Origin of the sequence: Kribbella italica (assembly GCF_014205135.1) — a bacterium.
GTDB classification, from domain to species: domain Bacteria; phylum Actinomycetota; class Actinomycetes; order Propionibacteriales; family Kribbellaceae; genus Kribbella; species Kribbella italica.
The window spans coordinates 1-114,276 of sequence record NZ_JACHMY010000001.1 but is presented as its reverse complement, the minus strand read 5'-3'; the positions used below and the strand labels follow the sequence as shown (position 1 = coordinate 114,276).

General features: G+C 68.1%; 107 protein-coding genes, 2 tRNA genes and 3 pseudogenes (1 of these 112 only partly in view). 61 read left to right on the top strand and 51 right to left on the bottom strand.

Annotated elements, in window-relative coordinates:
• Positions 1-36: the beginning of a helix-turn-helix domain-containing protein gene (locus HDA39_RS00555; protein ID WP_184793273.1), read on the bottom strand. 1,173 nt of this gene lie to the left of the window's left edge; the window shows 36 of its 1,209 coding nt (coding positions 1-36); it begins with the start codon at positions 34-36; its stop codon lies beyond the left edge, outside the window.
• Positions 37-299: 263 nt separating this feature from the next.
• On the opposite strand from HDA39_RS00555, the gene HDA39_RS00550 reads away from it, so the two are divergent.
• The 9 genes from HDA39_RS00550 (at position 300) to HDA39_RS00510 (ending at position 7,357) form a co-directional block, all read left to right on the top strand.
• Entirely contained in the window at positions 300-476 is a 177-nt protein-coding gene (locus HDA39_RS00550; RefSeq protein ID WP_184793272.1) for a hypothetical protein, read from the top strand.
• On the top strand, positions 476-676 hold the full coding sequence (locus HDA39_RS00545) for a hypothetical protein (protein ID WP_184793271.1): 201 nt from the start codon (positions 476-478) through the stop codon (positions 674-676). The genes HDA39_RS00550 and HDA39_RS00545 overlap by 1 nt, the downstream gene beginning before the upstream one ends.
• Before the next feature lie 150 nt (positions 677-826).
• Entirely contained in the window at positions 827-985 is a 159-nt protein-coding gene (locus tag HDA39_RS00540) for a hypothetical protein (RefSeq protein WP_184793270.1), read from the top strand.
• Positions 982-1,257 carry a hypothetical protein gene (locus HDA39_RS00535; protein ID WP_184793269.1) on the top strand — a complete coding sequence of 92 codons (276 nt, stop codon included), beginning with the start codon at positions 982-984 and terminating at the stop codon, positions 1,255-1,257. Before HDA39_RS00540 ends, HDA39_RS00535 begins: the two co-directional genes overlap by 4 nt.
• A 364-nt stretch (positions 1,258-1,621) precedes the next feature.
• Positions 1,622-1,798: a hypothetical protein gene (locus tag HDA39_RS00530; RefSeq protein WP_184793268.1), complete on the top strand. Its 177-nt coding sequence runs from the start codon at positions 1,622-1,624 to the stop codon at positions 1,796-1,798.
• Positions 1,799-1,807: 9 nt separating this feature from the next.
• Entirely contained in the window at positions 1,808-2,164 is a 357-nt protein-coding gene (locus HDA39_RS00525; RefSeq protein ID WP_184793267.1) for a GntR family transcriptional regulator, read from the top strand.
• A gap of 174 nt (positions 2,165-2,338) precedes the next feature.
• Positions 2,339-2,950, top strand: a complete 612-nt coding sequence (locus tag HDA39_RS00520) for a hypothetical protein (protein WP_184793266.1) — start codon at positions 2,339-2,341, stop codon at positions 2,948-2,950.
• Positions 2,951-3,249: 299 nt separating this feature from the next.
• On the top strand, positions 3,250-7,017 hold the full coding sequence (locus HDA39_RS00515) for a PKD domain-containing protein (RefSeq protein WP_184793265.1): 3,768 nt from the start codon (positions 3,250-3,252) through the stop codon (positions 7,015-7,017).
• Between the two features lie 112 nt (positions 7,018-7,129).
• Positions 7,130-7,357 carry a hypothetical protein gene (locus tag HDA39_RS00510; RefSeq protein ID WP_184793264.1) on the top strand — a complete coding sequence of 76 codons (228 nt, stop codon included), beginning with the start codon at positions 7,130-7,132 and terminating at the stop codon, positions 7,355-7,357.
• A 71-nt stretch (positions 7,358-7,428) separates the two neighbouring features.
• Here the strand turns inward: HDA39_RS00510 and HDA39_RS00505 are convergent, their stop codons facing one another.
• Both HDA39_RS00505 and HDA39_RS00500 read right to left on the bottom strand, forming a co-directional pair.
• Entirely contained in the window at positions 7,429-7,980 is a 552-nt protein-coding gene (locus HDA39_RS00505) for a dihydrofolate reductase family protein (protein ID WP_184793263.1), read from the bottom strand.
• 144 nt (positions 7,981-8,124) lie between these two features.
• Positions 8,125-8,895: an alpha/beta fold hydrolase gene (locus HDA39_RS00500; protein ID WP_184793262.1), complete on the bottom strand. Its 771-nt coding sequence runs from the start codon at positions 8,893-8,895 to the stop codon at positions 8,125-8,127.
• A gap of 207 nt (positions 8,896-9,102) precedes the next feature.
• Here HDA39_RS00500 and HDA39_RS00495 point away from each other — a divergent pair, with 207 nt between their 5' ends.
• From HDA39_RS00495 to HDA39_RS00480, 4 genes are all read left to right on the top strand, one after another.
• Positions 9,103-10,056: a LysR family transcriptional regulator gene (locus HDA39_RS00495; protein ID WP_184793261.1), complete on the top strand. Its 954-nt coding sequence runs from the start codon at positions 9,103-9,105 to the stop codon at positions 10,054-10,056.
• Positions 10,057-10,158: 102 nt separating this feature from the next.
• Entirely contained in the window at positions 10,159-11,319 is a 1,161-nt protein-coding gene (locus tag HDA39_RS00490) for an NAD-dependent formate dehydrogenase (protein ID WP_184793260.1), read from the top strand.
• A 109-nt stretch (positions 11,320-11,428) separates the two neighbouring features.
• Positions 11,429-11,593, top strand: coding sequence for a hypothetical protein (locus HDA39_RS00485; protein ID WP_184793259.1), 165 nt, complete (start codon positions 11,429-11,431; stop codon positions 11,591-11,593).
• A 240-nt stretch (positions 11,594-11,833) separates the two neighbouring features.
• Complete coding sequence (locus HDA39_RS00480) at positions 11,834-12,592, top strand: GntR family transcriptional regulator (RefSeq protein ID WP_184793258.1); 759 nt, start codon at positions 11,834-11,836, stop codon at positions 12,590-12,592.
• Positions 12,593-12,695: 103 nt separating this feature from the next.
• Here HDA39_RS00480 and HDA39_RS00475 read toward each other — a convergent pair.
• The 6 genes and pseudogenes from HDA39_RS00475 to HDA39_RS00450 form a co-directional block, all read right to left on the bottom strand.
• Positions 12,696-13,678, bottom strand: a pseudogene (locus HDA39_RS00475) (TerC family protein).
• A gap of 129 nt (positions 13,679-13,807) precedes the next feature.
• Entirely contained in the window at positions 13,808-14,356 is a 549-nt protein-coding gene (locus HDA39_RS00470; protein ID WP_184793257.1) for a hypothetical protein, read from the bottom strand.
• 1 nt (position 14,357) lies between these two features.
• Positions 14,358-15,857, bottom strand: coding sequence for an Nramp family divalent metal transporter (locus HDA39_RS00465; protein ID WP_184793256.1), 1,500 nt, complete (start codon positions 15,855-15,857; stop codon positions 14,358-14,360).
• Positions 15,858-15,966: 109 nt separating this feature from the next.
• Entirely contained in the window at positions 15,967-18,111 is a 2,145-nt protein-coding gene (locus HDA39_RS00460) for an acetate--CoA ligase family protein (RefSeq protein WP_184793255.1), read from the bottom strand.
• Positions 18,112-18,149: 38 nt separating this feature from the next.
• Complete coding sequence (gene frc, locus HDA39_RS00455) at positions 18,150-19,376, bottom strand: formyl-CoA transferase (RefSeq protein ID WP_184793254.1); 1,227 nt, start codon at positions 19,374-19,376, stop codon at positions 18,150-18,152.
• A gap of 60 nt (positions 19,377-19,436) precedes the next feature.
• Positions 19,437-21,173 (bottom strand): thiamine pyrophosphate-binding protein, encoded by a 1,737-nt coding sequence (locus HDA39_RS00450; protein WP_238355949.1) that lies wholly within the window; start codon positions 21,171-21,173, stop codon positions 19,437-19,439.
• Between the two features lie 107 nt (positions 21,174-21,280).
• On the opposite strand from HDA39_RS00450, the gene HDA39_RS00445 reads away from it, so the two are divergent.
• On the top strand, positions 21,281-21,565 hold the full coding sequence (locus HDA39_RS00445; protein ID WP_184793253.1) for a hypothetical protein: 285 nt from the start codon (positions 21,281-21,283) through the stop codon (positions 21,563-21,565).
• Here the strand turns inward: HDA39_RS00445 and HDA39_RS00440 are convergent.
• Positions 21,562-22,080, bottom strand: a complete 519-nt coding sequence (locus HDA39_RS00440) for a hypothetical protein (protein WP_184793252.1) — start codon at positions 22,078-22,080, stop codon at positions 21,562-21,564. The genes HDA39_RS00445 and HDA39_RS00440 overlap by 4 nt on opposite strands.
• Positions 22,081-22,124: 44 nt before the next feature.
• The gene (locus tag HDA39_RS00435) at positions 22,125-23,516 is read right to left on the bottom strand and encodes an OFA family MFS transporter (protein ID WP_184793251.1); all 1,392 of its coding nucleotides are present in this window, start codon (positions 23,514-23,516) and stop codon (positions 22,125-22,127) included.
• A 154-nt stretch (positions 23,517-23,670) separates the two neighbouring features.
• Between HDA39_RS00435 and sucC the strand changes: the two genes are divergently transcribed.
• The 3 genes from sucC to HDA39_RS00420 are packed head-to-tail and all read left to right on the top strand — an operon-like array spanning position 23,671 to position 26,623.
• A complete protein-coding gene (gene sucC / locus HDA39_RS00430) occupies positions 23,671-24,828 on the top strand; it encodes an ADP-forming succinate--CoA ligase subunit beta (RefSeq protein WP_184793250.1) in 1,158 nt (385 codons plus the stop codon).
• Positions 24,829-24,839: 11 nt separating this feature from the next.
• Positions 24,840-25,739, top strand: a complete 900-nt coding sequence (sucD, locus tag HDA39_RS00425; RefSeq protein WP_184793249.1) for a succinate--CoA ligase subunit alpha — start codon at positions 24,840-24,842, stop codon at positions 25,737-25,739.
• A complete protein-coding gene (locus tag HDA39_RS00420; RefSeq protein WP_184793248.1) occupies positions 25,739-26,623 on the top strand; it encodes a 2-hydroxy-3-oxopropionate reductase in 885 nt (294 codons plus the stop codon). Before sucD ends, HDA39_RS00420 begins: the two co-directional genes overlap by 1 nt.
• Before the next feature lie 52 nt (positions 26,624-26,675).
• Here HDA39_RS00420 and HDA39_RS00415 read toward each other — a convergent pair whose 3' ends face one another.
• The 8 genes from HDA39_RS00415 to HDA39_RS00385 form a co-directional block, all read right to left on the bottom strand.
• Complete coding sequence (locus HDA39_RS00415) at positions 26,676-27,464, bottom strand: class I SAM-dependent methyltransferase (protein WP_184793247.1); 789 nt, start codon at positions 27,462-27,464, stop codon at positions 26,676-26,678.
• 64 nt (positions 27,465-27,528) lie between these two features.
• Positions 27,529-28,080, bottom strand: coding sequence for an MFS transporter (locus tag HDA39_RS42975; protein WP_337925580.1), 552 nt, complete (start codon positions 28,078-28,080; stop codon positions 27,529-27,531).
• Positions 28,053-28,736 (bottom strand): MFS transporter, encoded by a 684-nt coding sequence (locus tag HDA39_RS42970; protein WP_202892819.1) that lies wholly within the window; start codon positions 28,734-28,736, stop codon positions 28,053-28,055. The genes HDA39_RS42975 and HDA39_RS42970 overlap by 28 nt, the downstream gene beginning before the upstream one ends.
• Before the next feature lie 273 nt (positions 28,737-29,009).
• A complete protein-coding gene (locus tag HDA39_RS00405; RefSeq protein WP_184793246.1) occupies positions 29,010-30,059 on the bottom strand; it encodes a 2-dehydropantoate 2-reductase in 1,050 nt (349 codons plus the stop codon).
• Between the two features lie 12 nt (positions 30,060-30,071).
• Positions 30,072-31,847, bottom strand: a complete 1,776-nt coding sequence (gcl, locus tag HDA39_RS00400) for a glyoxylate carboligase (RefSeq protein ID WP_184793245.1) — start codon at positions 31,845-31,847, stop codon at positions 30,072-30,074.
• A 28-nt stretch (positions 31,848-31,875) separates the two neighbouring features.
• A complete protein-coding gene (locus tag HDA39_RS00395) occupies positions 31,876-32,694 on the bottom strand; it encodes a hydroxypyruvate isomerase family protein (RefSeq protein WP_184793244.1) in 819 nt (272 codons plus the stop codon).
• Positions 32,695-33,254: 560 nt separating this feature from the next.
• Positions 33,255-36,521 (bottom strand): glycoside hydrolase family 97 N-terminal domain-containing protein, encoded by a 3,267-nt coding sequence (locus HDA39_RS00390; protein ID WP_184793243.1) that lies wholly within the window; start codon positions 36,519-36,521, stop codon positions 33,255-33,257.
• 76 nt (positions 36,522-36,597) lie between these two features.
• The gene (locus tag HDA39_RS00385; RefSeq protein WP_184793242.1) at positions 36,598-37,035 is read right to left on the bottom strand and encodes a MarR family winged helix-turn-helix transcriptional regulator; all 438 of its coding nucleotides are present in this window, start codon (positions 37,033-37,035) and stop codon (positions 36,598-36,600) included.
• A gap of 48 nt (positions 37,036-37,083) precedes the next feature.
• Here HDA39_RS00385 and HDA39_RS00380 point away from each other — a divergent pair, with 48 nt between their 5' ends.
• Positions 37,084-38,526, top strand: coding sequence for an MFS transporter (locus HDA39_RS00380; RefSeq protein ID WP_184793241.1), 1,443 nt, complete (start codon positions 37,084-37,086; stop codon positions 38,524-38,526).
• Here HDA39_RS00380 and HDA39_RS00375 read toward each other — a convergent pair whose 3' ends face one another.
• Positions 38,527-39,483: a GlxA family transcriptional regulator gene (locus HDA39_RS00375; RefSeq protein ID WP_202892818.1), complete on the bottom strand. Its 957-nt coding sequence runs from the start codon at positions 39,481-39,483 to the stop codon at positions 38,527-38,529.
• Between the two features lie 121 nt (positions 39,484-39,604).
• Here HDA39_RS00375 and HDA39_RS00370 point away from each other — a divergent pair, with 121 nt between their 5' ends.
• Both HDA39_RS00370 and HDA39_RS00365 read left to right on the top strand, forming a co-directional pair.
• Positions 39,605-40,402 carry an alpha/beta hydrolase gene (locus tag HDA39_RS00370; protein WP_184793240.1) on the top strand — a complete coding sequence of 266 codons (798 nt, stop codon included), beginning with the start codon at positions 39,605-39,607 and terminating at the stop codon, positions 40,400-40,402.
• Positions 40,403-40,670: 268 nt separating this feature from the next.
• Entirely contained in the window at positions 40,671-40,874 is a 204-nt protein-coding gene (locus tag HDA39_RS00365) for a cold-shock protein (RefSeq protein WP_012919747.1), read from the top strand.
• A 67-nt stretch (positions 40,875-40,941) separates the two neighbouring features.
• On the opposite strand, the gene HDA39_RS00360 is transcribed toward HDA39_RS00365, so the two are convergent.
• Positions 40,942-41,424, bottom strand: a complete 483-nt coding sequence (locus tag HDA39_RS00360) for a GNAT family N-acetyltransferase (protein WP_184793239.1) — start codon at positions 41,422-41,424, stop codon at positions 40,942-40,944.
• A gap of 47 nt (positions 41,425-41,471) precedes the next feature.
• On the opposite strand from HDA39_RS00360, the gene HDA39_RS00355 reads away from it, so the two are divergent.
• The 3 genes from HDA39_RS00355 to HDA39_RS00345 all read left to right on the top strand — a co-directional run bounded on the left by HDA39_RS00355 (position 41,472) and on the right by HDA39_RS00345 (position 43,205).
• Complete coding sequence (locus tag HDA39_RS00355) at positions 41,472-42,386, top strand: methyltransferase (protein ID WP_184793238.1); 915 nt, start codon at positions 41,472-41,474, stop codon at positions 42,384-42,386.
• A gap of 91 nt (positions 42,387-42,477) precedes the next feature.
• Complete coding sequence (gene orn / locus HDA39_RS00350; RefSeq protein WP_184793237.1) at positions 42,478-43,086, top strand: oligoribonuclease; 609 nt, start codon at positions 42,478-42,480, stop codon at positions 43,084-43,086.
• Between the two features lie 46 nt (positions 43,087-43,132).
• Positions 43,133-43,205, top strand: a tRNA-His gene (locus tag HDA39_RS00345).
• A gap of 337 nt (positions 43,206-43,542) precedes the next feature.
• Here the strand turns inward: HDA39_RS00345 and HDA39_RS00340 are convergent.
• Positions 43,543-44,295 (bottom strand): SDR family NAD(P)-dependent oxidoreductase, encoded by a 753-nt coding sequence (locus HDA39_RS00340; RefSeq protein ID WP_184793236.1) that lies wholly within the window; start codon positions 44,293-44,295, stop codon positions 43,543-43,545.
• Between the two features lie 89 nt (positions 44,296-44,384).
• On the opposite strand from HDA39_RS00340, the gene HDA39_RS00335 reads away from it, so the two are divergent.
• Positions 44,385-44,819 carry an Rrf2 family transcriptional regulator gene (locus tag HDA39_RS00335; protein ID WP_184793235.1) on the top strand — a complete coding sequence of 145 codons (435 nt, stop codon included), beginning with the start codon at positions 44,385-44,387 and terminating at the stop codon, positions 44,817-44,819.
• Positions 44,820-44,920: 101 nt separating this feature from the next.
• On the opposite strand, the gene HDA39_RS44045 is transcribed toward HDA39_RS00335, so the two are convergent.
• A complete protein-coding gene (locus HDA39_RS44045) occupies positions 44,921-45,082 on the bottom strand; it encodes a hypothetical protein (RefSeq protein ID WP_420488790.1) in 162 nt (53 codons plus the stop codon).
• Positions 45,083-45,326: 244 nt separating this feature from the next.
• Between HDA39_RS44045 and HDA39_RS00320 the strand changes: the two genes are divergently transcribed.
• Together HDA39_RS00320 and HDA39_RS00315 are read left to right on the top strand one after the other, a co-directional pair.
• On the top strand, positions 45,327-46,148 hold the full coding sequence (locus HDA39_RS00320; protein WP_184793234.1) for a DNA-formamidopyrimidine glycosylase family protein: 822 nt from the start codon (positions 45,327-45,329) through the stop codon (positions 46,146-46,148).
• 126 nt (positions 46,149-46,274) lie between these two features.
• Positions 46,275-46,781: a hypothetical protein gene (locus tag HDA39_RS00315; RefSeq protein ID WP_184793233.1), complete on the top strand. Its 507-nt coding sequence runs from the start codon at positions 46,275-46,277 to the stop codon at positions 46,779-46,781.
• Positions 46,782-46,840: 59 nt separating this feature from the next.
• Here HDA39_RS00315 and HDA39_RS00310 read toward each other — a convergent pair whose 3' ends face one another.
• Genes HDA39_RS00310 through HDA39_RS00290 form a run of 5 tightly spaced genes read right to left on the bottom strand, consistent with a single transcriptional unit; the run spans position 46,841 to position 53,303 of the window.
• Positions 46,841-48,181: a Gfo/Idh/MocA family protein gene (locus tag HDA39_RS00310; protein WP_337925579.1), complete on the bottom strand. Its 1,341-nt coding sequence runs from the start codon at positions 48,179-48,181 to the stop codon at positions 46,841-46,843.
• 14 nt (positions 48,182-48,195) lie between these two features.
• Positions 48,196-50,211: a hypothetical protein gene (locus tag HDA39_RS00305; RefSeq protein ID WP_337925578.1), complete on the bottom strand. Its 2,016-nt coding sequence runs from the start codon at positions 50,209-50,211 to the stop codon at positions 48,196-48,198.
• On the bottom strand, positions 50,208-51,509 hold the full coding sequence (locus HDA39_RS00300; protein WP_184793231.1) for an ABC transporter substrate-binding protein: 1,302 nt from the start codon (positions 51,507-51,509) through the stop codon (positions 50,208-50,210). Before HDA39_RS00300 ends, HDA39_RS00305 begins: the two co-directional genes overlap by 4 nt.
• 23 nt (positions 51,510-51,532) lie before the next feature.
• Complete coding sequence (locus HDA39_RS00295; RefSeq protein WP_337925577.1) at positions 51,533-52,411, bottom strand: carbohydrate ABC transporter permease; 879 nt, start codon at positions 52,409-52,411, stop codon at positions 51,533-51,535.
• Entirely contained in the window at positions 52,401-53,303 is a 903-nt protein-coding gene (locus tag HDA39_RS00290; protein ID WP_184793230.1) for a carbohydrate ABC transporter permease, read from the bottom strand. Before HDA39_RS00290 ends, HDA39_RS00295 begins: the two co-directional genes overlap by 11 nt.
• A gap of 170 nt (positions 53,304-53,473) precedes the next feature.
• Here HDA39_RS00290 and HDA39_RS00285 point away from each other — a divergent pair, with 170 nt between their 5' ends.
• Entirely contained in the window at positions 53,474-54,475 is a 1,002-nt protein-coding gene (locus tag HDA39_RS00285) for a substrate-binding domain-containing protein (protein WP_184793229.1), read from the top strand.
• On the opposite strand, the gene HDA39_RS00280 is transcribed toward HDA39_RS00285, so the two are convergent.
• A complete protein-coding gene (locus HDA39_RS00280; RefSeq protein WP_202892816.1) occupies positions 54,472-56,226 on the bottom strand; it encodes an aminotransferase class V-fold PLP-dependent enzyme in 1,755 nt (584 codons plus the stop codon). The two genes, HDA39_RS00285 and HDA39_RS00280, sit on opposite strands and share 4 nt — an antisense overlap.
• A gap of 94 nt (positions 56,227-56,320) precedes the next feature.
• Between HDA39_RS00280 and tenA the strand changes: the two genes are divergently transcribed.
• The 7 genes from tenA (at position 56,321) to HDA39_RS00245 (ending at position 63,112) form a co-directional block, all read left to right on the top strand.
• Positions 56,321-56,989 (top strand): thiaminase II, encoded by a 669-nt coding sequence (gene tenA, locus HDA39_RS00275; RefSeq protein ID WP_184793228.1) that lies wholly within the window; start codon positions 56,321-56,323, stop codon positions 56,987-56,989.
• Positions 56,986-58,539, top strand: coding sequence for a phytoene desaturase family protein (locus HDA39_RS00270; RefSeq protein WP_184793227.1), 1,554 nt, complete (start codon positions 56,986-56,988; stop codon positions 58,537-58,539). Before tenA ends, HDA39_RS00270 begins: the two co-directional genes overlap by 4 nt.
• Before the next feature lie 76 nt (positions 58,540-58,615).
• Positions 58,616-58,688: transfer RNA gene (locus tag HDA39_RS00265), tRNA-Lys, on the top strand.
• A gap of 247 nt (positions 58,689-58,935) precedes the next feature.
• Complete coding sequence (locus tag HDA39_RS42040) at positions 58,936-60,363, top strand: tyrosine-type recombinase/integrase (protein WP_238355947.1); 1,428 nt, start codon at positions 58,936-58,938, stop codon at positions 60,361-60,363.
• 175 nt (positions 60,364-60,538) lie between these two features.
• Positions 60,539-61,264 (top strand): AlbA family DNA-binding domain-containing protein, encoded by a 726-nt coding sequence (locus tag HDA39_RS41755; protein WP_202892815.1) that lies wholly within the window; start codon positions 60,539-60,541, stop codon positions 61,262-61,264.
• A 585-nt stretch (positions 61,265-61,849) separates the two neighbouring features.
• Entirely contained in the window at positions 61,850-62,572 is a 723-nt protein-coding gene (locus HDA39_RS44040) for a helix-turn-helix domain-containing protein (RefSeq protein ID WP_202892814.1), read from the top strand.
• 69 nt (positions 62,573-62,641) lie between these two features.
• Positions 62,642-63,112, top strand: a complete 471-nt coding sequence (locus HDA39_RS00245) for a hypothetical protein (RefSeq protein WP_184793226.1) — start codon at positions 62,642-62,644, stop codon at positions 63,110-63,112.
• A 90-nt stretch (positions 63,113-63,202) separates the two neighbouring features.
• Here the strand turns inward: HDA39_RS00245 and HDA39_RS00240 are convergent, their stop codons facing one another.
• The 4 genes from HDA39_RS00240 to HDA39_RS00225 form a co-directional block, all read right to left on the bottom strand.
• Complete coding sequence (locus tag HDA39_RS00240) at positions 63,203-64,198, bottom strand: ferritin-like domain-containing protein (RefSeq protein WP_184793225.1); 996 nt, start codon at positions 64,196-64,198, stop codon at positions 63,203-63,205.
• Positions 64,199-64,325: 127 nt separating this feature from the next.
• Positions 64,326-64,853 (bottom strand): DoxX family protein, encoded by a 528-nt coding sequence (locus tag HDA39_RS00235; protein WP_184793224.1) that lies wholly within the window; start codon positions 64,851-64,853, stop codon positions 64,326-64,328.
• A 114-nt stretch (positions 64,854-64,967) separates the two neighbouring features.
• A complete protein-coding gene (locus HDA39_RS00230) occupies positions 64,968-65,645 on the bottom strand; it encodes a hypothetical protein (RefSeq protein WP_184793223.1) in 678 nt (225 codons plus the stop codon).
• A 76-nt stretch (positions 65,646-65,721) separates the two neighbouring features.
• Positions 65,722-67,497 (bottom strand): cytochrome c biogenesis protein DipZ, encoded by a 1,776-nt coding sequence (locus HDA39_RS00225; protein WP_184793222.1) that lies wholly within the window; start codon positions 67,495-67,497, stop codon positions 65,722-65,724.
• Positions 67,498-67,642: 145 nt separating this feature from the next.
• Here HDA39_RS00225 and HDA39_RS00220 point away from each other — a divergent pair, with 145 nt between their 5' ends.
• A complete protein-coding gene (locus HDA39_RS00220; RefSeq protein ID WP_184793221.1) occupies positions 67,643-68,443 on the top strand; it encodes a hypothetical protein in 801 nt (266 codons plus the stop codon).
• Between the two features lie 84 nt (positions 68,444-68,527).
• Here HDA39_RS00220 and HDA39_RS00215 read toward each other — a convergent pair whose 3' ends face one another.
• Complete coding sequence (locus HDA39_RS00215) at positions 68,528-70,948, bottom strand: glycoside hydrolase family 10-like protein (protein WP_184793220.1); 2,421 nt, start codon at positions 70,946-70,948, stop codon at positions 68,528-68,530.
• Positions 70,949-71,196: 248 nt separating this feature from the next.
• Between HDA39_RS00215 and HDA39_RS00210 the strand changes: the two genes are divergently transcribed.
• The 8 genes from HDA39_RS00210 to HDA39_RS00175 all read left to right on the top strand — a co-directional run bounded on the left by HDA39_RS00210 (position 71,197) and on the right by HDA39_RS00175 (position 79,945).
• Positions 71,197-72,534, top strand: a complete 1,338-nt coding sequence (locus HDA39_RS00210) for an ABC transporter substrate-binding protein (protein ID WP_184793219.1) — start codon at positions 71,197-71,199, stop codon at positions 72,532-72,534.
• 73 nt (positions 72,535-72,607) lie between these two features.
• A complete protein-coding gene (locus tag HDA39_RS00205; RefSeq protein WP_184793218.1) occupies positions 72,608-73,477 on the top strand; it encodes a carbohydrate ABC transporter permease in 870 nt (289 codons plus the stop codon).
• Positions 73,477-74,400, top strand: a complete 924-nt coding sequence (locus HDA39_RS00200) for a carbohydrate ABC transporter permease (protein ID WP_184793217.1) — start codon at positions 73,477-73,479, stop codon at positions 74,398-74,400. The genes HDA39_RS00205 and HDA39_RS00200 overlap by 1 nt, the downstream gene beginning before the upstream one ends.
• Positions 74,397-75,152, top strand: a complete 756-nt coding sequence (locus HDA39_RS00195) for a GntR family transcriptional regulator (protein ID WP_184793216.1) — start codon at positions 74,397-74,399, stop codon at positions 75,150-75,152. The genes HDA39_RS00200 and HDA39_RS00195 overlap by 4 nt, the downstream gene beginning before the upstream one ends.
• The gene (locus tag HDA39_RS00190) at positions 75,149-76,066 is read left to right on the top strand and encodes an ROK family protein (protein WP_184793215.1); all 918 of its coding nucleotides are present in this window, start codon (positions 75,149-75,151) and stop codon (positions 76,064-76,066) included. The genes HDA39_RS00195 and HDA39_RS00190 overlap by 4 nt, the downstream gene beginning before the upstream one ends.
• Positions 76,063-77,508, top strand: a complete 1,446-nt coding sequence (locus HDA39_RS00185; RefSeq protein ID WP_184793214.1) for a DUF4127 family protein — start codon at positions 76,063-76,065, stop codon at positions 77,506-77,508. Before HDA39_RS00190 ends, HDA39_RS00185 begins: the two co-directional genes overlap by 4 nt.
• Positions 77,505-79,208 (top strand): FAD-dependent oxidoreductase, encoded by a 1,704-nt coding sequence (locus HDA39_RS00180; protein WP_184793213.1) that lies wholly within the window; start codon positions 77,505-77,507, stop codon positions 79,206-79,208. Before HDA39_RS00185 ends, HDA39_RS00180 begins: the two co-directional genes overlap by 4 nt.
• Positions 79,208-79,945, top strand: coding sequence for an N-acetylmannosamine-6-phosphate 2-epimerase (locus HDA39_RS00175; RefSeq protein ID WP_184793212.1), 738 nt, complete (start codon positions 79,208-79,210; stop codon positions 79,943-79,945). The genes HDA39_RS00180 and HDA39_RS00175 overlap by 1 nt, the downstream gene beginning before the upstream one ends.
• A 545-nt stretch (positions 79,946-80,490) precedes the next feature.
• Here HDA39_RS00175 and HDA39_RS00170 read toward each other — a convergent pair.
• Entirely contained in the window at positions 80,491-80,898 is a 408-nt protein-coding gene (locus tag HDA39_RS00170) for a VOC family protein (RefSeq protein ID WP_184793211.1), read from the bottom strand.
• A gap of 165 nt (positions 80,899-81,063) precedes the next feature.
• On the opposite strand from HDA39_RS00170, the gene HDA39_RS00165 reads away from it, so the two are divergent.
• From HDA39_RS00165 to HDA39_RS00155, 3 genes are all read left to right on the top strand, one after another.
• A complete protein-coding gene (locus HDA39_RS00165; protein WP_184793210.1) occupies positions 81,064-81,528 on the top strand; it encodes a hypothetical protein in 465 nt (154 codons plus the stop codon).
• Positions 81,525-81,824, top strand: coding sequence for a transcriptional regulator (locus HDA39_RS00160; protein WP_184793209.1), 300 nt, complete (start codon positions 81,525-81,527; stop codon positions 81,822-81,824). The genes HDA39_RS00165 and HDA39_RS00160 overlap by 4 nt, the downstream gene beginning before the upstream one ends.
• 154 nt (positions 81,825-81,978) lie before the next feature.
• Complete coding sequence (locus HDA39_RS00155) at positions 81,979-82,200, top strand: ANTAR domain-containing protein (RefSeq protein WP_184793208.1); 222 nt, start codon at positions 81,979-81,981, stop codon at positions 82,198-82,200.
• A gap of 453 nt (positions 82,201-82,653) precedes the next feature.
• Here the strand turns inward: HDA39_RS00155 and HDA39_RS00150 are convergent, their stop codons facing one another.
• Positions 82,654-83,109: a PPC domain-containing DNA-binding protein gene (locus tag HDA39_RS00150; protein ID WP_184793207.1), complete on the bottom strand. Its 456-nt coding sequence runs from the start codon at positions 83,107-83,109 to the stop codon at positions 82,654-82,656.
• Between the two features lies 1 nt (position 83,110).
• The gene (locus HDA39_RS00145) at positions 83,111-84,655 is read right to left on the bottom strand and encodes a hypothetical protein (RefSeq protein ID WP_184793206.1); all 1,545 of its coding nucleotides are present in this window, start codon (positions 84,653-84,655) and stop codon (positions 83,111-83,113) included.
• A gap of 73 nt (positions 84,656-84,728) precedes the next feature.
• On the opposite strand from HDA39_RS00145, the gene HDA39_RS00140 reads away from it, so the two are divergent.
• Both HDA39_RS00140 and HDA39_RS00135 read left to right on the top strand, forming a co-directional pair.
• Positions 84,729-85,472: a helix-turn-helix domain-containing protein gene (locus HDA39_RS00140; RefSeq protein ID WP_184793205.1), complete on the top strand. Its 744-nt coding sequence runs from the start codon at positions 84,729-84,731 to the stop codon at positions 85,470-85,472.
• Positions 85,472-85,948, top strand: coding sequence for an NUDIX hydrolase (locus tag HDA39_RS00135; protein ID WP_184793204.1), 477 nt, complete (start codon positions 85,472-85,474; stop codon positions 85,946-85,948). Before HDA39_RS00140 ends, HDA39_RS00135 begins: the two co-directional genes overlap by 1 nt.
• Here HDA39_RS00135 and HDA39_RS00130 read toward each other — a convergent pair.
• Both HDA39_RS00130 and HDA39_RS00125 read right to left on the bottom strand, forming a co-directional pair.
• Positions 85,925-86,494, bottom strand: coding sequence for an HD domain-containing protein (locus HDA39_RS00130; protein WP_184793203.1), 570 nt, complete (start codon positions 86,492-86,494; stop codon positions 85,925-85,927). The genes HDA39_RS00135 and HDA39_RS00130 overlap by 24 nt on opposite strands.
• Positions 86,495-86,578: 84 nt before the next feature.
• Positions 86,579-87,319, bottom strand: a complete 741-nt coding sequence (locus HDA39_RS00125) for a helix-turn-helix domain-containing protein (protein WP_337925575.1) — start codon at positions 87,317-87,319, stop codon at positions 86,579-86,581.
• A gap of 723 nt (positions 87,320-88,042) precedes the next feature.
• Here HDA39_RS00125 and HDA39_RS00120 point away from each other — a divergent pair.
• Both HDA39_RS00120 and HDA39_RS00115 read left to right on the top strand, forming a co-directional pair.
• On the top strand, positions 88,043-88,861 hold the full coding sequence (locus HDA39_RS00120; protein WP_337925574.1) for a class I SAM-dependent methyltransferase: 819 nt from the start codon (positions 88,043-88,045) through the stop codon (positions 88,859-88,861).
• Positions 88,862-89,195: 334 nt separating this feature from the next.
• A complete protein-coding gene (locus tag HDA39_RS00115) occupies positions 89,196-89,474 on the top strand; it encodes a hypothetical protein (RefSeq protein ID WP_184793202.1) in 279 nt (92 codons plus the stop codon).
• Here the strand turns inward: HDA39_RS00115 and HDA39_RS00110 are convergent, their stop codons facing one another.
• The 4 genes from HDA39_RS00110 to HDA39_RS00095 all read right to left on the bottom strand — a co-directional run bounded on the left by HDA39_RS00110 (position 89,475) and on the right by HDA39_RS00095 (position 92,759).
• A complete protein-coding gene (locus HDA39_RS00110) occupies positions 89,475-89,681 on the bottom strand; it encodes a helix-turn-helix transcriptional regulator (RefSeq protein ID WP_184793201.1) in 207 nt (68 codons plus the stop codon).
• A 369-nt stretch (positions 89,682-90,050) separates the two neighbouring features.
• Positions 90,051-91,010: an ArdC-like ssDNA-binding domain-containing protein gene (locus tag HDA39_RS00105; protein WP_184793200.1), complete on the bottom strand. Its 960-nt coding sequence runs from the start codon at positions 91,008-91,010 to the stop codon at positions 90,051-90,053.
• A 50-nt stretch (positions 91,011-91,060) separates the two neighbouring features.
• Positions 91,061-92,296 carry a hypothetical protein gene (locus HDA39_RS00100; protein WP_184793199.1) on the bottom strand — a complete coding sequence of 412 codons (1,236 nt, stop codon included), beginning with the start codon at positions 92,294-92,296 and terminating at the stop codon, positions 91,061-91,063.
• Between the two features lie 115 nt (positions 92,297-92,411).
• Positions 92,412-92,759 carry a hypothetical protein gene (locus HDA39_RS00095; RefSeq protein WP_184793198.1) on the bottom strand — a complete coding sequence of 116 codons (348 nt, stop codon included), beginning with the start codon at positions 92,757-92,759 and terminating at the stop codon, positions 92,412-92,414.
• A 734-nt stretch (positions 92,760-93,493) separates the two neighbouring features.
• Between HDA39_RS00095 and mobF the strand changes: the two genes are divergently transcribed.
• Positions 93,494-97,093: a MobF family relaxase gene (gene mobF, locus HDA39_RS00090; protein WP_184793197.1), complete on the top strand. Its 3,600-nt coding sequence runs from the start codon at positions 93,494-93,496 to the stop codon at positions 97,091-97,093.
• Positions 97,094-97,108: 15 nt separating this feature from the next.
• Complete coding sequence (locus HDA39_RS00085) at positions 97,109-97,264, top strand: hypothetical protein (RefSeq protein WP_184793196.1); 156 nt, start codon at positions 97,109-97,111, stop codon at positions 97,262-97,264.
• 195 nt (positions 97,265-97,459) lie between these two features.
• On the opposite strand, the gene HDA39_RS41750 is transcribed toward HDA39_RS00085, so the two are convergent.
• The 7 genes and pseudogenes from HDA39_RS41750 to HDA39_RS00055 all read right to left on the bottom strand — a co-directional run bounded on the left by HDA39_RS41750 (position 97,460) and on the right by HDA39_RS00055 (position 105,356).
• Positions 97,460-98,677 (bottom strand): MerR family transcriptional regulator, encoded by a 1,218-nt coding sequence (locus HDA39_RS41750; RefSeq protein ID WP_238356301.1) that lies wholly within the window; start codon positions 98,675-98,677, stop codon positions 97,460-97,462.
• Positions 98,678-98,792: 115 nt separating this feature from the next.
• A complete protein-coding gene (locus HDA39_RS42965) occupies positions 98,793-98,897 on the bottom strand; it encodes a YnfA family protein (RefSeq protein WP_273481444.1) in 105 nt (34 codons plus the stop codon).
• An 80-nt stretch (positions 98,898-98,977) separates the two neighbouring features.
• A pseudogene (locus HDA39_RS42960) lies at positions 98,978-99,127 on the bottom strand (hypothetical protein); the annotation flags it as partial.
• A 991-nt stretch (positions 99,128-100,118) separates the two neighbouring features.
• Positions 100,119-100,808 (bottom strand): MMPL family transporter, encoded by a 690-nt coding sequence (locus HDA39_RS42035; protein WP_238356300.1) that lies wholly within the window; start codon positions 100,806-100,808, stop codon positions 100,119-100,121.
• On the bottom strand, positions 100,717-102,195 hold the full coding sequence (locus tag HDA39_RS00065) for an MMPL family transporter (protein WP_202892812.1): 1,479 nt from the start codon (positions 102,193-102,195) through the stop codon (positions 100,717-100,719). The genes HDA39_RS42035 and HDA39_RS00065 overlap by 92 nt, the downstream gene beginning before the upstream one ends.
• Positions 102,196-102,296: 101 nt before the next feature.
• Complete coding sequence (locus tag HDA39_RS00060; RefSeq protein ID WP_184793195.1) at positions 102,297-102,836, bottom strand: MarR family winged helix-turn-helix transcriptional regulator; 540 nt, start codon at positions 102,834-102,836, stop codon at positions 102,297-102,299.
• Between the two features lie 1,133 nt (positions 102,837-103,969).
• Positions 103,970-105,356: pseudogene (locus HDA39_RS00055) on the bottom strand (IS1380 family transposase).
• A 208-nt stretch (positions 105,357-105,564) separates the two neighbouring features.
• On the opposite strand from HDA39_RS00055, the gene HDA39_RS00050 reads away from it, so the two are divergent.
• The 8 genes from HDA39_RS00050 (at position 105,565) to HDA39_RS00015 (ending at position 111,841) form a co-directional block, all read left to right on the top strand.
• Complete coding sequence (locus tag HDA39_RS00050) at positions 105,565-107,043, top strand: cryptochrome/photolyase family protein (RefSeq protein WP_184793194.1); 1,479 nt, start codon at positions 105,565-105,567, stop codon at positions 107,041-107,043.
• Positions 107,024-107,539: a 2'-5' RNA ligase family protein gene (locus HDA39_RS00045; protein ID WP_184793193.1), complete on the top strand. Its 516-nt coding sequence runs from the start codon at positions 107,024-107,026 to the stop codon at positions 107,537-107,539. The genes HDA39_RS00050 and HDA39_RS00045 overlap by 20 nt, the downstream gene beginning before the upstream one ends.
• A 141-nt stretch (positions 107,540-107,680) precedes the next feature.
• On the top strand, positions 107,681-107,908 hold the full coding sequence (locus HDA39_RS00040; protein ID WP_337925573.1) for a hypervirulence associated TUDOR domain-containing protein: 228 nt from the start codon (positions 107,681-107,683) through the stop codon (positions 107,906-107,908).
• A complete protein-coding gene (locus HDA39_RS00035) occupies positions 107,905-108,237 on the top strand; it encodes a DUF3140 domain-containing protein (RefSeq protein WP_184793192.1) in 333 nt (110 codons plus the stop codon). Before HDA39_RS00040 ends, HDA39_RS00035 begins: the two co-directional genes overlap by 4 nt.
• A 632-nt stretch (positions 108,238-108,869) precedes the next feature.
• Complete coding sequence (locus tag HDA39_RS00030; protein ID WP_184793191.1) at positions 108,870-109,700, top strand: DUF4397 domain-containing protein; 831 nt, start codon at positions 108,870-108,872, stop codon at positions 109,698-109,700.
• Positions 109,697-110,380 carry a sortase domain-containing protein gene (locus HDA39_RS00025; RefSeq protein WP_184793190.1) on the top strand — a complete coding sequence of 228 codons (684 nt, stop codon included), beginning with the start codon at positions 109,697-109,699 and terminating at the stop codon, positions 110,378-110,380. The genes HDA39_RS00030 and HDA39_RS00025 overlap by 4 nt, the downstream gene beginning before the upstream one ends.
• A gap of 68 nt (positions 110,381-110,448) precedes the next feature.
• The gene (locus tag HDA39_RS00020) at positions 110,449-111,081 is read left to right on the top strand and encodes an RNA polymerase sigma factor (RefSeq protein ID WP_337925572.1); all 633 of its coding nucleotides are present in this window, start codon (positions 110,449-110,451) and stop codon (positions 111,079-111,081) included.
• Positions 111,065-111,841: an anti-sigma factor domain-containing protein gene (locus HDA39_RS00015; RefSeq protein ID WP_184793189.1), complete on the top strand. Its 777-nt coding sequence runs from the start codon at positions 111,065-111,067 to the stop codon at positions 111,839-111,841. The genes HDA39_RS00020 and HDA39_RS00015 overlap by 17 nt, the downstream gene beginning before the upstream one ends.
• On the opposite strand, the gene HDA39_RS00010 is transcribed toward HDA39_RS00015, so the two are convergent.
• Positions 111,803-112,348, bottom strand: coding sequence for a MarR family transcriptional regulator (locus HDA39_RS00010; RefSeq protein WP_184793188.1), 546 nt, complete (start codon positions 112,346-112,348; stop codon positions 111,803-111,805). The two genes, HDA39_RS00015 and HDA39_RS00010, sit on opposite strands and share 39 nt — an antisense overlap.
• A 70-nt stretch (positions 112,349-112,418) precedes the next feature.
• Between HDA39_RS00010 and HDA39_RS00005 the strand changes: the two genes are divergently transcribed.
• The coding region (locus HDA39_RS00005; RefSeq protein ID WP_184793187.1) for an MMPL family transporter at positions 112,419-114,276 on the top strand (1,858 nt) is incomplete at its 3' end.

Sequence of the window (114,276 nt, the reverse complement as noted above, 5' to 3'; positions counted from 1 at the left end):
CTGCCCGATGAATCGCTCGTCATCGATCTCGCTCATGTCTCCAGCGTAGCCCCGCTTCGTGAACTCCGTGAGGGCTGCATTACGGCTGGTAATACTTCCTAGCTCTCAGGTGATTACGGTCAGTGCCATGGCGCTGACAAGGGACGACGCACTGAGTGCTCAGGATGCGCTCAGTGAGGGTGAGATCGCCTCGCTGGTGGCTCGATGCCCCGAGGGCCAGCGGAAGGCGTTCGAGGGGTGGCTCCGTGGTGAGCGGCACCTCGATGGGGATCTGATCGAGCGGGGAGACGAAGACCGGGATGCACGCCACGACCGAGGGGGAGCCTGAATGGCGACGAGTTCGAGTGTGGTTCGGGGAGTTCGCGATCGCGGATTCGACCTGCGTTTCCGATCTGGCGGACAAGCTCGAAGCCTTGCATCGTCAACGATTCGCCAGGCTGCTCATCACCAACGAGCCGGTCACTCCGCCCGACTGATGATTGAGCGAACCTTCTGGAGGGTGATGGTCATCCGCGACAACGTCATCATCGACTGGCGAGTAGCGCCGACGTCGCTCGCCGAGGCGTACGCCAACGTGCTGCGGCTCCGCTACCCGAACGATCAGATCCGGGCGAAGCAGGTCTCTGACTACGAAGCCGCCTACCCACCCGACCAGCCGTACGACCCGCGCGACTAGCGCCCCATGATCGGCGGGGTTGCCGTCCTGTCCCCTGCGACGGCGGCAACCCCGCCCTCCATCCCAGGCCCTCTCTCGGCTTGAACGCTCCTCACGTTCTCCTCCTCTGCCGAGAGGGGGCCTGGTCCGTCCAACTCCACGGGAGTAAAGATGAGCGAGTACAAGGAATACCAGGACAAGGCCAAGGGCAAGAACCACAAGGGCAACACGGACCACCGAAAGGGCAGCGGCGGTTGCATGGTTGCACCGCCAACCGTGGTGGTGGGGATCGGACTCGTTGCGCTGGTCATGCGTATCCTGAAGCGGTGACCCAGGACGATCAGCCGGTTCCGCACACCTCAACGATCGTGACGTTCGCCTGGCCTCGGCGGGGCGAGCGCCCGAAGCCGCAGCAGTCCAGGCCGAGTGTCATTGACATTGGTGCGGCCATCACGCAGCCCATGCTCGACGAGTACCGCGAGGCGAGCGAGGCGCGAGATGCCGGCCTAACCTCGCCGCGACTCACCTTCGCCTTCTGGGCGTGCCTGGTGGTCATCGGCGGGCTGATCCTCTTTGGCGCCGTCTACGGCCTCTTGGCCTAGAATGGGAGAAGAGCAATGCCACGAGACAATCGACCTCCGCAGCAGATCTGCCCTTCCTGCAAGGGTAAGGCGTGGAAGACTACGCCGAAGGTGCGGATGAAGAACGGCAAGGCCGTGACCGAGAACGTGCAGGAGCCCTGTCCGCAGTGCGGAGGATCAGGATGGACGAACCGATGAAGGCCGAGTTCAACACGCTGTGCCCGGACTGCGGGGGCAGCGGGGAGATTCGTGTTGCGCGGGCGGTGGTTCAGCTCGGGACCGGGCAGGGCGGAACGGCATCGGTGACCGAGACGTGCAAGACGTGCCACGGGAACGGCAGCCGAAAGGGCTTCCAGCCCCCTGTCTGATCGATAGGGTGGGCGGCATGCCGAGGAAACGACTTCCGTCCCAGTCCAGCAAGCCGAAGGCCCAGCCGGTGACCACAGTCCGGCTGGGCCTTAACCATCTCACCCCGCTGGCCCGAACCGAGGCCGAGCGCAGGTCAGGCGGCGACGCCTCCCGCGTCGAGGTCGTCGACCCGAACACCTTCATCGTTCGCTAGCCTGCCGGCGTGACTGGATACCGAGAGATCGCCGACGAGCTGAGGTCCGCGATCTCTCGCGGTGACTACCCCGTGGACTCGACACTTCCCCGTCAGGCAGACCTGGCCGAGCACTATGGCACGACCGTGAAGACCGTCCGTGCTGCGATCAGCGTCCTCGCGGCCGAGGGCATGGTGACGCCGGTTCGGCGGCGAGGGACGGTCGTCACCTCCAGCCGGCCGCGCGCCTACGTCGATCCAGCCGAGGGCATCGCTGAGCCGGCCGATCGCCTGGCTGCTCGCATCGCCGCAGCACTGACTCTGTACGAGCAGGAGAAGCGCGACGGAGTTACCGGTTCCGTTACCGGTGAAGGGGCTTATTCATGATGATTACCCCTGATGCCGGATGAACTCAGCTCCATCCGAAACAAGGCATATGCCCAGGTCAGGTGCAGTTTCCGGACCGTCGATGATCTCCGATGATGACTCGAACTGCGACTCCGTTGGTCGCAGGTTCGAATCCTGCCGGGCGCGCCAACCAAAGCCGCAGGCCACGGCGCAGTGGGCCGTGAGCAAGGCCGCGATGAACACGCTCGCGTGGGGCCGTGCGCCTTTCGACCGAACATCGGTTACTCGACGAAGCAGGGTTGGGCGCCGGAAGTGGACTACCTTCTGTTGTTGGCGCCGAATCTCACTCCGCCGTCGCCGCTGCCCGGTTCCACGCGGGCGGGCACGCGCCTGAGGTTCGGTGCCAAAGCGGTGATCACGATCGGCCGGGCCGATCGCCCGACGCGGGTCGGGGTGATCGTCACCGGCGTGAACAAGGCCTCGGACGAAGACATGAACTTCCTGCGTGGCGCGTACCCGGACCAGGTCTCGCGGTCGGCCTACCTGATCCGGGTAGTGCTGGTCAACGAAGATGGCGACAAGGGCGACAGCGCCTTCAGTGGTTACAGTGGGCCGAATCTCACCGGCGACCTGCACGGCGGCGACGCCGGCGCATTCCGATTGCTGGGCGGGAATCTCGAGCTGCCGAGTTGCACCGACTACAGCTCCCCGCCGGCCGGGTGGATCGCACCGGGTTCGCGCTTCCAGACGTGCCGGGTCATCTTCGCGGACCCTGACCAGGTACGCCTCAGCCTCAGCACCCAGGGCAACCTCTACTGGAAGTAAGCGATATCGCCGAGAGGCCCGACTGATCGGGCATCGAACCGAGCCGCGTCCCCGGCGGACTCTCACCTAGCCGGCCGGGCAGGGCCCTCTGATCATCGCTACGCTCCGTACTCGCCCCGCGCCCTTCGGTCCCGCGATATCCCCATTTCTCATCAATGCGTAATGGCGATTTTCCGTAGCGTGATGAAGTCCCTGGCAAATGCTTCGCAGCTGCCTCTTTTCGCTTCTTTCTGTTGACAGAGAGCGTCTTTGGGGCGACGGTTTGCCGCAAGCAGAGAGTCACAATCCGGGGGGCCGGCATGCCGAAACGTTTCGCGACCGCGTTGTGCGTTCTCACCACTGCAATCTTGATGGTGCTGGGCCTCACCGCCCCACCCGCACTGGCAGCCGAGGGTGATCCTGCGTCCTCCGTGGTGGCGACGTGGTCCTGCACCAGCAGCCCGTGCCCGTGGGGCCCGTCGGACACCAGCAACGCGGCGGTCTGGCCGGCCGCGGCCGAGCCGGTCCGGGCCCGCTACGGTTATACCGTCTCCCACGACGTGTACGCCCCGGCGCCCAAGGTGGCGGGCTGGAAGATCACCGTCACGTCCGGCAGCGCCACCGTGTTCGCCGGCCCGGCCGACGACTCGCACGCGTCGCTGGCCAATCTGGAGACCGGCGACAGCTACACGGTGCCCAGCACCCTGAGCACTAGCAGCCTCGTCAGCGTGCAGAGCGGCGGGTCGTTCGACTACACGATCACCCCCGGCACCCCGACCGACCCGCCGCCGCCGACCTCCGGTGACGGCTCGGTGCTGGCCACCTGGAACTGCACCACCAGCCCCTGCCCGTCAGGCCAGAGCTACACCAGCAACGCAGGCGTCTGGCCGGCCGCGGCCCAGCCGGTCCGGGCCCGCTACGGCTACACCGTCTCCCACGACGTCTACGCTCCGGTGTCCCAGGTCGCCGGCTGGAAGATCACCGTCGTCTCCGGCAGCGCCACGGTCTACGCGGGCCCGGCCGACGACTCGCACTCGTCGCTGGCCGCGCTGTCGGCCGGCCAGAGCTACACCGTGTCCAGCACGCTCAGCAACAGCAGCATCGTGAGCATCCAGGACGACGGCGCGTTCCGGGTCACCTTCACTCCGGGCGAGCCGACCACGCCGCCGCCGGCGTCCGGCGACGGATCGGTGCCGGCCACCTGGAACTGCACCGGCACGCCCTGCCCGTCGGGTACGAGCTACACCAGCAACGCGGCAGTCTGGCCCGCGACGGTCGAGCCCACCCGGACCCGCTACGGCTACACCGTCTCCCACGACGTGTACGCCACGGCGGCGAAGGTGGCCGGCTGGAAGATCACCGTCACCTCCGGCAGCGCCGCCGTGTACGCGGGCCCGGTCGGGGACTCGCACTCGTCGCTGGCCGCGCTGTCGGCCGGCGAGAGCTACACCGTGTCGAGCGCCCTGAGCAGCAGCAGCATCGTGAGCGTGCAGGGCGGCGCCGCGTTCGAGTACACGTTCACCCCGGGTGGGCCGGTCACGCCCCCGCCGGCCGGCGACGGCGAGTCGCCCCGGGTGACCTGGACCTGCACCAGCAGCCCGTGCCCGTGGGGTCCGTCGGACAGCGGGTACGCCGCCGTCTGGCCGGCCGAGACCGACCCCACCAGGGCCCGCTACGGCTACACGGCCTCGCACGACGTCTACGCGCCGGCCCCGCAGCTGGCGAACTGGAAGATCACCATCACGTCGGGCAGCGCCACCGTGTTCTCCGGCCCGGTCGGGGACTCGCACGCGTCGCTGGCCAACCTGTCGGCCGGCCAGAGCTACACCGTGCCGACCACTCTGAGCGGCAGCAGCATCGTCAGCGTGCAGAGCGGTACGCCGTTCGAGTACGCCTTCGTGCCCGGCCCGCCGGTCCCGCCGACGCCGCCCGACTGCACCGACCCCACCACCTGCGACCCGGTCTCCTGGGTCAACGCCCGCTGGCGCTACGCCGGCACCGGCGAGAACCCCGGTGACTGGTACGGCGGCGTGATCACCTGGCCGGTCGGAACGGCGTACCAGGGCAACGGCCGCGCCGGCGACAACGCACGCAACGTCTACACGGAGTCGGGCGTTCCGCTCTACCCGTACATGGGTTCCTGGGCCGACGGGTGCACCGTCCGCGTGGTCACCGGCCGGGTCCTGATCGTCGAGTGGGAACGCGGTACGGACGAGTGGACCGAGATCCGCGTGAACGCCGGCCAGTCGTACACCATCTCGCTTGACGGCGCCGAGGACGGAGCCCTGATCGAGACGGACAACGACGTCCAGCCCTTCACGGTCTCGATGAGCAACTGCACCCCGCGGCCGCTCTCGGAGTCGAACAACCGCGTCCCGGTGGCGAACGCGGGTGCGCCGCAGTCGGTCGTGGCTGGTACGACCGTGACCCTGAACGGGTCCGGCACCGACGCCGACGGCGACGACCTCACCTACGCGTGGACCCAGACCGGTGGACCGGCGGTGACGCTGTCCAGTACGACGGCCGCGAAGCCGACCTTCACCGCCCCGTCCTCGGCCTCCACGCTGACCTTCAGCCTGGTGGTGCGGGACGGCCTGGCCAACAGCGCGGCGGCGACCACAACGGTGACCACCACCAGCCCGGTCAACCAGGTGCCGGTGGCGAACGCCGGTACGGCGCAGACGGTCAACACGGGTGCCGCGGTGACGCTGGACGGCTCCGGCAGCCGCGACGCCGACAACGACCCGCTCACCTACACGTGGACCCAGACCGGTGGACCCGCGGTGACGCTGTCCAGCCGGACGGTGCAGAAGCCGACCTTCACCGCCCCGTCCACCAAGACCACGCTGACGTTCAGCCTGGTGGTGCGGGACGGCAAGGCCAACAGCCCCGCCGTCACCACCACGGTCACCACCAACAACACGGTGCCGGTGGCGAGCGCGGGGGCGGCGCAGTCGGCCGAGTCCGGCGTCACCGCGACGCTGGACGGCTCCGGCAGCCGCGACGCCGACAACGACCCACTCACCTACACCTGGACCCAGACCGGTGGACCCGCGGTGACGCTGTCCAGCCGGACGGTGCAGAAGCCGACCTTCACCACCCCGTCCACACCGGCCACGCTGACCTTCAGCCTGGTCGTGCGGGACGGCAAGGTGGACAGCGCGGTGTCGACCACCACGGTGACCGTCACCGGTCCGAACCTGGCCCGGGGCAAGGCCGCCACCCAGTCGAGCACCAGCGGTACCGCGGTGGCGGCCCGGGCGGTGGACGGCAACACCAACGGCGTGTTCGCGAGCGGCTCGGTGACCCAGACCAACCTCTCCACCCAGCCGTGGTGGCAGGTCGACCTCGGTTCCGCGGCGGCCGTCTCCACGGTCACGGTGTGGAGCCGGACCGACTCGAACCGGATGGGCAGCGGCTCGGTGTTCATCTCCTCGACCAGCATGACCGGCCGGTCGATGTCCTCGCTGCAGGCCGACGACTCGGTGAAGGAGATGTCGTTCTCGGCGTTCTCGTCCGCCACCAACAGCCTGACCCTGAACGCGGGCAACGCCACCGGCCGGTACGTGCGGGTGCAGCTGTCGAGCATCTTCGCCACCCTGAACCTGGCCGAGCTGCAGGTCGGCGGCACCACCGGCACCGTGAACCTGTCCACCAACCGGCCGGCCACGCAGTCGTCGACCGACGTCGGCACCGCCGCCCGCGCCGTGGACGGGAACACCAACGGCGTCTTCGCCGCCGGGTCGGTGAGCCGGACGGCGTCCAGCTCGCAGCCGTGGTGGCAGGTCGACCTGCTGACCAACTCCCGGGTCGGCAACGTCACGGTGCACAACCGGACCGACGCCTCGGCCGACAAGCTGAACAACGCGGTGGTGTTCCTCTCCACCGCCAGCATGTCGGGCCGGACCTACGCCCAGCTGATGGCCGACTCCACGGTGACCAAGCTGAGCCTCGGGGCGACGCCGGGGGCGGTCACCAGTCGGCCGACCAACACCGTGGCCCGGTACGTCAAGGTGCAGTCGCCGGCCACCAGCGCCGGTGTGATCGCCCTGGCCGAGGTCACGGTGACGGGCACCCAGCCCAACTGACACACGACGAGCACCCACAGTGCTCGGACTACTACCGAACGCGACCGGGCGATCAGCTTTGACAAGCCTGGCCGAGACGCGACGGCGGAAAGAGGCGCATACTTGAGTTCTGATGGAGCCTTCTCGCGCGACGACGCGTCGTCACCTGTCCACGAGTCCCTTCAAGCCCAGGGAACCCAAGCCGATCAAGACCTTCGAGGAGGGCGACCGGGTCTCCCACGACAAGGAGGGGATGGGCCGGATCAGCGCCGTCGAGGGAACGCACGCGGTGGTGGTCGATCTCGGCGGCGGCAAGCTGCTCCGGGTCCTCGCCCCCTTCGACAAGCTGCACGTTCTCTGACCTGACCCACCGGCGGACCGGCCTTCCGCGGAAGGCCGGCGCCGACGTCAGCGTGCCCCCGTGACGACGACCTAGGGCTTCGGTACGAAGTGCAGCGCGGTGATGCCGCACTCGAACCCGACGGCCTCGACCAGATCGAGCGGCTGAGCACCGACCGGGAACACCGGCAGTCCCGCGCCGATCGCGGTCGGGTTGACGAACAGGTAGATGTCGTCGACCAGGCCCTCGGCGATCAGCCCGGTGATCAGCGTGCTGCCGCCGTACGCGATCAGGTCGCCGCCCGGCTGGGACTTGAGTTCGGTGACGGCCTTGACCAGGTCGTTCGCGACCACGGCGTTGTCCCACGGCGACGCGGTCAGGCTCCGGCTGACGACCACCTTGGGCGTGTTGTTCATCCAGTCGATCGACGCCTCGTCCTCGTGCTCCGGGCGCGACGCCCAGGCCGGGATGAAACCCTCGGCGAGCTTGCGGCCGAGCACGATCGTGTCGACCGGCGTGGTCAACGCGTCGACGTACGCGCTCAGGTCGTCGGTCCAGGGGAACCGCATCCAGTCCATCTCGTGGTTCAGGCCGGCCATGAACCCGTCGGCCGTGGTCTGGACCTGGAGCTTGAGCTTGCGCATCGGAGTCGCCTTTCGAGCGGATCGAGTTGATGCCGAGAAGCATCACCCGACCCGCTTACGACTTCTTTACGGCGATTCCGGAGGCAGTCGAAAGGCGCCCAGGGGCAGCCCGCCGGTACCCGCCAGAGACGCGTACGACGACCGCTAACCGAGGAAGTGGTTGACCAGCGCCGGCGCCAGCACCTCCGGCGCGATGTCGTGGAAGCTCCCCTCGAGCCCGAGCAGCGTGCTGTTCGGCAGAGCGGCAGCAGCCGCGGCGGTAGCTCGCTGGAGCCACTCCGGGCTGGACGTGCTGTGCAGCGCCAGCGTCGGCTGCGCGACCGTCGCGAGCAGGTCCTTCGGCACCTCGCCGTCCAACTGCAGCGCGTCGTAGACCAGCGTTGGCGCGATCGCCTCCAGACCGGCCCAGAACGGCGCGGACCTCATCGCGTCGACCTGCTCCTGCGGCTGCCCCACCGCCTCGACCATGAACAGCTCCGCGGCCCCACCCGGGTTGCCCTCGGCAACGAACTCCTGCAGTCGCTCGAGATAGCGGTGCGGCGCCGGCGGCGCGCCCTCCACACGGAACGGCGGCTCCATGATCGACAGCTTGTCGAACGCCGATCCGGCCGCGGCCGCCCGCAGCAGCACCATCACGCCCGAGGAGTCAGCCGACCCGTACGTCGCACCGGTGACCGCCCGGACCGCCTCCAGATCCTCGACCTCACACTCGACCGCGTACTCCGGCTGGTCGCCCGAGTCGCCGCGTCCCCTCCGGTCGTAGGTGACGACCGTGAAGTACTCGCCGAGCACAGCCGCCCTCGGCCCGTACGACAGCCGGTCGGTCATCGCGCCGGCCACCAGGACCAGAGCGGGCCCGGACCCGAACGTGTCGTACGCGATCTCGGTACCGTCCGAGGAGATGACCTTGTCCATGTCGCTGTCCTTTGCGTCGCCTGACTGGTGCCTGTGCCAACGCGTCGAACGAAGCACCGCCGGGCAGACACCCCACAACTGTGATCCAGGTCACACTACCCGTCCCCTCCTCGGCACCCTCGGCCTTCCAGCCACTTCACCTGCATGTAATACTGGATTATGTATACAAGCGATCGGTATTCCGTCCGGCCGGAACGAGGCTGATCCATGTTGCTCCGCCAGCTCGAGTACCTCGTCGCCCTCGCCCGCGAACGCCACTTCGCCCGGGCCGCCGACGCCTGCTACGTCTCCCAGCCGTCACTGTCGGCCGCGATCCGCAAGCTCGAGCAGGAGCTCGACGTCCCGATCGTGCGCCGCGGCCGCCGCTTCGAAGGCCTTACTCCCGAGGGTGAACGCGTCCTGCTCTGGGCCCAGCGCATCCTCGCCGAGCGCGACGCCCTGCGCCACGAGCTGTCGGTGATGCGCGGCGGCCTGACCGGCACGCTGCGGCTCGGCGCGATCCCGACCGCGATGCCGGTCGTCTCCCTGCTGACCACGCCGTTCTGCGAGCGGCACGACCAGGCCCGGGTGACGCTGGAGTCGCTGTCGTCGCGCGACATCACCCAGAAGCTGGCCGGGTTCGAGCTGGACGTCGCGATGACCTACCTCGACGACGACACGCTCGGCAGTGTGCGCAAGACCCCCTTGTACGAGGAGCGCTACCTGCTGCTCACCCCGCAGGACAGCGACCTGGCCAACCTGCCGGTCGCCAGTTGGGGGCAGGTCGCCGAGCAGCCGTTGTGCCTGCTGTCGCCGCAGATGCGCAACCGCCGGATCATGAACGGCTACTTCACCGACGACGGCGTCAGTGCCGAGCCCGCGATCGAGAGCGACACCGTCTCCGGTCTCTACAGCCACCTGCACGGCAACCACTGGTCGACCGTCATCTCGCACGCCTGGCTGCACATGTTCGGCGTACCGGACGGGATGCGCGTCGTACCGCTGAAGAGCCCCGCGCACGGACCGCGAGTGGGACTGGTGATCGCCGCCCGCAGCCCCGAGCCGGTCCTGGCCCGCGCTCTGCTCGACGTCGCGCGGCAGGCCGGCGTGCACACCGCGCTGGACGAGCTGCTGGACGTGCATCTGATGGGCTCCGGCTATTCGTCGGAGCTGGCCGGATAGCCGCCCGCTATCCCGACATAGCGAGCAAGTCTTGGACCTGGCGGCCTCGTCACCGCCAGGCTGAAGGGACGGAAACCCCTTCAGAACAAGGAGTTGCTCACCATGGCGAAGGTCCTCTGCGTCCTGTACGACGACCCGACCGACGGCTACCCGACGTCGTACGCGCGCGACGACGTACCGGTCATCGAGTCCTACCCCGGCGGACAGACCGCGCCGTCCCCGTCGGCGATCGACTTCCGGCCCGGCGCGCTGCTCGGCAGCGTGTCCGGCGAGCTCGGCCTGCGGAACTTCCTGGAGAGCCAGGGCCACACGCTGGTCGTGACCTCGTCGAAGGAGGGCGACGACTCGGTCCTCGACCGTGAGCTGCCCGACACCGACATCGTCATCTCGCAGCCGTTCTGGCCGGCGTACCTGACCGCGGAGCGGATCGCGAAGGCGCCGCACCTGAAGCTGGCGATCACGGCCGGTATCGGCTCCGACCACGTCGACCTGGACGCCGCGATCGCGGCCGGCGTGACCGTTGCCGAGGTCACCTACTCCAACAGCATCAGCGTCGCCGAGCACGTGGTGATGATGACGCTCGGCCTGGTCCGCAACTACATCCCCTCCTACCAGATCGTCACCGACGGCGGCTGGAACATCGCCGACGCCGTCTCCCGCTCGTACGACGTCGAAGGCCTGCACGTCGGCACCGTCGCGGCCGGCCGGATCGGGCTCGCGGTCCTGCGCCGCCTCGCGCCGTTCGACATGAAGCTGCACTACACCGACCGGCACCGGCTGCCCGAGTCGGTCGAGCGCGAGCTCAACCTGACCTTCCACCCCGACACCGCGAGCATGGTGCCGCACTGCGACGTGGTGACCATCAACGCACCGCTGCACCCGGAGACCGAGGGGTTGTTCGACGACAAGCTGCTCGCGACGATGAAGCGCGGCACCTACCTGATCAACACCGCCCGGGCCAAGATCGTCGACCGCGACGCCGTCGTACGGGCCCTGGAGAGCGGACAGCTCGCCGGGTACGCCGGGGACGTCTGGTACCCGCAGCCCGCACCGGCCGACCACCCGTGGCGCTCGATGCCGCACCACGGCATGACGCCGCACATCTCCGGCTCGTCGCTGTCGGCGCAGACCCGGTACGCCGCGGGGACGCGCGAGATTCTCGAGTCGTGGTTCGCGCGGACGCCGATCCGCGACGAGTACCTGATCGTCGACGGCGGCCGGCTGGCCGGAGCCGGCGCGCACTCCTACTCGGCGAAGTCGTGAGAACCCGTAGGGACACCGTGTTACCGGGATCACGTGAGATCCGGGCATAACGCCCAGATCCCTCTGGTTGAATGTATGCAGTAGCCAGTATTTAGAGAGAGAGGAAGAAATGATCTTCACCCGTAGGTTCGGCGCTCTCGCAGCTCGCCGGCAGTTCCCGGACTCCCCGGAGCTGCGGCGGGAACTGAACCTCGACGCCGACATCGACCGGGCCCACGAGACCCGGCGCGACGACGAGGCCCAGCAGCCCGTGCGTGAGACGACAGCGGCCTGACCCACACCCCGAATCGGTGCTCCGGGCACGGATGACCGGCACCCGCCGGCACCTGGATCCGGACCGCGGCGGCGGACTCCCCGCGGGACACGATCCATGGATCCGGAGCACCGGGAGCAGGACGGGAACCGTCAGGCTCCACCACAAGAAAATCCGCTAGCTCAACGAAGAGCGTGGCAACAGACCTGGCACTTGGTAGACTGTCTACCAAGTGCCATCACGTTGTTCGGGAAGGACCTCATGACCACCATCAGCGCGGGCCCGGATTCCTCCGCCGACTCCCCCGGCGTTCGGCACGTCAAGCGGCCGACACCGCTGCGCGAGTCGGTCTACGAGGCCCTCACCGAGATGATCATCGACGGCACGCTGGAGCGCGGCCGGCACCTGGTCGAGGTCGAGCTGGCCGGCATGCTCGGCGTCTCCCGCCAGCCCGTCCGTGAGGCCCTCCAGCGGCTCAACAACGAGGGCTGGGTGGACCTGCGCCCCGGCTTCGGCGCGATGGTCCATGTCCCGGCCGAGGACGAGGTCGACCAGCTCCTGGCGGCGCGGGCCGCGCTGGAGTCGGAGTCCGCGCGGCTCGCGGCCCGGCACGCCACCAAGGAGGCGGTCGCGCAGCTCAAGGAGCTCTGCAAGGTCGGCACGGCGTTCCAGGAGTCCGGTGACATCGACGGCGCGGTGCGCACCAACGGCGAGCTGCACGCGATGATCACCGCGATGTCCGGCAACCGTTTCCTGGTCGACTTCGCCGGCCAGGTCGATCGCCGCGTCCGCTGGTACTACACCCCCGTCGCCCCCGTCCGCGGCGCCGCCTCCTGGCGCGAGCACGCCCGCCTGGTCAAGGCGATCAGCGAGGCCGACGAGGACAAGGCCGCCCAGATCATGCGCGAGCACACCGAACACACCCGTACGGCGTATCACGAGCTCCAGTCCGGCCAAGCTCCCGCAACCCCGGCCCCGGAGAAGAAGCCGGCCACCAGACGCCGCCGCACCACCGACTGATCGACGTCGGCGAAGCCGACGAGCCCCGGCGGCCAGGCCCCCCTTCCCATACCCCCGCGCCCCGGCGGACCGAAGGTCCGCCGGGGCGCGTTCTTTGGTGACCTCACTCGACTCCGGCAACCTCTTCTTCTCTGGCCTTCGCCTTCTCGTCCCGCGACGACTTCACAAGACTCAGCACCGCCGTGACCACCAGCGTGCCGAGGATGATCGACAGCGACACCACGATCGGGATCTCCGGCGCCCACTTCACGCCGCTGTGGTGCAGCGCCTCCAGGATCAGCTTCACGCCGATGAACCCGAGCACCACCGACAGCCCGTACGACAGGTAGACCAGCCGATCCAGCAGCCCGCCGATCAGGAAGAACAGCTGCCGCAACACCCCATCAGGGCAAAGGCGTTGGCGGTGAACACCAGATACGGCTCCTGCGTGAGCCCGAAGATCGCCGGGATCGAGTCCAGCGCGAACAGCAGGTCCGTGGTCCCGATCGCGATCATCACGATCAGCATCGGCGTCGCGAACCGCTTGCCGTCGATCCGGGTGGTCAGCTTCGCCTCGTGGTACGTCTCGGTGGTCGGCACCACCTTGCGCACCTTCGCGAGCACGACGTTCTCCTTGAACTCGTCCTCGTCGTCGTGCGACGTCGCCAGCTTCCACGCGGTGTAGAGCAGGAACGCGCCGAAGATGTAGAACACCCAGTTGAAGTGCGAGATCGCCTCCGCCCCGACGGCGATGAAGATCCCGCGCATCACCAGCGCCAGCGCGACCCCGACCAGCAGCACCTTCTGCTGGTACTGCCGGGGCACGGCGAACTTGCCCATGATGATGATGAACACGAACAGGTTGTCGACCGACAGCGAGTACTCGGTCAGCCAGCCGGCGAAGAACTCCCCACCGGACTCACCGCCGGCGGCGACCGTCAGGCCGACGCCGAACAGCAGCGCGATGCCGACGTAGAAGGACACCCACAGGGTCGCCTCGCGCAGGGACGGTTCGTGCGGCTTCCTGGCCACGATCAGGAAGTCCAGCACCAGCAGGGCCAGCAGGGCGGCGATGGTGATGATCCACGCCGACAGCGAAACGTTCATGATTCTCCTCCACGGTGCTCGAGCACACCCGGCGGGCAGGGCCGGGTACGCCGCCGCCCGCGGCTGGCAGGGCAGTCGCGGGCGGCGTGTGATGCGGGAACAGGGTGGGACACCCCTGACGAACCTGGGTCAGACGTGCGCCTTCCGCTTCTTCCGGTTCCGGGCGGCGGCCTGCTTGCGGGCCTCCATGGACTCGGCCAGGTGGACGTACTGCTCCACCGTGTGCTGGGCGTACACGTTGTGCTCCATGATGCGGGGCCACCAGTGCCGGCCGACCTGCTCGTGCATCCAGAGGAACCCGATCGCGAACCCCATGCTGAGCAGCGCCCGGAAGGCCAGGAACTGCAGCGGCTGGTCGGGCAGTCCCGGCGTACCGGTGACCGCCCACTCGGTGGTGATCGCGTGCACCAGCATCGCCAGCGGGAACCCGATCGCCCAGTAGGCGGCGGCCGGGGCGAACACCCCGGCCGGCGCCTTGCCGAGACCGACCAGGGCCGAGTACCCGATGCCGAGGACGACGAGCGGCACCGCCAGGCCGAGTCCGGTGATCGCGGCCCAGCCGAGCGGCTGGCCGGCGAAGCCGCCCAGCAGCGCGGCGATCAGGCCGGCCGAGATCCCGACCACGGAGGCCGGGAGCGTGAACTCCACGAGTTGGTGGATCTTCGTCTCGGTGGTCATGTCAGTCCAGGACCACGCCGAAGCGGATCAGGCTGTAGAACAGCATGCCGAGGTAGAAGACCGCGCCGAACCCGATGATGACGTTGCGCAGCGGCCCCGGCCGGATCGGTTTGGGCAGCAACTTGTTGTTCACCAGGAGCAACACGATGCAGTACGCGCCCATCGCGAACGTGGACAAGAACGCCAGGACGTCGAGGATTCCGGCGGGTCCGTCGGCCGGACCGAACAGCAGGATCAGGATCCCGAAGACGATGACGCCCCACAGGAACCCGAAGTAGATCCTCGACATCGAGAACCGCTTGGCCCCGGGGATGAAGTAGTACGTCATGTCGGCCTGGCCCCGGCTGAACGAGTCGAACAGACCGAGCGTCGCGTTGAGACCGATCAGCGCGATGAAGCCGAAGAACAGCGAGCCCAGGAACGGGCTGCCGGCCGAGGCGAAGGCGTCGGACATCGCCTTCAGCGCGGCCTCGCGGTCCCCGCCCTCGATCAGGCCGGCCACGTTCGGGTTCTCCCGGGCCGCCGACAGCGCGAGCACCGTGAACGAGATCGTGACCAGCATCGTGATGCCCCAGAAGAGCAGCAGCGCATCGAAGGTGACCCACTTGCGCCACCCCTTCCACTTCTTCATCTCCTCGGGGTCCTCGGTGTCGAACATGAAGCCGCGCGACGGCATCGCCTCGGCCTCGCCGGACGACCGCAGCCCGCGGATCTTCGGGATGTGCGCGCCCATGCCGGCCCCGGAGTCGCGCAGCTGCAGGGTGTACCACATCTGCTGCATGCCGGACGGGCCGGCGAAGGCGATCGAACCCACCACGATCGGGAACCACGCCGACGACAGGGCCTTGTCCGGGAAGTACCCGAACGCGAACATGCCCTGGATGGTGTCGGCCAGGTCGCCCCACTGGCCGACGATGGCCGCGATCACCGACGTCCCGACCACCAGCAGGCCGATCAGGAAGCCGAGCAACTTCTCCAGGAAGTTGTAGATCACCGACAGCAGGCTGAACAGCACCCCCACGAAGACCAGCGCCACACAGGCTGTCGCCTGCCAGGGGATGCCGCTGACTTCCTCGAACGCCGAGGCGCCGGCCGACAGGTGGCCGGGCCACATGTAGATCAGGATCGCCGCGACGTAGAAGAACCACATCATCGGTTTGAAGATCCGGGCCGCGCCGAAGAAGATCGACTCACCGGTCGCCATCGCGTACCGGGCCATCTCCAGCAGCACGAACGCCTGCAGGGTGACACCGACCAGGAACAGCCACCGGATGTCCGGACCGAACACCAGGACGAGCCGGGGCCACATGTAGGACTCACCCATGCCGACGCCCAGCGCGACCAGGAAGACGGTCGGACCGAGGATGTGCAGGGAAGGCGGTGCCGGCGGCAGGGGCCGGATCGGCATCGGTTCGAGCCGGCCGGCCTTCCAGACGCGCTCGGTCCCGGCGGCCGCCGCGGGCTCTTCGGGTACTTCTGAGGTCTTGCTTGTGACGTCCAAGGCGGACTCCTTATATCGACGCCAGCTTGACGAGACTTACGGCTCCCCCGTGCACTTCCCCCCGGCCCAAACGCATCACCGGCTTTCTACTGTGTGGAGTGGCGGGGACTCAAGACCCGAGCGGTCCCGCGTTGCGGGCCCACCGGTACTTGGCGCCGAGCACCTGGACGGGCGTCTCGGTGGTGTAGGGATAGGCGACCACGCCGTGCTCGAACAGGTACTGGCTGGCCTCCTCGACCTCGACGTCGCCGGACAGCGAGGCGACCACGGGCTTGTCGATGCCCTTGGCCCGGTACTCCTCGACCACCTCGGCGACGAGCTTCGCGAACACCATCGGAGGGGTGACGATGGTGTGCCAGTAGCCCAGGATCAGGGCGTGGATCCGGTCGTCCTGCAGGCCCAGCGCCACCGTGTTCCGGTACGTCGACGGCGGCTCGCCGCCGGTGATGTCGACCGGGTTGCCGGAGGCACCGAACGGCGGGATGAACTTCTTGAACGCGGCGTCCAGGTCGTCGGGCATCGCCATCAGCTGCAGGCCGTTGTCGACGCAGGCGTCCGACAGCAGGACGCCCGAGCCGCCGGCGCCGGTGATGATGACGACGTTCTCGCCCTTGGGGGTCGGCAGCAGCGGGATGCCCCGGGCGTACTGGAGCATCTCGTTCAGGCCCGGGGCGCGGACGACGCCGCTCTGGCGCAGGATGTCGTCGTACACCTTGTCGTTGCCGGCCAGCGCGCCGGTGTGCGAGCTCGCCGCCCGGGCACCCATGTCGGTGCGGCCGGCCTTCAGCACGACCACCGGCTTCTTCTTCGACACCCGCGCCGCGGTCTCGGCGAAGGCCCGGCCGTCCTTGAGGTCTTCCAGGTGCATGGCGATCAGGTTGGTGTTGTCGTCGGTCTCGAAGAACGTCAGGAGGTCATCCTCGTCGATGTCGGCCTTGTTGCCTACCCCAACGATCGCGGAGACGCCCATCCGGCTGGACCGGCTGAACCCGAGGATCGCCATCCCGATCCCACCGCTCTGTGACGACAGCGCCACGCTGCCCTTCACGTCGTACGGCGTACAGAACGTCGCGCAGAGGTTCTCCGGCAGGTAGTAGTACCCGTAGATGTTCGGCCCGAGGATCCGCACGTCATGCTTCTTGGCGATCGCCACGACCTCGTCCTGCAGCTCCTGCTCGCCGGTCTCGGCGAACCCGGACGGGATCAGGATCGCGCCCGCGACGCCCTTCTGGCCGCACTGCTCGAGCGCGCCGCCGACGAACTTGGCCGGTACGGCGAACACCGCGACGTCGACGTCACCCGGGATGTCGGTGATGCTCGGGAACGCCTTCAGCCCGAGGACCTCGCCACCCTTGGGGTTGACCGGGTAGATGTCGCCTTGATAGCCGCCGTTGACCAGGTTCTTCATCACCGAGTTGCCGATCTTGCCGTCCTCGTTCGAGGCGCCGATCACGGCGACCGCCCGCGGCTTCATGATCCGGGTCATCGCGGTCTGGATCTGTTCCTGGGTGTAGCGCTCCACCGGCTTGCCGGCCTCGGCGTCCACGATGATCCGGAAGTCCACCGCGGTGGCGCCGTCCGGTCCGGCCAGCACCGGGTTCAGGTCCACCTCGGCGAACTGCGGGAAGTCCTCGACCAGGTCGGACAGTTTGGTGATGATCCGGGCGATCGCCTCCTTGTCCACCGGCTTGGCACCACGGACGCCGTTCAGCATCTCGTGCGCGCCGATCCCCTCGATCATCGAGCGGGCCTCGTCCGGCGAGGTCGGCGCCAGCCGGAAGGTGACGTCCTTGAGCACCTCGACCAGGACACCGCCCAGGCCGAAGGCGACGATCTTGCCGAACGTCTGGTCGGTGACCGCGCCGACGATGACCTCCTGCACGTCACCGCCGGTGACCAGCATCTTCTGCACCTGCACGCCGGTGATCGAGGCGCTGGCGTCGTACGCCTTCGCGTTGCCGACGATCTGGTCGTACGCCGTCTTGGCCGCCTCGGCGCTGTCGACACCGACCACCACGCCGCCCGCCTCGGTCTTGTGCAGGATGTCGGGCGACACGATCTTCAGGACGACCGGGAAACCGATCTCGGCCGCGAGGCCCGCGGCGCCCTCGGCAGTGGTGGCCAGGCCCTCTCCCGGGGTCGGGATGCCGTACGCGTCCGCGACCAGTTTGGCCTCGGGTGCGCTCAGCGAGGTGCGGCCTTCCGCCAGAGCCTGGTCGAGGATGGACTGGACTGCTGCCTTGTCATAGGTCATTGCCTGAAGCTCCCTAGCGTGGGTTGTCGGTACGGCGTTCAGACGACGCCGGCGGCCTTGAGCTCTTCCAGCTCGGCGGTGTCGATGCCGAGGCCGCCGTAGATCACGGAGTTGTGTTCGCCGAGGCCCGGTGAGGTCTCCACCTGGACCGGCGAGTCGGACAGCTTGATCGGGCAGCCGACGGTCTTGAACGCGCCCCGGGCCGGGTGCTTGACCTCGACCACGGCACCGAGCTCGGCCAGCGTCTCGTCCTCGATCAGTTCCTTGGTGGACAGGATCGGGCCGCACGGCACGTTCAGCGCGTTCAGCTTCTCCATCACCTCGAACTTGGTGTGCTGCTCGGTCCACTGCTCGATCAGCGCGAACATCTTGTCGAGCTTGTCGAGCCGGGCCGCGGGCGTGGACCAGTCGGGGTCCTCGGCCAGCTCGGGCTTGCCGATCAGGCTCGCGATCGGGGCCCAGCCGGGCGGCTGGACGATCACGTAGATGTAGTCGTTCGGGCCGCCGGGCGCGGTCTTGACCGCCCAGCCGGGCTGGCCGCCGCCGGAGGCGTTGCCCGAGCGCGGCACCTCGTCGCCGAAGGTGTCGTTCGGGAACTCCTTCAGCGGGCCGTGCGCGAGCCGCTGCTGGTCGCGCAGCTTGACCCGGGTGAGGTTCAGCACGGCCTCCTGCATCGCCACGCTCACCCGCTGGCCCTTGCCGGTGACGGTCCGCTGGTACAGCGCGGCCAGGATGCCGGCGACCAGGTGGATGCCCGTGCCGGAGTCACCGATCTGAGCGCCGGTGGCCAGCGGCGGGCCGTCCTCGAACCCGGTCGTGCTCATCGCGCCGCCCATCGCCTGGGCGACCACCTCGTAGGCCTTGAACTCCTCGTACCGGCCGGGGCCGAAGCCCTTGATCGAGGCGAAGATCAGCTCGGGGTTGATCAGCTGCAGCCGGTCCCAGGTGAAGCCCATCCGGTCGATCGCGCCGGGGGCGAAGTTCTCCACCAGGACGTCGGAGTTCTTCACCAGGTCGGTGAAGATCTCCTTGCCACGCTCGGACTTCATGTTCAAGGTGATGCTGCGCTTGTTGCAGTTGAGCATCGTGAAGTAGAGGCTGTCGACGTCGGGCAGGTCGCGCAGCTGCTGGCGGGTGATGTCACCGGTCGGCGCTTCGAGCTTGACCACGTCGGCGCCGAGCCAGGCGAGGATCTGGGTGCAGGACGGTCCCGACTGCACGTGGGTCATGTCGAGTACGCGAACACCTTCAAGGGCCTTACCCATAGTGGTCCTCCAGTACTGGGTGGCGGTCCGTACGGCGTACGGACCGCACACCGGGGATCGCTACTTGTACATGGTCTGGTTCATCGTTCCGGGCGCGTACGCGTCCGGGTCGACCCACACGTTGATCAGTGACGGCAGCCCCGACTCGCGGGCCCGCTGCATCGCCGGCCCGATGTCCTTGGGGTCGCGGACCTCTTCGCCGTAGCCGCCGAGCATCTTGGCGAACTCGTCGTACTTGACGTCGCCGAGGGTGTTGCCGATCCGGCCGCGGTCGTGGCCGTACTTGGCCTCCTGGCCGTAGCGGATCTGGTTCATCGAGGAGTTGTTGCCGACCACCCCGACGAACGGGAGCTTGAACCGGACCAGCGTCTCGAAGTCCCAGCCGGTCAGCGAGAAGGCACCGTCACCGAACAGCGCGACGACCTCCTTGTCCGGACGGGCGTACTTGGCCGCCATCACGAACGGGATGCCGACGCCGATGGTGCCGAGCGGGCCCGGGTCCATCCAGTGGCCGGGCGACTTGGGCTGGACGACACCGCCGGAGAAGGTGACGATGTCACCGCCGTCGCCGATGTAGATCGAGTCCTCGGTGAGGAACTCGTTGATCTCGTGGGCCAGCCGCAGCGGGTGGATCGGGTTGGCGTCCGACAGCTGCTTGGGCAGCCGCTTCTGGTACGCCGCGTCCTCCTCGGCCCGCAGCTCGTTGAACCAGGCCTTGCGGTCGCCGGCCTTCTGCACCCGGCCCGACGAGGCCTGGGTGACGGCGGCCAGGATCGCGCCCGGGTCGCCGACCAGCCCGAGGTCGATGTCGCGGTTCTTGCCGACGGTGCGGTAGTCCATGTCGATCTGGACCACGGTCGCGCCCTTGGGCAGCCGGCGGCCGTAGCCCATCCGGAAGTCGAACGGCGTCCCGACGATCAGGATCAGGTCGGCGTTGTTGAAGCCGTAGCGCCGCGACAGGTGGAAGTGGTGCGGGTCGCCCGGCGGCAGGGTGCCGCGGGCCGAGCCGTTCATGAAGGCCGGGATGCTGTTCTTGCGGACGAACTCGATCGCCGCGTCGCTGCCGCGCGACGTCCAGACCTGGGTCCCGAGCAGCACGACCGGCTTCTCGGCGCGGGCCAGCAGGTCGGCCAGCGCCTCGACCGCGGCCGGGTCACCGATCGACTTCGTCGAACCGCGGTAGCGGCCGGCCTCCGGCACGGTCGCGGAGTCGACCGGTACGGAGTTGTCCAGGATGTCGCGCGGGATCTCCAGGAACGACGGGCCGGGCGCGCCGTTGTAGCACTCGCGGAAGGCCATCGACACCATGTCGGCGACCCGCGCGGTGTGCGGCACGGTGGCCGCGAACTTGGTGATCGGGGTCATCATGTCGACGTGCGGCAGGTCCTGCAGGGACCCCATCTTGTGCTGGTTCAGCGCGCCCTGGCCGCCGATCAGCAGCATCGGGCTCTCCGCGCGGAACGCGTTGGCCACACCGGTGACGGCGTCCGTCGTACCAGGACCCGCGGTCACCACGGCGCACCCCGGCTTGCCGGTCATCCGGGCGTAGCCGTCGGCCGCGTGTGCGGCGACCTGCTCGTGCCGGACGTCGACGACGGCGATGCCCTCGTCGACGCAGCCGTCGTAGATGTCGATGATGTGACCGCCGCAGAGGGTGAAGATCACGTCGATCCCCTCGGCCTTCAGAGCCTTGGCCACCAGGTGCCCGCCCGAGATCGTGGCGGCCTTCGGCTCCGGCTCGGTCGGGTTCGCGACCGCGTTCGATTCGGACACTGTTTGGGCCATCTGTGCAGTCATCTCCTCAGGAAAGGCAGACACTTCGTAGATTGCATACCGTATGGTGTAGTCATATCGCACGGTTTTTCCGTTGTCCAGAGGTCGCACCCGTCGAGCAAGGAGCCGCGATGACCGTCAACGAGGACCTCGACCGCACCCGGCAGGCGATCCAGGCACTGGACAGAGCCGTTGCGGAGTTGAGGATTCGCCTCGGCCCGCACCTCGACGTCCTGCGCCTGATGGACGACCTCGCGCGCTGCACGGCCGACCTGCGCCGGCTCGAGCAGCAGGTCCGCGCCCCGCACCGCCAGGAGCTGATGGTCATTCCCGACGACGACCGCGAGCACGGACTGTGGGGCGCCGGCGACGTCGACCACGAAGGTCTCGGCGCACCGGGCCGCCGGACTCCTTAGGACGCGAGGGAGAGGCACTGACGTAGAAGCCTCTTCAGTCGTACGTCGTGGTCGTCGCCCCGGGCGGCGACCACGACTGCTTCCGCGGCGTGCTCGGTCGCGACAACCGTGCGGTAGAACGGCTCACTGAGCTTCAGCCGGTCCAACGCGGGCAGCCACCAGCGCGCGGGTCTGCCGGGCGGAGCACCCGACCGGCCGGCCAGCAGGTAGCACGCGGTCTCCTGCGCGTTCCGCAGTCGCCGGTGCTCGTCATCGCCGCACTCCCCCGGACCCGCCACTGCGCTCGACACACACAGCGCGACCAGCCGCGCGGACAGGTCGAAACCTGTCCGCGCGGTGTCGAGGAACAAAGGGGCCAACGGCAACAATTCCCGCCGGCCGCGCGGGCTGCAGTGGTCGTGCACAGCCCGCGCGACCGACCCGAGGACCGGATGCACGCAAGTCGGCCGGTCCGTCCAGGGCTCCCGGGCCAGCTTGGAGACGAGCTCGAGAACACAGGGTTCCGGGCGACGCACCCAGGCATACTCGGAACTGAGGTCGGCGCCCACCTCTGTCCGGCTCACTCGCCCGGCCTGATCGCGCCGGCTACCGGCGTACCCAAGTGGGAGCTCACCGACAGCGCAGGCCGTCCGGGTTGCTTCAGGAAGCGGACGATCAGCGCGGTGATCAGCCCGAGCGCGCCGGCCGCGAGGAAGACGGGGCGGTAGCCGACCGTGGCCACCAGGCCCGCGGCGACGCCGACACCGACCAGGCCGCCGACGGCCTTCGCGCTGTAGAGGATCGACTGGTTCTGCAGCAGGCTGTTCTCGCCGAAGAACTCCAGCACGAGGTTCGCCATGATCGCGTAGAAGGCACCGCCGCCGAGTCCGGCGAACATCGCGCACAGCACGAATGCGACGCCTGCCCCGGCTTCCCCAGCCAGCACCAGACCGACATGGGTGAAGCCCTCGACCATCAGTACGGCGGCCAGCACGCGCCGCCGTCCGAACCGGTCGGACAGCGTGCCCGCGAAGGACCGCCCGAGACCGTTGACCGCGGCAAGCAGTCCGGCGGCCAGTCCGGCGACGGCGACACCGAGCTGGGCCTCGGTCGCGTAGCTGACCACGAACGCGATGCCGAACAGCGACAGCGCCGTACTGATCGCCAGCGTCAGCCACATCAGCGGCAGCGCGCCGGTCCTCATCGCCTCGGCCGGACGGTAGTAGCGCACGGCGGGCAGGTTGTTCGGGATGCTGCGGTTCAGCGTGCGGTCGACGGCCCAGGCCTGAGCGTCGATGTCGGCCGGCCACCAGTGCCGCGGCGGGTCCTTGAGCAGGCCGCCCGCGGTCATCACGATCAGCAGGGCGACGACCGCGGTCAGGTCGAAGACGTAGCGCTGACCCCCAGTGGTCTCGAAGATCGTGAGCAGCGCGATGCTCGGCACCGCGCCGACGGCGAACCCGCCGGTGACGAACCCGATCGTCGACGTCCGTCGGTCGGGGAACCACCGCGCCGCCGTGGTGATGCACGCGGAGTAGACGAGCCCGGCTCCGGCGCCGCCGACGACGGCGTACCCGAACAACGCGCCGACGTAGCTGCCGGCGTGCGCGAGCGTCACCAGCCCGGCCGCGGCCAGGAACCCACCGAGGACGACGAGCTGGGTCGGCGTCACCCGGCGTACGCGCTGGAGCCAGGCGGCGGGGATGGCGACGAGCGCCTGGAAGGCCACGAAGACGGCCAGCAGCCACATCGTCTGGACCGTGCCCCAGGCCCGGCCCGAGTCGAGGCCGAGCGCGGCCGCCCCGAAGGAGTACTGCAGCGGACTGATCGCCGCCATGCAGGCCCAGGCTGCCCACAGCTGCCACCGGCGGGAGCGCCCGGTCAGTTCAGTTGCGTCTTCGCCGATGCGGTACCGGCGGCCGTACACGTCCCGAACGTCCCGGGGAGGCGTACTGGTGGTCGCGTCCGTCATGATCGCCTCCTGACTACTGCATACCGTATGGAACTTTGGTACTCCTCTCCGCTACCTCTTGTCCAGACCCCAGAGCCCTTGTGTGTGAACTTGCATACAGCATACAGTCGCCATATTGCCCAAGCAGGTGCTGTGTGAGGAGAGGACTGCCCCCGTGGACCTGATGGAGTACCAAGCCAAAGAACTCTTCGCCCGGCACGCCGTGCCGGTCACCCTCGGCCGCGTGGTCGAGGACGCCGCCGACGCGGCCGCGGCGGCCGAGGCGCTCGGCGGCCGGGTCGTGGTGAAGGCGCAGGTGAAGGCCGGCGGCCGCGGCAAGGCCGGTGGCGTCAAGCTGGCCGCCGATCCCGCCGAGGCGACCGCCCGCGCCGGGGACATCCTCGGGATGGACATCAAAGGGCACGTCGTACGCCGGGTCCTGCTCGCCCCGGCGGCCGACATCGCCGACGAGTACTACCTGTCGTTCCTGGTCGACCGGGCCAATCGCGGCTACCTGTGTATCGCGAGCACCGAGGGCGGTGTCGAGATCGAGGAGGTCGCGCACACCAACCCCGACGCGATCGCGAAGATCTCCATCGACCCGGCGGTCGGCGTCGACGACGCGAAGGCCGCCGAGATCGTCGCCGCGGCCGGCTTCCCGGACGGCGCCGCCGAGGTGGTGAAGAGCCTGTGGACGGTGTTCATCGCCGAGGACGCCTCGCTGGTCGAGGTGAATCCACTGGTCAAGCTCGGCGACGGCACGCTGGAGGCGCTGGACGGCAAGGTCACGCTGGACGAGAACGCGGCGTACCGGCACGTCGACCACGCCGCCTTCGAGGACAAGGCCGCGGCCGACCCGCTGGAGGCCGCCGCACAGGAGAAGGGCCTGAACTACGTCAAGCTCGACGGCGAGGTCGGGATCATCGGCAACGGCGCCGGCCTGGTGATGTCGACGCTCGACGTCGTCGCGTACGCCGGTGAGGCGCACGGTGGCGTCAAGCCCGCGAACTTCCTCGACATCGGCGGCGGCGCCAGTGCCGAGGTGATGGCCAACGGGCTGGGGATCATCCTCGGCGACGCGCAGGTGAAGAGCGTGTTCGTGAACGTGTTCGGCGGGATCACCGCCTGCGACGCGGTCTCCAACGGCATCGTGCAGGCGCTCGAGCTGCTCGGCCCCACGGCGAACAAGCCGCTCGTCGTCCGGCTGGACGGCAACAACGTGGACGAGGGCCGCAAGATCCTCGCCACGGCGAACCACCCGCTGGTGACGGTGGTGGACACGATGGACGGTGCCGCCGACCGCGCCGCCGAGCTGGCCGCGCAGGCCGGATAGGAGCTGGACAGATGGCGATCTTTCTGACCGACAAGAGCAAGGTCATCGTGCAGGGCATGACCGGGGCCGAAGGGCAGAAGCACACCTCCCGGATGCTTGCCGCCGGCACCAACATCGTCGGCGGCGTGACGCCGGGCAAGGGCGGCCAGTCGGTCGACTTCGCGAAGCGCTCGATCCCGGTCTACGGGTCCTGCGCCGACGCGGTGAAGTCGACCGGCGCGGACACCTCGGTGGTGTTCGTGCCGCCGCGGTTCGTCAAGGGTGCGGTGATCGAGGCCGTCGACGCGGGCCTCGGCCTGGTCGTGGTGATCACCGAAGGCGTCCCGGTGCACGACACCGCGGCGTTCTTCGCGCACGCCGAGGCGAACGGGACCCGGATCATCGGCCCGAACTCCCCCGGCCTGATCAGCCCCGGCCTCGCCAACGCCGGCATCATCCCGGCCGACATCGCCGGTCCGGGCCGGATCGGGCTGGTCTCGAAGTCGGGCACGCTGACGTACCAGATGATGTACGAGCTGCGCGAGTACGGCTTCACCACCGCGATCGGCATCGGCGGCGACCCGATCATCGGCACCACCCACATCGACGCGCTCCGGGCGTTCCAGGACGACCCCGACACCGAGGCGATCGTGATGATCGGCGAGATCGGCGGCGACGCGGAGGAGCGGGCGGCGGCGTTCATCGCCGAGTCCGTGACCAAGCCGGTCGTCGGGTACGTGGCCGGCTTCACCGCGCCCGAGGGCAAGACGATGGGCCACGCCGGCGCGATCGTCTCCGGCTCGTCCGGTACGGCGGTCGCGAAGCAGGAGGCCCTGGAGGCGGTCGGGGTCAAGGTCGGCAAGACGCCGTCCGAGACCGCGCGACTGATGCGGGTCGCGCTCGAGCAGAGTCTCGACCCGGTGGGTTCGTGATGGCGCGGAAGATCGGATTCATCGGCCTCGGGATCATGGGGTCGCACATGGCAGCCAATCTGGTCCGGGCCGGGTACGACGTCAGCGGGTACGACGTCGTACCGGCGTCGGTCGAGAAGCTGCTGCAAGCCGGCGGCAAGCCCGCGCCGACGATCGCCGAGGCGGTCGCGGGCGCGGAGGTGGTGATCACCATGCTGCCGGACTCGCCGCAGGTGGCCGAGGTGGTGCTCGGAGCGGGCGGCGTACTGGAGTCGGCTCCCGCCGGGCTGCTGCTGATCGACATGTCGTCGATCGCGCCGGAGACCTCGCTGGAGGTCGCTCGGGTCGGCGCGGAGCACGGCGTACAGGTGCTGGACGCGCCGGTCAGCGGTGGCGAGCAGGGCGCGATCAAGGCGTCGCTGTCGATCATGGTTGGCGGTGAGGCCGACGTGTTCGAGACGGCACGGCCGATCTTCGAGGACCTCGGCCGGACGATTGTGCACGTCGGCGGTCACGGCGCGGGCCAGACGGTGAAGGCCGCCAACCAGCTCATGGTGGCCGGGATCATCTCGCTGGTCAGCGAGGCGATCGTGCTGCTGGAGGCGTCCGGCGTCGACGGCGAGCGCGGGCTCGAGGTGCTGGCCGGCGGCCTGGCCGGGAACCGGATCCTCGACCTCAAGGCGTCGACGATGCTGGGCCGGGAGTTCGCCCCCGGCTTCCGGATCGACCTGCACCACAAGGACATGGGCATCGCGCTGTCCGCCGCCCGCGCGGCCGGCGTCGCGCTGCCGGTGACCGGCCTGGTCGCCCAACTGGTGTCCGCGGCCCGTGCCATGGGTCACGGATCCCTCGACCACTCGGCACTGCTGAAGGTGGTCGAGGAACTGTCAGGACGAAACACCTGACGCGGGCCGCCGGCGGGGGAAAGCCAGCTCCCCCGTCGGCGGTCGTCCGCTGTCAGGCGGAGACGAACAGCACCAGCGAGCCGTCGAAGTGCTGCTGGTTGCGCAGCTGCCCGTACTTGCTGTCCCAGGTCCCGTCGGCCAGCTCGCGGGTGAGGTGCTCGGTGAAGCGCTCGTGGACCTCGGGCGGGACGAAGCTCCACGCGGAGTTGGCCCGGCGAGCTCCTGGATCCAGGAGCCGCTCCGGCCGTCCGTAGTACGCCTCGCCGAAGCCGTCGGTGCACAGCAGCGGGATCGGCACGTTGAACGCCTGCCCACCGCCGAGCGCGGCCGCGATCCGCTCGATCGGCGGGTAGCGGCGTGCCTCGGTGTCGATCGCCTCGGGCGCGTACTCGTGCAGCCAGAAGCGCCGCAGCAGGGTCGGATCACACGTCAGTACGGCGACCGATCCGCGCGTCACCCGGCGGACCTCGGTCAGGCCGGCCTCGAGGTCGCGCCACTGGTGCACCGTGAACGTCGCCATCGCGCCGTCGAACGTGCCGTCGGCGAACGGCAGCTCCTCGGCCGTCGCGTCGATCGCCTCGACCAGGCCGGCCGGACGCTGGGCGCGCATCTGCGCCGACGGCTCGACCGCGACCAGGTCCACGTCGGTCGGTTCGTACGAACCGGCGCCGGCGCCGACGTTCAGGACCTTCCGGGCCGGGCCGAGCGCGTCCCGGATCGCGGCGGCGATCTGCGGCTCGGGCCGGCGGTAGGCGGTGTAGTCGACGCCGATCCGCCCGTAGTCGGCGTCACCCGCACTGCCGTCCGGTGCCCGTGCGGGGGTCTGGTGGTCCAGCCTCATGCTCGCTCCTTTGCGACGTGAGATTCCACCTCGACCCTACGGCAGGACCACGGATACCAGTGGGCTACTGAGAAGACCACTGGTCCTGCTGGTCGGGCAGCACCCGCCCGAGCCTCGCCAGCGGCGACAGCACCATCGCGAGCGGCGACAGCAGCATCCCGAGCGCACACACCAGCAGCACCGCCCGAACACCGAGCACCTCCGCCACCGCGCCGGCGAGCAGGGAACCCACCGGCGCCAGCCCCAGCCCGAGGAAGTTGAGCGCGGCAACCACCCGGCCCTGCGCGTCCAGCGGCGTGATCGCCTGCCGTACCGAGGTGGCCGAGACGTCGATCAACTGGGTCAACGCCCCGCAGACCACGTTGACGGCGATCAGGACCACCACCCCCGGAGCGAACACCGGTACGACGAGCATCACGACGTCCGCGCCGACCGCCGCCAGGATCATCACCGGCCCGAAGCCGAAGCGCCGGGGAATCCGCGCGGAGAACACGGCGCCGATCAGCGCGCCCGGACCCAGCGCCGCCAGGACCAGCCCGACAACGCCGCCCGAGAAGCTCGTGCCGAGGTGGACCAGGTACACCGTCATCAGTCCGGCGAAGAAGAAGTGGCCCACCGCGGACGCGAGCGCGATCGCCCGCAACGACCGGTCGGCGAAGACCAGCCGCAGCCCACCGACCGGCTCGCGACCGGAGCCTGCCGCTCGGCCCGCTTGATCCGCTGGATCGAGAGGAACGAGAACAGGTAGAACACCACCGGCGCGACGACGGCGACGGGCGCCGAGAGCAACGACACCAGTCCGCCCCCGAGGGCCGGCCCGGAGATCTGCGTCACCGACCGGCCGCTCTCCAGCAGGCTGTTGCCCTGGGCAAGTTGCTCGCGGCGGACCAGACGGGGCAGGAAGGCCTGGTAGGCGACGTCGAAGAACACGGACAGTACGCCGAGCAGGAAGGCGACGCAGTACAGCAAGGGCAGGCCGAGCCAGCCCAGCAGCCAGGCCGCCGGGACCGCGGACAGGACGACGGCGCGCCCGAGATCGGCGTACACCATCAGGTTGCGGGCCCGCAGGCGGTCGACCAGCCGGCCGACGACGAGCGAGCAGACGAGGATCGGGATCTGCTGCGCGGCGCGGAGGGCGCCGAGCTGTCCGGCACCACCGCCGAGCGCGGTCAGCGCGACGAGCGGCAGGGTGAGTTGGGCGGTCTGGGCACCAAGGTTGGAAGCGGTCTGGCCGATCCAGAGCTTGACGAATTCACGGTCGTTCCAGGGCACGGTGAAGTCCTCGAGGTCGCGACGAGTCGCGGTGCCACCGAAACGGGCAGCACGCGGTGACGGATGAGTCAGCGCGTGCGCGAACGACCGGGCATGCCTCAGCTCCCTGCGGGGTAGGACGTGCCCGGAACGCTAGTCACCGGGCTGAGGACCGGCAACCGAAATAGACGCTGCGCCCCGAAAGACCTCGCGGAGTCCTTCGGAGCGCAGCGGGTGGAACAGGTGGGCCCAGAACGCGCGCAGTGGGCAGGGCTCGCCTCCGGACCCGCCTGGTCAGGGGGTGACGACCGCGGCCGGCCGGCCCGGGCCGGGGATCCGGCCCGAGGTGGGAGCGTGCGCGACCTTCTCGGCCGACGTACCGACCTTGCTGGACAAGAGATCCGCGACGGCGTGCACCGCGCGCAGGGTGGGCGCCAAGGTCTCGGTCAGGTCGGCCAGCTCCACCACCGCCGCGAGGATCACGTCGAGCTCGAGCGGCTTGTCCTTCTCCAGGTCCTGCAGCATCGAGGTCTTGTGCTCGCCGACCCGCTCGGCGCCGTCGATCCGCTTGTCGACCGAGATGTCGGGCGTGCTGCCGACCGCTCGGGCGATCTCCAGCGTCTCCTCCATCATCAGCTTCACCATCGCGCGGGTGCCCTGGTGGGTGGCGATCTCGACCATCGTCGCCCGGGCCAGCGCGCTGATCGGGTTGAACGCCGCGTTGCCGAGCAGCTTGATCCAGATGTCGTTGCGGACGTCGTTCTCGACCGGGCACTTCAGCCCGCCCGCGACCATCGCCTCGCTGAACTCCAGGCACCGCTCGCTCTGCCCGCCGACCGGCTCGCCGATCGAGAACCGGGTCCCTTCGAGATGCCGTACGACGCCCGGCCCGTCCAGCTCGGTCGAGCAGTAGACGACGCAGCCGATCGCGCGTTCGAGCTGGATGACCCGGGTCACCTCACCACCCGGGTCGACCGACTCGATCCGGTGCCCCTCGTACGGGCCCGGCAGCCCGTGGAAGTACCACCACGGGATGCCGTTCTGGGCCGCGATCACCGCGGTCTTGTCGTGCAGCAGCGGTTCCAGCAGCGGGCCGCTGGTCGCGTACGAGTTGGCCTTCAGCCCGAGGAAGACGAAGTCGACCGGACCGATCTCCTGCGGGTCGTCGGTGGCCGGCGTCCGGGCGAGCCAGTCGCCGCGCGGGCTGTGCACCTGGACGCCGTTCTTCCGGATCGCCTCGAGATGGGCGCCACGAGCCACCAGGTGGACCTCGGTCCCGCCGCGGTGCAGGGCCGCGCCGACGTACGCGCCGATCGCTCCGGCGCCGAGAACTGCGACTCTCATCGTGTCCCTCCTTCAGTCTCGTAGGCCGGAGGCGGTCGGGATCGGGTCGACCACGCCGTCCAGCTCGTCGAACTCGACCACGTTGTCCAGCTCGGTGCCCATGGCAACGTTCGTGACGCGTTCCAGGATCACCTCGACCACGACCGGTACCTCGTGCTCGACGAGCAGCTTCTTGGCCTCCTCGAGCGCCGGTCCGATCCCGTCCGGCGCGAACACCCGCAACGCCTTGCAGCCCAGGCCTTCGGCCACCTTGACGTGGTCGACGCCGTACCCGCCGAGCTCGGGGGTGTTGATGTTGTCGAACGAGAGCTGGACGCAGAAGTCCATGTCCAGCCCGCGCTGGGCCTGCCGGATCAGCCCGAGGTAGGCGTTGTTCACCACCACGTGGATGTAGGGGATCTTGAACTGCGCGCCGACCGCGAGCTCCTCGATCAGGAACTGGAAGTCGTAGTCGCCCGACAGCGCCACGACCGTCGACTCCGGATCGGCGACCGCGACCCCGAGCGCGGCCGGACCGGTCCAGCCGAGCGGTCCCGCCTGGCCGGCGTTGATCCAGTGCCGGGGCCGGTAGACGTGCAGCATCTGGGCGGCCTGGATCTGCGACAGCCCGATCGTGGAGACGTACCGGACGTCGGGTCCGAAGGCATGGTTCATCTCCTGGTAGACCCGCTGCGGCTTCACCGGTACGTCGTCGAAGTCGGTACGCCGTACCAGCGTGCGTTTGCGGTCCCGGCACTCGGCCGCCCACGCCGACCGGTCCGGCAACGGCCCCTCGGCCATCCGGGTCCGGGCGACGTGGATCAGCGTCTCCAGCGCCGCCCTCGCGTCCGACACGATGCCGAGATCGGGGGCGAACACCCGGCCGATCTGGGTCGGCTCGATGTCGATGTGCACGAACTTGCGCTCACCCCGGTAGACGTCCAGCCCGCCGGTGTGCCGGTTGGCCCACCGGTTGCCGATGCCGACGACCAGGTCGGAGGCGAGCAGCGTCTGGTTGCCGTAGCGGTGGGAAGTCTGCAGGCCGACCATGCCGGCCATCAGCCGGTGGTCGTCCGGGATCGTGCCCCAGCCCATCAGCGTCGGCACCACCGGTACGCCGTTCAGCTCGGCGAACTCGACCAGGAGGTCCGCCGCGTCGGCGTTCACGATGCCACCACCGGCCACGATCAGCGGGTGCTCGGCCGCCGCCAGCAGGTCGAGCACCTTCTCGGCCTGGGCCACGCTGGCGCGCGGGGTCGCGATCGGCAGCGGCACGTACAGCTCGGGATCGAAGTCGATCTCGGTCAGCTGGACGTCCAGCGGCAGGTCGATCAGCACCGGGCCGGGACGCCCGCCGCGCATCACCTGGAACGCCTTCTGGAAGGTGCCCGGGACCTGGGCCGCCTCCAGCACGGTGACCGCCAGCTTGGTCACCGTCTGCGCGATGGACGGTACGTCGATCGCCTGGAAGTCCTCCTTGTGCAGCTTGGCCACCGGCGCCTGCCCGGTGATGCACAGGATCGGGATCGAGTCGGCCGAGGCGGCGTACAGGCCGGTGATCATGTCGGTCCCGGCCGGGCCCGACGTCCCGACGCAGACACCGATGTTGCCGGCCTTCGCGCGGGTGTAGCCCTCGGCCATGCGGGAGGCACCCTCGACGTGCCGGGCCAGCACGTGTTTCAGCTCGCCCTGGGCCCGGACGGCGGCGTAGAACGGGTTGATGGCGGCGCCGGGAAGGCCGAACAGGTGGGAGACGCCCTCGCGCCGGAGGATCTCCACCGCCGCGCGGGCGGCAGTCATTCGTGGCATGCCAGCTCCTTGTCGGTCAGGACGTCGGTCAGGACGATTCGCGGTCGGTCAGCCAGCCGAAGCTGTCGGCGGTCGGGCCGGACGGCTTGTACTCCAAGCCGATCCAGCCGTCGTACCCGGCCTCGGCGAGCTCGCCGAGATGCTGCCCGATCGGGATCGTGCCGGTGCCGGGCTCGTTGCGCCCGGGGGCGTCCGCGATCTGTACGTGCGCGATCCGGTCGGCGTACGTCGTGATCGCCTTGCTCACGTCGTCCCCGTTGACGGTCAGGTGGTACAGGTCGGCCAGCAACCCGATGCTCGTGACACCGGACTCGGCGACCACGCGGTCGATCACCGCGATCGCGTCGGCCGCGGTCAGCAGCGGGTAGTGTTCGGCGCCGCTGACCGGTTCGACGAGGACCGTGGCGCCGAAGGAACCGGCCGCGGTGGCGGCCAGCGCGAGGTTCTCGGCGGCCAGTTCGTCCTGCGCCTGGGGCGCGACTCCCTCGACCCGGTTGCCGTACAGCGCGTTGAACGCACGGCAGCCGAGGCGTTCCCCGATCCCCAGCGTGACCGCGAGGTTGTCGCGGAACTCCAGCGATCGTTGCGGCCAGGACACCAGGCCGCGGTCGCCACCCGGCATGTCACCGGCAGCGAAGTTCAGTCCGGTCAGCTGGACGCCGGCTTCCAGGATCGCGCGCTCGAACGCGTCGACCTCGGCGTCCCCCGGCAGAGCGGAGTCGAACGGCCACCAGAACTCCACGGCCTCGAAGCCGGCAGTACGAGCGGCGGCGGGTCTTTGCAGCAAAGGCAGTTCGGTGAACAGGAGCGAGCAGTTCACGGCGAACCTGGGCACAGCAGTTTCCATGGTCCCGCCTTTCGGAGGGGCTCGGTATACCGCATACAGTAGGCCGGGCGTTCGAGAAGGGTCAAGGCATGACCAACGTCACATTCGGCGTCATCCGATAGGCCCTGCCTACCAAGGCTCCGGGAAAGCGCTCCCCCGTGTCGGGTGGCAGGATCGGCCGGATGAACGACGCTGCCGATCCGCCGGTTTCCTAGAACATCCGCGCCCGCGACCTGGGCGCCGTACCGGCGCTGGTCGAAGGTCCGCAGCTCTTCCCGTCGTCGGCCGTGAGGTCCCTGTCGCGGTGTGGCTCGTCCCTGACCCCGAGCAAACTCGCCGAGCCCGGGAGGCCCGGCTAGCTCGCGTGGAGGACCCCGCTGCCAGAGCGCCTCGAAGGTCTGCTCGCGCGCGATGTCGTGCTGGCCAGGCGGATCCGGGAGGAAGCGGCCGAGCACGACCGACCGGTCATCGATGTCCCCGCTACTCCCGACTGGCCCGCGATCACCGCGGCCGTGCAGGAGATCTTCGGCGACCTCCCGCACCTCGCTCCGGGTGAAACCTACGCCGGACGGAAGCGCAGCTCAGCGATGAACCACGCCGGGGTCGGCCTCCAGGGTGATCGAGTCCAGGTTGACGTTGCCGTTGTCGTTCGGCCCGTAAGTGAACGTCACAGGACTGCCCGGGTCGAGCGGCAGGGCGACCTCGTGCTCCGACCAGGTGTCCCAGTTCGCCAGCGTGGGCAGCTGGAGCTGGGCCGACTTCGTCCCACTGGCCAGCGTCATCGTCTGGGTCGTGCCGATCGCGTTGGCATAGCGGAGACGCACCGAGTAGAGACCCGCCGCGACGACCGGCGCGACGAACCGTACGGCGCTGCCCTTGGTCTTCAGACAAGCCACGAAACCCGTGCCCGTGTAGCCCGTGTGATCAGTACGCCGGCACGCGCCACTGACGAGCTCCGCGGACTCCGCCTCGATCGTTCGGGGGCCGGCGGCAAACACTCCACCGGCCGCCAGCAGCTCCGCGGCCACCGCGGGATCGATCGGCCCCGCCTCGACCAGGGCGGTGAACCGGGTGACAGCCGCCTGCATCCCCGCCCGGTCGTCGACGACCGCCGCGGCGATCGCACTCTTCAGCTCGGCAAGGAGCCGGCTCGACAACACCGGGTCCACGGCCGCCTGCCGCACCTTGAGTGCCAAGGACAACAATCCCTGCGGCTCACCGAGCCGAGTGGTCAGCAACTCGTCGATCGCCGTACGGGCCTCGGCACTCACCTCAGCAACAGGCAGACCGTACAGCGCCAGCCGCGCCTCCTGCAGAGCCAGCAGCCGGCCGTTCACGTCACCCCGCAGTAGCTGGCCCTCCGCCTTGATCAGCGGGACCTCGAGCCGCACCATCGCGAACGTCGTCAACTTGCCGGACCGCCGCAGCTCAGGAACGAGCTTCAGCAGCGAACGCGGCTGAGCCACTCGCACCGCTCGACCACGCTGCCCACCAGGCGCACCCACCGCCACCAGGAAATCCCGATCCGGTACGGCGGAAGCAGGCACCGTCCACTCGGCCGTTCGCGTCCCGCGACCAGCGACCCGTACATCGCGCGGCTGTCCGACGGCTCGACCGTCGATGAACACCTGCGCCGGGAAGCCGGCCACGGTGCTGCCCGAGTTGCTGATCGGGACCTTCACGCTGAGCTGCTGGGTCGCCGCGTCCAGCGCGGTCGTGGGCGTGCCGTAGCCCGCACGCGGCCCGGCGTACCAGGACAGTGTCCGCAGGTCCGTCGCGGTCGCGGGCCTGAGCTTGACCGCTTGGCCGCCGGCCCCGGCCAGCGCCATCGACAACCGGGTCGACGAGTTGACCAGCACCTTGCTGATCTCGACGGGCAGCGGGTCACCCTTCCAGCTCGTCCCCTCGGCATCGGCGTAGATCTCGGCCACGAACGTGCCGCGCCGCAGGAACGACAGCGGCGTCTGCAGCACCCCGTCGTTCTCGTCGGTGATCGCACCGAGGTACCAGGTGGAACCGCTGCGCCGGGCCGTCGTGGTGTAGTCCCCGATGACGCTGTCGAGGACCCGCGTCTCGTCCCAGCTCGCCGGAAGGTCCTTCAGGAAGGCGAATCCGGGATGGGCCGCGTAGTTCTCCGGCGTGTCCGCGAGCATCTGCAGCGGGCTGAAGAACGTCGGGTACAGCGCGAGCTGCGCGGCCGACGTGGTCTGCACGCGGGTCCCGAGGCGGGCCGGGTCCCAGGTCACGTTCAGTACGCCGGGCGTGTAGTCGGCGGGCCCACCCATGAAGCGGGTGAAGGGCAGGATCGTCGCCTGCGCCGGAGGGTTGCCCTGGGCCCCCATGTAGTTCTGCTGCTCCATCCCGGCGACGCCCTCGCCGGACATCATGTTCGGGTAAGTGCGGCCCAGGCCGGTCGGCTTGATCGCCTCGTGGGCGTTGACCGTGATCTTGTGCCGGGCGGCCGCGTCGACGGCGCGCTGGTAGTGGCGGACTGCTTCCTGGTCGTAGTGGCTGCGGTTCACGCCGCCGAGCAGGAACTTGGTGGCGTAGCCGGTCTTGATCGCGTGGATGCCGAGCTCCTCGTACGTCGAGAAGATCTCCTCCAGGTGCGCGTCGTAGTAGTCGACGTCGCCACGGGTCTCGTTGTGCGCGATGTAGCCGACGCCGTTCGCCTCGGCGTACCGGAGGACTTCGGGAAGGTCGAAGTCGGCCTGCGGCGTGAGGAAGTCCTGACCGGCCCACTGGCCACCGGCGTTGGTGTTCCAGCCCTCGGCCAGCACGAACTTGGCGCCCGCCCGCTTGGCCAGGTCGATGTACTGCTTGACCCGCGCGGTGGTCGCGCCGTGCTTCGGCCCGGCGAACCAGGTGGTGTCGCGGCGCTGCAGTTCCCACCAGACACCGACGTACGTCGCGGGCTTGATCCAGGACGTGTCGGTGCAGATCTTGCACGGGTCGTTGAGGTTCTCGATCAGGTGCGACTCGCCCAGATCGCCGGCGCGCTGCCCGACCGTCAGCGTGCGCCACGGCGTCGAGAACTCGCCGGCCAGCTTGGCCTTGGTGCCGTCCGGCAGGGAGATCAGCTCGCTGGCGAACGTGCCGGGCCGGCCCTGCACCGCCTTCAGCGTCATGCTCGGGTAGTCGATCAGCGCGGCCTCGTGCACCACCACGAACGAGTCGGCGGCCGGCGACGCGGTGATCGGCGTCTGCGCGGTGGCGACGCCGGACAACGGCAGGTCGCGGTAGTGCTTCTCGTCGGCGTTCCAGTCCGTGCCCGCGGCGATCGACCAGCTCCGCGCGGCGGGATCGAGGGCGAACTCGGTCTTCTCGGCCGTCACGGTGTAGTCGTCGAGGCCGGGCTGGCCGGGGAAGTGGTAGCGGAAGCCGACCCCGTCGTCGAAGACCCGGAAGACCAGGTCGAGCTCGAACCCCGTACCGGCCTGGACGGCGTGCACGGTGAGCTCGCTCGCGTGGTTCCTGACCTGGCTCGAGGTCCCCCAGACGGGCTTCCAGGTCTCGTCGACCGTACGCCGTTCGACCGACTCGATCGTCATGCCCTGCGTCAGGCTGGGCCGTCCCGCGAGGTCGAGCCCGAGTCCGGACGTGCCGACGAGGACCTTGCTCCGGCTCCGCACGCTGTAGACGAGCCGGCCGTTCTCGCTGCCGATCGTGACTCGCAGCTTCCCGTCCGGCGAGGTGACGGTTTCGGTGTGCTGCCCGGTGACTTCCGTCAGGCCGGCGGCCGGCTGCGCGGCCTGGGCCGGGGTCATGACCACTCCTGACGCGATGACTGCCATCGCCATCGCGAGCAGTCCGGTCCGTCTTCTCCGCTGGGAGCCCTCACGGTTCATGCACGCCTCATCTGTCCAGGGGTTACAACGTTGTACAGGGTTCCCTGGCCAGGCCGGTCGTGTCTACCCCTGGTGGTCAGCCGTGCGTCGAGCGCAGCGCGATGGCCAGTTCCTCCAGCGCGGGCAACGCGTCGATGATCGTGCGGGCGGACTCCTCCGGGAGCTGGTCGAGGCACTTGCCGATCGCCTCGGTGCGCAGCAGCTTGATGCGCTTCTGCAGCTCGTGGCCCTGGGCGGTGGCCTCGACCTGGATGGCACGCAGGTCGGCCGGATTCGGGTCGCGCTGGATCAGGCCGAGCTCGGTCAGCCGGCCGATCACGCGGGAGACCATCGTCGGGTTCAGGCCCTCCAGCTGGGCCAGTTCGGTCAGGCCGAGCGGGCCCCGGAACGCGATCAGCCCGAGCACCGACGCCTGGGTCGGCGTCAGGCCCTCGTCGGTGGCCGTGGCGTTGAGCTCCCGCGCGAGCCGCGAGATCACGCCGCGCAGCTTGTTCAACGTCTCGGTGTCGGACATCCGCTACCCCTTTATTGCCTGCTGGCAAGCAATGTACTCTGACTGCTGATGGAACCCCAGAGTCTCCCAGCCGCCGCCGGCCCTTCCAGTGATGGGCCGACCACCGTCGTCGACGGGCCCGCGCTCGGCGGGGACGAGCCGTCGCCGAAGCGGTGGATCGTCTTCCCGATCGTCTCGATCGCGCTGCTGATGGCCTCGATCGACCAGACCATCGTGGCCACCGCCCTGATCGCGATCCAGCGCGACCTCGGCGCGCAGCTGAACTGGAGCGGCTGGACGATCACCATCTACGCGCTCGGCCAGATCCTGGTGATGCCGGTGGCCGGCCGGCTCGGCGACCAGTTCGGCCGGAAGAAGATCTTCCTGCTCGCCGCCGTCCTGTTCACCGTCGCCTCGCTGGCCTGCAGTCTGGCCGACAACATCTACCTGCTGGTCGTGTTCCGCGCGTTCCAGGCGATCGGCGGCGGCGCCTTCATGCCGACCGCGACCGGCATCGTCGCCGAGCAGTTCGGCCGCGACCGCGACCGCGCGGTCGGCATGTTCACCTCGATCTTCCCGATCGGCGGCATCCTCGGCCCGATCATCGGCGGCGTGATCGTCACGTACTGGTCGTGGCGGGAGATCTTCCTGGTCAACGTCCCGGCCGGGATCCTGCTGATCCTGCTGGCGTGGAAGTTCATCCCGCACAGCGCGCCGAAGAAGGCGGCCCGGATCGACCTGGTCGGCGCGGCTCTGCTCGCGCTGACGATCCTGCTCGGCATGTACGGGATCAGCTCGCTCGGCAGTGGCGGCGCGTCGCCGTCGGACCCGCTGTTCATCGCCAGCGAGGTGCTCGCCCTCGTCTTCGGGATCCTCTTCGTCCGGCACGCCAACCGCGCCGCCGACCCGTTCATCCCGGTCCGGCTGCTGCGCGGCCGCGGCTTCGGCGTGATGAACGCGATCAACCTCCTGTACGGCGCCGCCGTACTCGGCTTCGGCGCGCTCGTCCCCCTGTACGCCGAGGCCCGCTACGGGATCCAGCCGCTCGAGGCCGGAACGTTGCTCACGGCAAGGGCTGTCGGGATGATCTGCGTGGCCGGGCTGGCCGTGTTCGCGTTGCGCCGTACGGGCTACCGCGCGCCGATGATCGGCGGGTTCCTGCTGGTCGCGGGCGGGATGACGATCATGTCGCTGGCGCCGCACGGCCTCACGCCGTACGCGTGGCTGGCCGCGGCGGCCGCCGTGACAGGGATCGGGATGGGGTTGTCGATCCCGGCCTCGAACAACGCGTCGCTGCAGCTCGCGCCGGACCAGATCTCCGCCATCGCCGGGCTGCGCGGGATGTTCCGGCAGTCGGGCGGGATCATCGCGGTCTCGGTGACCACGGCGATCCTGTCGCACGCCGCCAACCCGGGGGTCGCGCAGGCGCACAGCTTCATCGTGTTCGCGGCGGTGCTGGTGCTGATCATCCCGTTCGCGTTCATGGTGCCGGACCACCGCGGCTCCTGGTAGCTACCCGGCCGCGAGCTTGAAGGTCGCGCGGTACGCGCCCGGGCTGGTCCCGCTGCTCAGCAGGAAGTGCCGGCGCAGCGACTCGGTCGAGCCGAAGCCGGCGGCGTACGCGATCTGGGTGACGGTCAGGTCCGACTCCTCCAGCAGCTCGCGTGCTCTCTCGACCCGTCGCATCACCACCCAGTCGAGCAGCGACTGCCCGGTCTCGGCCCGGAAACGCCGCGCCAGCGTCCGCGTGCTCATGTGCGCGTGGTCCGCGACGTACTGCAGGGACAGCGGCTCGTCGAGGTGCTCGATCATCCACGCCAGCACGGGCGCGAGCCCGCCGGTCAGCGGCTTCTCGATGATCTTCGTGTACTGCGCCTGACCGCCGGCGCGGTGCGGCGGGCTGACCAGCAGCCGGGACATGTCGTTCGCGTACGACTGGCCGTGGTCGGACCGGAGTACGTGCAGGCACAGGTCGGCCGCCGCGAGCATCCCGCCCGACGTGAGGACCTGCCCGTCGTCGACGTACAGCTCGTGCTCGGCCAGCTCCACCCGTGGGAACTCGGCGCGGAAGTCGTCGGCCAGCGCCCAGTGCGTGGTGACGCGATGCCCGTCCAGGACCCCGGCGTACCCGAGGACGAACGCGCCCGCGCAGAGCGAGATCAGCCGGGCGCCGTCACCGGCCGCCGACGCGATCGCCTCCAGCGTCTCGGGGTCACGGGCGGCGAGCGGGTCGTCGACGCCGGGAATGACGACGGTGTCCGCGGTGGCCAGCTCGGCCATCGGGAGCAGCTCACCGAAGGTCGGTACGCCGGTCCGCCCGCACAGCACCACGTCGTACGGGGACTCCGGCTCGGTGCGGATCCGGTCGAACATCGTCGGGCGCCGCCCGAACGCCTGTACGGCGACGGCCAGGTCGAGCGCCATCGTCCCCCCGAGCACCGCGATCGCGACCCGGTGCCTGTCGGCCATCTCGGCCCCCTTTCGGGTGTCCTGATCTGGGGCAAGTATGGCCCGGATCGGGGCGTGCGCGGGGGGCCTGTGGACGAAGACTGGAGTCATCGACCGCAGCACTTCTCAGGAGGACAGACAGATGACACCCGACACGATCGTCCTGGTCCACGGTTTCTGGGTCACGCCGCGCAGCTGGGAACACTGGATCGCGCACTACGAGGGCCTCGGCTACACGGTGATCGCCCCGGCGTACCCGGGCTACGAGGTGGAGGTCGAGGCGCTGAACGCCGACTCGACCCCGATCCGGGACATCACCGTGCCGGAGATCATCGCCCACTACGAGAAGGTCATCGGCGCGCTGGACACCCCGCCGATCCTGATCGGGCACTCCGCCGGTGGCGCGTTCGTGCAGATCCTGCTCGACCACGGGTACGGCGCGGCCGGCGTCGCGATCAACTCCGCGCCGACCGAGGGCGTCCGGGTGATCCCGCCGAACCAGGTGAAGGCGACCTTCCCCGTCCTGAACAACCCGGCGAACCGGAAGAAGGCGATCGGCTACACCCACGAGCAATGGCACTACGCGTTCACGAACACGTTCTCCGAGGAGGAGTCGCGCCGGCTGTACGAGCGGTACCACATCCCCGCCTCGGGCGGGATCCTGTGGGACAGCGTGCTGGCCAACTTCAGGCCCGGCAAGCAGGCCACCTGGGTCGACTACGCCAACGACCGGCGCGCTCCCCTGCTGCTGATGTCGGGCGGCGAGGACCACCTGATGCCGCCGGCGATCCAGCGCTCCAACTACAAGCACTACAAGTCGGACCAGACCGTCACGGAACTGAAGGTCTACCCGGGTCGCTCGCACCTGATGCCGGCCGAGCCCGGCTGGGAGACGATCGCCGACGACGCGCTGGCCTGGGCCGTCGACCACGCCCGCTGAACCGGGTGCCAGACCTGCGCCGTCCGGGGGAATTCGGGATCCCCCGGACGCGGCGGCGGCACTCTCTGTACTCGCAGTGATTTCGTGCTACCGTTTCCGTCGGTTGCAGTTTTGCAGTTCCACGTTCGTTCTTGAAACGCCCGCGGAGGTTGTGATCCGCAGGGCGTTTTTCCATTTCCGGGCCACGGTCCGGGTGGGAGGGCTCGTTCGGCAACCCAGGTGCCGGCAACCGTCGGACCTGATACCCGCCCCACCAAAGGAGCAGATCATGGCTAGCGGAACAGTGAAGTGGTTCAACGGCGAAAAGGGCTTCGGCTTCATCTCGCAGGACGGCGGCGGCGCCGACGTGTTCGTGCACTACTCGGCGATCGCGACGGACGGCTTCCGGACCCTCGACGAGAACCAGAAGGTCGAGTTCGACCTGGCCCAGGGCCCGAAGGGCCCGCAGGCGGAGAACGTCCGCCCGGTCTGAACCCCAAGCGCGTAACAGGCTCGCCCCGACTCGTCGGTGCGGGCCTGTTCCGTTGGTACGGCGTGGTTCAGCCTTGCCAGCGTTCTTCCCCGTCGTCGTCCAGCTCGCCGGTCGCCTCGAGCCCGGCGGCCGCGGCCACCTTCGCCGACGCGACGTGCTCCGGGTGCACCTGAGCCACCAGTCGCTCAGTTCCCTGCTTCCGCAGCCACTCGGTGAGGCCGATCGCCGCCTCCCGCGCGATTCCCCGGCCCTGCCAGTCCGCGCCGACGACCCACGCGATCTCCGCTTCGGCGCCGATCACCGTCGCCTGCACGTAGCCGACCAGTACGCCGTCCAGGCTGATCACCCAGTTCAGCCAGTACTCACCAGGCCGCCCCGGACCTGCCGTCTGCTTCTGGTAGCGCTGCGTCAACTGCTCCACCGACGGCGGCTCACCTCCGGTGAACCCGTACAGCTCCGGCGCCGCCAGCACCGCCGCCATCTCCTCGGCGTACTCGACGGCCAGCGGCAGCAGCTCCAGCCGCTCGGTCGAGAACTTCGTCGCGATCATCCGCACACCGTACGACGCCGACGCGCGTGATCCGCGACACTGGCCGCATGACCGAGATCGACTGGGCCGCTCACGCCGAGCACCTGCGCAAGACCGCGACCGACGAGGCCGGCTGGAACGCCCTCGCCGCCACCGACCTGGTCCGCCCGACCGACCGGCTGATCGTCGACGTCGGCTGCGGAGGCGGCGGCATGGCCATGGCTCTGGCGACCGCCGTACCGGAAGCCACGGTCGTCGCCCTCGACGCCGACGAGGAGGTCCTCCAGCAGGCCCGCAAACACACCGCCGGCCTGGTCCGCTGCGAACTGGTCTCGATGGACGACGGCCCCGAACCGCTCCGCGCGGCGATCGCCACCGCTGCCGCCGCCTCCTCCGCTTCCCCACATGCCGACCTCATCTGGGCATCCGCCTCCGTCCACCACGCGGCCGACCAGCAGGCGGCTGTCGCGGCGCTCGCATCGCTCCTCGCCTCCGGCGGCCGGCTTGCACTCGCCGAAGGCGGCCTGCCAACCCGCATGCTCCCCTGGGATCTCGGCCTCGGCGAGCCCGGTCTCGAGCTACGCCTCGACGCTGCTCAGGACCGCTGGTTCGCCGCCATGCGCGAGGGCATCCCCGGCTCGGTCCCCATGCCGTACGGCTGGACCGACGCCCTCCAATGCGCCGGCCTGACCGCCGTCACCACTCGCACGGTCCTCACCGAGAAACCCGTCCCACTGTCGGACGCCGACCGCGACCAGGTCATCGACCAACTCCGCCACCGCGTCGCCCGCCTCGACCCAGCTGCCTCCGAGCCCACCGGGCACGGCCACGGCCATGCGTCCGAAGAAGTGTTCCTGTCCACCACAGACCTCTCCGTCTGGCACCAACTGCTCGACCCGGACAGCCCGCACTTCCTCGGCCGGCGGACCGACCTGGCCTCGCTGTCCGCCCGCAGCATCCACGTCGGCCACGCACCCAGCTGACCTCCGTACGCCGTACAGCCGACCCCGCCACGCCCGGTAATTCGGCTGCCGGGCGCGACCTCGCCACGGACGCGCCGTAAGGTGAGTGCCCATGAATGACCGGCTGGTGTGGATCGACTGCGAGATGACCGGCCTCGACCTGGTGAACGATGCCTTGATCGAGGTCGCCGTACTCGTCACCGACTACGAACTCAACGTCCTCGGCGACGGCATCGACCTCGTGATCGCCCCGCCCCCGCAGGCGCTGGAGCAGATGGGCGACTTCGTCCGCGACATGCACACCGCCTCCGGCCTGCTCGAGGAACTGCCCGCCGGCATCCCGCTCGCCGACGCCGAGCAGCAGGTGCTCGACTTCATCAGCGGCTACGTCAAGGAACCCCGCAAGGCCGCCCTGGCCGGCAACTCCGTCGGCACCGACCGCACCTTCCTGGTCCGCGACATGCCCAAGGTCGAAGCCCACCTGCACTACCGCAACGTCGACGTCAGCTCCATCAAGGAACTCGTCCGCCGGTGGTACCCGCGCGTCTACTACGCCACCCCCGCCAAGACCGGAAACCACCGCGCCCTGGCCGACATCACCGAGTCGATCTCCGAGCTGCGCTACTACCGCCAGACCGTCTTCGTCCCCCAGCCCGGCCCCGACTCCGACACCGCCCGCGCCGCCGCCAGCCTGGTCACCACCCCGATTTCCGACAACTGACCAACGTCGCTATGATTACCGAGCCGCCGCAGTCAGGGCGGCAATGGTGGGTATAGCTCAGCTGGTAGAGCACCTGGTTGTGGTCCAGGGGGCCGCGGGTTCAAGTCCCGTTACTCACCCTCAGGCGAAGGCGACCCATGTCCGCGGAAAGCGCGGACCGGGTCGCCTTCGGCATTTTGTGCGGCTGCGCTTCGCTTGCCGCGTTGCGGGGGCTTCGCCACCCGCACCCCCTGCGCCTTCGCTTCGCTCGGCTGCTGTGGTTGGGGTGGGTTGTGCTACCGCGTTGTGGTGCACCACGATCAGCCTGCGGCCGCTTGCCTTCGCTTTGCTCGGCTGCTGTGGTTGGGGTTGTCGGTCGGGTGTGCTGTTCGGGGCACCAGCTTCACCTAGGTCAATGGACCTTTGGCCTACGGAGGAGTGAGTGCAGGCTAAGGACCAGTGTGTCCAAGGGTGGCTTCAGGCGTTGTAGCCGCCGTGGGCGTCGAGGACGGCGCCGGTGACATAGGTGGCGGTGGGGCCGGCTAGGAAGCCGATGGCGGCGGCGATTTCGTCGGGGTGGCCGATCCGCTGGATGGAAAGGCTGGAGACCAGCGCTTGCAGTGTCTCGGGGTCCGGGTTCATGCCGGACTCCATCAGGCCGGCCTCGACGACGTTCGCGGTGATGCCGCGGGGGCCGAGGTCGCGGGCGACGCCTAGCGTGTAGCGCTCGATTCCGGACTTGGTTGCGGCGTAGTCGGCCACGCCGGGGACGCCGACGCGCGAGCCGAGCCCGGAACTGATCGTGATGATCCGGCCGTTGTCGCGGAGCACCTTGACCGCGGCCCGGACGACGGCGATCACGCCGAGGTAGTTGACGGCGTGCATCCGGTCGAGGGCTGTGGTGTCCACGTCCGGGTCGTCGACGGTCCGGCCCTGTTCGACCGAGATGGCCGCGTTGTTCACCAGGATGTCGAGTCCGCCGTACGTCGCGACCACCTGGTCCATCAGCGCCGGTGCCTGACTTGTGTCGGCGTGGTCGACCTGGAACGCGACGGCCTTGGCCCCGAGCGCCTGGACCTCGTCGACCACGGCTTGTGCCTTGGCCGCCGAATGCACGTAGGTGAACGCGACGTCCGCGCCCTGCCCGGCCAGCAACCGGACCGTCGAAGCACCCAGCCCTCGGGACCCTCCGGTGACCAGCGCAACCTTGCCCGCCAATGCCTTGCTCATACCCTGCTCCTCAATCGTAACAAGAATGGTTACATCGCGATCAACGTAACACACTTGATTACGACAACAGCTGCCGTAGCCTTGTCACCGTGAGCGCGAACAGCAGGCTGACCATCGCGGCGCACGCGCTGGCCTGGATCGGTCTGTACCAGCGCCAGGGCCACCCGGTCGCCACCTCGGACCAGATCGCGGGGAGCGCGAACACCAACCCGGTCGTGATCCGCCGCCTGCTCGGTGAGCTGCGCGAGGCCGGGCTGGTCGAGGCGCGCCGCGGTGCCGGCGCCGGCTGGTCACTGACCCGCGACCTCGCCTCGATGACCCTGCTCGACGTGTACGACGCGGTCGAACCCGGACCACTCTTCGCCTTACATCGCGCCAGCCCCGACGAGGGGTGCGTGATCGGCCACGGCGTCCAGCCCGCGCTGCAAGATGTCTACGCCGGCATCGAGGGCACCGTGCGGACCCAGCTGAGCAAGACCACACTCGAAGACATCCTGCAGGCCGTACTGGCGGTCCCCCGCTAGCCGACGACCCGAACGAACGGCGCGACGAGACAGTCGCCATTGACGATGACGCCGATATCGAGGATGGCTTGGCGGCCCGCGTTCACGGCGTACGTCCTCGATCACCCCGCACACTCACTGGTGCACAGCGATGGCGACCTTGCCGCGTGGGCGTCGACGACCCTCGCGGCCAGAGCCGCCTTCCAGCATGTGTGCGCCTGTGCGATGTCTGCCAGTTCCAGCACAGCGCCGATCACCGGCCGGAGTTTGCCCTCATCGACCAGGCGGCCAGGGGCCGCGAGTTTGGCCCGCGATGCTGCGGCAAGCAGGGCTTGTGGTCGCCACCCGGCGGGGCAAGCGGACCTCTTACCGTCGCGACGAGGCGAACATCGCCCGCCTCCTGGAGACCCTGCGCGACGTCTTCTAGATCCCACGCCGTCCAGTCAGGGCGCCTGGTTCGGTGCGGTCACGCCGACAGTTGGTCAAGCCGTGGACCTCGGGCAATCGCGGTGACGCTACTCTCGGATGGTGCCTGAGCTTCCCGAGGTCGAGGCGGCCAGATCGGTGGTCGAACAGCACGGTCTGCGGCGGCGGATCGTCGAGGTCGACGACAGCGACTCCTTTGTCTGCCGTCCGCACCGGCCGGGTGAGATCCGCGCGGCGCTGCTCGGCAGCACACTCGTGAGCGCCCAGCGCCAGGGCAAGAGCATGTGGTGCGAGAGCCACGGCGCCAAGAGCGCGGTCACCCTCGGGATCCATCTCGGGATGTCGGGGAAGATCGTCGTCGCCGATCCCGACGGTACCGAAACCGACGGCGGCGACTACTGGGAGGGCCGGCGACAGCCTGGCGACTACAACTGGGCGCGGTTCACGCTCACCTTCGAGGACGGCGGGCGGCTGATGCTCGTCGACCCCCGCCGGCTCGGGCGGGTCCGGCTCGATCCCCCGGTGGACCAGCTCGGCCCGGACGCGCAGACGATGACGCCGGGCGAGTTCCGGACGGCGTTGTCCAGCGGTGGGTCGACCGCGGTCAAAGCGCGTCTGCTGGACCAGCACCGCATCGCGGGCATCGGCAACCTGCTCGCCGACGAGGTGCTGTGGCGAGCGAGGTTGCATCCGGCAACGACCGTCCGGGACCTGTCGCCGGCCCAGACCACGAAGCTCCTGCGCTCGATCCGGACCGCGATCGCGGCCGCCTTTCGTGGAGGAGGTGTGCACACCCTCACCGTCGTTCCCCACCGGCGCCCAGGTGGCACGTGCCCACGCGACCACGCACCGATGACCACCGGCACCGTCGGCGGCCGAACCAGCTGGTGGTGCTCAGCCGAACAACTCCTTCCCGAGAACTGACCGCTGCGGGCCGATGCCCCACACCTGGTCTGCCGTGGATTGCACCTTGTGACATCTACGGCACCTGGCCGCCGGGACAGCGTTGCGGGCGCGACTTGGACTGTTCTGTTTGAGAACATGACGGAGATGAAGTCCTCAGGAAGCGTGTGGTTCGTGTACGCGGTCGCCGTGGTGGTGACCTTCCTGATCGGCCTGCTCGCCTTCAGCGTGTTCGTCCTCGCCAAGGTTTTCGGCTCCTCCGAGCCCGGCCCCGCACCCGCTCCACCGCCGGTCACCCAAGCCGCCCCGGCACCTACCCCCACGCCGAAGACCACAACGGTCAAGGTCTTCGAGATCCGCCCGGTAGTCGCCGACGACCGCCAACTGGTCCTCATCGTCGCCACCCCCGCCGGCTGCACCCGCGCCCTCCGAGCCACCACGTACGCCGAGGGGCCCGGCGCCGTAGCCGTCCGGGTAACCCAACAGGCCTACCGCACCGGCTGCACCTGGCAACGCAAACCAGTCCTGGCCACCGCGGCCCGCCCTCTGGGCACCCGCTCGCTCATCGTCAACGGCACTCTCTGGACCCCCACCCGTAGCGGCGGCTACGAGCAAGCCCTGGCCACCACCTCAGCCCGCACCAACGGCACCTGAGCCCGCCTGCGCCCACGACGCCGCCTTCTCTCCTCTCTGGCGTGTGGGCGCGGTGTGGGTCAGCGGTCCAGCGGCAGACCAAACTCCCCGATGTTCACCGGCAGACCCGTCTCCAGCGAGCGGTTGGCGGCAATCCCCACGGCCACGCTGCGGAGGCCGTCCTGATAGCCCGCCCGGTGGTGAAGGGGGTCGGGAGTGGTGCTCGGGCGGAAGATGTCGTCCAGCAGGTGGTTGTCGCCGCCGCCGTGGCCGCCTTCGCCGGCCGGGATGGGGATCTCCTCGGCGGGCTCCCAGTGGCGCTGGAGCAGGATGCGTTCGCCGGCCGGGCGGGGGTTGGTGGCGGTGGCTTTCGGGTCGTCGGGGTTCATGCTGGGGTCGACCGCGGCCGCCGTACCGACGAAGCTGCGTTCGACGACCTCCAGCTCCAGGCGGCCTTCCGTGCCGTTGATGGAGACCCGGTAGCCCTCCCAGGGGGCGTGGGCGTTCAGGGAGTAGGTGAGGATCGCGCCCGAGCGGTACGTGACGAGCAGCCCCATGTTGTCCTCGATGGTGATGCCGGGGCTGAAGACATCCTGGTCGCGGATGTAGCCGTCGTCGCCCTCGGCATCCAGGTACAAGGCGCGCAGCTTCTCGTCGGCGGCCAGGTCCAGCGCGAACGGGTCGGAGGACAGCCCCGGGGCTCCGGCCGAACGCGCCGGTCGGTCGGTGAGGCCGCGGTCGGCGGCGTTCTTGTCGCCGTAGAAGCGCAGACCGCCAGCAGCGACGACGAGTTCGGGGACGTCCGCGAGCCACCAGTTCACCAGGTCGAAGTGGTGGCTCGACTTGTGCACGAGCAGGCCGCCGGAGATCTCCTTCCGGCGGTGCCAGCGGCGGAAGTAGTCGGCGCCGTGCACGGTGTCCAGCGCCCACTCGAAGTGGATCGACGTCACCGTGCCGATCGCCCCGGACGCGATCAGCCGCCGGACCTCGCTGTTGCGCGGCGAGTACCGGTAGTTGAACGTCACCACCAGATCCCCCGACGACCCTTCGACCGCCTCGGCGATCTGCCGGGCCGGTTCGAGCGACGTCGTCAGCGGCTTCTCCACGACCACGTCGCAGCCGGCCGCCAGCGCGGCCGTCGCGTACCGGTGGTGCGTCGCGTCCGGCGACGTGACGATCACGACCTCCGGCCGCTGTTCCTCGAGCAAGCGCGCGAAGTCGTCCGGCCCGTAATGCGGCGGTGCCGTCCCACCGGCGGCCGTCACCACCTGGTCGTAGTACGCCATCCGCGTCGGGTTGGTGTCGCACCAGGCCACGAGCGTCCCGACATCGGCGTACGTCGCTGTCAGGGCGCCGACGTACATGCCGGCGCGCGAACCGGTCCCGACCAGAGCGTAGCGGCGGTTCTTGGTGAGCGTCACGAGTCTCCTTGGATTCATGGTGAGCGGTGCAGTCCTTCGTGGCGGACAGTCCAGTCGCGAGGGAAAGCGGGGGCGACACCGTCGGCGCCCGCCGCCATCAACGCGACGGCGGCCAGCAGACCGCCGTTGCCCGGCAGGTAGACCGGCAGCGAGGGCGTCTGCCGGTTGTGCCCGTTCGGCAGGACGTCGTTCTTGGTGGCCTTCAGCAACAATGCGTCAACCGCGAGCTCCGGCTCCCCGAGCCGCGCGGCCGTCATCGCGATCGCCGGGAAGTCCCACCCCCACGTACTCTCCCAGTCCCAGTCATCCAGTACGCCGGCCAACGTCCGCCGCATCACCTCATGGTCGACGTACGCCGTATCCGGCACCACCCCGAGCGCGTACAGCATCGACGGATGATCCGTGCGCACGGTCGTCCCCTCGATCGCTGCATAACAACCGTCCTCGACCGGCGCGGCGACCAGCCCGTCGGCCACCTCGGCCCACCGCGGCTCCCGCGGCAGTCCGAGAAGCGAACGCCACTCCTGCGCGACCAGCAGCCCCCAGCGCCAGTACGCCAACTCGAACGTCGGGTTCACCACCGAGCCCCGGATCGCCGAGTACGACTCCTGCGCCGGGATCAACGGCGGCCCGAGCTGGTACCCGCGCGCCGTCTTCACCGCGTACGACGCCATGAACTCCGCGCTCTCCAGCACGACCCGCCCGTACCGCTCGACCGCGTCCAATGACCCCGTACGCCGAACCAGCTCCGCCAGGTAGATCGGATGCGGCTGCTGCCACACCAGGAACGGCCCGATGCTGCTCGGACTCTCCCGCCCGTCCGGCGCGACCTGTTTCGGCCACCGCACCCCGCCGTACCCCTGAATCCGCGCCGTCTCCCGCGCCACCGGCAAGATCCGCTCGTACCACCCGAGGCTCCCCTCGAGCAGCTCGCCCCTTCCCCACAAGGCGAAATGCGCGCCGTGCCACCAGTGCATCTCGAGATGGAACCGCCCCCGCCAGCTGTTGCAGACCAGCCCGGTCTCCTGCGGCGGCACTGACCCCGCACAGTTGATCGCCGTCAGGTACTGCGACAGCACCACCCGCCGCTCGATCTCAACAGCCCGCGCGTCCCCGGCCAACGAGACCGCCGCCCCGGACTCCCAGAACCTCTCCCACGACCGGCGACAGTCCGCCTCGATCTCCGCGAATCCGGCCGGCACCGCCCGCCGCGCGGCCGAGAAGGCGATCCGCAGCTCCAGCACCTCAGCCATTGCCCTGAGCAAGAACTCGTGCGTCCCGATCTGCTCCAGCCGCGCACCCTCGGCACCGACAATCACCCAGTACTGCGTGCCGTCCAGCCACCGTTCGAGCTGCCAGCCACCGTCCACCGCGTGCACCGTCGTCGTGTGCGCCCCAGGCTGCTCCCAGTCCGCGCCGTTGCCCCACGCCCCCGATCCGTACGGAAAGGCGAGCCGCACCCCGAGTCGCGCCATCGACTCGACCCGTACGGCGATCACGTCCTCGTCCGGCGCGCACAACGTCCGCACCCGCACGTCCTGCCCGTCGACGACGAACGAGCTGTCGATCACCCCGCCCCACAGATCCAGCCGCTGCTGAGCATCCTCCGGCGATCCCGGGAGCACGAACCCGATCTGCCCCAGTTCGAGCCGGTGCGGATTCGCCCGCAACCACTCCTCGGCCGGCGTCTGGCCCGGCTCGGAGGTCGTCCCGAGCTCCATCTCCCCGCCCAGATCGACGTACGGCACCGGCCCGCGCGGTGTCGAATAGTCCCGTCGCGTCTCGCCCAACTCAAAAGCCCCGGGAAAGCTGTGCCATCCCCACTGCGACAACGTCCCCAGCAGCGACCCGACCGGGTCGTCGCCGGTCCGCGGCTCCACCGGGTACCGCTCCGGCCAGGTCTGCAACCCCGTCACGTCCACCGTGAAGCAGAACTCCCCGTTCCCCACCGACAACGGCGACTCCGGTACGACGCCCGCCACCTGGACGTCGTGCCGTCCCACCAGCGCCCGCCGGTCGATCGAGGTCACTGGATCGCCGCCGCCAACTCCTCGAGGAACCGCTTCGCCCCTTGCGCCGGGGTTTGCCGGTTGAACAGCACCTCCGCGTTCGTCCGCTCCAGGATCTTCACGCTCTCCGTCGACCCCGTCGGCCCGATGATCAAGGCCGGCCCGACCTTCGGCGCGATCGCCGCGATGAAGTCCGCCGACGCGGCCTCGTCCTTCGGCAGCGACGGCTTGACCGCGGCCAGCACCTCGGAGTTCGCCGGGATGCCCCGGTTCGCCAGCGTGATCTTGCCCGCCGCCGGGTCGTTCACCAGGAAGTCGACCAGCTTCGCCGCCGCCTCCTGGTGCTTGGTCCGCGCACTGATCGTGTAGATCTGCGAGGCCTGCAGCCACATCCCCGGTTTGGTCGCCGCACCCTCACCCGGTGCCCGCAGTAACTGCAACTCCGAACCCGATGCCTTGCGCAACGATCCGAGCTGGTTCGTCCAGTCCAGCTGCATCCCGGCCAGCCCGCGACCCATCAGGCTCTGCTCCGGCGCCGGCTGCCCGGCCAGCTCCGACGTCACCGCGGCCGGGGGCGTCGCGCCCGCGTCCCGCAGCCCGGTCGTCATCGTGAACCAGTCGGTCAGCGTCTGCTCGCCCAGCCCGACCTTGCCGTCGTCGGTGTAGAGCGACTCACCCCGCTGCCGCGCGTACAGATCCAGTACGTCGGCGCTCGTCGGGTCCTCCGCGCCGTACGTCCCCTTCGGCGACGCCTTCGCCAACTGGCCCGCGATCCGCTGGAAATCGTCCCAGGTCCACGTGCTGTCGTCCGGCAGCGCGACCCCGGCCGCCTTGAACACCTTCGGGTTCACCACGACACCGAAGGCGTTCACGCCCGTCGGTACGCCGTACTGCTTGTCGTCGAAGTTGCCGTTGGACAGCGACGCCGCGTCGATCTTGTCCGTCTTCAGCGTGTCCTTGACCTCGGCCAGGTCGAGCAGCGCGCCGCGATCGCCGTACTCCCGCGGGTACGCGCCGCCCAGCGTGATCACGTCGGGTGCGTCGTTGGCCGCGACGCTGGTCGCGAGCTTGTCGAAGTACCCGTTGAAGTCGCCGTACTCCGGCTTGACCGTGATGCCCGGATTCGCGGTCTGGAACGCGTCGATCGCCTTCTGGGTCAGCGCGGCGCGGTCCTGGTTGCCCCACCAGGAGAACCGCAGCGTGACCGGCGCGTTCGGGTCGTCCGAGGCTCCGCCGGAGTCCCCGCCGCAGCCGGGCAGGGCAAGCAGCAGACCGGCCAATCCCAGCGCGGCGATCCGCCGGTACGTCGAACGCTTCATGATCGTGGTCCTTTGTCCGATGGTCATTTGAGCCCCGTGGTGGCGATGCCGCGGGTGAGGTAGCGCTGGCCCGCCAGGAAGAAGCCGAAGATCGGCACCAGCGCGACCACCGACATCGCGAACAGCGGTCCCCACGACGTCCCGCTCTGGGCGTCCATGAAGGAGCGCAGCGCGACCGGCACGGTGTACTTGTCCGGGTCGGTGAGGAAGATCAGCTGGCTGAAGAAGTCGTTCCAGGTCCAGATGAACGTGAACACCGCCGACGTGGCCAGCGCCGGCAGGCACAGCGGCATCACGATCCGCGCGTAGATCCGGAAGTGCCCGCAGCCGTCCAGCCGGGCCGCCTCGTCCAGCTCGCGCGGCAGCCCCCGGATGAACTGGACCATCAGGAACACGAAGAACGCGTCGTGGGCCAGGAACTTCGGCACCACCAGCGGGAGGATCGTGTTGATCCAGTCCAGCTTCGAGAACAGCACGTACTGCGGCACGATCAGCACGTGGATCGGCAGCATGATCGTGCCGAGCATCAACGCGAACCACAGCTTCTTCAGCGGGAACTCGACCCGGGCGAACGCGTACGCCGCCAGCGAGCAGGTCAGCAGGTTGCCGACGATCGCCAGCACCGCGATCAGCGCCGAGTTCAGCAGGTAGTGCTCGAACGGGTGCGCGAGCGCCGTCCAGCCGTCGGTGTAGTTGCTGAACTGCACCTTGCTCGGCAGCAGCGACGGCTCGCGGAAGATCACCTCGGTCGGCTTGAACGAGCTCGACAGCAGCCAGAGCAGCGGGTAGAGCATCACGAAGCCGAACAGGACGATCATCGCGTGCTTGAGCAGGCCCTTGCCGCGCGGTTCGGTCCCGGGTGGGCGGCCCGCACGGACCCGGGTCAGCGTCTCACTCGTCACCGTAGAACACCCATCGCTTGGCGAACAGGAAGTTGATCGCGGTCAGGACGGCGATGATCACCAGCAGCACCCACGCCATCGCCGACGCGTAACCCATGTGGAAGGAACCGAAGCCTTCGTCGTACAGGTAGAGGGTGTAGAGCAGGGTCGAGTCGGCCGGGCCGCCGGTGCCGCCGCTCACCACGAAGGCCTGCGTGAAGCTCTGGAACGCGCCGATCACCTGCAGCACCAGGTTGAAGAAGATGATCGGGGTCAGCAGCGGCAGCGTGATGTGCGCGAACGTCGTCCACCGCCCGGCGCCGTCGACGGCGGCCGCTTCGTAGTACGACGCCGGAATCTGCCGGAGACCGGCCAGGAAGATCACCATCGGGGCACCGAAGGTCCAGCCGTTCAGCAGGATCAGCGTGCCCAGCGCGAAGTCGGGATGGGCGACCCAGCTCTGCCCCTCGATCCCGACCTTGGCCAGGACGTCGTTGACCAGGCCCTCCTGGCCGAAGATCTGCCGCCACAGGATCGCGATCGAGACGCTGCCGGCCAGCAGCGACGGCAGGTAGAAGACCGAGCGGTAGAAGCCGAGGCCGCGGATGCCCTTGTTCAGCACGATCGCCAGGCCGAGCGCCATCAGCAGCTGCAGCGGGACCGAGACGAACACGTACTGGAAGGTGACCAGCAGCGACTTGTGCAGCCGCCGGTCGGTCAGCATCTCCTGGAAGTTGGCCAGGCCGATCCACTCCGGCGGCTTCAGCAGCGAGTAGTCGGTGAAGGCCAGGTAGAGCGAGGCGAGGATCGGGCCGAGCGTGATCGCCACCAGGCCGATCAGCCACGGGGTCAGGAACAGGTAGCCGGTGACCGCGTCGCGGCGGCGCTGGCTGTACCGCGTGTAGGGGCTCAACGCCTCACCTCCGGATCGAGTAACCGGTTTCTAGCAGCCGAGCTTGAAACGTGTCAATGCCTCACCAAGGCCTGCGAAAATGTTTCGCTACAAGGGATTAGCTGGCGAGAGACCGGTTTCTCATCTGGCCCTCCGCGCGTTATCTTGGCCGGGCCGAGGGGAGGAACAAGGTGGATCCGAACGCCAGGGTGTCGGCCAACATCAAGCTGGTCGCCGAGGCCGCGGGCGTGTCCCGGGCGACGGTCTCGCGGGTGATGAACGGCCGCGCCACGGTCGCGCCCGAGCTCGCCGAGCGTGTCCTCACGGCGGCCCGCGCGCTGGACTACGCCCCCAGCCAGGTCGCCCGCAGCCTCGCGCTCGGCAGGACGGCGACGATCGCGCTGATCGTGCCCGACCTGTCGAACCCGATGTTCCAGGACGTACTGCGCGGCCTGAGCCTCGCGGCCGGCGCCGACGGGCACCGGTTGCTGATTGCCGAATCGAACGAGCAGGTCGAGGACGAGGAGGTCCTCGCGCTCGAGGCCCGCCGGCGCTGCGACGGCGTCGTCCTCGCGTCTCCCCGGCTGCCGACGGCCGATCTCGAACGCCTCGTGCCGCAGCTCGCGCCGCTCGTACTGATCAACCGCAAACTCCCCGGCGTACCGTCCCTGTCCGTCGACTACGCGGCCGGCATCCAGGACCTGGTCGCCCACCTGCTCTCCCTCGGCCACCGCCGCATCGTGTACCTGGCCGGCCCACCACCCAGCACGTCGAACCGCGAACGCCTGGACGCCTTGCTCCACCTTTCCGAGCAGGGCAACGCGTTCGAGCTGATCCAGGTCGCGTGCGGAGCGACCTTCGAGAACGGCCACGCCGTCGCCGGCGCGGTCGCGAGCAGCGGCGCCACCGCGGCCGTCGCCTACAACGACATGGTTGCCTTCGGCGCCTTGAGCGGCCTGCACGAGCTGGGCGTCTCCGTCCCCGGCCAGATCTCCGTCACCGGCTTCGACGACATCCCGTTCGCCCGCTTCACCACGCCACCCCTGACGTCGGCCGCCGTCCCCCGCAACACCCTCGGCAACCAGGCCTGGCGACTACTCCACGCCCAACTCACCGGCCAGGGCGCCGCCGACGCCACCGACTTCCGCCCCCGCCTCCTGGTCCGCGGAAGCACCGGCAGGACCAACGGCTAGCGAACCACCGGTGACAGGCAGCTGCTCGGTAGGTCGAACCAGCGCAGCTGGTCGAAGTCCGTGTTGACCGTGCCCTCGGCCTCGGTGTCGGCGTGCTGGCAGGCGTCCAGCAGCTCCCGCGCCTCGGTCAGGTAGCCGGCCAGGGCCGACTCCGGTGCGGTGGTGTTGTGCCGCGGGTACCGCAGCGCGCCGTCCCGGTCGTACCTGACCTGCGACAGCCGCATCGGCGGTTCGACCGGACCGCGGTGATGCCGCCAGAGGCCGTTCGACGGGTCGAAGCGGTAGTCGCCGAGCAGGCGCCAGCCCTCCTGCGCGACCAGGCGGACCGCCTCCACGACGTACGCGAAGACGGCCTCGGAGATGAAGTAGTTGAAGTTGACCCGCACCCAGCCGGGCTTGATGCCCTCGCACCCGTGCTCGATCTCCTCGGCGAACTCCGCCGACCGGGCCAGGTCGATGTTGAGCAGCGTGTGCCCGTACGGGCCGGCGCACGAGCAGCCGCCGCGCGACTGGATCCCGAACAGGTCGTTCAGCAACGCGACCACGTAGTTGTGGTGCAGGTACCGCCCCGACGGCGCCTTCACCACGAACGACACGATCGACAGCCGCTCGGAGTCCAGGTTGCCGAGGATCTCCAGGTTCGGCTCGGCCCGCCACGTCTCGACCGCGCGCCGCAGGTACGCGTCCTCGTGCGCCCGGATCACCGCGATGCCGACCGCCTGCTTGAGCTGGAAGACCAGCCCGGCGCGGATCGACTCGATGATCGCCGGCGTCCCGCCCTCTTCGCGGTGGACCGGGTCGTCGAGGTAGCGGTGCTCGGTCGGGTTCACGTACGCGACCGTGCCACCACCCGGTACGTCGGGCACGCGGTTGCGCAGCAACTCCCGACGCGCGACGAGCACCCCGGGCGTCCCCGGCCCGCCGATGAACTTGTGCGGGCTGAGGAAGATCGCGTCCTTGTAGGCCAGCGGGTCGTCGGCCTGCCCGCCGTACATGTCGATCTCGATGTACGGCGCGGCCGCGGCGAAGTCCCAGAACGACAGTGCGCCGTACCGGTGCAGCAGAGCGGAGACCCGATGGGTGTTGCTGACGATGCCCGTCACGTTGCTGGCGGCCGAGAACGAGCCGATCTTGAGCGGGCGGTCGGCGTACTCGACGAGTTTGGACTCCAGCAGCGGGATGTCGATGTGCCCGTCGGCGTCCTGCCCGATCACGATCACGTCCGCGATCGACTCGCGCCAGGGCAGCTCGTTGCTGTGGTGCTCGTACGGCCCGATGAACACGACCGGCCGGTGCTCGCGCGGGATCTCGTCGCTCAGGTGGTACTCGTCGTCGAGCTGCGCCGGGATCCGCAGCCCGAGGACGCCGATCAGCTTGTCGATCGCGCCGGTCGCGCCGGAGCCGCAGAAGATCACCGCGGTCTCGTCGTCGCCGCCGACGCTGTCGTGGATGATCCGCCGGGCGTCCTCGCGCAGCCGCGTGGTCTGCAGCCCGGTGCCGCTGGACTCGGTGTGCGTGTTCGCGTACCGCGGCAGCACCTCGTCGCGGATGAAGTCCTCGAGGAAGGTCAGCGCGCGGCCGGAGGCGGTGTAGTCGGCGTACGTGACGCGACGCGGGCCGTACGGACCGGGCATCACCTGGTCGTCGCCGATCACGGAAGCCCGGATCCGGCGCAGCAGCGGGGTGTCGGGCGGCATGCTCGGGGCAGCACCGTACGGCGGCCCGCCGACGTCCGATCGCTGCTCCACCATGGCGCCAGGGTAAGGCCGCCGCGTGACTTTCGTCTCGTTCGCGGTGGCGCGCTTCTGGCTAGGGTCGGGGCAGTCGAGCGCGAGGAGATCGAGGATGACGTTTTCCACCGAGTTGTGGGACGCCGGGGCCGCCAAGGTGTACGCCGAGATCCTCCGGCACCCGTTCATCACCGGGCTGACCGACGGGACGCTGCCGCACGACAGGTTCCGGTACTTCATCGTCCAGGACAGCCACTACCTGCGCGCCTACTCGCGCGCGCTGGCGCTGGTCGCGGCCCGGGCCACGGACGAGGACGCGGTCAGCATGTTCGCGCGGCACGCGGCCGAGGCGATCGACGTCGAGCGTGAGCTGCACACCTCGCTGCTCGGGTCGCTGGGGCTGACTACGGCCGACGTCGACGCGACCGGCTCGGGGCCGACGACCACGGCGTACATGTCGTACCTGACCGCGGTGTGCGCGACCGGCACGTACGCCGAGGCGGTGGCCGCCGTACTGCCGTGTTACTGGATCTACCGCGACGTCGGCCGGGAGCTGCTGAAGCAGTCCTCGCCGGACCCGGTCTACGCCGAGTGGATCGCGTCGTACGGTTCCCCCGAGTTCGACGCGGTCGTAGAGTCGGTGCTGGCGGTGACGGACGCACTCGGCGCCGAGGTCGGCCCGGGCGAACGCGATCGTTGCCATCGGCACTTTTCCACCACGACTCGGTACGAGTGGATGTTCTGGGACGCCGCGTACCACGAACTGGAGTGGCCGGTCCGATGAGGGATTTCTACGACGTCGTGATCGTCGGCGGCGGGCACAACGGCCTGGTCGCCGCCGGGTACCTGGCCGGCGCGGGTCTGAGCACGCTCGTCGTGGAGCAGCAGCCGCACACCGGCGGCGCCGCGGTCAGCCAGCAGGTCTTCCCCGGGGTCGACGCGCGGCTGTCGCGCTACTCGTACCTGGTCAGCCTGCTGCCCGACAAGATCGTCGCCGACCTGGGGCTGTCCCTGCAGCTGCGGTCGCGCTCGGTCGCGTCGTACACGCCGGTACGCCGGGGTGGCCGCGACCTCGGCCTGATGATCGACCGGCCGGAGGGTGCTGCGACGCGGGCGGCGTTTGCCGAGCTGACCGGGAGCGATGCCGAGTACGAGGCGTGGCGGGAGTTCTACGGGTCAGTCTCGGAGCTGGCCGCCGTCATCGCGCCGACCCTCCTGGAACCGCTCCAGTCCGCCGCTGCGGTGCGCCAACGCGTCGACCCCGCCCTCTGGTCGGAGCTGGTCGAACGTCCCCTCGGGGAGACGATCGAACGTCGCTTCACCGACGACACGGTCCGCGGCGTCGTCGCGACCGACGGCGTGATCGGCACCTTCGCCCGGCTCCAGGACGAGTCGCTGCTGCAGAACCGGTGCTTCCTCTACCACCTGATCGGCAACGGCACCGGCGAGTGGCGGGTCCCGGTCGGCGGCATGGGCGCGGTGACCGACGCGCTGCTCGCCGCGGCCCTGCGCGCGGGCGCCTCGATCGTGACCGACGCCGCCGTCTCCGCGATCGAGGCCGACGGCACCCGCGCCGCGGTGACCTGGCTCGGCGGTGACGGAGAGCGAACCGTCGACTGCTCGTACGTGCTCGCGAACGTGGCGCCCGTCGTACTGGATCGGCTGCGGGGGCGGGCCGCCGGTCCGACCCCCGAGGGCTCCCAACTGAAGATCAACCTGCTGCTCTCCCGGCTCCCCCAGCTGAAGTCCGGCGACGACCCGCGCCGGGCGTTCGCCGGGACCTTCCACATCGACGAGGACTACAGCCAGCTAGAGACCGCGTACGCCGAAGCCGCCGCCGGTGAGCTCCCCGCCGTACCGCCGTCAGAGGTCTACTGCCACTCCCTCACCGACCCCTCCATCCTCAGCCCGTCGCTGGTCGCCTCCGGCCACCACACCCTCACCGTCTTCGGCGTCCACTTCCCGACCCGTTTGTTTGCCCAGGACAACGAAGCCGCCCGCGCCGAGTCCACCCGCCGGGTCCTCGCCGGCCTGGACGACTACCTGGCCGAACCCCTCGACTCCTGCATCGCCCTCGACGCCAACGGAAACCCCTGCATCGAGTCCAAAACCCCTCTCGACATCGAGTCCTCGGTCGGCATGCCCGGCGGCCACATCTTCCACGGCGACCTGGCCTGGCCCTGGTCCGACGACGACACCGAAGCAGGCCGCTGGGGCGTGGAAACCGACGTCGCCAACCTCGTCATCTGCGGCTCCGGAGCCCGCCGAGGCGGCGCCGTCAGCGGCATCCCCGGCCACAACGCAGCCCAGGCCGTCCTCGCTCTCCACCCCTGACCAACACCCCCCAGAACCGATTTTTCTTCTCCCCCGATCCCCTGCTACTGTTCTCTTCGTTCGAAGGAAACAACACGCGCCGCTAGCTCAATTGGCAGAGCAGCTGACTCTTAATCAGCGGGTTCGGGGTTCGAGTCCCTGGCGGCGCACAAAAGCCCAGGTCACGCGAGTGTCCTGGGCTCTTTCGTTGCCCCAGCACACGCTTTACACACGCTTTTGGCCCATGCCTTAGACGAGCTGGCCACGACCGGCAGGCCGTGTGTCTCGCCAGTCCACTCACAGGTCACCTGATTGCCCTCGCTGACCTCCCGGCGCTCCGTCACTGTGCGTTAACTCACATCGCCTCAGCCGCCCAGCCGTTGAGCCATCTCCAGACCACCACGTCGGAGGTGTGAGATGCCGAGACAACCGTTGCCACTGGGAAGCTGGGGCCGTATCCGCACCCAGGTCGCGAAGGAAGACGCCAAGGGGCGCTCCCTCAGCGTCTGGGCACGGGCCAACTTCCGCGATCACGACGGCAAGGTCCGCGTGGTCTCCGCCTTCGGGAAGAACAAGACGACCGCCGAGGCCAACCTGCTGAAGAAGCTCAAGGCCCGCTCCGCCGCCAGCCAGGCCGGCGAGCTGACCGCGATGGACAAGGTCTCCAAAGCCATGGACCTGTGGGACCAGAAGTTCGCCGCCCTCGTAGCCGAAGGACACCGCTCACCCACGTCCCTCGACACCTACCGCCGAGCCATCAACAACCATCTGCGTCCCGCCGTCGGCGAGCTTCACCTCGGCGAGGCCACCACTCCACGGATCGACAGAGTCATCACGGACATCAAGACCAAGGCCGGCGCCCCCACCGCGAGGACCTGCCGAAGCATCATCTCCGGCGTCATGAACCTCGCCGTCCGCTACGGTGCCATCTCCGTCAACCCGGTCCGCGAAGTCGACCGCATCGAACACCACGCCAAGAAGCTTCCCCGTGCCCTCGGCGCCGACGAAGTCCGCCTGGTCCGCACCCACCTCGCCAACGACGAATCCGCCATCAAGGCCGACCTCCCCGACCTGGTCACCTTCATGCTCGGCACCGGCGCCCGAATCGGCGAGGCCCTCGCCGTCCTCTGGCACCAGGCCGACCTGGAGACCGGACGCGTCAAGATCACCAACACCATCGTCCGGGTCAAGGGCGAGGGCCTACTCAGCAAGACCACCAAGTCCAAGGCCGGTCAACGCGAACTCGCCATCCCCAACTGGCTCCTCGTCGTACTCCGCAGAAGATTCGCCGCAGGAGTTCGCCTCGACGAACCCGTCTTCCCCGACACCAACGGCGGCTACCGCGACCCCTCCAACGTCCGACGCTCCCTACGCACAAGTCTCTCCCCAGTTGGCAGCACAGCACGCCGAGACCTCGGTCTCACCCTCCGCGCCGCAAGACGTGAAGCCGGCATGACCCGCAAAGCAGTCGCCGACGCCCTCGCCTGGCCCCAAACCAAGGTCGAACTCATCGAAACCGGCCGAATCAAGGTCGACCGCTGGATGATCACCGACCTGGTCCGGCCTTACGGCCTAGCCCTCGACGACTCGCTAGCCCTCGCCAGCCAACTAGACGCAGCAACTGAGCCGGCCGACGCCGACACCCTCTCCTGGATCACCTCCCATGTGTTCCGCAAAACCACAGCCACAGCCCTCGACGACCACGGCCAGACGGCGCGCCAAGTCGCCGACCACCTCGGCCACGCCAAAATCTCCATGACCCAGGACAACTACCTAGACCGCCAATCCACCAACCCAGCCGCAGCCGAGGCGCTACAGCGCGCCTTCGACCCGGACCTCGAGTAAGACCATCAGCGAGCCCGAGCTACCGCGAACAACACACCACGCAGCTCGGGCTCGCCGCGGTACCCGACCGCGGTGGCCAGCGGCGCCGACACGACTCTGCAACGATCGCGACACGGCACTCTTCACTGCTCTACACCGTCTTCTCGGGCGGCAACCTGGATCCTTAACCGACGAGATGCTGGACGAGGCCGTCAGCCTGGGAGTCACCGAGACCGAAGATCTTGACTGGAAGAAGCAGCTTCCGCCCTCGGGCGGACTCCCGAAGACCGACTTTCCGAAAGACATCGCGGCCAGGGCGAACAGCGGTGGCGGCGTCATCGTGTTCGGGGTCGCCGAGGAAGCGAAGGCAGCCGTCGGGCGAGTCGACGCCGGACCGCTCAGCGAGAACCACGAGCGCGCTCTACGGAAGGCCGCGTACAACGCAATCACTCCACCAGTGTTCGGTCTCGGGATCTGCAGCCTCGGCGCCGAAGGACGGCGAGCCGTCGTCGTAGTCGTACCACCGTCCGTCGATGGGCCGCACCTGATCTACCGCGACGAAATGTTCGGTGCTTCAATCCGGAACGACGCGGATACGGAGTGGATGAAGGAGCGTCAGATCGAGGCGATGTACCGGGCCCGCCTGGACGAGCGGCGCCGTTCCGGCGAAGCCCTCGCTGCCCTGTACGACCAGGCTGCTGGTCGCTCCACCGCAGAGCGCGCCTGGATCGTCAGTAGCGCGCCCCCGGGTCCCGGTCGTCGCGCAGGCGCGCATCACACAGGCAGAGGCATCGTCCGTTTTCTGGGGAATGGAGCCCGAGGGACTCAAGTACATCCATCGCTCAGCCCAAGATTGGGGGGCGTCCCGTCAACGGAATCGAGATGGGGCAACGCCCTCGACCGGGCTTGCGGAGCTGGGTAGCGTCACCACAAGAGCACACCCTGGGCGGCTGGGGCGAGAGCTGGGCCACCGTTCACGACGACGGCTCATCTCACTCGCCTCAACCATCGGCGGCTACCCCCGGAGCGTCACGGAGCACACAGCAGGGAACGTGTGCCGTACCGAGTACGTGGAGACATTCACCGCGGATCTGATGGCCTTATTGAGGCTCGCCTCGGCCCCCCGCAGCTCCGGTGAGGACGAGGTGACAGTAGGGATCCAATGGGAAGGTCAGGAGAACCTGATCTTCGAACAGAAGACCAACAGCCGCCTCCTCGTAGATACGGTTGCTGGCCCGCCCGTTCCGAGCTTCGTTCCCATCACAACGACAGTTCGATCTGATGGCGACGACGCTGACTTTCTGAGGCAGGTTCGCGCTCTCGCAACAGACCTAGTGAATCAGGCCGGCATCCAACACCTGCTGCTCCTGGAGGACGCCCCCGACTAATGCCGCAGCTTGTCTTCAGGCGACCCCCATCACCGGCGCGGCAACCTCCACCAGGTACATCTCGGTCACGACGTGGACTCCGACGCTGAGAGGGCCCAGGGCGTCCGAAGGCCGAGTTGGTGCTGACCGCTGGTGAGCGGAAGCGATTGGTTCGTTGGTCGCGGCGGGCGAAGTCCGCGCAGGCGTTGGCGGTGCGTGCGCGGATCGTGCTGGCCTGCGCGTCAGGGGCCACGAACAAGCAGGTGGCCGCGGATCTGCGGGTTGCGCCGAACACGGTGACCAAGTGGCGTCGGCAGTTCGTGGCGCGGCGGCTGGATGGCTTGGTTGACGAGCCCCGGCCGGGCAGGCCGCCCTCGATCCTGCTGGACAGGGTCGAGGAGGTGGTCACCGCGACGTTGGAGCAGACGCCGAAGAACGCCACGCATTGGTCGCGCAAATCGATGGCCGAGCGCTCCGGGTTGTCGAAGTCGACGATCGGGCGGATCTGGCGCAAGTTCGAGTTGAAGCCGCATCTGAGCGACGGGTTCAAGCTGTCCACGGATCCACCGGCTCCTCCTGGATCAACCAGGTCGAGCGCTGGTTCGCCTTCCTCACCGACCAACTACTCCGCCGCGGTGTCCACAAAAGCGTTCAGGCACTGGAGAAAGACGTCCGCGACTGGATCGCGGCGAGCTGGAGCACCAAGCCGTTGCCCATGGCGCTCGCAAGGTCCTGCTGGAAACCGGTGCGCTGAACTACGCCGCCATTCGCTTGTACCTGGCATCCGGGTACCAGGCCATCCCGCCGTACGTAGCCGGTCAGCGCGAGACCAACCGGGCATTCGCCAGGATGCTGTGATCTGACCTCCAAGCACCAGGCAAGTTCGCGCAACTTCATCGCTTGCGCCATCTCCGCTCTCGTAGCCTCGCAACATGAGGACGGATGCGCGGGAGGTGCGTCTTGGTGCCGACCGACTCACACCCGACGCCGACCAAAGTGGTGACCGTCAAATTCATGTCGGCCAGCGCATCATGCAGCGCGAGTACGGCCGCGGAACCGTTGTCCTGTTCACCGAATGCCTCCTGCAGGCAGTTGCGGAGGTCGAGTGGTACACGGTCCGCCTCGAGGACCTCGGCAAGCGCGGCACGGTCGAGGACCCGCTGATGTGGTGGGCCGACTGCCGGCACTGCCACCACCGAATCACCCGTATCGACGACGATCACGGTGTCTGGATGCACTGCGCCGTCAACGGCCTGCCCCTCGGGTTCGGGGGCGGACGAGGATGCCGCACCGCATCCTTCGATCGCGACGGTGATTGGAACGACGCTCTGCCAAGCGGCAAGTACGCGACCCCGAAGAGGGGCACGTTCACCCACGTCGTACCGCTGTTCATCAGGCGATAGCCGACAACTCAACGACCCTTGAGGATGCTGCGGGCCTCGTCCACCTGGACGAGGCCCGCAGTCGTACCGGTACTCAGCCGATCGGAACCGTCAGTTCGCCCGGCTGGTGTTGATGGAGCCGTTGACGCCGGCCGGGAAGAAGCCGCCCTTGGTGGCCTTCTTCGGGGTCAGGTAGACGATGTTGAGGACCTGGTCGGCGCCGCGGCTGAAGGCGATGCCGTTGGCGTCGGTCGGGACGATGTTGGTCTTGCCCTGGTAGGTGACGCCTTGGTCGAGGTCGGTCTTGCCGTCGAGGCTGTCGCGGGCGTTGGAGATGGCCACCGAGGGAACCTCCAGGCCGGCTGCGACCAGGCTGGTGCGGATGTTGGCTGCGTGGTAGGCCTCGACCGCGAGGATGCCGGCTGCTGCTTCCAGGAATGTCTTGTTGGTGATGAGCGGCGCGGCGCCCTTGTAGGCGGTGACGCCGACGTCTTCGAACACGTATGCGGCGAGCAGGAAGTTGTTCTCGTTGGCGTAGGCGTCGAATTTCTGGCCAGGCTTGATCAGCCCGGCGGCAGTCGCCGCGGCGGTGAAGGCCGCGTCGATGTCGATCGCCGGCCGCGCGACAGCCGCCTTACCGAGTGCCTTGCGCAGGAACCGGACGTGAGCGACCTCGTCGGCGGCGATCTCGTCGGCGTACGCCTTGACCGCCTTGGTCTGGAACTTGACCTTGCGGCCACCGCGAACGATCCCCAGCTTGCCCTTGCCCAGCACGTCGAGGGCGGACAGGCCGTAGCCCCGAACGGCGCGCAGGTAGAACTCCGCTTCCAGGTACTCCAGGTTCAGCGCGAAGTTCAGCACCGCGCCGTCACTCGGCTGACCACCCGGGTGGTGGTTCTCGCCCAGGCCGAGATCCAGGTCGAGGTCCAGACCAAGGGGGCCCGAGTCGGCAGCCGCCGGGTTGAGTACGCTGCCGGCCAGAAGGCCACCGCCGGCCAGCCCTACGCCGGCCGTGGTGACACCGGCAGCCCGCAGGAACTTGCGCCGGTCGACGCCGTTCTCGGCACTACGGTCGATCGCGTTACGGATGAACAGTTTGTCGAACATGTCCTTCTCCGAAGTCGAGTTCCGCCCGGCCGAGCGGCCACGGCGGCGCCCAGCGAGTCGCACCCAGACTACGCAGGGGGCGAGCCGCTGTCCGGAGCCATTCGGCGCACGAGCAGCCGTGGATCGGTCAAACCCGCATGTCGGTTCGATTCGCCTCGGCGATCCCCTCGCTGGAGCTCTCCGGCCGCGTGATCCGGGCACCGCGGAAACGAGTGGCGATCACCATCGCCGCAGCCACCAGGATCAGGTCCTTCAGTACGTACTGCCCCTCCAACGTCGGCGCATGATGAGGTCCGCTGAACAGACGGCCGGGCAGCATCACCAGCGGCGACAAGATCCCCAACAACTGAACGGCCAACAAGTAGATCGTCAATCGCAACCCCCGGCCGATGAGCAGGCCAATCCCGATCAGGCACTCCAGCGTCGCCGTTAGCACCAAAGCGAGCGACGCGGGAATCAGACCGAAGCTGAGCAGGTCGATCGTCGTCACAACGAGCCCTTCTGCCGGACTCGCCCCGGGGAAGAACTTCAGCAGCCCGAATCCGACGAAGACCGCGCCCATACTGACCCGCAGCACGGTGATCGCATGCCGAACCAACCAACCATGGACATAACCCTCGAACCGGATCAACAGTGCGTTCAGTGACGACAGCATGACTCGTAGTTCGGAACCAACTGCTCCGCGGCTGGGTGCGCGGCAGAGGCAATCTGCGATCCAGTCGCATCTTTCCTGGCGCCGACCTCGTGTCGCCGAGCGCACGGCGAAGCGTCAATCGGAGTCATCACCGGGCTGATTAGACGACAGCGCCGCGATTCGCCGGCGGAGAAGCCGCGGCTGGAACAGCAGGTACACAAAGGTCGCAGCACCGCACAACGGCAGGACCACTCCCAACCAGTCTCCGTCGTCATCGAGGAGGCTCAGCACCGAGCTCAGTCCGAGAAACACCGCCCCTACGATGAGGGTCACCCGAGCCCATCGTCTGTCCGCCTGCGCGACCTGCCGACGGGCGAACTCCACCGCGGCCGCCCGGACTGACGGATCGTCAGGGATCGGACCCCACTGGGCCGCACGCAGTGCGAGTCCGCGCTGCTTCCGGTCCAACGCGCCCCCTTCGACCGGTGCCATCAGTCGCTTCATTCTCCGGTTGACGAGGCCCATCGCAAGACCGAACGCCGGGGCAGTGGCTCCTCCTGCGATCAGCGCAGCACTCCAGTTCTCGCCCATGAGGAACCTCGTGGCCAGGCCGAACAGCACGCCGTACGCCAGTCCGGACAGAAGCCCGACCAACCAGTTGGAGGCATCGAGAAGGTGGCTGCGCATGATGCATTGTCGTGGATTCAGCTGCCGCAGGCCGACCTCTTCGGTGTGGTTGCAGCTTTTGTCACAACGGTCGCCAGGCCGAGCGATCAGCCCGCTGCCCCTGTGTTCCGAGGAAGAACTCGGCACCGGCGCCCGGTACGCCGGTACGGCGCACCTCGGCCTGCGCGTTTGACCGTTGCCACCGGCAAGAAAGCGATGCGGATCACCCGAAGGCGAAGGTGAAGGCCGAGATGCCGGCACTGTAGGTCAAGGTCATCGTCTTGCGCTCCACCGCGGACTTGTTGACCAGCTCGTAGGCGTTCGGCGTACCGGAGACCTGGATGGTCTTGTCGGGCTCACCCGCGATCGAGACCGTGACGGTGCCTTGGCCGGACAGCACGTGGTAGACCTTCGCGGCGTTGTAGTTGAGCCGCGCCTGGGATCCCTTGGACGAGGTGACGTCCTGAGGACCGACGAGCCAATTGCCGCCGAGGCTGTAGGTGTCGTCGGGCTGCGCCGCGTTGAGACCGAACGCCGTCGGCGTGTTGCGCGGCACAAGCTTGCCGGTGCCCTTCATGTTGGTCGACCGGGCGTAAGCCAGATAAGTCTCCGGCGTCCGGCCGTCCATCCCGACATCGGCCTTCACCGTCCCGTCGACCGGCGCCGGCAGCTTCACGCCGGGATTCGCGGCGGTGAGCAGTTCGCGGATCTGGTTCTCGGTCTGGTCGTACGAGCCTTCACCGAACTTGATCGACCGGACCGTGCCCTGGGCATCGATCAGGTACTTGGCCGGCCAGTACTGATTGCGGTACGCCGTCCAGGTGGCCAGGTTGTTGTCCTGGACGACCGGGTAGGTGATCTTTTCCTTGCGAATCGCGGACTGCACATTGCCCGCCGACTTCTCGAACGCGAACTCCGGCGAGTGCACCCCGACGATCTCCAGGCCGAGCGACTTGTACGCCTTGTCCCAGGCGAGCAGATGCGGGGTCGCGCGCTGGCAGTTGATGCAGGAGTACGCCCAGAAATCGATCAGGACGACCTTGCCCTTAAGCCCTGCCAGCGTCACCGGCGCGCTGTTGAACCACTGCTGCGTCCCGGTGAAGGCGGGCGCCGTACCGCAGGACGCGAGCTCGGCCGCACCGGGCTTGCACTTGGCCAACTCTTCACCGCCGGCGCCGAGGGCCGGCGCGAGAGCGCCTTGCACGGTTTCGTTCTCGGCAACCTTCTTCTCCAGCCCGCTGGTGTAGCTGGGCAGCGAGCGCTGGATGACGTCGGTGATGTTGAAGGCCAGCGCGACTGCGAGGGCGATCATCACGATGCCGCCGCCGATGCGGAAGCCGCGGGCGTGGTCGCGGTAGGCCTTCACTCGCTGCGAGATCCGCGAGCCGGCCGAGGCGAAGAACAGCAGCGGCAGCGCCGCACCCATCGCGAAGGTCACGGTCAGTACGACGGTCCGCCAGCCGACGTTGCCAGTTGCACCCGCGACAGTGATCGCCGCGAGCACCGGGCCTGCGCACGGCACGTACAATGTTCCGAGCCCGAGCCCCAGGACGAACGGGCCGCTGTTGTTCTTGTTGATCTTCGGCAGCCGGTAGAAGGGCTTCTCGATCCAGTGCCCGAGGGCCGGGAAGATCAGGCCGAGGCCGACCAGCGTCAGGATGGTCAAGCCGCCCCAGCGCAGGAAGTTATCCGGCAGGCCCAGCGCGGACAGGATGACCGAACCGGCCAGCGTGAAGACAGTGAAGCTCACCACGATCCCGGCGATGATCTTCAGCGGCCGGAAGTCCCGTGGCGGCTTGCCGACCTCGACCTCATCGACGAGCACGTCGCCGTCCGCCGATCCTTCCGCGGTCGAGCGGCCGCGCTTCGAAGCAGCACCGTTGTCCGCAGGTTTCCCAGCGGTTCCGGCGAAAAAGATGATCGGCAGCATCGGCAGCACGCACGGCGAGACGCCGGTGATCAGCCCGCCCAGCAGTCCGATCAGAGCGAGGGTGAGCATCGGGGATCTCCATCCATCGAGCAGAGCGGTCCCCCGTACTTCGACGCCACGACCGGCGACGGACGGGCCGCGCGGGCATTACGTTCCGCGAACGCGGCCCGATCCCGCGCATCCGACTCCGCATCTGCGGCGAATCGAGCCTAAATTGGACTTACCTGCGGAAGAAGAATGTATGGGCGACACTGGTCTCCTCATCGACCACCGGATCCGCAACGAGCTAGGCGACCGCCTGTACGCCGTACTGAAGAGCTTGTGGCCGGTCACCTGCCAGACCTGCCGACGAGCCCTCGGCGGAGGCCAACACACCCTGGCCGTTGAGCAGTTCGGGGTCGTGGCGCAAGCCACCCTCCACCATCCGGGCTGCCGCGAATCGCGATGGATTCTCAGATCGACGATGCCGGTCACTCCCCCAGCCACGGTGGTCCACCGCACCGGAACCTTCCTTGCACCCGGGAACCACGGCAATCCCGATGCGGCCAGAGCCGTCGTGCTGCTGAACCCCGGCCTGGAGCGGGTCTTGCTGATCCGCGAGGCGCCGATCGGTCACTGGCGAGTCGCCCTCAACCGCGGCTTCGAGACAGCCGGTCTGGTCCCCGGGGCACGGCTCGACCTCGACCGCCCTGTCTTCGGTGCCGTCGCGGTGCTGCGACCACGATCAGTCGTGATCACCTTCGATCATCCGGACATCACGCCGTACGAGGCCGACGTCGACGACGAAACCCGGCAGCTGATCGAAGCCCGTGCTGGGCTCCTCCTGGCCGTCACCCACGCCCTCCATCCCCGCACCCTCGCCGGACCGGACGCCATCGAACCGGTCATCCAGGGCGACCGTTCCCTGATGGGCTGGATCGAACTCAACTCCGCCCACAGCGGCGCCGCTCAGCGCAACTGGGTAAGGGATCGAAGGCCGACTCGAGGAGGTGTCCACCGCCTGTGGCTGTGCTGAGGCAGGCGAACCGGCACCGGCGGCACCCATCCATTCATCCATCCATCCATCCGGGTCGGGTGCCGCCGGTGCGCCGTTGACGAGTTAGCTCGAGCGGCGGATCCAGCGTTGGTACATGTCGAGATCACGGAGAACTCGTGCTGCGTAACCGGGCTGGACGGTCGCGTCGGCCTGGATCACCTTGGTCGCGCTGGTGATCGCGGCAACTGCTCGGTCGGGTTTGCCGAGTCGTAGCCAGCGGTCGGCGGCTTGGAGGTCGTGCCGGAGCTGGCGGCCCGCCTTGGTGGAGACACAGGTGCCGTCGGCCTTCGTTACTCCGCGGCCGGTGTAGGCGAGGCCGGCCCGTGCCGCAGCGACGAGATCCTGGTGCGGGACGAGCGCCTTGGTCCGGAAGACTCCCTCGGTCAGCGCGATGGACTGTGGGGCGGAGAGCTGGTTGTAGGCGAAGAGCGCCGCGCCGTCCGCGCCGGCGTCACGGACCGCTTGGACCTGCTCGACGATCACGTCGGGAGTCGAGGAGCGGAAGGGCCCGTACGTGGCCGTGTACAGCAGATTGCCGGTGCCGACCGCGTCGCGCATCAGCTTGGTCTCCTCGGCCACCGATTCACCAGAGGTGCCGAATGACATCCCGGTGAGGAAATCGACGTAGCCCTTGTCGACCCAGTCGTCCCAGTTCTGGAACTTCTTCGCCAGACCGTCCGAGGGATTCGGGAAGACCGCCGCCGAGACCGGCAGGTCGGGCGCCACCGATCGCTGCATCTCGCGCACCTCGGCGACGAACGTGGTGACCTGCTTCTCGCGCCACTGGTTCCAGGTGGTCCACAGCTCGTCCGCAGGGGTCAGGGTGTAAGGGTCGGCCCCGTGCTCGCGTTGGAACGCCTGCCGGCTGTGGTCGGAGTACGAGTAGGACGCGGTCTGCCAGGGGAGCGAGACCGGGTAGCGGATGTAGTCCAGGTGGAGGCCGTCGACGGCGTACTTGGTGAGGATCTCCTCGAACACGGAGCGAACGTAGTTGCGCGCGGCGGGGATTGCCGGGTCGACGAAGTAGTAGCCGGGCTCCTGCGACGACGGTTGAGGGCCGGACTTCCCGACGTCTTCCCGCTCGACGGCTGCCCACTCCGGATGGGCGGTCAGGACGGGGCCCGGGCCGCCGTTCTCGTTGACGGCCTGGGCACCCACGAAGAACGTGTGTACCCACGGGTGCAGCTCCATGCCACGGGCGTGCGCACCGTCGATCCAGTGCTTCAAGGGATCGAAGCCCACCATCTCCGGCCGCTGCCGCGCGATCCCGTGGCGGGTCGCGACCTCACTGGGGTAGATCGTGTAGCCCTGCCAGACCGTCTCGAGGAAGACGATGTTGATCCCCGCGGTGGTCAACCGGTCCAGGGTCTTGTCGATCTGTGCGGGGGTCGTCTCGACGGGGCGCACCCAGATGCCGCGGCCTTCGACCGGCCGGGACTCTCGCGTGCGGTACCAACCGAGGTCGGCGGCTGTCCGGGAGTTCTCGGCCAGGCTGACGGCACGGTCGGTGTCGCCGCCCTCGGCAGCCGATCGCGCCTGGGCCAGGAGGGCAGTGGCCTCGTTGGTGGTCGACTGGGCCGAGTCCACCGGGAAGTCGAGGCAATCGGCGCCGGACCGGGCCAGGCCCTGTCGAGCGCGGGTGACGGACTGTTCGGCGCCGTAGATGTAGGTCTGAGCGTCCACGATGATGGTGACCTCGCCTCCATCGAGCGTGACCTTCGCGCCGAGTACGGCGTTGCTGGACAGCCAGTTGCCGCGACCACCGTGTCCAGACAGAACGAAGCCGTCCCTCGGGATATCGCGGTTGTTGCCGCCACGGGCGACCACTCGGCCGTTGACGACGTCCACCTCGAATCCGAAGTCGTTCGTTCCGGTGCGCGCACCGGATGCCGCCGTGTAGGCGATCAGCTGTTCACCGCCACGGCAGCCCGGGTAGCACCTGCCGGTGGCGGGATCGACGCCTGGCGGGTTGTTTGCCACGGTGGGATCGATCGCGTCGAGCGTGGCGGTGACGGTGCGGATCAGCAGATCGGCCAGTCGGATCAGCTCGCCTGCCTGAACGTGGTCCCGGAGGAACAGGCGGACATCGGGAGTACCGCCCGGCGAGGCGGACAGCACGAGTCCGTCGACCGGGATCGCGTTGTTGCCCGGACTGGCGCACGGGTCGAAGGCGGTGCAGACGCTGTCGACCCGGTAGGTCCCGGGCTCGGCCGTCTCCCGCAGGACCGCCTCACCGCCGTACTGGTTGGTCTTGGTGCTGGCGCCGAAGTCCGGCGTGTAAAGGGCGAACGAGCCGGCGGTCCGGCTGGACGGGTTGATGGCCGTGATCGCCTGCGTTGTGCCGTCGGCCGCAACGGCACGAGGCCCGCTGCCACCCGGATCGTTGGCGCGGGCGGCCGGGACAAGCAGCGAAATCATCGACAGCGCGAGTGCTGTCGCGGTCAGTGCGTGCCGGGCGGGCCGGCTCGATCGTCGTCCGAACATGGTGTCGTCGACTTTCTGTGCGTGGGGCAGGGCAAGGCCAATCGTGACCCAAGTGGTACGGACAAGTAAACCCTCAAGAGCGACCTTCCGTCGGATGCCGCCCGCAATCGCTGCTGTTAGCGGGGTTGTGGGGTTGACGTCGGGTAGGAACCGTCAGAGACTGGTACGGACCACTTGGTGTGACGGTGTGGTCATCTTCGTCCGGCAACCCGCAGTCGGACGGCCATCCTTCGCTGACAGGAGCACCCATGAACAGAATTCGGGTACGGCCCGGGCGGCGCACTCGCCTCGGCGCTGCCGTGACCGCGATCGCGCTGGCGCTGGGAGGATGTGGCCTGGGCTCCGGGGAAAACCCCGGCGCCGCCTCCGGCCCGGCGGAGCTCAGCGGCGAACTGAAGGGGACGATCACCTTCCAGACGCTCCAGCTCAAGCCCACCTTCACCGACTACATCAATGGTGTGATCGCGCGCTTCGAGGAAGCTCACCCGGGCACGGAGATCAACTGGGTCGACATCCCGTTCCAGGGTGCGCAGGAGAAACTGACCACCGACGCCACGGCCGGCACCCTGCCCGACGTGGTGAACTTGAACCCCAACTTCGCCCAGCCACTGGAGCAGAAGAAGCTGTTCCTCGACCTGGCGAAGGTCGCCGGTGACGTCAAGGACGACTACGTTCCAGGCGCGTGGGACGCCTTCAAGGTCCCCGGCGCTGACGGCGCGTACGGCTTCCCGTGGTACCTGACCTCCGAGGTCACGATGTACAACGCCGACCTCTTCGCCAAAGCCGGCCTGGACCGTGACAAGCCGCCCACCACGGTGCAGGAGCTCGAGCAGTACGCCGTGAAGCTCGCCGCCGCCGGTCGGGGCCAGTTCTACGGGCTGCACCCGGCCCTGGAGAACTCATTCGTCACCACCCTCGCCAAGCTCGGGGTGCCGCTGCTGAACGAGCAGGGCACCAAGTGGACGTTCAACACTCCGGAGGCCGTGCGGTATGTCGAGCAGCTCAAGGCGCTGTACGACGCCAAGGCGGTACCGGCGGACTCGTTGACCCAGGACCACTCCAAGGAGATCGAGGCGTACCAGGCGGGCAAGATCGCGCTGTTCCCGAGCGGGCCGAACTTCTTGACCATCGTGAAGGAGAACGCCCCGAAGGTGGCGGCGGTGACCAAGGTCGGCCCGCAGATTACCGGGCCCGGCGGCACGCCGAACATGTCGGTGATGGGCCTGCTGGTGCCGGCCGCCAGCAAGTATCAGAAGCTCGCGGTCGAATTTGCCAAGTTCATCACCAACGCCGAGAACCAGTTGGCGTTCGCCAAGATCGTCACGATCCTGCCCTCGACCACCGCTTCGCTGAAGGACCCGTACTTCACCGACACCTCCGATGGGAGCGTGGAGTCCCAGGCGCGGAAGATCTCCGCCGAGCAGATCGCCAAGGCCAGGAATCTCGTTCCGCTGCAGTTCGACGACCGGGTGAAGAAGGTCGTGATCGGCAAGGTCCAGCTGGCGATGCAGGGCAAGCTGTCCGCCAAGGACGCCCTCGACCAGGCCGTTGACGAGAGCAACCAGATCCTGGCGAACAACGGCTGAGGCCGGCGGCGCGCCGGTCCACGGCGCCGCACCGTCTCTTCTCCGCAGTCAGGTCCGAGGATCGGAGTACTTCATGACCGGACGCCGTTGGTACACACCGTGGCTGTTCCTGGCGCCGGCGCTGCTGATCGCCGCGACGTTCTCAATCGGCCCGTTCGCCAACACGGCGGTGCTGGCCTTCACCAATGCCAAGGCGCTGGGCGGTGGGCACTTCACCGGACTGGCGAACTTCATCCGGATGGGTCAGGACGACACCTTCTGGCTGGCGATGGGAAACACCGCCCTGTACGTCGTGGTATGCGTCCCGTTGCTGGTCACCTTGCCGTTGCTGCTGGCACTCCTGGTACAGCGACAGGTCCCCGGGATCGGGTTCTTCCGGGCCGTGTTCTACTCCCCCGTCGTCGCCTCGATGGTGGTCGTCGGTCTGGTCTGGACCTGGCTGCTGCAAAGCGACGGCCTGGTCAACTGGGTGCTGCAGAGTCTGCAGGTCATCAGCGGCCCGCTGCCGTTCCTCACCGACGCCCAGCTACTGCTCTTCAGCGCGATGTTCGTGACGGTCTGGAAAGGACTCGGCTATTACATGGTGGTCTACCTCGCCGCGCTGGCCAACGTGCCGGCCGAGCTGCACGAGGCCGCCGCGCTGGACGGCGCCGGCGAAGTACGACGTTTCTGGTCGATCACGGTGCCCACCATCCGGTCGACGATGTTGCTGGTCGGCATCTTGTCGGTGATCGCTTCGGCGAAGGTGTTCGCCGAGATCTACGTGATGAGCAACGGCTCGGGCGGCCCGGGCGGTCAGTCCCAGTCGCTGGTCTTCCGGATCCGGGACGTCGGCCTGGGCCTGGCCGGCGAGACCGGGTACGCCTCGGCGATGAGCCTCGTGCTGTTCATCTGCACCGTCGGGTTCTCGATCATTTTCTTCCGGATGAGCAGGGAGCGCTGATGAGCAACTCGACCGCAAGCTCTTCTGAAACCACCGTCGAGGCCGAGAGGCCCCGGCACGCGGGAGACCGCGACCCGGCACCCGGCCGTCCGCGGCGCCGCCGTGGGGTGGCCGGTCTGGCCCTGCGTTACCTGTTGCTGTGCGTCGGTTTCGTCTTCCTGGCCGGGCCGTTCCTGTGGCAGCTGTCGACGTCGCTGAAGGGCCCGACCGAGAACATCTTCGACTATCCTCCCCAGCTGATCCCGGCGCATCCGACGTTGCAAAACTTCGCCGAGGTGGCCGACACCATTCCCGTCTGGCAGTTCGCGGGCAACTCGCTGATGGTGGCGGTGGCCGCCGCCACGACGAACTGCTTGTTCGGCAGCATGGCCGGCTACGCCCTGGCCCGGATGAAGTTTCGGGGCCGGACGGCGGCGTACTGGCTCTTCCTGTCCACCATGGTCATCCCCTTCGAGGTCATCATGGTGTCGGTGTTCCTCACCGCGCGGTCACTCGGCCTGGTCGACACCCTCGCTGGGGTGATCCTGCCGACCGCGGTGACCGGTCTGTCGATCCTGCTGATGCGCAACGCCTTCCTCGCGCTGCCCCGTGAGCTGGAGGAGGCCGCCATCCTGGACGGCACCTCGGAGTGGCAACGGTTCTGGCGGGTCGCAATGCCCTCGGTCCGTGGCACGCTCAGCGTCGTGGCCATCTTCAGCTTCATGTTCGCCTGGGACGACTTCTTGTGGCCCCTGATCGTGCTGAAGAATCCCGACAACTACACCCTCACGGTGGGAATCCAGTACCTGTCCGGCACATTCACCTCCAACCAGCGGGTGATCGCGGCCGGCACCATGATCGCCCTCATCCCCCTGCTGGCACTGTTCTTCAGCTTGCAGAAATACTTCTTCCGCGGCGTCGGCGAAGGGGCGGTCAAGGGATGACGACACAGACAACGCAGGCCGGTAACGGCGCCGGCGCGAAGGGCACCCGGCAGACGAAGTACCAGGAGCTGCGTCAACTACTGCGCGTGGAGCTGTCCAAACTCCTGCCGCACGACCCGCTGCCGAGCGAGCGCGAGCTGATGGCCACGTACGGAGTGTCCCGGATGACGGTGCGCCAGGCCTTACGGCTGCTCACCGACGACGGCCTGGTCTACCGGGTCCACGGCTCGGGAACCTTCGTGGCAGACCCCACCACCGTGGTGAAGTCGCTTCGCCTGACCTCCTTCAGCGAGGACATCTCTGCCCGCAGGATGACCCCGGGCTCCCGGCTGCTGACCCACGAACGGCTCGAGGCCGACGCCGGCATCGCGCAAGACCTGAACCTGCCCCCCGGCGACCCGGTGCTGCACCTGGAACGGCTGCGCACCGCGGACGGCGTGCCGATGTGCCTCGAAAACGTGTGGCTGCCGGCCGCGCTGCTGCCCGACCTCGACGACAGGGTCCTCGGCGATTCCTTGTACCAGCTGCTCGACGAGGCAGGTTCGGCTCCGGACCGCGCGGACCAGCACATCCGCGCCACCGTCCTCAATACCCGCGAAGCCGAGCTCCTCGGCGTCCCGCCGTACTCCGCGGCGCTGTTGATGACCCGGATCACCTACGACACCGCCGGGCGCGCGATCGAACGCGCGCGTGGCCTCTACCGAGCCGACCGGTACGACGTCCAGGTCACCGTCACCAGGAGCGGTACGTGAGCCCCGACGCCGCGGTTGCGGGCGTCGACATCGGCGGCACCAAGCTCGTCGCCGCGCTGATCTCGGCCGACGCGACGATCGTCGTCCGCGCCACCGCGACCACGCCTGCGTCGAACGGACCCAGCGCTGTCCTGGCCGCCGTGACCGCTTTGGTGCGCCAGGTCAGCGCCGGCCAGGACCTGGCGGCCGTCGGCGTCGGCACGGCCGGAGTGGTCGACCCCGACCGCGGGGTGATCGTCGGCGCCACCAACGCGATCGACGGATGGGCCGGAACGAACCTCGGCGAAGAACTTCGCGCACACCTCGGCGTACCGGTGCGTGCTGTCAACGACGTGTCCGCCTTTGCCTCTGCCGAGCACCACTACGGCGCCGCTCGCGGAGCCCGCGACGTGATTGCGGTGATGGTCGGCACCGGTGTCGGCGGCGCGCTCATAGTGAACGGTGCACCCGTGCACGGCCGGAACGCCGCGGCCGGACACCTGGGTCACCTCGAGGCTGCCGCGGCAAGCGGCCGGGCCTGCCCCTGCGGCCGTGACGGACACCTGGAGGCCGTCGCGTCAGGTCCAGCCATGACCGCAGAGTTCGCCCGCCGGTCCGGCGAGGAAGTCCGGGATCTGCGAGAGGTCGTACGGCGGGCTGATTCCGGCGACCTGGTGGCCCGGCAGGTCCTCGCCCAAGGTGCCGCCGCGTTGGGCGCAACTCTCGGTGGTCTGGTCAACACCCTCGACCCGGACGTCATCGTGCTGGGTGGCGGCGTGCTCGACTCCGGTGACGTGTTCAGCCGGCCGCTGGCTGACGCCCTTTCCGGCACCTTGATTCCAGCCGTCGGTGCGCCCTGCCTACGGCAAAGTCAACTTGGCGCCGACGCCGTGGTCATCGGTGCCGCGGCGATCGCTCGGGAGACCTTGTCATGAAGCGCCTCATCCTGCTGCCCCTGGACGAGCGGCCGGCCACCACCGCGCTACCCCAGCTGGTCGGGGCGGTGGCAGGCGTCCAGGTGGTTCTTCCGCCGGCTCATCTCCTGCCGCGGCTAAGGAGTCCCGGTGAGCGGGAAGACCTGGGGAAGTGGCTCGTGCAACAGGCACCGGGCGCGGCCGGCGCGGTAGTCGCACTCGAGACCCTCGGTCTGGGCGGCCTGCTCCCGTCACGGTTGGGCGCCGAGGGCCTGAGCCAGGTCCTCAACAGCTGGGAGGTGCTGCGTGAGCTGCGCGTACCGGTTCACGCCTCGGCCGTCGTGATGCGTACGCCGGACGCCGACGAGGCCTTCGAGGAGCCGGAGTACTACGCCCGGCACGGACGCGCGTTGCACGCCCTGTCGGCCGAGATGCACCGTGGCAGCGAGATACGCACACCCGTACCGGCAGCCGTGGCGGCCGACTTCTTCGGTCGCAGGTTACGCAATCACACTCTGAACCTCGCCGCCCTCAGCCTGGCGCAGCAGGGCATTCTCACCACGTTGGTCATCGGCGCTGACGACACCGCCCGCGCGGCGGTCGGAACTGCTGAACAGCAGTGGCTGGGCCGCTGGCGCGACTGGCTCGACCTCGGCCGTACGGTCCTGACCTACCCGGGCGCGGATGAGGTCGCGACCGTATTGACAGTGCGAGCGATCCTGCACGAAGCCGCCCTCACCTCACCCCGGGTAAAAGTGCATGCCGTGGCCGGACTGGACCGGGTTGCGCCGTACGAGAACGTGCCCGTCGGCGACACCGCGGCAGGCCAGATCGCGGCCGCCGGTGGGCAGCTCGTGGGTGACGACCGCGCCGATCTGCACCTGGTGATTCATCCACCAGCCCGGGGCGATGGCGATTTCAATCTGGACCCACCAGCCACGACGGACCTCAACGCTGCCGCCCTCACGGCAGAATTGGTCCTTGCGCTACTGGCGGCCGACGCACAAGTCGCGATCGCCGACTGCGCCTATCCGAACGGCGCCGACCCGGCCCTGATGGCCGCCCTCCGCGACCGGCTCGGAACAGGCTGGGACCGGCTGGCCGGCTTCGCGGGCTGGAACACAGCGGGAAACACCATCGGTACGGCGCTCGCACACGCGCTGGCCACCGTCGTCGGGCAGCGGCTGGGCAGCTTCGACCCGGCCGCCCACGCACGGCTGCTGCGCCACCGGCTACTGGAGGACTGGGGCTGGATGAGCTGCGCCCGTGCAGAGCTACGCGCGACCATCGGTAGCGACCCCGGCCATCACGACCATATCGACCCCGACTCGGCGGCGACTCGTGACGCGCATCGGCTGCTGGCCGAACGCCTCGCCGAGATCGACCCGGGCTGGCGGATCGAGAACGTCCGCTTCCCCTGGAACCGGACGTTCGAAATCGACTTCGAGGTGAACCCCGCATGAATGTGTCCGCTGATGTCGCAGTGATCGGTGGCGGCCTGGGCGGCTGCGCTGCCGCACTCGCCGCTGCCGGCCGGGGCTTGCGTGTCGTACTGACCGAGGCGACCGACCAGGTCGGCGGGCAGGTCACCAGCCAGTTGGTCAGTGCTCTGGACGAGCACCCCGACGTCGAAACCTTCCCCGGCACCGCGACCTACGGCGCGTTCCGCGACGCGGTCCGCACTGCCTCCGGCGGACAGCTCAACCCCGGGGAAGGCTGGGTCAGCCGGCTGTGCTTCGAGCCCGCTGTCGGCCGACGGGTGCTCGAAACCCTCCTGGACCAAGCCGGTGTCCGGGTCCTGACCGGCATCGCCTCCGCCGCTGTCACGCTCACCGCCGGATCCCTGCGCAAAGTCACCTTCACCGACGGCACAGTCGTCGAGGCAAGCCTGTTCTGCGATGCGACCGAGCTCGGCGACCTGCTCCCGCTGGCCGGCGCGCCCTGGGTGACCGGCTCGGAAGGGCCTGTGTTCGGCGAGGAGCATGCACTGGCGCAGCCCGACCCGCTGGCCATGCAGGCCTGTACGTGGTCCTTCGTGGTCGAACATGTTCCCGGAGCTACCTTCGAGCCCGTACGCCGTCCCGGGTCCTACCACCGGTGGGCCGACCGGTTCGCCTTCGACGTGCCCGGATGGGACGGCCGGACCCACCGGTTCCGCATGTTCGTCGACGGACCCGACGGGCGGCCGCCGTTCTGGAGCTACCGTCGGCTGAGCCACGACCCTGACGTGGCGCTGATCAACTGGGTCTCCAACGACTACGCCGACGCCTCCTTGGTGCACGAACCGGAACGAGCCAGGCGCGAGTCCCGCGAGCAGTCGCTCAGCTTCCTGCACTGGCTCCAGACCCAAGCTCCCCATGACGACGGCTCGGGAGCCGGCTTCCGGTCCCTCCGGCTCGCGCCGGCCGTGGCCGGCACCGCGGACGGGTTGGCCGCGTTCCCCTATGTCCGCGAGTCCCGGCGGCTGCGAACCGCCGGCCCGGTCCGTGGTACCGACCTCGCGCCAGTGCCGGGGCGGGCCCGCGCGAAAGCCATGCCGGACGCGGTCGGAGTGGCGCAGTACCACATCGACTTCCACCCGCGCGTCGGTCACCCGGACACCGTGTACGCCGCGACCGCGCCCTTCCAGATACCGATGCGCGCCCTCATCGCCGACCGGCCGGTGAACCTGCTGGCCGCCGCGAAGAATCTCGCTGCCACCCAGGTCGCGGCGGCCGCCTACCGAGTGCACAGTGCCGAGTGGTCGGTCGGAGAGGCCGCAGGGACGCTTGCGGCGTACTGTGCGGCGCGCGGGCTCACGCCGGCGACCGTGCTGGACCAGCCCGGCCACCGCCTCGCCGTACAACGGGCACTGGTCGTCGGCGGTGCGGCGATCGCCTGGACAACTGACATCCCGCCGAGCGACCCGCTCTTTCCCGCGGCCCAACTGCTGACGGCCGCCGGCGGCCTGGCCGGCGAACGCCGGGAACGGCTCGAGGTGTGCCCGGAGGACCTGGCCGGCGATCGGGACCGCGCAACTCTGCATGCCGCCGGCGAACGACTCGCCGCCGGCCCCCTCCGTCCGCCGAACGTCGCCACAGCGACCGGGAGGACGACCTGGCGGGACCTGACCGCCGCGTACGCCGAGAAACTCGGCCTCACACACCCCGGAGGGACCACCTGATGACCGATTCGACGACGAGCGAGCCCAGGTCCGGTCCGACGCCGCGACCGGACCGGTCAGAGCTGCTGAACCGGCTTCAGGGTGGACTCGTCGTGTCGTGCCAGGCACTGCCCGGAGAGCCGCTGCACGGGCCCCGGATGATCGCGGCGATGGCGCGCTCCGCGGTGCTCGGTGGTGCCGCCGCCGTGCGGGTGAACAGCGTTGACGACATCGCCGAGGTCCGCGCCGCTCTCTCGGTTCCGGTCATCGGGCTGTGGAAGGACGGTGACTCGGGCGTCTACATCACCCCGACGCTGGACCACGCACTTGCCGTCGTGGCGGCCGGCGCCGACATCGTGGCCATCGACGCGACCGACCGGCCGCGTCCCGACGGCCGTACCCTGGCTGAGAACATCGATGAGCTGCACAAGCGCACCGATGCACTCGTTATGGCCGACGTGTCCAACTACCAGGAGGGTGTCGCCGCTGCCGCGGCCGGCGCCGATCTGGTCGGCACCACGCTGGCCGGCTACACCGGGGACGAGTCCGCTACAAGCGGACCCGACCTCCACCTGCTCGAGCAACTGGCGAAACAGCTGGAGATCCCGGTCCTGGCCGAGGGCAGGATCGACACTCCCGAACTAGCCGCGCAGGCCCTGGCCAGAGGAGCCTTCGCCGTCGTCGTCGGCACCGCGATCACTCGCCCCATCCTGATCACCGCCCGCTTCGCCCAAGCTCTCCAGAACCCCGCCACCTGAGCTGCCGCCAGGCGCCGTCCGTTCATCCACAGGATGGCTGGCTGGACGCCTTCGAGGAGTTGGCGGGGTCATGACGATGCGCTGGACCTGGTTGATGCTTCCACGACCTGACCGACCGACCAACTCGACAATCTCGGGCTTGAACTCAGAAGCGAACGAACGAGGACCTTGGCTTCTTCTTGCCCACGGACCTCATGAACATCCGTCCGGAGCAACCGCTCCTGATCCCGGATGGCCATCAAAACGGGTCAGTGAGGTGCCGCACGTTTTCCGGACAGCCTATTCACGGTTAGTTCACACACCACGGCCGGCCCGCCCGACGGCTGGCCGGACCTGTTCATCCAGCTCGGCTGGCTCGACATCGCCGACAACGGAACCTGCTGGACGGTAACTGCAGCAGGACGCGACATCCGGGCTTGGCGGCACCACCACGGCTGTCCTACCTGTGGCGTCGCCTCCCAAGAGCAACATCGAGGCCGCAAGGCTGCTGGCCAAGTTCAGCGTTTGCCCCGGTGACCCGGATCGCGTTCAGCGTTGGTCGTTGGTCAGTTCCCGTCTGGGGCGACGTTGACCAGCCAGGTGATACCGAACCGGTCCGCGCCTTGGCCGAACAGGCCGCCCCACGCCGCCTGCTGCAGCGGCATGTGAACCTCGCCGTCTCTAGTGAGGGCGTCGAACCAGCCACGCAGCTGGGCCTCGTCGCTGCCGCTGATCTGGATCGAGCCGCCCGTGCGCGCGGTGGAGCCCGCCGTGACGTCGCCGGCCTGCAGGACCAGGCCCTCGGAGACAGTCAGCGACGCGTGCAGCACCCGGCCGGGATCCCCTTCTCCCACCATGCCGAAGTCGCCGAACGTGGTGACCTCGAGTTCGCCACCGAAGACCGCCTGGTAGTGGGTCATCGCCTCGCGGCACTCAGTCTGGAAGTACAGGTAAGGCTTGAACTGGACGGTCACGATCTCTCCCAGAGTTGTCGATGGTTGGTGCTTTCATCAAGGCTGTCGGAGCCACCCAGCTGGTTTCGACATACTCGACCGATCTTTTCAGCAAGACCCCGACCTGCCTTCTCAAGCCTCCCGAACCCTTGACTTACCGTTAGTGCAAGTGGTTGAGTTGCCGATATGGTAAGTCATGAGGAGTTCGACGACAGCGATCATCTGGAGGTCGTGCGCGAGGCCCGGTCCGCTGCGGCTGAGCGGTTGAAGATGCCTGGGTGGTTCCACCCGCTGGTCGGTCTGGGCGCCGGTGCTTTCACGGTGGCCTTCGGTCTGGGTGGCTGGGGGGTTCGAATCCCGGCCATGGTGTTGTTCATCGCGGGCGCGATCTTGCTGGTGATGTGGCGGCAGCGGGTGACCGGTCTCGCGGTGACCGTTCAGACCGGTGGCCGAGCCGATCATTGGGCCGGTGTTGCCGCCTTCTCGGCAATGATCGGGGTGATCGCTGCGGCGACCGTGGCCCGCTTCACCGATCTCGATGGGGTGGTCGTGCTGATCGGCCTCGGGGTCGCGGTCATCGTGACGGCGAGCAGCCCCCGGGTCGGTCAAGCACTGCGCGACGAGGTCCGGGATGGGCCGATCGCGAGATGACCGCACGGTTCGACGAGATCATTCACTCTCCTCACCGGCTCCGGATCTGCGCGTTCTTGTCCGGCGTCGACTCCGGGGAGTTCGCCATCGTCCGGGACTTTCTCGAAGTGAGCGATGCGACCCTCAGCAAGCAACTCAAGATCCTGGCCGCTGCCGGCTACCTGGAGATCTCCAAGCCGACCGGCCGCGGCCGGATCCGGACCTGGCTGCGACTGACGCAGACAGGACGATCCGCCTATCAGGACCACGCACAAGCCCTCCGCCACTTGGTCGACGCCGACCTCCAGAACCTCTAGCCGGCAACCTTCGAGCAGCTGCGCGGCAAGCGGCAGACCAGGTGCTGTTCGGGGACCGTACCGGCGGACTTACCGCAGCCGACGGTCAGAGACGAGACCAACTGCCGTCGGCTTTCACGAGCAAACGCCGTCAACTTTCGCGGGCAGAGCCACGGTGCTGGGCGCGACGACGCTATTGTGCCGTGACCGGCCGGTACTGACCGCTGACGATATCGCGGTGGCACAGGCGCTGCGTGACGCGGCAACGATCGGCTTGCTGCAGCATCGCGCGGTCCGTCAGAGCGAGACTATCGCTGGCCAGTTGCAGTCGGCGCTGGACAGCCGGGTCGTGATCGAGCAGGCCAAAGGCATCGTGGCCGCTTCGGTGAGCGTCTGAACCACCGTCAGATCACCAGCGCTCAGCACTGGCCGCGGTCATCGTCCGCCGGCAGCTCGAGCGGGCACCAGCAGGCCAACCGTTTGCCGGCCAGCTCGGACCGCGCCGCGTCGAGCTCACAGAGCGGTTCCTGCGCCGCAGGTCGGCACCGTGGTGGCCGACCCCGCGCGCGCGTCGAGCTGTTCTGGCCTTTCCGTAGCTTCCAGCGCAAACCCACGATTAGGTGTGATTCGGTGGCCACAGCGCGGCAGCGCGTGCTGATGGCTTGGGTCGATTGTGCCGGTGAGCTGCCCGCGAACTGAGCTGGCTGCCGCACTTGCCTTGCCTGGCTCATAACAACACTGGCATCACGGAAGTCCGAGATCGCCGACCAGTCGATCGCTCGGTCCGTCCGGCGGCCCTCAGCTCTCTCGCCTAGTCGTCGCCTGGGCCGAGTGTGGAGACTGAGCGATCTCAGAACAAGAGCTGCGGCACGTCGTACAGGTCAGCCAATCGAACTCGGGACATCGTCGGGCCAGCCACCTCGACCACATACATCTCGGTCAGAAACTGAACTTCGGCGCTCAGTAGGTGGCTCGTGTGCGCCGTAGCTGACTGGTGCTTGAGACCAACCGAGACGTGTATGTGAGGCACAACGGCGTCGGCGTCCGCGTCGTAGGCGAGAGTCCCGCCGCCGAACGCCTCTACGCTCTCCAGACGAACTGAGGACCACACCGGCGCTTCGGGCTCCGCCACTCGTTCACAGGTGCCGACCAGTTCGACCTGACGCAGGCCCGCGATGAACATCGGAATGAATCCCTGACGTACACCGTGGTGCTCGCAGAAGGTGGCGAGTGAGGTGAAGAAATCCTCGCCGTGGTCGAAGCGGACGGCGAACGTGCGGCCCATAGTCAGTTCGGCGGCGTGCAAGTCATGCTCCTTCGTTGCGGTCGAGGCTGGCGACGTAGCTGAGGGCGAGGTCGAGGCCCATGGTGGAAAGCAGTCTGCTGCGAGGCTGGGCGATCCCGCTGGCGCCGACTGCCGACAGTTCTGTGCAGCGTTTGCGAAACCAGCGCCATGGGATGTCGAGATAGCCGGCGAGAGCTTCAAGACGGCGCGCCGTCGTCGGTTGATCGATGATCGAGCGACTGGTGGCAGCCGCGGCAATGTCCCGGTACACCGCTCGGCGTGACGGCGGTGCGCTCGCCTCGACGTACCAGAGACCGGGAGCGCGGAGCCAGTTCGCCACGATGGCTTCACCGCCGAGGACGAAGCCTTCGACCTGGCCGTGGTCGGGATCGGTGGTGACGTCGACGGTGATCTGGAATGCCTCCATCAGGGTGACGGCGAGGAGCATGAGAACGCGCTCGTACCGCGGCGACTTGGCCGCCTCGTGCTCAGGGATGCAGAACGCCCGTCGATGGCGCTTCAGCACCTTCGAGGTCGCGCTCAGGTACTGGATCTTGTGCGTCCAGATCAACCACGACGATGCCTCCTCGCCGCGTTGCTCGCGACTCCAGAACAGTGGCGCCGAGGTCAGCCGGTTGAGGTTGCGCAGGATGTGGTCCGCGCAAAATCTGGAGCCCAGCCAGCGAGCCGAGAGCTCGTGCAGGTCCGGTACAGCCCCGAAGGTGAGGCTGGACGACGGTAGTTCGTCGTACGGGCTCAGCTGGGTCCGGTAGTGCTCGAGCGAGTAGTCGTCTGAGAGCAGCGCTGCATCGGTGTTCGTGATCATCCAGAGAATCGCGACCGTGAGGTCGTCGAGGATGTAGGCCGAGGAGAGATCGCGTGTCTGGTCAGGTCCCAGCGGCTGCCGGGCGAACTGACGACCGTCGGCAACGTGGTACCACTCCTCCCCCGCGGCATCGGTCACGGCGATCACCGCGGACCGCCTGTCCGGCCGGACCGTCGCCGCGTCATCGAGCGATCTCACCGCTAGTCGATCGCTTCCGGTTGGTTCAGCCGGCCAGTAGAACGCGTCGAGGTCGAGGCCCGAGAACAGACGACCGCCAGGCACTTCGAGCCGGCCGACCTCGCCCTGGCCGAGCGAACCCTTCCCGTTCAAGCCGGCCAGATCGAGCAATGCCGTGATGTCCAGCGCGGCGACGACGGCAGGCGCAGGCTCGGCCGCCGTGCGACGGTTCTCGAACCCCAACGCTGCGGCGTCAGGAGCATCTAGTACTCGGCACAGCGCGTCACGGGCGTGCTTTCCCGGCCAGCTGTACCAGCCACGCTCCCAGTCGGAGATCGACTTGGCAGTGATCGCACCGACCGACCCCGTCGCGCGCAGGATCTCGTCGTTGACGAGTTCGGCGAGTCGAGCCTGGGAGAGCGTGCCACGCGCCTGCTTCAGCAGGAGGTTGGGCTGGCGCTCATCCCTGGTCATGACGCGCGAGCAGCCCATGGTCTCTTGCCTTGGCCGGAGGCTGGTCGTCGTTTCATGACGACAGCCTGCTACGGAAAGTGAGGACGCCACTACTACCCACCTGGACGCTTCGAGGACGTCTTGCCTAGGATGAAAACGTCCCAAGATGTCTTAGGTTAGGTCCATGGCCAACGAACGACTTCGCACCGCGCTCTTGGAGAAGAGCATGTCGCCAGCCGAATTGGCCTCTGCCGTCGAAGTCGACACCAAGACCGTTGAGCGTTGGGTCAACGGCCGCAATCCGCATCGTCGCCACCGCTACCAGGTGTCGGCCCTGCTCGGTCTCGACGAGGGCTACCTGTGGCCGGATGCGCTTCCGCGCGAGCAGGTGACGAAGGCCTCCGCCAGCGAGATCTTGGCCGTGTACCCGCACCGCAGCGAGGTACCACGTGACGTCTGGCGACGGCATTTCGAGACTGCCGAGGAAGACATCGGCGTCTTGGTCTACGCGGGCCTGTTCCTGGCCGAGGACCGTGGCCTGCAGACCATCATCCGCAAGAAGGCGTCCGCGGGCGTCCGCGTCCGCTTCCTGGTCGGAGACCCGGAGGACTCGCATGTCTCTGACCGCGGCGAGCAGGAGCGTGTCGGTGATGCCATGGCCGCCAAGGTTCGCAACGCGCTGATCCTGTACTCACCTCTACGCGAGACTGCAGGCGTCGAGTTCAGGATGCACCGGACGGTTCTGTACAACTCGATCTATCGCTCGGACGAGAGCGTTCTCGTCAACACTCATGCGTACGGCTTCCCCGCACCGCACGCACCGGTGTGGCATTTCCGCAAGGTCGCCGGCGGCGAACTCGCGGCCATCTATCTCGAGAGCTTCGACAACGTCTGGCAGACGGCCGTTCCACTACCACCGGAGGACTGATGGCCCGCAGGATCGACTACTACGACGACCCGGCCGCACCACCCGCCAACAGCATGGTGCCCTCGGTGAACGTGGTGATCGAGAACGAGGACGGCAAGGTGCTCGTGATCCAGCGGTCCGACAACGGCAACTGGGCAGTCCCCGGCGGTGCTATCGATCTCGGTGAGTCGATGACCGAGGCCGCGATCAGGGAGACCCGCGAAGAGACCGGGATCGATTGTGAGATCACCGGGCTGATCGGTATCTACACCGATCCGAAGCACATCATCCTGTACACCAGCAACGGCGAGGCTCGGCAGGAGTTCTCGATCCTGCTGAAGGGTCGCGCCACCGGGGGTACTCCGACACCTAGTGACGAGAGCACCCGGGTGGAGTGGGCCAGCTTCGACAGCCTCGGAAGGCTCCAGATGGACCGATCGATGCGCATGCGGATCGATCACTACCTGGAGAATTCAGGAACCCCTCACCTCACCTGAGCAAGGGGCGGCCAAGCATCGACGAACGCTGCGAGCCGCCTCCCGCAGGATCGGCGCCGAGCGGGTGATCGACCGATGCACCACGTGTTCGGGTGGGTAGCGCGTCAGGATCTCGGCCAGGCGCTGCTCTACATCGACCGTCGTACCATCAACTCCCGCAGTGAGATCGCAGTAGATCAGCGCGTTGAGCAGCCGCGGCGCAGGCCGAGCGAACTCGCCCAACTCCAGCCCGAGGCCTCGTTCCTCAGCTTCGATCGCGGCAGCGGTGTGATGTGCAACCAATTGGCACAGGACGTCGTCCGCCCCGACCTCGTCTCGGAGGTACCTGGCGCCATCGAGAGGGTGGAACTCAGAACGCACCAATCTCGGCGCGTAGCCGATGTCGTGCAACCAAGCGGCGACCTCGATCAGGTCGGTGTCATCACCAAGCATCGCGGCCAGCGTCCGGGCCCGGCCGGCGACACCTTGGACATGCGCCCAGCGCCGCGGCAACGCCTCGGCGAGGAGTCCCTCTGCGAGCGTCCTGGCCCACGTCGTTCCAGTCATGACCGCGACCTTACGAGTGTTCGCCCGTGACGAAGAAGGGTCTGTCAGGACGTTTCAGGGACGTCTTGACCACGACAGGCGTCCCTAGACGCTGAGCCCGTCGACCGGCTCGGCCGAACTCCAGATCTCGGCAAAGCTCTCCAGGTAGAACGCGAACATCTCGCCACCGTCATGGCGGCGGAGATGGAAGACCGGCGCCTGGGCAGCAGGGATGCCGAAAACGTGCTGGTTGATCAGGAGCTGATCGTCAGCCCGGAACATCGAGTTGTAGAGGATGGTGTCGTGCAACCGCAGGCTCACACTCGCATGGCGGAGCAGGGGCCGGTAGAGCACGAGCGCGTTCCGGATCTTCGCGGCCATCGCATCGCCGATCTTCTCGGCTCTCCCCCGCTGCGCGACCTGCTCACCATCGGGGTTGCCTAAGGCAAGGTTTATGGCGACTCCGGCCTCAGCCTTCGCCTCCAGCAGCCGGATCATTCGCCTGTCCTCAGCGAGAAACAATGCACTGTAGGCGAGGACACCGATCTCCTTCTCTGCTGCTTCGAACAGCTCCAGCCAGCTCTCCCTACCCACCGCGCTCCGTTGCGGATAGATCGCCGCCATCTCCGCCGACCGGCCCCGTTCACCCGGCAGCGCCAGGAGCTCGGGCCAGAGATCTGGTTCATCGACCTCAAACAGTTGCGCCACTAGTTGGCGATGCCGTGGATGCGGGAGCCGACCTTTCATCCAACGCCGGACCGTCTTCGGGTCAACATCGAGACGTGCGGCGATGTCGACCTCACCAAGCCCGGCCGCGTACATCGCCCGTCGCAGAGCGTCGTTCACCCGACCTCCCCGTTTTGCATTGAAACGTCCCTAATCGTCCTCTTGACTGTAACACGAAACGTCCCAAGACGTCCCAACTCAGAGTATCGGCGTCCTCACTACGACAAGCATTCTTGCCGTACGCCGTCGACCAGTCGGCGAGGGAGTTTGGGAGTGCACAGTGAACGACGTCAGGCCGCCCAGCGACACCGATCAGAAGATGCGCGTCCGTGTGTGGTTCGGCGATCACCCGATCGCGGACCACGTCGCCGAAGCGCCCGCCGCCGAGCGTTACGCAGCGGCTATGACTCGCCGCTTCGCCGGCCTGCGGGTGACGTGCGTTCCGGTTCCGGACCGTCCGTCTTCTGTAGGCGCCTCGCGTTGAGCGGCCTTCGCCATCGGATCGGCCGGTTGACGGTCGCCTGGTTCGCCAGGATGAACGCCCGCTTCCGGCAGTTGATGGACGAAGACTGAGCCGTCGAAAGCCCAAGAACCGGCGGGGCCGGCCCCTCCATCAGGTGACCTCCTCAACGCCTGAACCGGCCCCGCCCCCCAGTCCGGATCTCGCAGTCGCTGGGCGGTCTCCCCTGTCCTCCTCACGAATGCGGGATCCGCCAGACCGGCGGGCGAACGTGCTGACCGCACCGCGCGTTCGTCCGCCGTTCCAGCCCCTTCGCCGGTGCGCACACCGGCGGGACCACCTGCCCGCGACCGTGAACGAGTCGCTCGGACCGAAGGATTCCTGTGACGTCCATCGAGAACATGAGCCAACTCGAGGAGTACTACACCTACCGCTACAACGAAGCGCAGCGCTTCGACGCAAACCTCAAAGGACAGCTCGAACGCCAACGAATGCGCGAGTTCCTGGCGCGCTATCTACCGTCGCCACCCGCGGCGATTGCTGACATCGGCGGCGGGCCCGGAGCCCATGCGACCTGGTTGCAGGACGAGGGGTACGACGTACGCCTGCTCGATCCGCTCGAGCGCCACGTTGCCGAGGCCCGGGCTGCCGGAGTGAATGCGGTTCGGGGCGAGTCTCGACATCTGCCCTGGGACGACAACAGCTTCGACACCGTTCTGATGGGCGGACCGATGTACCACCTCAGAACGGAATTCAGTCGAGTCGCAGCCCTCCGCGAGGCGGCCCGCGTCCTTCGCCCCGGTGGTTTCATCTTCGTCACCGCGATCAACCGGGCCGCAAACCTTGTCGGCTCAGCACTCGCGAACACCTTTCAGGACCGCCGGGCAATCGTCCGTCAGATCCTTGCCGAAGGCTACAGTCCGGACAACGACCGCCTCGTGATGACGACCTACCACAGCGTCCCACAGCTGCGAAGCGAGCTGTCGAAAGTTGCGACGAACATCGACATCCACGGACTCACCGGGCCTGGAGGCTGGCTGGCGGTCCTCATCGATGCGCACTTCGCCGACCAGGCGCTCCCGTCCACTCTCGTCACACCTGACCCCTTGCAAACTGCGCTGGAGTGCAGCCGGGTCGCCGACCAGTACCCCGAGCTCGTTCACACCAGCTCGCTTCTGCTCGCGGTAGCCCGCTGTGGCTAGCCTCTTCCGGTCCGCAGAGCAGCAGGCGCTTCGCATCCGCCGTGAGGCTACTCGCTTCGCGGCCAAGGGATGGCCTGTAGCGCGGTTGGCGGTACGCCGGGACGGCCGCTGCATCTGCCCTCTTCGCGATTGCACGGAACCTCATATCACGCTCCGTCCCCCCGTACTGATCACCCGCGGCCGGGACGCCGACCGGCATTGGGGAACCGCTGGATGGGCGATCGCGCTCGTCACCCAACCGTTCGACGTTCTCCGTCTCCCTGCCTCGTACGGCTCCCACCTGCACCAGGTCCTCGGCACCGATTGCCCCACGGCCTTTGCCCGCTCTACCAAGATGTGGCAGTTCTTCCTGAAACCCGGTGGCATCTCGCACGGTGACGCCGCTGCGGTAGGCGGCGACGTCATCGGCGGATCGTCCGCGTGGATCGCGGCGCCCGGTACAGAAGGCGAGGACGCCGACCGGTATCGCTGGCTCGTTCCGCCGAACCTGACCAACTGGCAGGTGAGCGATGCGGCAGACGCTATTCGATCAGTCCTCGCAACCACCGACTGGAGCGCGGCGAACGCGCCGTACCGGCGTCTACCAGTGATCATCTCCAGAGCGCTGCGTTGATCACTGCGGAGCCTTCTCCACCGGATCCTTCTGCTGTTCTTTCCAAGCGATCACGTCGGCAGGGTCGTACCGAAGGTGGCGTCCCATCCGGCTGGCCGGCGGCCCGTATTTGCTCTTCCGCCATCCGTAGAGTGTCCACTTGGGAATGCCCAAGTACGCCGAGACTCGGTCGATACTCCACAGGGGCTCATGCTTCGGGTCGCTCATCCTCACCTCCCTCCTCGGCGGTCCCCGTGCCGCGCCGAACGGTTCGGCGCGGCACAGGCCTCTTCTGAACATGCGGCTCCCGCACGTCGGACTTCAACAGTCGACGCAGGTCGCGCTGAGACAAGCCAAGGATCTCCGCAGCCGCCTCGACGGATCCGCACACCTTGGAGAGCTCGACGGCCTCCCGTACGGAAGCTATCTCCGCCTCCACCACCTTCTCGTCGTGACGCTGGATCGCTAGCGCTCGTGAGCGGTTCGCCCGCTCCAGCGCAGCCCGAGCCCGAACTGCACGCCCCGTCGCTGTCTCGATGCGCGCCTGCCGCTGCCGCGCTCGCTGCAGCGCCGCAACTCTCTCGCTCCCGCCCACCTTTAGAACCCCGGACCATCTGGCGCCGGCGACGCAGCATCGGGCACTGCAGTCAGATGTCTAGTCGGCGGCCTTCGGCCGACGAGAGCCCGGTACTGCGAGGTCAGATCGATCAGCTCCCGCGCCATCCGCAGAACTCGCTCGCCGCTCCTCTGCACTACCCGCTCCGGCGCCGCCTTGTCGACCGAGGCAGCCCAGCCCGCGACATACGGGAAGCTGTCGCCATCGGTTTCCAGACCGTGATGGGCCAGGAGGATGAAGGCGACCGACTCGGCCTCGACCTCTCGCATCCCTCGGCACATCACGCTGCCGGACGACGCGACAGCATCGGGATCGTGCATCCTCATGTGCGCGACTTCGTGCGCCAAGGCTGACACCGAGGCAGCCTCACCGAGCGAGTCTGAGATCACGATCCGCCGCGCCTCGAAATCCGTGAAGCCGTCACGACCCGCTCGCCCGGTCGGTCCCACCGAGAGACGGAATCCCTCACCCTCGACGCACGTCGCCAACCCCTCCCACAGTCCTGTCGGCGCCGGACCAACGAGTTGCGCAGAAGCGGGCGGCTTCGGCAACGGCTCGCCGTTCGTCTGCGACACATCCCAGACGTACGCGACGCGAAAGCCGACCAGCCGTCGACCAGAGCGCTTCTTCGCCGTCTCCGAGTCGTCTGCCAGCTCGAGATCGACCCGCCTGGCGGTCGCGCCCTTGTCGTCGACCACCTTCTTCGACCGCGAGAAGACCGGTGCGAAGACCCGGATCGCCTTCTCCCCCTTCGACACGTTCCGGCCGAGGTGCTTCCACGTGCTCCAGCCACCGACCAGGGTCGCGTCCGGTCGCTGTGCCGCGATCAGGATCGCGTTCCTGAAGCTGTACTCGTGGAAGGCCGCCGCGGTCTTGAGCCATCGCTTCCAGTCGTCCGCCGTTCGGAGTTTTCGGATTTCCTCGATGAGCAGCTCGTGCAACGAATCAACCGTGGACGAGGCGCCTCCTGTGGTTCCTGAATCTGCAACGTTCATGGCAGCTCAACGGCCGGACTCGTGTCGGGTTGATCGGCGCCTGACGTCACAGCTCGACGCTTCCGACTCCGATCCGGGCTGCCAGGCTTGGTCGGAGCCGCCAGCCGTGTCGGCCGGCGCTCATCATCCGTGTCCGCGAGCTGCCTGCACACCAGCGCCGCTTCGCCGAGCAGCTCCGTCACTGATGCCAGCGACTCCGTCAGCTCAGGCACGAGGTCGATTCGCTCGGCCCGCACCCAAGTCCGCTGGCGCTTGCCTACCGGTGCGGCAGTGAGCTGCCGGTACGCCGGATCCAGCCGGACTGCGTGGAGACGGGGAATGAACAGCCGTCCTGTCATGACGAGGTCGAACACAGCTCGACGCTGTAGTAGGGCAACCTGATGTGCTGAGTGGACAAGCTCATCGGCCGCCTCGAGCAACGCGCCTGCCGCCCACCGATCCAGGACCAATTCCTCAGCTGGCCGGAGTGCGCCTCCAGGGCCTCCGATCGCACGCCGTACGGCCTCGTGCAGCTCGCTGAAAGCGACCTCTCCCGGAACTGTCGTGACTCCTCCCAGATCAGAGACGTTGCGACTCCAAGCGGCGGCCGTTCGGATCGAGCTCGCATCACTCCGTCGCAACGCCGTGTTCGCTCTCCTCAGCCGCAAGATCGTCGCGTCTCCGAACCCGAGTCGCTCTGCAGAGGAACCCACTGCTCTGACGAGGTAGCGACCATGTCCAGCCGCAGTACGGATCTGCGCAGTGACCGACCGGAGATCCCTGGTCAGAAGGCTCCGCGCTGGCACTTCATCGTTCAGACGCTCCCAGTGCGCGGCTGCGTAGGCGATCTGTTCCCAGATGTTGGTGCCGCTGGCCGGCATGCCCGCCGTCAATCCCCCCAACGCGCCGAGCACATGCCCGTTCTGCTGAGCGACAATAGATTCCAGCTCCCGCCGCGCGAATCGCAACTGCCTGGCCAGAGAGCGCTGCTCGACGGTACGACGACGTTTGGCGACCGACGTCATCGCGCCCAGCGCCGACCCTGCAGCGATCGAAGCGATGTTCGCCACCGCTGCACGGGCTGCGACGAGCGCCTCCCGATCGTCGAGCACTGCCGCAGTGACAGCGTCTTGACCCGCAAGCAGATCTGAGGCGGCGCCCAGAGCTTGTGCGACAGCCATCAGCGCCGGGTCGCCGTGCGATGGTGGCTTCCCGGCATCGGGAATCCTCAGCTCGAATCTGAGCCAGGTCATCTGTCGACGAGTCGCAGCCAGTACGGCAGTCCACCCCGCCGCACCTTGCACTGGATCTGTGCTCACTCTGCCCGCGGAGTCCTCCGCCCTGCGCCGCGCCACTGTCAGCAGATCTTCATACCTCGCGCGCATCCGCGACCATCCGGATGTCCTTCGCTGCGGACCGCAGCGCGTCCGCGAGCGCCAACCGCCAGCTCAGCCCCTCGATCGACACTTCGAACTGGTCAACGAGGCCAGCCGCTTCCTCGAAGAGGCCGGCCGGGTCGTCAGTCGAGTCACCGGCGTACGGCTGGTACGGCGTCACGCCCAGAAGCTCGCAAACGCGGTAGCGACTGAAGGCTGTCATCGCCCACGACCCGTTCGGCGCCGTATTCTCCAGTACCTCGACGCTCGCCTCGGCTCGAGTCACGAGCTCGACGACCTCTGACCGCTGCTGGTCGTCGCCTGCCATCGTGTTGTTCAAGGTGTTCTCCCTTTCGTCACCAACAGGATTGGCCGGTTCGTGGGGACCGCGGGCGACGGTTCAGAAATCTGTGGATAACTCGCCGGCCGCCCATCACCGCGTGGGGTGCGTTCTGCCGAGCAGGCCGCACCCCACGCGGCCCCAGAACCGATCTCCCCTGCTCAACGGTTGCCGATGACGTCGGCTGCACAGGCGGTGTCGACCGAGTTGGGCGGCGCGTCAGTCAGAGCTCGGTGTGCGAAGTGATGAGAACCCGTCCCGGCGGGAAGGGGAGCATCACCGACACACTTCTTGCATTCAAGGCGTTTCAGCGGCCGAAACGGCGGGCCGGCGCACTCGGCGCGGGCCGTTGAACTCAACATGCGCGACCGCTCCCCCACCCCAGCCGGCCACATTGCCCAGCTGTCGGCTACATGCTCGGACTGCGGTGCCCCCTTTTCGCGGCGGCGATCCGACCACCGGTTCTGCTCAGATCCGTGCCGTCTCCGAGCCTGGCGTCGACGGAAAGACATCGACTCGCCAGGTGGCCAGGCGGTTGACTCGCTGCGGCGCAACCTTCGGTATCTTCGCCGAGCGGTCATCTCTGCCGGGCTTGGTAGCCCGCTCTACCCAGCAGCGGATCTGCGTCTATTGCTTGAGGCAATCGACTCGATCGCGGCACAGGTCGACCGCCTGCAACTGCTGAACTCGCTCCTCCGCCAGGAGCTGCAGAACCGGACTTCTCGGTCGTCAGAGTGTTGAGTATCCACCGACTGAGTGCCGGCGACGGCTACAAGTACCTCATCAAGCACATCGCCGCCGCGGACGTCGACCGCCGGATGGCGACCCCTTTGACCGCGTACTACGTTGCCGACGGCTATCCACCAGGCCGATGGGCTGGTCGCGGCCTGCCCGGTCTCGGACAAGGACAGATCAAGGCCGGAGACGAAGTCACCGAGGAGCAGATGGCAGCGCTCTTCGGACGTGCGCAAGACCCCGTCGACGGCAAGCAACTCGGCCGGCCCTTTCGTGTCTACCGTTCCCTGGAAGAGAGGGTTCAATCTCGCATCGCCGACCTGCCCGCAGATCTCTCCGAGGCCGATCTAGCGGTAGCTATCACCGAAGTACGACGTACTGAAGCTCGCGTACGAGCCCGACAGGCGGTGGCCGGATTCGACATCACCTTCTCCCCCGCCAAGTCCGTATCCGCGCTCTGGGCAACAGCCGATGTCGGCGTGAAGGAGCAGGTCGCGGCCGCGCACTACGACGCCGTCCAAGACGTCCTCGACCTGATCCAAGACCAGGCCGTCTTCACCCGCACCGGCGACGGCGGCATCGCCCAGATCGATACCCGAGGCGTCATCGCGACCGCCTTCGACCACTGGGACACCCGAAGCGGCGATCCCCAACTCCACACCCATCTGGTCATCGCCAACCGGGTCCAGAGCAAGGACGGCCAGTGGAAAACGCTGGACGGCCGGGTCTTGTTCAGCTCCGCGGTCGCGATGTCGGAGATCCACAACGTCCTGCTCGCGGACGGCCTGACGCGCCGGCTGGGTGTGGACTGGGACCTTCGAGACCGCGGCGAGCAACGCAATCCCGGCTTCGAGATCACCGGAGTCCCCGACGATCTGCTGCGTGAATTCTCCTCGCGAACCGAACAGATCGAGTCGAACCTCGAGCTACTGCTCTCGCGACGCGCTAGCGCTCCTTCACGGCAAGAGATGTACGCGCTGAGGCAGCAGGCGACCCTGATGAACCGCCCACCCAAGCATCTCGCCAAGCCGCTCGCCGACCTGATGGTCGACTGGAGACGACGCGCAGATGTCGCTCTCGGCACCAACGCCAGAACCGCCCTTGCCGACTGCCTGACCGACGTCCCAGACCGTCTCCTGACGCACGCAGACCTCAGCCCAGAGACGCTGGACGCCTATGGCGCCACGGTCGTTCTCGCCCTTCAAGCGAGGCGCGCCACTTGGACCCGCTGGAACATCCTGGCCGAGGCCGCACGGCAGACCCGCCTCCTACGCCTCGCAACAACGAAGGACCGGCTGGACACCCTGGAGGCCATCGCCGACAGGGCAGAACACCACTCCATCAGCCTCACCCCCGGCGAAATCGTCAATCTGCCCGGCGAGCGCGTCGAAGGCGAGAGCATCTACCGGATCCACAACGGCGCGATCTTCACGTCCCCTGTCGTACTCGGCGCAGAGCGTCTGCTGCTGGACCTCGCCCAGGACCGGACCGGCCCGACCGCGTCGACAACGGTCGAAGGCGTCTCGGGATTGAGCACCGACCGACGCAAAGCTCTCACGCGACTGCTCGAGAGCGGGCAGCGCCTGGAAGCCCTCGTCGGACCGGCAGGTGCTGGCAAAACCAGCCTCCTCGCCGGACTCCGCAAAGCCTGGCAGACAACACACGGCCCGTCATCGGTCATCGGCATCGCGCCATCCAGCACAGCCGCCGACGTACTCTCGGGCAGTCTGGGCATCCCGACCGACAACCTCGCCAAATGGGTCCACGAAGCCGTCGGCCTCGGCGCCGAACAACGCAACCAACGCATCGCCAACCTCGAACGAGCAGCAAGAATCGCCGAACGCCTCCGCCGCAAACGCCGCCAGCAACGCATCCTCACCAGCCTCGCCGCACTCCGCGCCGAAGCCGACCGCTGGCGATTCCACCCCAACCAACTCGTCATCGTCGACGAAGCCTCCATGGCCGGCACCATGGAACTGGCTACCCTCGCCCGCGAGACCTCCAAGGCCGGAGCGAAACTCCTCCTGGTCGGCGACGACGCCCAGCTCAGTGCCGTCGACACCGGCGGCGCATTCCGCCTTGTCTCCATGGAAACTGAGGCTGCGAGTCTCCAGGAGGTCTGGCGATTCACCGACGACTGGGAACCCGACGCCAGCCTCGAACTCCGCGCAGGCGACCTCGGCGTCATCCAAACCTACGACGACCACAAACGGCTCACCGCCGGCACACCGGACGAAGGCGAGATCAACGCCTACCGCGCGTGGCTCTCAGACACCCGCAGCAGCCTCACGAGCCTCTTGATCGCCGCCGACAACGCCACCGTGATCCGCCTCAACGCCCGCGCCCGCTTGGACCGCATCACCGCCGGAGAGGTCGAACCCAACGGCCTCCCGCTCCACGACGGCAACCAAGCCGGCGTCGGCGACCGCATCGTCACCCGCCTCAACAATCGCCACCTCACCTACGGCAACAACAACTTCGTCCGCAACGGCAGCACCTGGAACGTCATACGCCGCTGGGCCGACGGCTCCCTAACCGTCGAAGACACCGACCACCAAACCATCACCCTGCCCGCGGCCTACGTCGCGAACTCCGTCGAACTCGCCTATGCCACCACCGTCCACCGAGCTCAAGGCATCACCGTCGACACAGCCCACCTCGTCGTCACCGAACGCATGACCCGCCCACTCCTCTACGTCGGCATGACCCGCGGCCGCAAGGCTAACAACGCCTACATCGCCACCCACGAACCGGCCGGCGATCTCCACGAACCACAGACCCGCGAAAGCATGTACGAGGTCCTGGCCACGGTCCTCGAACAAGAAGGCATCGAGAAGTCAGCCCACGAAACCATGCAGGGCGAACTCGACAACGCCACCAACCTCCGCCAACTAGTCCCCATCCACGAACATCTCTGTCAAATCGCCGCCGGGCAGCGCTACCGCGCCACCATCGACTCTTCCGCTCTCGACGCCAGCGCCCGCGCAGAACTGCGAGCCTCCTCCGCCTACGGCCCCCTCCTCGCCGCCCTGCGCCGAGCCGAAGCCGCCGGCCTCGACCCAAAGACGACTTTCCACAAAGCCGTAACCCAAGCCAACCTCGACAACGCCCGCGACCTCGCCGCCGTCCTCCACGCCCGAGTCGAACGCCTCGCAAGCCCAACCGACCACCGCCGAGCACAGCCCCAGCCACTCATCGCCGGGCTCGTCCGCCCAACAGCAACCATTACCGACCCGGCCTTCACCGCACCACTCCGCGAACTCGAAACCCTCATCTCCCAACGCGCCGATTGGCTGGTCGAACAGGCGGAACAGAAGGCCGCGCCCTGGCATGAGGCCCTGAAGGAGGGGCTGACCGGGCGAACACTCGAGGAGTTTCATGTGCTCGTCCGCGAGGTCGCCGCCTACCGCGAAAGGTACGGCGTACGCGGCGCCGAGCCGCTCGGCGCCGTACCACCAGCCCGCGAACTTGAGCAGTCACTGATCCGGTCTCGCCTCAGTGGCAAGCTCCGAGCCGCTGTCAACAGCACGGAGGATCTTCGCGCATATAGCGCACCGGAGATCGGACGCACATCCGCTGATGCACAGACGATCCTGTAGCTGGATAGTTGTCGGATGAGGCTCGAAGTGCTCAGTGTCCCGGATTGCCCGAATCTGCCGCCCTTACTGGAGCGGCTGGCTCAGGCCACCGATTTGCCGGTCGTCACTTGTGTGATCGACAGCGAAGCTGGCGCGGCACGGTTCGGCATGGGGGATCGCCCACGCTGCTGATCGACGGCGTCGACCCGTTCGCCTCGCCGGAGCAGTTTGCGCACGGAGTGTCGTGTCGGCTCTACCGCGACGATGATGGCCGGATTGCCTCAGCTCCGACGGCGGAACAGTTGCGCGGTGCAATCAGTGCGGCCGCCGGCCAGGACTGTTGCTGATGGATCCGGCGCAGAAGCCGGCTTGGTCGTAGCGCCTAGATCAGTCGCTTCGGAGTTCGGCGGCTGTGCGGGCGCCTTGGCTGTGGAGCCAGGTAATGAGGTCGGCGGCGCCGCTGCTGGCTGCGGTGTCGAGCGGGGTGTGAGGTTCCCAGCCGGGGATCCAGTTCAGGTCCGCGCCTTGGTCGAGCAGGTACTGGGCGGTGGCGAGTCTCCCGCCGTGGCAGGCGCTCCAGAACGCGTGGTTGATCGACTCAGGGCCTGGCGCCGGTACGGCCGTGCAGTGCTCTTCCACGCGATCGCTCAGGCCGAGGGTCGCGGCGGCTGACAGGTCGGTGCGCGCGCCGCGTTCGACTAGCCGGAAGGCGACCTTCCACTGCCGGAACCCGGTGGCGTCTTTCAGCGGTGACCCGCCACCGAGAACAGATCCCGGTGCCTCGATGTCGGCGCCGGCGTCGAGGAGCGCATCCAGGACGGCGACGTCGTCGCAGCTGGCGGCCCAGTGCAGTGGGGTCTCCTCGTGCGATCCGTGGAACCGGGTGTTCACGTCGGTGCCGGCCGCGACCAGCGCGGCGACGGTCGCGGCTCCGTTGGGGAAGTGTCCCGGCCAGTCGGTCACGATGTGCAGCAGCGAGCGCGACATCCCACCGGGCCCGTCTGTGCCCAGTCGGACCGTGGCCAGATCAGCATGTTCGGCCAGCAGTCGCTGCAGAGCGGCCTGGTCACCGGTGTGGATCGCGTCGACCACCGCGATCGCCAAAGGGTCTTCGGTGCTGATCGTCTTCATCACGGATCCGTCCAAACGGTAAGGCCACACAGAAGCGGCCGGGAGCAGGTCGACGAGCGCGAAGTCCGGATCCTGCAAGAACGCGACCGGGTCGTCGCACTGGCCGGTGACAGCGGCCCGGAGAGTGGCGCGCATCGCCGTCAGGTCGGTGATCTTCTGATCGAGCTCGACCATCTTGGCCTGCGCACGCGCCATCAACTCGCCCGCGGCTCCGGCACCGCAGCCGCGGGCCAGCGCGCGGATCAGGTCGGCGATCTCTTCCAGGGTGAACCCGAGTTGCTGGACGGCCTTGATCAGCCGCACCCGATCCACTGCCACCGCCGGGTAGCGCCGGTGACCGCCAGAGGTCTGGTCCGGGACATCGAGCAGGCCGCGCCGTTCGTAGTACCGCAGCGTTTCCACGTGGACGCCGGCAGCAGAAGCGACCTGGCTTGCCCGCAAGCGGTCGCCGTCACCTGCGTCTCTATCGATCATCGCGGCCACCAGCCCAGCCTAGATCCGTACCAAGGTACGGAATGCAACCTGGCCAGGGCGCCGACTCGAATCCTGGACTGAGTCTCGTGCTCGGCGCCGGTCGGTGGGTCGCTGGTCAAGCCGCGTTCCGTGGTGCGTACATGATCATGACGACCCCGACCAGGCAAATCGCAGCTCCAGCGAGGTCCCATCGGTCGGGTCGGAACCCGTCGACGAGCATTTCCCAGGCCAGGGAACGCCGACGAAGATCCCGCCGTACGCGGCGAGGATCCGGCCGAAGTTGGGTCCGGCTGGAAGGTGGCGACGAAGCCGTAGGCGCCCAGGGCAAGGACTCCGCCGGCGATCCCACAGGCCGCGGTGTTCGCGCCATCCCTGCCAGACCAGCCAGGCACCGCCGACCTCAGCGATGGCAGCCACGACGAACAGCGCGATGGATTTGATGACCGTCATGGGTCAGAACAAATCCACCGACGCATTGTCGGCCGTGCTCGCCTTGGTGGGCGCCGGGGCGGGTATGCCGAGATCGACCGGATCGGCCATTGTGGCGCAGCTGGCGCGGCGGCCTTTCAGCAGTACCAGACCATCCCCACGAGTGCGATCACCGCGATATGACCGCCTTTCCTCGCTTCAGCCCGGACCTGAGCGAGATCAGCGGTGGTCGTGAATCTGTTCATTGGTGAAGGTGACGAGACCTGGTCACTGCTGTCGTAGGACAGCTGCAACCGCGGCCTACCGAACTTGGCCATCGATCCGGAGCCGAACTGATGACGTAGATCCACCGTGATCATGGTCGATCTGCCTACCTTCACTTTGATTGAGCCAGTCCGCCCGGGGGAACGTCCAGATCGGGCAGTACGACGGGCATTACCTCGTCCGGACCACCGGCAGCGCGATACGTCCAAACCGAGTCGATCCGGGTCGAGTACTTCCGCTGCGGGCCTTCCGGCCGGGTGTCCAGGGTGGCCCGCTAGTCAGCCGCACCGGGCGATACTCGACTCGCGGACCTGCGTGAGGCTGCGTCGCCAGCAACTGGCCGTCCCGTCGAGCGTCAGCTCCGTGTTAGCGCTGCCGGGCCAGTCGAAGGACTCGCTTCGTGCCGTAGCGGATTCCGTTCGACCTGCATCTCACCGCGAACTGTCGCACTCCACTGAGACCTGTCGATGGCGCCGCCGGAAGACCACTGCTCTGGAGGTGACCTGCACACGATCGCCGGTGATCAACGTGAACCGATGCCTCGTTGCCGTCCGAGCGTCGGCACCATCGGATGGTGCCGACGCTAGGGCGGGAGCAGTACTTGGTGCCGCAGCAAGTACCGCACTTACTGACAGGGCTAGCCACGCGCGGAACAAGGGAGACCTCCCAGAGTGGAAACGTGCTTCATCTCCTTGACGGGATCAGGCCCCGGAACGTTCGGTACAAGCTTCAAAATTCAGAACTGGTTTCAGCGATGTCGTGAACTTCCGGGCCACCACCAGTTGAGTCGGCCGAACCATGCGACGAGTGCGGGGGTCAGCACCCCACGCACGATCGTGGCGTCGAGCGCGATGCCCACCGCCAACGTGGTGGCGAAAATCTTGACGTCGATCACCGGCACCGTGGACAGGGCGATGAACGCCAGGAACAGGATGAGAGCCGCTGAGCTGACTAAGCGACCGGTGTAGCTCAATCCGGCGATTGCGGCGTCGTCGGTCGAGCGACCCGCGTCGTGCTCTTCGCGGATCCGGGACAGGATGAACAGCTCGTAGTCCATCGACAGCCCGAACAGGAACGAGAACGCGGCCAGCGGCACCCAGAAGGTGATCGCTCCGCTCGCCTCCGCGCCGAAGAGGGCCTCGGCTCCGAATCCGTCCTGCCAGATCAGCACGGTGAGCCCGTAGGCGGCCCCGATCGAAACGACGTTCTGGACCAGGGCCTTGATGGGAAGCAATACCGACCGCAGGGCAATTGCCAGCAGCACCATGGTCACCAGGACGACCAGCAGCAGCACCCAGCCGATGTTCCCGCAAATGGCACTGACCGCGTCCGCATCCTCGGCCGCGCTACCGCCGACCACCGTGCCCGCGTTCTCCGCCGCAGCGCGGACCTGCTCGACGGTGTCCTTGCCTTCCGGTGTCGAAGGATCGGTGGACAGGAAGGCCGTGACGATCTGCTGCTCGCCGCGCTTCCAGGCCTCTCCGCCCGGCGCGGTGACGGCGGCCACCCCGGCAACTTGCCTCACTGCGTCGGTCGCCTCGGGCCCCTGCCGTGGTGAGGATCTCGACCGGCCGGAACACGCCGGCGCTGATGCCGGCATCGGTCGCCGCCCGGTACGCCTTCGACGACGGGTCGTCACCGGTGGAGATCGCGGTCAGTTCCGGAGAGCCCAGCCGCAAGCCAAGGGCCGGCGCGAACATCGCTGCCAGTGCGGCCACAGCCAGCAAGGTCGCGACGACTCGGTGTCGCACCACCACCGTTCCGATCCGCTTCCACAGCCGGCTTTCGGCTTGGTGCTGCTTGCGGCGCGGCCACTCCAGGCGGGGGCCGATACCGGCGAGGATCACCGGTAGCAGCGTCACCGCGACGGCCACGCTGACCAGCGGGATCAGCAGACCTCCGAAACCCACGCTGCGCAGGAAAGGAACAGGGACCACGACCAGCGCCAGAAGGGAGATCGCCACTGTCACACCGCTGAAGAGCACTGCGCGACCCGCCGTCGCCATCGCGGTAATCACTGCTTGGCGGTTCTCGACGCCTTGGCCGCGTTCCTCCCGCCAGCGCATGACCACCAAAAGTGCGTAGTCGATCGCCACGCCCAGTCCGATCAGACCGACCAGGTACTGGATGATGAACGAGACGTCGATGGCCGTCGAGAGTGCCAGGATTAGCAGGAACGTCGTGGCGATCGCCGCCACCGCCATCAGCAGCGGGACCAGCGCGAGGAATGATCCGAACACCAGTGCGAGCACCAGCAGTGCCCCGCCCGCACCGAACGCGATCTCCACGATGATGGGCCGATCCGAGCCACCGCCGGCCTCACGGAGAGCCTCGACGCCGGTCACCTGCAGTGGCTGGCCGGAGACTCGTACGTCGGCGAGCATCGAGGTCACCTGCGGAAGCGCGGCGGCGTACGCCGAAGGGCCTCCGACGATCGGGGGATAGACCAGCGCGACCGTCGTACGGCGGTCTTTGCTGGTCAGCGCCGCGCCGGCCTCGGCGTCACTGGCAGACAGGACTCGCCATCCCGGCTGCTGCAGGCGCTTCAGCGCCCCGGCGAACTCCGAACGCACTGCCGGGTCCTCGACGCTCGCCGGAGCGGGAACGCTCAGGACCACAGCCAGCGGATCGACGCTTCCGCCATTACCGAACTTCTCGAGGATCTGCTCGTTGGCCTCGTACGCCGGTTGGCCGGGCAGACCGAAATCGTAGGACAAACCGTCGATCGTCTTGGGCGCAAGCAGCCCGCCGACGACCGTCACCACGATCCAGCCGACCACGACTAGCCACCGCAGTCGTAGTACTCCAGCAGTCCACCACCGCATGAGACTCACCCCAAAGAATCAGGAACCTGATACATGGAGAGTACGGCATTGACAAACGTTCACAAACCACTGGCCGAGACGCCGCCCGCTTGTCCGGGTCGTCAGGCTTTACTCCGCTGCGCAGCGATGAGTTTGTGCAGCAGCCCGTTGAGAATGCGGGCTTCTTCGGGGTCGAGCCCGAGCGAGGCGGGGTCGTTGAACTCCCGAACGGCTGCGCCGACCCTGGCAAGAGTGGCGCTCCCCTCCTCCGTCAGAGTGACCGGCACCGCGCGCCCCCGCCCTCCCGGACCGTGGCGCATCAGGAGGCCGCGATCGACCAGAGTGCCGGTCAACTCCCCCATGGACTGCGGGCGGATCAGCACCCGGCGCGCGAGTTCGGCTTGAGTCAGTCCAGGACTCACGGCCAACTGCGCCAGTACTCCGAATTGCACGGGCGTCATCCGCTGCGCCGAGAACAACTCGGTAAACCCCTGCGCCACCCCGTGATACGCCTGCACCAGCGTCCACGCGGGCAGGCTCGCCAGGGTGTCCGCGGTCCATTCCGGCTCAGTCACGCGGTTGATATTATCAGGGACCTTCTTCTCGGGTACGATCTGCCATTCCGCGGCGCAGGAGAGGAAATCGCCTGACGAGATGGCCAACTGGTTCCGGAACGCCCTTGCCGCTGCGCTCGTTCGCCGCAGGCACGTCCACCCCGACTTACAACCGTTGAAGACTGCGCTGTCCGGCGTACGGCTCGTCCGGTCCGGGAGAAGTCAAACATGGCACGCGCGAGTTTCTTCCCGGCCTCGTGGCCAGTTGCGTGTTCGCGAAAGTAGCTGTCAGACCTGCCCGGAATCTCTTGCACGTGGGCCTGGACCGAGACAGAGACCCGACCCAGGCAACCTGCTGAGGTGAGTCCTATCTTCCTTGGGTCAGCCGTCTCCCGCGGCTTCAGGCCGATGATTGGTCCGGGCGCATCCGGTTCGTGAGTTCGCATTCCCGGAGTCGCCCGAACGCCTTCGGTCGATGTCTATGCACGGCTGGAACTCAAGGGTCTGGAAGAGATCGACACGGCCAGAGATCAACTGGAATGGGCTGAGGAGGAATCGTCAAAGCCCAGCTCCGGCATCCCGCAGCGGCTAACGACCTTTCGACGCCTTCAGCCTGCTCAAACCAACCCACGAGCGAATGCAGTACGAACCCGTCGTCCGAGCCACTGTCTCGAGCTGCTTGATCGCGTCGCTCCCGGCACCGATACCCGAACCGCCACCGCAACAGAGATCTACTGCGCCTGCAGTACAGCCGGCACCCGCGGGCCACTCACCAACACCGCAGCCACGGCGGCCGCGTTCGCCACCCATGACCTGATCTCGGTCAAGGAAGTGTGGCGCTCTTTCCCGTACTTTATCCAGACCCGACATCGCGTACGCACGCCTCGTCGTACATACGCCATACCTACTTTCGCCCAAGAGCGACGGATCCGACTGATCGATGCTGACCGCAACGACTCCCACCCGTTGCTCAATCCGTGGGCCCTGGACATCAACAAGGGCAACGGGCAATTGCCCACGGCATCTGGCTGGTACTGCGACCGCTGAACATCTGACAGGTGCCCCAGCAACCGGATCTTGCGTTAGCCTCGATCTTTCATGGGGTTCCGGCGTGTCGCTTACTGCTGGTGTTTGGGTGGTTCGGGGGCCTGTTGGCTGGTTGGTGGCGTGGGTCGGGCCCGGCTGTCGCGTCGGGTGGGCGGGCTCCGAAGGTCCTTGGGTTGTTGGGATAGGGGCTGTGGCTAGGTGGCTGGCCAGGGAGCGGTGCGGAGCCGGTCGAATGCGGTGGCGAGTTGGTGTGCCCAGGGCCAGTCGGTGTCGAGTCGCAGATATCGGCCGCGGGCGGTGCGGACGAGTAGTCCAGCGGTGTGGAGGATCTGGTAGCGGTAGGTGGCTGGTTCGGTGCGGGCGAGGGTGCCGGTGAAGCAGAGTGCTTGGGACCAGGTGAGTAGGTCGGCGGCGGTGAGTGCGAGTTCGAGCCAGCAGGCGTTGGCTGTGTAGGCGTGGAAGGGCAGGTTCCTGAGGCCGGTGTCTTTGCCGGTGCGGATCCGGTCCTCGACGCGGGCGTGGGCGCGGTGCTCCATTTCCAGGTCGGGGAGTTGACCGCTGGGGGTGTCGGTGAGGAAGGCGGTGAACCGGTGGCCGTCGATGTCGGTGAAGGTGAGTTGGGCGCCGGGGTGGGGGCGTTCTAAGCGGGGCGATGACCCGGGAACCGGTTGGCCAGTTGTCGAGGTTGAGCAGCCCCGTCAGTTCGGCGACCCAGGCGCCGCGGCGGGGTTGCCCGTCGGCGTTGTAGGCCTGTTGCCAGGCGTGTTTCGGGGTGGCCAGGATCGCTTGCTGCAGGTTCTCGTCGACGGCGAATCCCAGCGAGAACCCGATCCCGTGTTTGCGGAGCGTGGCGGCGAACACGTGGGTGGCGCCGGCGGAATCAGCACTGGCCATCACGGTGGGTCCATCGACCGCCCCGGGCTGTGGCTGGCATGGCCGGGCGTTCCCGGGTAGCGCGGCGATCGCCAGGTTCAGCACCGTCACGTGGTCGGCGGCGGTATTACTGCCGGCGTTGCCCGGCCGCAGCAGCCCGGCCAGCGCCTCTCCACCCGACACGTCGGGCCGGTCCAGGTAACACAGCAACGGGTGGAAGCCGTAGCCCTTCTTCCAGGTGGGTGCGGCGTTCTCCTTGTCCGAGTGCGCGGTCAGCAGGGTCGCGTCGAAGTGCAGCCACAACTGCTCGGACAGGTCCGGGCCTGCGCCGGCCGCCCAGGCCCGCTCCCGGGCTGTTGCGCGCGCGGCCCGCAACAGGTCCAGTTTGACCTCATCGACCTTGTCGACCACCCGCCACGCGGTCGGGTCGGAGGCGACCAGCCCGAACAGCTTCGGCTGATCCCGCAACGTCCGCAGATGCCGCAACGCGTCACCGCCGTCGGCGATCGATACCGCGACATCGACCAGCACCTGGCCCGGCGCATGCAGCGGCGGTAACCGGTAAGTGTCCAGCAGCGCCGCTGTCCATCCGTCCACCAGCCCGGTCTGAGCCGCCAGCTCCCGCAGCAGCGAGGTCCCGGCGTGCGACACGGTGCCCTTACCATCCGCCGACACCTTGAACGGGGCCTTGCCCTTGTTACGCTTCACTCGAGAGTGCCTTCCTGTCCGGGATCATTGAGTCTTCGCAAACCCAATTTTCCCTTACAGACAAGGCACTCTCGCCTCTTCACATCACGTGTCGCACCAATTTCCGTGAAACGCCGAGGTTAGGGTCTCCGGTCGTCCGCCTTGAGTGGTGCAAGGACCGAGACGGGAGCGTGAAGCGGCAGCGCTGTGCATTGGGTACCGTCCAGCCATGAAGCGTCGATGGTTGTTCGCGGATCAGCTCGGTCCACACTTCCTGGACCACTGTGACCAGCCGGTACTGCTGATCGAGTCCAGAGCGGTCTTCGCCCGGAAGACGTTCCACCGTCAGAAGGCCCATCTGGTGCTGTCCGCGTTACGGCACCGCGCGGCCGAACTCGGCGACCAGGTCCGGTTCGAACGCGCGGACACCTACCGGGAGGCGCTCGAACGGGTCCGCGGCGAGCTCAGCGTCTGCGCGCCGACGACGTACGCCGCGGACCGGTTCGTCCGTGGCCTCGAGCGCGTCGAGGTCCTCGCGGCGCGGGGGTTCTCCACCAGCCGCGAGGACTTCGAGGACTGGGCCGGCCGGCGCGGCGCGAAGCGGCTGCTGATGGAGGACTTCTACCGCGAGGCCCGCGTCCGGCTCGACGTCCTGATGGACGGTTCGAACCCGGCCGGCGGCCGCTGGAACTTCGATCACGACAACCGCGAAGCACCTCCGAAGCAACCGAGGCTCGGTACGGCGGAACCGTGGTGGCCCACCGAGGACGAGATCGACGAGGAGGTCCGCGCCGATCTCGACCGCTGGCAGCGCGACGGTGACGTCAGCTTCGTCGGCGACGACGGTCCTCGTCGGTTCGCGGTGACCCGCCGGGAGGCGTTGCACGCCCTGCGCGACTTCGTCGAGCACCGCCTGCCGGGCTTCGGTCCGCACGAGGACGCGATGCTCACCGCGGACGACTGGATGGCCCACTCGTTGCTGTCGGCACCGATCAACCTCGGCCTGCTCGACCCGGTGGAGGTCGTCGAGCGCGCCGAGGACGCCTACCGCACCGGCGACGCGCCACTGGCCTCGGTCGAGGGGTTCGTCCGCCAGCTGATCGGCTGGCGCGACTACATGTGGCACCTGTACTGGCACTTCGGCGACGACTACCGCCGCAGCAACAAGCTGCAGGCCCGCCGGCAACTCCCCGACTGGTTCACCGACCTCGACGCCGGCGGCGCCGTCGAGGCCCGCTGCCTGTCCGAGGTCCTGCGTGGCGTCCGCGAACACGGCTGGGTCCACCACATCCCCCGGCTCATGGTGCTCGGCAACTACGCCATGCAACGCGGCTGGCGCCCCGACCAGGTCACCGACTGGTTCCACCGCTGCTTCGTCGACGGCTACGACTGGGTGATGGTCGCCAACGTCGTCGGCATGTCCCAGTACGCCGACGGCGGCCTGCTCGCCACCAAGCCGTACGCCGCCGGCGGCGCCTACATCGACAAGATGAGCGACTACTGCGGCGACTGCCGCTACAACCCCCGCCTCCGCATCGGCCCCGACGCCTGCCCCTTCACCGCCGGCTACTGGTGGTTCCTCGACCGCAACGCCGACCGCCTCCAGGGCAACCAACGCATCGCCCGGCAACTCACCGCCCGCACCCGCCTCAAGGACCTGCCCGAACTCGTTGATCAAGAGGAGAGCCGTGGAAGCACCGCCCCGTGATCCCCCACTGGTCGTCACCCTGCGCCTCGACGAGTACAGCACGGCGATCTTCGACGAGTTACGGCGACAGCACTACCCGGCTCGACTCAATCGAGTCGGAGCCCATCTCACCCTCTTCCACCGGCTACCGGCCGAACGCTCTGCCGACATCCTCGCCGATCTTTGCGAACTACGTCCGTCGCCGTTCGACGTCGCCTTCAGCCATTCGCGATTTCTGGGGCGTGGAGTTGCGGTCGACGTCCGGTCGCCGTACCTGGACGGACTCCATCGCAAACTGGCCCGGCGCTGGTGGAACTGGCTCATCCCGCAGGACCAGCAGCCTTTCCGGCCGCACATCACCGTTCAGAACAAGGTGAACCCTGCGATCGCCCGGCAGCTCCACATCCAGCTCAATCGCACGCAGCACTGGCCGACAGCGCTGGCGACCGGATGGTCGGTCTGGAACTACCTGGGCGGTCCCTGGACCCTCTTCGAGGACATCGAGTTCGGCGACTGAACGACTGATCAGGCCGACTCGCGGACGATCAGGGTGGCCGGTACAACCAGCCGGCTGCCTGCCTGCCTGGGACACCAACCGATTGTCCGTAGTTCGAGCGGGTACCGATGGTTTCACTGATCATCGACAAAAGGTGGAATCGTGAGCGGGCAAACCTTCAGCAAGGGCGATGTCGTCGAGTGGGACAGCCACGGCGGAACAGCGCACGGCACGGTCGAGCGCAAGATCACCGAGCGAACCCAGGCGGGAGGGCGGACGGTGGACGCGTCACCTGAGGAGCCGCAGTACCTGGTTCGTAGTGACAAGTCCGGCAACACCGCAGTTCACAAGCCGTCGGCGTTGCGCCGGGGAGGGAACAAGTCCTCGTGACCGAGGACGAGGACGAAACGTATCGCGAGTTCCGGGACGTGGTGAACATGAGTCCGCAGCAGCTGGACAAATGGCTGAATGCCGATGATTCCAAGCGCGTCGGCCAGAAGGCCAGCGACGGCTCGGAGTCGGTTGGTCATCGCAGTGGTCGGCGAATCATCGAACTTCTCGGTACCCACAAGGCCGATCTCAGCGACAGCGACTACGCACATATGCGCCAGGTCGTTGGCTACGTCCACCGCCACACCAAGCAGCGTCCCTCCGGCGACGTCTCGAACACCGACTGGCGCTACTCCTTGATGAACTGGGGTCACGATCCGGTCGCCTGATCTCGCGTCAGCCCAGCTCCGCGGATCTCATCCATCGCTGTCCGTGGGCGCGAAGCCGATGCGGATCGACGCGTGGTCGAATGTCGTCGGCAAACGTGATGGGGTGAGGATGTCGCGCGTCCGCGAGCCCCCGGCGAGGGCGTAGCGCGACAGCGCACGGCTAGCCGCCGCGCTGGTAATCAGTAGGACGACTTGCGACCTGGGCAGACTGCCGGTCCAGCACTGAAAGGGAGCAGCGGCCAGTCGCCGTCCGAGCGCTCATCCAGTCAGATGTCGCGGAGGAAGCTGTCGGCGTAGTCGAGCGTCTCGATGGAAGACCGAGCTGACGATGGCGAACTGATTGCTGGCTGGAGCGATCCGCCCCCTCCGCGCCGTCTCGCGCCGAGCTTCCCGCAGGACGATCAGCATGGTCGGCCACAGGCGTAGCGGCTCCTCCACAGCGGCGCCCGTATTCGCGAGCAACGGCAACGGGCAACATGCTGCGCCTCCTCGGACGCCCTGCGCGGACGAATGTTCAGCACGACTGCTCGCACAAGGCTCTGAGTCGGCCAGTTTCGCGCTGTTCGGCGCATCCATTCAAGGGGTTGGACCGGAAGAGAGGTACAAGAACACCCATTCCGTAGGAGGGTTCCATGTCAATCCGTCGAGTCACTGCTCTGGTCGCCACCAGCCTGCTGGCGGCCGGGGTCCCTGTGGCCGCCGCAGGAAGTGCGCAGGCCAAGCCGACCGCCAATGCCACGGTGTCGGTGCTGCACGCGGTGCCCGGTCCGACCGTCGACGTCTATGCCAACGGCAAGGCGCTGCTGACGGACTTCAAGCCCGGCACGCTCACCGACCCGGTCAAGCTGCCCGAAGGCACCTACGACCTCAAAGTGACCGCGGCCGGTGCCGGTGCGGGCGGCGCGGCCGTCATCCAGGCGAACAACGTCGAGGTCCCCGGTGGCGCCAACATCACCGTCGTCGCCCACCTGAGCGCGGCCGGCAAGCCGGTCCTCACGCCGTACGTGAACGACACGTCGAAGCTCGGCGCCGGCAAGGCCCGGGTGACCGTTCGGCACGACGCCGCGGCGCCCGCCGTCGACGTCCGCGCCGGTGGCGAGCCGGTCTTCAAGGGGCTGACGAACCCCAAGGAGGCGAAGGCCGATCTGCCGGCCGGCACGGTCAAGGCCGACGTCACGCTCGCCGGTACGTCGACCGTCGCGATCGGCCCCGCCGACCTGAACCTCAAGGAAGGCACGAACACGATCGTGTACGCCTGGGGCAGCGCGTCCGGCAAGAACCTGAAGCTCGCCGTCCAGACCATCTCCGGGCTGCACGGCAACCCGAGCGGCATCCCGGGCGGCACCGGCGGTCAGGCCGCCGAGATCGGTGTCCCGGTGTGGCTGATGGGTGCGCTCGGACTGGTTGCCCTCGGTGTCCTCGCGACCGGTACGGCGGCAGTTCGGGGGCGTGCGCGGTCGTGATTCGCGTTCGTGGTGCGGCCATCCTCGCGATGGCCGCACTGGCCGCCCCGCTGCTGATCGGCTGCGGAACTTCCGACTCAGGCGCGACGGCTGCCCCGAACGAGCGGGCGGAGTCCTCCGGACCGGCGGTGGGAGATTCACCCCCCAGCCCTCGCCCGTCCGCGACCCCGTCCGCTCCCCGCAGTCCCTCGGGCATCGGCACGAAGGCAGCCCAGCTGCCGACGCTCACCGAGGGTCCTCAGCCCAACCGCCTGCAGATCGGCTCAGCCGATCTCGACATCCCGGTACTCGCCGTGGGCGTCGCGAAGGACGGGCAGATGGAGCTCCCCCCGAACCCGAACACCATCGGCTGGTACCGGTTCGGTCCCGCACCCGGCGACCAGCGCGGCTCGGTAGTACTCGGGGGCCATCTCGACAGCAAGGAGTTCGGCAAGGGACCTCTCGTCCGGCTCAGCAAACTCGAGCCCGGGGACTCGATCACCGTCCGGTCGAGCAACAACTCCGTCGCGACCTACCGGGTGGAGAAGGTGGAAGATGTCCGCAAGACCGCACTGGCCCTCGGCCAGGTCTTCGACCGCGGCAGCGAACCCCGGCTGCGGATCGTCACCTGCGGTGGGCCCTACGACCGCAACGGAGGTGGTTACCGCGACAACCTGGTCGTCACCGCCGTACCAGTCTGAACGCAAAAGATCGAGCCCCCGTTGGCAGGAGTCAGGGCAACAGTGAACCCAGTGCACAGGCGGTCCCGGTGACCTTTCGCTCGAACGGACGGCACTCGCCCACGGAGTTCGCTAGAGTTCCGGCCGTGAGCACAAGTGCCGCGGGTTCACCTTCGCCGAGTGACATCGCGAAGGCCTTCGCGGAGGGTCGCGAGGAGAGTCTCGCCGATGCCTACCGGCAATGGTCGGCCCTGGTGTTCACCCTTGCGTTCAAAGCGCTCGGCAACCGCACCGACGCCGAGGACATCACCCAGCAGGTCTTCGTCTCGGCCTGGCGGAGCCGCGCGACGTTCGATCCCGCGACCGGCCAGTTCGGCGCCTGGTTGACCGGAATCACACGGCACCGGATCGCCGACCGGATGTCCGCCCGAAGTCGCGACCACCGCAACACCGAAGCCGCCGCGGCGCTCGTGAACAGCGAGGCCGCGGCGGACCAGGTCGATCAGGACACGGTGGATCGGGTCCTGCTCGCCGACGAACTGGCCAAGATCGATGACCCACGACGAACCATCCTTTGGCTCGCCTTCTACGAAGACCAGGCATATCCGCAGATCGCCGACCAACTGGCCCTGCCGCTCGGCACCGTCAAGAGTCACGTACGGCGGGGCCTGCTGCAACTGCGCGACCGACTGAAGGAGGTGAAGGGTGACGACGCATCTTGAGGACGAGCAGCTCGCCCAGTGGGTCCTCGACGACCAGACACCGGACACCGCCGCCGCCACTCATCTCCAGCTCTGCGCCCGGTGCCGCGAGAGCTATGCGGAGCTGCAGGAGATCGCCCGGCTCAGCAAGCGGCTGCCTCGGCTCGAGCAGCCACCGAGCGAGCTGTGGGGTCAGATCAACGCCGAGCTGGGCCTGGAGACCGGACCGGTTCCTGGCACCGACCTTCGCGAGGACGGACAGCAGGAACCGACTGCGCTCCGTCCGGCTTCGCCCGAGCGCACGAACCCGTCGCCCGCAGGGCATCCCGAGGTCCGGCGCTTTCGGTGGAGGGCCTTGGCTGTCGCCGCGACGGTCGCTGCCGTCCTGGGAGCCGGCGCCGGGGTTGCCGGCACGCTGCTGGCAACCCGTGACGACACCAAAGCCCCAGTGGCCGAGACCATGATCAGGCTGACGCCAGTCGCCGGCCAGTCCGGCGACGGCAACGCCGACCTGATCCAGGAGAACAGCGGCGACCGCCTCAAGGTCGAAGCTTCGGGGCTGGGCGCCGGTCAGGGCTTCTACGAGGTCTGGATGATCAACGAAGACGGCAAGCGAATGGTCTCGCTCGGCGTCCTCAATCCGCAGACCGGTGGGACCTTCACGATCCCCCAGGACCTGACCCAGCAGGGCTATCGGATCGTCGACATCTCACTGGAGCCGAACGACGGCAATCCCGAACATTCACGCGCCAGCATCATCCGGGGAACGCTTCCCGGCTGAGGCCGGCCGCGGACGATGCCGCATCTCGTCGTCGAGCTCTTCCCGATAAGCCCGGTACGACGCGATGGTGGCCGCGAGGTAACGCTTCACGACGTCCAGGTCCTCTCGCGTGAACGCCGCGGTGGCCGCCCGGTGGTGGCGTCCCAGTGGGGTGAAGAACTGACCGGCGAGCTCCAGCCCCGGCTCGGCGTACCGGACGATGACCCGGCGACGGTCGGTAGGGTCGCGCTCCCGGCGGACATGACCGTCGCGTTCGAGACGGTCCAGCAAGGTGGTGACGGTCCCGGTCGTCAGGCCGAGCTCGGCGGCCAGGGCGCCCGCGGTCATCGGCGTCTCGGCGGGCGCGACCAGGATCCGGATCAGGGCCTCGACATCGGTGCCGTGGATCCCGTGGCGCTGAGCGAAGGCGTGACCGATCCGCTGGCCCTCGGCCACGAGCGTCTGGACCAGACCGACGAGTTCGTCCCGTCCACCGGCGGCCTCAGCACCCGGCTTGCCTTCAGTCACTCCATCTCCTAATGTCTTGATTGCCAAGATACTCGTTTATCGAGTCTTCAGCAGCTGCCGAGGAGTTCCCGTGCCAGGTTCAGGCTTCTTCCTGCGATCCCGACGCGTCGCCGCCCTGTTGGTGCTGGGCGGCTTGGCGCTGGCTACGCTAACCCTCCTGAGTCCCGCCGCGGAGGAGGCCGAGCCCAGATCCGCGACCGGTCTGTCCACCTCGGCCGCCGAATCGGCGCAGGCCCAGCAGTTGCGCGAGCAACTTCCAGGCGCCGACCAGTCCTCGGCCCTGATCGTCTTCAGCCGGCCGGACCAGGGCGTGCTGACCGCGGCGGACCAGGCCGCCTCCCGCGAAGCGTCCGCCGCGGCCGGCGTCAAAGTACCGGTGCAGCTCTCCGAGGACCGGAAGGTCGGGCTCGCGGTCCTGCCGTTGCCCGGCGGCGATGACGAGCAGCTGTCCAAGACAGTGGACAAGCTCCGTGACGATCTCAAGAGCCTGCCCGACGGGCTGCAGGCCTCGGTGACCGGCCCGGCGGCCTTCACCACGGACCTCACCAGAGTCTTCGACGGTGCGGACACGCGCCTCATCCTGGTGACGGCCTGTGTGGTGGCGGTACTCCTACTCCTCACCTACCGCAGTCCCGGCCTGGTTCTGATCCCGTTGGTCGTGGTCGCTCTCACCGAGCAGGTCACCACCGGGCTTTCGGAGCAGCTACTCTCCCGGCTCGGCATCCCCGGCGGCGGACAGGTGTCCGGGATCGTCAGCGTGCTGGTCTTCGGCGCGGCGACCGACTACGCGCTGCTGCTGATCGCGCGCTACCGGGAGGTCTTGCGGGCCGAAGAGCGCCCCTTGGAAGCGATGCGGATCGCCGTACGGCGAGTGGCCGAGCCGATCCTGGCCAGTGGCGGAACCGTCGTCTGTGCGCTGGCCCTGCTGCTGCTCGCCAGCACCGAGACCCTGCAGGGAATTGCCATCGGCTGCATCATCGGCATCGTCCTGGCGATCGTCTCGAGCCTGATCGTGCTGCCCGCGGCGCTGGTGCTGTTCGGCCGCAGGATCTTCTGGCCGTTCGTTCCCCGGGTCGGCGATCCGGCGACCGAGGGCAAGGTCTGGGGACGGCTCGGCGTTCTGGTGGCTCGACGGCCCGCGATCGTCCTCACGGTGGCCGGCCTCCTGCTGGCCGGCATGGCCGCCGGGACCTTCGGCGTCCGCACCGGCCTGGCCCAGAACGACCAGTTCCGGGTCGAGCCCGAAGCTGTCAGCGGCGCCAAGATCCTCGCCGAAGCCTTCCCGGCCGGCGCCACCGAGCCGATCACGGTGATCGGCCCGGTCGACGACGCGGAGGCAATCGCCCAGACCATCCAGCAGGTCGACGGAGTCGCCGAGGTCCGGCCCGGCGGCCGCAACAGCCAACTGGCCGAGTACGACGTGATCCTGTCGTCCGAGCCCGGCACCGAAGCCTCGATCTCCGTGGTCCGGAACCTTCGCAGTCAACTCGACCAGGTCAGCGACCAGGTCCTGGTCGGTGGCGGGCCGGCCGAAAGCCTCGACGTCCAGGAAGCCGACCAGCGTGACCGGCTGCTCATCATGCCGCTGATCCTGCTCCTGGTCGGCGCCGTGCTGGTCGCCGTACTGCGATCCGTCCTCGCGCCGATCCTCCTGCTGCTGACCGTGGTCGTGTCCTTCTTCGCCAGCTTCGGCGCGAGCTGGCTGGTGTTCGACCACCTGCTGAACTTCCCGGCGCTCGACGGCTCGGTCATCCTGCTGTCGTTCCTCTTCCTGGTCGCCCTCGGCGTCGACTACAACATCTTCCTCAGCACCCGCGCGCGGGAAGAAGCCCGCACCGACGGCACCCGGCAAGGCATGGCCACCGCGCTGCGCGTGACCGGCGGAGTCATCACCAGCGCGGGTCTACTGCTCGCCGCCGTCTTCGCCG

Excerpts from the sequence above, each read along its gene's own strand:
- HDA39_RS00065 (WP_202892812.1), bottom strand. The coding sequence starts at position 102,195 with ATGCGGTGGTGGACTGCTGGAGTACTACGACTGCGGTGGCTAGTCGTG.
- HDA39_RS00205 (WP_184793218.1), top strand. The coding sequence starts at position 72,608 with ATGACCGGACGCCGTTGGTACACACCGTGGCTGTTCCTGGCGCCGGCG.
- HDA39_RS00225 (WP_184793222.1), bottom strand. The coding sequence starts at position 67,497 with ATGCTCACCCTCGCTCTGATCGGACTGCTGGGCGGGCTGATCACCGGC.
- HDA39_RS00215 (WP_184793220.1), bottom strand. The coding sequence starts at position 70,948 with ATGTTCGGACGACGATCGAGCCGGCCCGCCCGGCACGCACTGACCGCG.
- HDA39_RS00165 (WP_184793210.1), top strand. The coding sequence starts at position 81,064 with ATGGTAAGTCATGAGGAGTTCGACGACAGCGATCATCTGGAGGTCGTG.
- HDA39_RS00280 (WP_202892816.1), bottom strand. The coding sequence starts at position 56,226 with ATGGTGGAGCAGCGATCGGACGTCGGCGGGCCGCCGTACGGTGCTGCC.
- HDA39_RS00030 (WP_184793191.1), top strand. The coding sequence starts at position 108,870 with ATGTCAATCCGTCGAGTCACTGCTCTGGTCGCCACCAGCCTGCTGGCG.
- HDA39_RS00135 (WP_184793204.1), top strand. The coding sequence starts at position 85,472 with ATGGCCCGCAGGATCGACTACTACGACGACCCGGCCGCACCACCCGCC.
- HDA39_RS00270 (WP_184793227.1), top strand. The coding sequence starts at position 56,986 with ATGAGGGATTTCTACGACGTCGTGATCGTCGGCGGCGGGCACAACGGC.
- HDA39_RS00050 (WP_184793194.1), top strand. The coding sequence starts at position 105,565 with ATGAAGCGTCGATGGTTGTTCGCGGATCAGCTCGGTCCACACTTCCTG.
- HDA39_RS00515 (WP_184793265.1), top strand. The coding sequence starts at position 3,250 with ATGCCGAAACGTTTCGCGACCGCGTTGTGCGTTCTCACCACTGCAATC.
- HDA39_RS00415 (WP_184793247.1), bottom strand. The coding sequence starts at position 27,464 with ATGAGGCTGGACCACCAGACCCCCGCACGGGCACCGGACGGCAGTGCG.
- HDA39_RS00195 (WP_184793216.1), top strand. The coding sequence starts at position 74,397 with ATGACGACACAGACAACGCAGGCCGGTAACGGCGCCGGCGCGAAGGGC.
- HDA39_RS41755 (WP_202892815.1), top strand. The coding sequence starts at position 60,539 with ATGCTGGACGAGGCCGTCAGCCTGGGAGTCACCGAGACCGAAGATCTT.
- HDA39_RS00245 (WP_184793226.1), top strand. The coding sequence starts at position 62,642 with ATGAGGACGGATGCGCGGGAGGTGCGTCTTGGTGCCGACCGACTCACA.
- HDA39_RS00510 (WP_184793264.1), top strand. The coding sequence starts at position 7,130 with ATGGAGCCTTCTCGCGCGACGACGCGTCGTCACCTGTCCACGAGTCCC.
- HDA39_RS42040 (WP_238355947.1), top strand. The coding sequence starts at position 58,936 with ATGCCGAGACAACCGTTGCCACTGGGAAGCTGGGGCCGTATCCGCACC.
- HDA39_RS00420 (WP_184793248.1), top strand. The coding sequence starts at position 25,739 with ATGGCGCGGAAGATCGGATTCATCGGCCTCGGGATCATGGGGTCGCAC.
- frc (WP_184793254.1), bottom strand. The coding sequence starts at position 19,376 with ATGGGTAAGGCCCTTGAAGGTGTTCGCGTACTCGACATGACCCACGTG.
- HDA39_RS00445 (WP_184793253.1), top strand. The coding sequence starts at position 21,281 with ATGACCGTCAACGAGGACCTCGACCGCACCCGGCAGGCGATCCAGGCA.
- HDA39_RS00505 (WP_184793263.1), bottom strand. The coding sequence starts at position 7,980 with ATGCGCAAGCTCAAGCTCCAGGTCCAGACCACGGCCGACGGGTTCATG.
- HDA39_RS00210 (WP_184793219.1), top strand. The coding sequence starts at position 71,197 with ATGAACAGAATTCGGGTACGGCCCGGGCGGCGCACTCGCCTCGGCGCT.
- HDA39_RS00495 (WP_184793261.1), top strand. The coding sequence starts at position 9,103 with ATGTTGCTCCGCCAGCTCGAGTACCTCGTCGCCCTCGCCCGCGAACGC.
- gcl (WP_184793245.1), bottom strand. The coding sequence starts at position 31,847 with ATGCCACGAATGACTGCCGCCCGCGCGGCGGTGGAGATCCTCCGGCGC.
- HDA39_RS00450 (WP_238355949.1), bottom strand. The coding sequence starts at position 21,173 with ATGACTGCACAGATGGCCCAAACAGTGTCCGAATCGAACGCGGTCGCG.
- HDA39_RS00180 (WP_184793213.1), top strand. The coding sequence starts at position 77,505 with ATGAATGTGTCCGCTGATGTCGCAGTGATCGGTGGCGGCCTGGGCGGC.
- HDA39_RS00500 (WP_184793262.1), bottom strand. The coding sequence starts at position 8,895 with ATGGACAAGGTCATCTCCTCGGACGGTACCGAGATCGCGTACGACACG.
- HDA39_RS00380 (WP_184793241.1), top strand. The coding sequence starts at position 37,084 with ATGGAACCCCAGAGTCTCCCAGCCGCCGCCGGCCCTTCCAGTGATGGG.
- HDA39_RS00540 (WP_184793270.1), top strand. The coding sequence starts at position 827 with ATGAGCGAGTACAAGGAATACCAGGACAAGGCCAAGGGCAAGAACCAC.
- HDA39_RS00185 (WP_184793214.1), top strand. The coding sequence starts at position 76,063 with ATGAAGCGCCTCATCCTGCTGCCCCTGGACGAGCGGCCGGCCACCACC.
- HDA39_RS00405 (WP_184793246.1), bottom strand. The coding sequence starts at position 30,059 with ATGAGAGTCGCAGTTCTCGGCGCCGGAGCGATCGGCGCGTACGTCGGC.
- HDA39_RS00435 (WP_184793251.1), bottom strand. The coding sequence starts at position 23,516 with ATGACGGACGCGACCACCAGTACGCCTCCCCGGGACGTTCGGGACGTG.
- HDA39_RS00550 (WP_184793272.1), top strand. The coding sequence starts at position 300 with ATGCACGCCACGACCGAGGGGGAGCCTGAATGGCGACGAGTTCGAGTG.
- HDA39_RS00390 (WP_184793243.1), bottom strand. The coding sequence starts at position 36,521 with ATGAACCGTGAGGGCTCCCAGCGGAGAAGACGGACCGGACTGCTCGCG.
- HDA39_RS00175 (WP_184793212.1), top strand. The coding sequence starts at position 79,208 with ATGACCGATTCGACGACGAGCGAGCCCAGGTCCGGTCCGACGCCGCGA.
- HDA39_RS00470 (WP_184793257.1), bottom strand. The coding sequence starts at position 14,356 with ATGACCACCGAGACGAAGATCCACCAACTCGTGGAGTTCACGCTCCCG.
- sucD (WP_184793249.1), top strand. The coding sequence starts at position 24,840 with ATGGCGATCTTTCTGACCGACAAGAGCAAGGTCATCGTGCAGGGCATG.
- HDA39_RS00200 (WP_184793217.1), top strand. The coding sequence starts at position 73,477 with ATGAGCAACTCGACCGCAAGCTCTTCTGAAACCACCGTCGAGGCCGAG.
- HDA39_RS00395 (WP_184793244.1), bottom strand. The coding sequence starts at position 32,694 with ATGGAAACTGCTGTGCCCAGGTTCGCCGTGAACTGCTCGCTCCTGTTC.
- HDA39_RS00160 (WP_184793209.1), top strand. The coding sequence starts at position 81,525 with ATGACCGCACGGTTCGACGAGATCATTCACTCTCCTCACCGGCTCCGG.
- HDA39_RS00235 (WP_184793224.1), bottom strand. The coding sequence starts at position 64,853 with ATGCTGTCGTCACTGAACGCACTGTTGATCCGGTTCGAGGGTTATGTC.
- HDA39_RS00315 (WP_184793233.1), top strand. The coding sequence starts at position 46,275 with ATGAAGTCCTCAGGAAGCGTGTGGTTCGTGTACGCGGTCGCCGTGGTG.
- HDA39_RS00530 (WP_184793268.1), top strand. The coding sequence starts at position 1,622 with ATGCCGAGGAAACGACTTCCGTCCCAGTCCAGCAAGCCGAAGGCCCAG.
- HDA39_RS00355 (WP_184793238.1), top strand. The coding sequence starts at position 41,472 with ATGACCGAGATCGACTGGGCCGCTCACGCCGAGCACCTGCGCAAGACC.
- HDA39_RS00385 (WP_184793242.1), bottom strand. The coding sequence starts at position 37,035 with ATGTCCGACACCGAGACGTTGAACAAGCTGCGCGGCGTGATCTCGCGG.
- HDA39_RS00360 (WP_184793239.1), bottom strand. The coding sequence starts at position 41,424 with ATGATCGCGACGAAGTTCTCGACCGAGCGGCTGGAGCTGCTGCCGCTG.
- HDA39_RS00130 (WP_184793203.1), bottom strand. The coding sequence starts at position 86,494 with ATGACTGGAACGACGTGGGCCAGGACGCTCGCAGAGGGACTCCTCGCC.
- HDA39_RS00545 (WP_184793271.1), top strand. The coding sequence starts at position 476 with ATGATTGAGCGAACCTTCTGGAGGGTGATGGTCATCCGCGACAACGTC.
- HDA39_RS00460 (WP_184793255.1), bottom strand. The coding sequence starts at position 18,111 with ATGACCTATGACAAGGCAGCAGTCCAGTCCATCCTCGACCAGGCTCTG.
- HDA39_RS00115 (WP_184793202.1), top strand. The coding sequence starts at position 89,196 with ATGTGGCAGTTCTTCCTGAAACCCGGTGGCATCTCGCACGGTGACGCC.
- HDA39_RS00240 (WP_184793225.1), bottom strand. The coding sequence starts at position 64,198 with ATGTTCGACAAACTGTTCATCCGTAACGCGATCGACCGTAGTGCCGAG.
- HDA39_RS00085 (WP_184793196.1), top strand. The coding sequence starts at position 97,109 with ATGAGGCTCGAAGTGCTCAGTGTCCCGGATTGCCCGAATCTGCCGCCC.
- HDA39_RS00140 (WP_184793205.1), top strand. The coding sequence starts at position 84,729 with ATGGCCAACGAACGACTTCGCACCGCGCTCTTGGAGAAGAGCATGTCG.
- HDA39_RS00370 (WP_184793240.1), top strand. The coding sequence starts at position 39,605 with ATGACACCCGACACGATCGTCCTGGTCCACGGTTTCTGGGTCACGCCG.
- HDA39_RS00300 (WP_184793231.1), bottom strand. The coding sequence starts at position 51,509 with ATGAAGCGTTCGACGTACCGGCGGATCGCCGCGCTGGGATTGGCCGGT.
- HDA39_RS42965 (WP_273481444.1), bottom strand. The coding sequence starts at position 98,897 with ATGCTCGTCGACGGGTTCCGACCCGACCGATGGGACCTCGCTGGAGCT.
- orn (WP_184793237.1), top strand. The coding sequence starts at position 42,478 with ATGAATGACCGGCTGGTGTGGATCGACTGCGAGATGACCGGCCTCGAC.
- HDA39_RS00490 (WP_184793260.1), top strand. The coding sequence starts at position 10,159 with ATGGCGAAGGTCCTCTGCGTCCTGTACGACGACCCGACCGACGGCTAC.
- HDA39_RS41750 (WP_238356301.1), bottom strand. The coding sequence starts at position 98,677 with ATGATCGATAGAGACGCAGGTGACGGCGACCGCTTGCGGGCAAGCCAG.
- HDA39_RS00365 (WP_012919747.1), top strand. The coding sequence starts at position 40,671 with ATGGCTAGCGGAACAGTGAAGTGGTTCAACGGCGAAAAGGGCTTCGGC.
- HDA39_RS00110 (WP_184793201.1), bottom strand. The coding sequence starts at position 89,681 with ATGAGCGACCCGAAGCATGAGCCCCTGTGGAGTATCGACCGAGTCTCG.
- HDA39_RS00340 (WP_184793236.1), bottom strand. The coding sequence starts at position 44,295 with ATGAGCAAGGCATTGGCGGGCAAGGTTGCGCTGGTCACCGGAGGGTCC.
- tenA (WP_184793228.1), top strand. The coding sequence starts at position 56,321 with ATGACGTTTTCCACCGAGTTGTGGGACGCCGGGGCCGCCAAGGTGTAC.
- HDA39_RS00375 (WP_202892818.1), bottom strand. The coding sequence starts at position 39,483 with ATGGCCGACAGGCACCGGGTCGCGATCGCGGTGCTCGGGGGGACGATG.
- HDA39_RS00485 (WP_184793259.1), top strand. The coding sequence starts at position 11,429 with ATGATCTTCACCCGTAGGTTCGGCGCTCTCGCAGCTCGCCGGCAGTTC.
- HDA39_RS00100 (WP_184793199.1), bottom strand. The coding sequence starts at position 92,296 with ATGACCTGGCTCAGATTCGAGCTGAGGATTCCCGATGCCGGGAAGCCA.
- HDA39_RS00480 (WP_184793258.1), top strand. The coding sequence starts at position 11,834 with ATGACCACCATCAGCGCGGGCCCGGATTCCTCCGCCGACTCCCCCGGC.